This is a genomic window from uncultured Paraglaciecola sp., assembly GCF_963977085.1.
In the GTDB taxonomy this organism is placed as follows: domain Bacteria; phylum Pseudomonadota; class Gammaproteobacteria; order Enterobacterales; family Alteromonadaceae; genus Paraglaciecola.
Genome location: NZ_CAXBNC010000015.1, coordinates 1 through 115,343, shown reverse-complemented (window position 1 = coordinate 115,343; position 115,343 = coordinate 1). Strand labels below are relative to the sequence as shown.

Here is a 115,343-nt window from a genome sequence, read left to right as displayed (position 1 = left end):
AGCCACTCTAAATACATAGCTTTAGGACTGTTCTCTAAGACTAAACCTGCGGAGACACTGGCAAAAAAAACAAAGAGCACAATTAAAACTTGCTCAACTACAATAAGCACTTCGACATTCATCATCAGTAACAAACCAATGAGCACGATCAACAAATATTGCAATAGACTGTAGAGTTTATTAGATAACGACAGCTGAATATCGAATTTTTTAAACTGACTCAGGTCAACCCTACTGAGAGGATAATTTTGCTCAACATCAGCAGGTCGCCATCCAGTACGTTTAAACCAAATAAGAAGTTTGTCCTGCCAACGTTTTGTATGCCAACAGTCTTTAAATAATTGGCTGTATACATGCACGTTAGCCCATAGTGGATTCCAACTTTTTAAGGCCTTGCGAATACCATAAATGGGCTTGTCTTCGTCTAACTCCTCTTGGAATGAACCAAATAGGCGATCCCAAAGGATAAACACGCCACCATAGTTACGATCAATATAGATTTGATTTTGCGCGTGATGCACTCTATGGTTTGAAGGAGTAACAAATACCCACTCATACCAACCTAACTTGGGAATGTGCCGAGTATGCACCCAAAACTGGTAGATAAGATTTAAGGAGCCCACCGCAATTAATACTTTGGGTTCAAAACCCAATAACGCCATAGGTAAGTAAAAAATCCAACTGAAAAAGCTACTACTACTTTGCCGCAATGCTGTCGTTAAATTATATTCTTCACTTGAATGATGCACCACGTGAGCCGCCCACAAAATATTCATTTCGTGTCCCAGACGATGATTCCAGTAATAGAAAAAATCATACAACAAAAACGCACTCAGCCACATCCACCAAGTCGATGGCAGCTGAAACAAAGCCAACTGCTCATGGGCTAACACGTAAATAGTTAAAGGAAGTAACAACTTAATAATGCCAGTCATTCTGCTTAACACACCCGCAGTTAAACTATTAATACTGTCGTTAACACGGTAGTAATCTGTGCCTTTCACTTTTTCTAACAATAATTCGATTAAAATCAGCAGGAAAAAAAACGGCACCGCATATAAAATAATATTCAAATGGCTTCCACATGTCTTAAAATAAACGAGTGACCCATTCAGTCTAATTGTCTATTTGTGGTCAGTCCAGTTATGAATACAATTACATTTTTTTATAATGTTCACGTATCATTTAGGTAGATATTTGAGTAGGCTGAAGTGACTCTGTAAATAAAGGCATTTAGTTAATAGGAAAATCATGAACGAAGAATCGAAAAAATCGTTAGTTCCGCATTTCACTATAGGTGCAATTGTTTTAGCTATAATTTTGGCCGTGGTGCTTTGGCCCAGCGAACCAGAGCCTGAGCCTGTTGTTGTAGCGCCTGTCTCCCCAGTGATTGACCCCATAATTGAACCTGTTATCGAAGAGCAACCTGCTGAAGTTATTCCCGAACCAGTAGAGGAAACACTTGAACCTGAAATCATCCCAGAGCCTGAACCATTAGATATTAGCGATGGCACCGTAAAGACCAAATTATTGACCTTATCTGACTATGATGCATTTGCGCGTTTATTGATTGATGATGCACTACTAGAACGCTTTGTTATCATGACCAACACCTTAGCTGATGAAGGCATAGCGGCTAACAACAGGGTTTTAGTTAAGCCAGAGAAACCATTTCGCACCTATAGGCAAGCCGATAAAGAATGGATTGACCCTGCAAGTTTCAAACGTTATGCCCCTTACGTAGAAGTGTTTGAGTCTCTCGAGACAACGTCGTTATTGCAGTTGTATCAAGAATACAAACCGGCCATAGAAAAAATATTTTCTGAAATTGCCAGCCCATCCGACAATTTTGAAGAGAAGTTGAAAGAGGCAATAGATGTATTGTTAGATACCCCAGAAGTACCTTTTCCAGTCGAAGTGTACACAGACAGTGTAATGTACAAATTTAAGGATAGTCAGCTAGAGTCGTTAACCGCTCCTCAAAAACAATTGTTGCGTACTGGGCCAGAAAACATGCGCCGTATTAAAGCTAAATTACGTGAGATTAAAGAAACGCTTTAAATGACAACCTTCGATTTAGGTGCATTTCAACAACAAATCAGCTCACAAAATGCGGCGTTGCCGCCTATTGATAAATGGAGCCCTGACTTTTGTGGTGACATTGATATACAAATAAAACATGATGGTACATGGTTTTACATGGGTACGCCCATTGGCCGCAAACCCTTAGTGAAACTGTTTGCCAGTGTTTTAAAACGTGAAGATGATAGTTACTTTTTAGTTACTCCCGTAGAAAAGGTAGGTATTAAAGTCGAAGACGTCCCTTTTATCATTACTCAATGGCAAAAAGAAGACGGTAAGTTAGCACTAACAACCAATACAGATGATGTATTAATTGTCAGTTCAGACAATCCAATACAATTATTTGCAGACAAAAAAACCGCTGTATATCTACCTTATGCGTTAGTGCGTAGAAATCTATGGGCTCGCCTCCACCAGAATGTATTTTACCAACTAGCTGAAATGGGAGTAGAAAAAGAGTTAGAGGGCAAGCAACATTTAACGCTTAACAGTGGTGACTATTGCTTTAGCCTAGGAGAGTTATAACTCTTGCCTTTAAATTCTACCCCCCTTAATAATAAGTACCTTCAGGACAGCTATAAATAGCCACGGTGGTAATCAAATTGACAGATTGAGGCAGTATAGTTGTGAGGCTAGATGGCTTGATTTACACACATCAGTAAGTTGTTTATTGAATTTGAAACAAATGTATTATTGCAACGGTCTGGTATTGCGTTGCAATAACATAACTAAAAATGGAGGAACATCAGTGAAGAAACTTCTACCCATACTACTACTTACGATAAGCGCTAATGTAATGGCGGCGGATAACTTTGACGCTACTGCTGAAAAAATCAAATCAGCATTAAAAGCTGAAATCAGAACCCAAGCTGAAACCGACCGTGACAGAAACCGAAAACCTCTGCAAACTCTAGAATTTTTTGGCTTACGGGATGATATGAAAATTCTCGAACTCATTCCCGGTGGTGGTTGGTACACTAAAATTTTGGCGCCAGTTGTGAGCGAAAAAGGCCAGTATTATGCGGCAATCGGAACCGGTCGTATCAGTGATTTAATAAAAGAACCAGGGTTTGAAAAGATCAAAATTATTGGTGAAAATGTCAATATTAATCGTAAAAATGGCGAAAATTTTGTACCTTTTGAAGTAAATGGTTTGGATATGGTACTGACTTTTCGAAATTACCATAACTTTAAAGAGGAAGGCCGTCGTAATATGAACAAGTTGGCCTTTGAAGCGCTCAAACCAGGTGGAGTTTATGCAGTAGTAGACCATACCGCACGCCATATGGAAGAACCAAACTCAGCGAATCGCCGCCGTGTTGATCCGGTTTTGGCAATCAAAGAAATTCAAGAAGCAGGCTTTGAGTTTGTTGATTATTCCGATATCCATTACCGCGCAGACGATGAGTTACGTTACGAAGTAGGCGTTAAATCTGTCACAGGCAATACAGACCGCTGGACTATTAAGTTTCGTAAACCCAATTAAAACTAATCAAAATAAAAAAGGTCGCTATATTAGCGGCCTTTTTTGATCAGATAACGATAGGGTGAGGTGACGCTTTGAGAATCCAGCAATTCATGCTCCATAAAGCGACAAAAGCTGGGGATATCTCGAGTAGTAGAGTGGTCGTCGGCTATCACTGTGACAGTTTCACCGACTTGCATTTCGCGAATTTTTAAGCGCACCATCATTACCGGCTCTGGGCAGCGCAATCCAATCGCATCCAATTGATAATTAGCTGACTCAAATGGGCAAGGCAGACTCACTCTAGATCCCGTAGTCCAAACGATATTGTTTGATATTAGCTAAATGCTCAGCCATATCGGCTTTGTCACTCAAGTAATCCACCAAATCGGCCAAACTAACGATAGACACCACTTCGGTATCAAAGTCACGCTCAACTTCTTGAATAGCCGACAATTCACCTTGGCCTTTTTCCTGCCTATCAAGGGCAATCAAAACACCAGCAAGTTGAGCATTATTGGCAGCAATCAATTGCATTGATTCACGAATAGCCGTTCCAGCGGTAATGACGTCATCCACCAGCATGATTTTACCTTTTAAGGGACTACCAACAAGATTGCCCCCTTCACCATGGGTTTTCGCTTCTTTGCGGTTAAAACAATATGGCTTATCTACATTATGTTTGTCAGCTAAGGCGACAGCCGTGGTTGTTGCTATAGGGATCCCTTTGTAAGCGGGTCCAAACAACACATCGTAATCAATACCGGATGCTTGCAAAGTTTGCGCATAAAACTGGCCAAGCTTGGCTAAGTCACCACCAGTATTAAATAACCCTGCATTAAAAAAGTAGGGACTCACTCGACCAGACTTAAGCGTAAACTGTCCAAATTTTAAAACATTACGAGCGAGTGCAAATTCAATAAAATTGCGCTGATAATCTTGCATTATATGGTCCTAATTCAAAGCCAATTTTTGCTCATCAAATAATTCACGAATACCATTTTTGGCCAGTTCCAACATTTCATTTAGCTCTTCTAAATCAAAGGGTTCGCCTTCTGCAGTGCCTTGTACTTCGATGAATTTGCCAGTGTCGGTCATGACAACGTTCATGTCAGTTTCAGCATCCGAATCTTCAAGGTATTCCAAGTCAGCAATCGCTACCCCTTTGTAAACTCCTACAGACAAAGCAGCAATCATGTGTTTGATTGGATTCGCTTTTAAAATACCTTTAGCGCGCATCCAAGTTAACGCGTCTGCGAGTGCTACGCAGGCCCCTGTAATAGAAGCGGTACGTGTACCACCATCAGCTTGAATAACATCACAATCAACAACAATGGTATTTTCACCCAATAATTTTAGATCTACTGCGGCGCGCAATGAACGTGCGATTAAACGCTGAATTTCTAAAGTACGCCCACCTTGTTTACCACGCGCGGCTTCGCGATCTGAACGAGTATGTGTAGCTCTTGGCAACATACTATATTCTGCGGTTACCCAACCTTTACCTTGGCCTTTCATAAAACGTGGCACACCTTCGGTCACTGAGGCATTACACAATACCTTAGTGTTGCCAAACTCAATCAGCACTGAGCCTTCTGCATGGCAGGTAAAATTGCGAGTAATAGTAACGGGGCGAATTTGACTGGCGGTTCTTCCACTTGGACGCATGTTGCTCTCCTAAATAATAGTGCGCGGAATTATAAAGACTTCCAAGTAAATTTTCTTGCGTTTTAAGCCTTTCTAAAACAATTAATCACTTTACACACTCGCCCCAAGTCACAACAGGGGTATAATACCCAGAACTAAGACCTAGGAAGAATTCAATGATTTACAGTATGACAGCTTTTGCCCGCCGTGAACTTAAAGCCAATTGGGGCACAGCCGTGTGGGAAATGCGTTCCGTTAACCAACGATTTCTAGAAACCTATTTCCGTCTTCCCGAACAATTTAAAAGTATGGAACCTGTGTTGCGGGAACGTTTTCGTAAACAGTTACAACGTGGCAAAGTTGAATGTTCATTACGTTTTGTCGCTAACGATGCTGCGGTAGGTAAACTCAACCTAAACGAAGATCTTGCTAAACAAGTTATGCACGCTGCAGATTGGGTGCAATCACACGGCCAATCTGCCGGTGTAAACCCCTTAGATGTATTACGCTGGCCTGGGGTTATTTCAGCCGAAGAAGCTGACATGGATGGCATTCAAGCCGATGTACTGGCTGAATTTGACCTAACCCTCAAAGATTTTATCGCAGCCCGAGCCACAGAAGGCAGCAACCTCAAGGTCATGATTGAACAACGTTTAGACGGCATTAACCTTGAAGTTGAGAAAGTCACAGCTCACATGCCAGACGTAATCAAATGGCAACGAGAAAAAATCCAAACTCGCTTCGAAGAAGCCAAAATTGATTTAGACCCAACCCGGGTTGAACAAGAAATGGTGATGCTGGCACAAAAAGTCGACGTAGCCGAAGAACTAGACCGCTTATTATCCCACATTGGCGAAACCCGAAAAATCCTCAAAAAGGGCGGCGCAGTTGGCCGCAGACTCGATTTTATGATGCAAGAGTTTAACCGCGAATCGAATACCTTAGGATCTAAATCTATCAACACCGATATCACCCAATCAGCTGTAGAGCTTAAAGTGTTAATTGAGCAAATGCGTGAGCAAATTGCGAATATTGAGTAGTTAAAATATAACTAATTGAGAATAGTAATACCTTGGCCTAAATAAAATCGGGTACTAATTCACAATTAGCACCCGATAGAGTTAAACAATAGCTGATAGTAAATTTTCAGCTTCAGTCATGCTAGTTAGTTTTACTTTGATAGCGGCTTTATCCCTTTCTAAGCCTTTTGAGGGATAGGTGTTACTGTGGCGACCTTTTCCTTCTGGATATTGTACAACAGTAAAATTATTACACTTATTCAAATACTGTGCTGGCAGCCAAATACTTGCATGAGATCCAGTATCTCTAGTTTCATAGTTTGTTTCGACTACTACATCATTATTTGAATTCAGTGCCCATGCACTAACCTTTTTTACAGCGCGAACCGGGTGACCTAACTTTTCAATCAACTTCTTTTCAATTTGACGATTTAACATGAGTATTTCCTTTTATTTTAACTATTAAAAAAATATTGCGGTCTTTCCCGCCGTCGACCACTCGCCTAGTGAAATCCTGTTTGACCAAAGCCCCTATTCGCTGTGGCCAAACACTTCAAACACACTTGTAGAACCCCACTTACAGAGGGCGAGACCAAGTTAGGTATGGCTGCGGGTGTTATTTATCCCACCGCCCGCTGGGGATTGACTAATATTTGTAGCTTCAGTTAGTGCACTGCTGTCATTGATTCAAGTGGCACACCTTCTTTGTATAACTCTCGAAAGGTTTGCCAGGTTTTCAAAAACGTGTCTGATTGGTGACTTACACTGACTTCTAATAACTTGTTGAGTACAACTTTGATAATCACATCAGCCATAGAGTTGAAAATTTCATCTCCACTTATAAGATTGAACGTGATTTTTAATCCAAGCGTATCAACCGAATGTATGTCTATTCCAAATTCATCGATGACCAACAATCTATAACGACCTGGAATTTCATCAGCAATTAATTTTGCACTTATCATGGTTTTCTCTATTTGTTTGGTGCATTAGCTTTACTTGATGGAATAAGTTTAGCGATCCATTTCTGGCAAACATAATAAAAGTGTATATTGTTAATAGCCTTTATTTACATAGCAAAAAATCATGTTACAACTACATAAAATCCACGAAAGTAGGAGTTTTGAAAAATTACTGAATCAAATAAAATCTAAGACAGTATTTTTAGATGAGTCGTACGTTGCTTCCTCTAATGCAAGGAAAGAAACCCAAGTTATTTGGAAGGATAAGAATAATATTGTTGATTCACTGTATGGGAAGGGTGCTTATCAACTTTTATTAGAAACAAGAAGAACAGAAAGACGCCGTATTAAACTTGAACATGGGAATAAGTTTGGATTAGTAAACCAAATCGAGGAACGATGCTTACATGAGGATTTATCGAAGATCCGAAAAATGAACTACGAAGTCAAATTATTTCAAAACATTTTTAAGTTTGTTCATCCACTCAGCCCCAAACTAATCATAGGCTTTCAGCCTAGAATTACTCGTCATTTGAATGAGCTGTACTCATACAAACAGACTTTAAGTAAAAATAGCCCTAAATATTTTCGGTCTCCAATTATGCAAATAATTGATGGAGAATTATCACCTTATTGCGCCGGTAATAAAATTGAACAGCATAGTTTGGGAATAGTCTTAAAGCCATATTTTACAAGAACCATATTACAGCCTAGCGATATAGTTGAAGAACTGATGAGTCAAAAATCAAAATATCTAACATCATTAGAAATTGCCAGAAATGCAAAGCAGTATAGCCGCTGTAAAGCTATCGATTCTAAATTAAAAGAGGTTGTGCAATTTCATTATTTGATTGAAAGCATAGGTAAAAAGTTTAGATTAATTGGCAAAAAGCTAAAGGGTGTAAAAACACAACTTAAAATCAATGGCCGTTTGACAGATTGGCCTGATTGTTTAGTAACTAATATTTCAAATAGGTATCGTCAGTTCACAGTTGTAAGCAACTTTGAAGTTAACAATACGTCATCTAAAGATATACCTGCAATTGCTTTAGGAAGGTTGCATATCTTCACAGAAAATCTTACTGACACTATTGCTCTTCGTGAGTATCTCTCTGCCCATCAATATAATAAATTTAGGCCGTTCAGTTTATTCAAAAAAAAGTTAGATTCAAACTATCCTTTGCATAATTCAATTTGGTGGCCTTAAATTTAGCTGACGACTTGATTGAGTTACAGTTTCAAAATAATAATATCTAATAAACATGCCCCCATAAACTAACAACCGATAAGCCTTTGACTTAATCCAATTAATTTGACTAATTGTCCCATCTATAGCACCTTACTAATCTCGTGAATTTTTGTACTCTTTGTTGAAAATTCTAAGGATTATAAACGGACGTTGTATGCCTTCATTTGTCAGTAACTTTGAGTTTCTTAAACACCATGATGAATTGTTATTCCGTTTAGCTGAAACTGCTGAACGTTGTTACGCCTCAGACCCAAATACTTCTTTAATCAAGATGCGACAGTTAGGCGAAGCGTTAGCGCAAAATATTGCTGCCCGTGTCGGTGTCGATTATGGCAAATCAGTTAAACAAATCGATTTATTGAACGATCTAGAATACACCCTCAAACTTGCTGAAAACGTTAAAGATGCTTTTCATACCATTCGTAAATTGGGCAATATTGCCAATCATGAATACATTTCATCTTCTCATCGCGACGCCTTAAAGTGTATGCAAGTGGGCTGCGCGTTAAGTAGTTGGTACCACGTTACCTTTGGCGGCGATAAAGCCAAGGGGTTTAAGTTTAAGGCCTTTGTTAAGCCTGTTGACCCTTCTGCTTATGTTCGCGAGCTTGAAGAAAAGTTAGACACCTTAAAAATTGAATCTCAACGTTCTTCAGACCGTTTACTTGTGGTTGAGAAGTTAAACAAGGTAACAGAAGAAAAAGCCAATGCTGAAAAACTCCGAGCAGATAGCATGGCTGAAGAAAAAGCCATTTGGGAGTCGCTAGCCCAAGAGCAAGAGAACACAATTGGCAAATTAAGCCAGCAGGCTGTAGAGGCCAATACACAATACATAAGTGATTTTGCTCAACTAGAAAAAGACAAACAAACCGCCATTATCCAGCAAGTTGAACAGTCAAACTTTCTGCTTGACGAAGAATCAACACGTATCTTAATTGATCAACAGCTTAATGAAGCAGGCTGGCAAGCTGATACTACTAATCTTCGTTATTCAAAAGGCACTAAACCAGAGCTCAACAAAAATAAGGCCATTGCCGAATGGCCAACCGAATCTGGCCCTGCCGACTACGTGTTGTTCTTGGGGCTAACGCCTGTTGCTACAGTTGAAGCCAAGCGAAGCAGTAAAAATGTTTACTCGGCAATTGACCAAGCAAAACGTTATGCAAATGGCTTAACTGGCAATAGTGATTTTGAGATGGAAGAGTCGTGGGGCGAATTTAAAGTGCCCCTTACCTTTGCCACTAATGGCCGAGCCTATTTAAAACAACTCGAACAAGAAAGCGGCATTTGGTTTTTAGATGTGCGTGATAACAGCAATCGCCGCAAGGCATTAAAAGGCTGGTATTCGCCAACTGAAATTAAAAAGTATTTAAAACAAACACCACAAGAGGCAGATCAAAAACTTGATGAAATGGACTTTGGCTACGATTTAAAGTTACGGGATTATCAAATTGATGCTATTAAGGCAATTGAGCAAACCATTAAAAAGGGCGAATCTAGAGCCTTGGTGGCCATGGCTACCGGTACAGGTAAAACCAAAACCTGTATTGCATTAGTTTATCGTTTACTAAAATCAGAACGTTTCAGGCGTATTCTCTTTTTAGTTGACCGCTCTGCACTCGGTATACAAGCCAGCGACGATTTTTCCGAAGTACGTATGGAAAACTTACAAACTTTTGCTGATACCTTTGAAGTCATGGGTATGCAGTTAAATAAACCCGTAGGCAAAACACCAGAAGACGAAACCAAAGTACATGTAGCAACAGTGCAGGGCCTAGTGAAACGCATTCTTTACCCTAACGACAACGATAATAAACCGGGTGTGGGCCAGTACGACTGCATAGTCGTAGATGAGTGCCACCGTGGCTACTTGCTTGATAGAGAGCTTAGCGATACCGAAATAGAATTTCGTGATCAAAAAGATTACCAATCAAAATACCGTGCAGTTATCGAATACTTCGACGCCTTTAAAATTGGCTTAACGGCCACGCCAGCATTACACACAGTGGATATTTTTGGTGAGCCTGTGTACAGCTATAGTTATACCGATGCCGTTATCGACGGCTATTTAACCGATCATTTACCGCCTATTCGCATTCATACCAAATTAGCTGAACAAGGTATTCATTACGACGTTAATGAAGAGGTTAAAGTTTATGATTTAAAAAATAACAACATTGAAATATTTAATACACCCGACGAGTTAGACTTTGATGTATCTCAGTTTAACCGTAAGGTTATCTCGCCTAGTTTCACCACCGAAGTCACCAAGTGGCTGATTGAAAGTGATGCCATAGACCCTTATTCACCGGCTAAAACCTTAATATTTTGTGTCACTGACAAACATGCCGACCAAGTAGTCGAAGCCCTTAAAGAAGCATGCGAAAACTACCATGGTGAAATTGACGACGACGCCATTCAAAAAATCACCGGCGCAAGTGACAAACCCTTAGACAAAATTAAACGCTACAAAAATGACCGCCTACCCAATATCGCCGTCACCGTTGATTTACTCACTACCGGTATAGACGTGCCAGCTATTTGTAATTTAGTGTTTTTGCGGCGGGTCAATAGCCGTATTTTGTTTGAACAGATGTTAGGCCGTGCAACAAGGCGTTGTGATGAAATAAGCAAAGAAACCTTTCGTATTTATGACGCGGTGGATATTTATAAACAACTCGAACAAGTCAACGGTATGAAGCCCGTTGTGACTAACGTTGATATAACTTTTACCAAGCTAGAACAAGAGTTAGCCCATTCGTCATCAGAAGATTTACAGCAGTTGGCTAAAAACCAATTTTTAGCAAAACTACAAAGTAAAAAGCGCCATTTAACCGATCTACAAGCAAGCAACTTTGAACGTATTGTGGGTAAACCACCGCAAGAATTCGCTCAAGAATTAAAAGCCATGAAACTAGAAGAGGTGGCAGAGTGGTTTGTTAGTCATCCTGGTTTGGGTGAATTACTTGATATGAAAGTAACTGGCGGTGGTGCAGGCACAAAACCTATTGTGATATCAGGCCACGAAGATGAAATAACCGACATAACCCATGGCTATGGTGACGGGCAAAAACCAGACGATTATCTCAAAGCCTTTAAAGACTTTGTCAACGCTAACAGTAATCGCTTGGTTGCCATTCAAACTGTGATCCAACGGCCATGGGAATTAACCCGCCAAAGCCTAAAAGAATTAGCCTTTGAGTTAGAAAAAAATAAATTCAGAGAGCAAGACCTACGCACAGCTTGGCAAGAAGTTAAAAACGAAGAAATAGCCGCACGCATTATTGGCTTTATTCGCCAAGCAGCCATTGGCGAGGCACTCATTCCCTTCGAAACCAGAGTAGACAATGCCCTTGATAAAATACTCGCTAGCCAAAACTGGAAAACACCACAAAAACAATGGTTACAAGCCATCGCTAAACAAATGAAGGCCACCACAATAGTGGACGAAACTGCACTTGATAGCGGCATATTTAAACAACAACTGGGCGGCATTAAACGAGCCAATAAACTGTTTGAACAACCTATCACGCAAATTTTGGCAGATTTTAATCAAGGCTTATGGGCAAGTTAATGGCTTACATACACACATAAATCAAATAAGTGTGCATGTCATTGCTATATGCACAAGAAAACAAGAAAATGTGTGCATATAAACTAAAGCGCACAATCTAAAACTTATAACCACGAGCTAGTCGAAAATTTGGTTATTCACCCTTTTATTAAGGTCGAACTTATTACCACAATAGTCAATTGTACGACCTACTATCTAATTAAAAATAGAGAACACACATGAGCACCCAAGACCTAGTCGCTAAACTCTGGAACCTATGTAACTTATTACGAGATGACGGCGTGACTTATCACGAATACATTAACGAGCTCACCTACCTTATTTTCTTAAAAATGGTGCAAGAAACCGATACCGAAACCGACGGCCAATCGGGTGAAGTACGTATTCCTGAGGGCTACCGCTGGAAAGACTTAGAAAACTACGATGCCGCATCACGCTTAGAAGAATACAAAAAATTACTGATTCACTTAGGCTCCCACGGCTCACAAATCACCAAAGCGATTTACGCCAACGCCAGTACCGTTATTCGTAAACCCGCCACCTTAAGTAAGTTAGTGACTGAAGTAGATAAACTAGACTGGTACAGCGCTAAGGCCGAAGGCTTAGGCGACATGTACGAAGGGCTGTTAGAAATAAACGCCAGCGAGAAAAAGTCTGGGGCAGGCCAATACTTTACCCCACGTACATTAATCAACGTCATGGTTGAGTTAATGAACCCAACATTAGACGACGTAATAGTTGACCCAACTGCGGGTACAGGTGGCTTTTTAATCAGTGCTCACCATCATATAAAACAAAACAACGACATCATGTCGTTAAACGAAAAGGCCTACGACAAATACCAGCACGGTACCTTTTTTGGTATGGAGCTAGTACCCGATACACGCCGCCTAGCCATGATGAACCTAATGCTGCACGACATAGCAGTAGATGATGAAAACGCCGGCATTTTATTTGGCGATACCTTGTCAAACGAAGGTAAAGCCTTACCACAAGCTACCTTAATATTGGCTAACCCGCCCTTTGGTACAAAAATGGGCGGTGGTATTCCCACCCGCGACGATCTAGTGCATTACACCAGTAATAAACAACTGGCCTTTTTACACCTGATGTACCATAAAATGCTAAAACCCGGTGGCCGTGCCGCCGTAGTATTGCCCGACAACGTATTATTTGAAAGTGGCATAGGTAAAACCATTCGTAACGACTTAATGGAAAAATGTAACTTACACACAATTTTACGTTTACCTACCGGCATTTTTTACGCTGCGGGCGTTAAAACCAACGTACTGTTTTTCTCAAAACCAACGGATGTCAAACATGACAAAGCACAAACTAAAAACGTGTGGGTGTACGATTTACGCTCAAACATGCCCATGTTTGGTAAACGCACGGTATTGGGGCATGACCATTTCAAAGAATTCTTCGACGCTGTGGGTAACGATTTATCTACAGTAGATGAAAATGCACGCAAAAAATTTATATCCACCCACAATAACGGAAGTGAAATAGGCAATGTCGATACCTGTAGACTGCGTTGTTTCACACGAGAAGAAATCGCCAATAAAGACGATTCACTTGATTTAGCTTGGATCCGCGACGACAAAACTGACGATGCCAGTACTTTGCCTGAACCAGATGTATTGATAAACGAAGCTATAGAAGAAATGGCTGGCGCTATGTTAGAGCTAAGATCCATATTGGTAGAGCTAGGCGCGGCAGAAGAAACCGATGAGGTGACTCTGTGAGTGAGTTGCCTAAAGGGTGGGTTAAAACAAAAATTGGCGATGTAACTACTGTAGTAGCAGGTGGAACGCCAAAAGCTGGCGATAAATCCAATTTTGCTGAGCCAGGAAAAGGAATTGCTTGGTTGACGCCAGCAGATTTAAGTAAATATGGTAAGAAATCAATTTCTCATGGTTCTAGAGATTTAAGTCCACAAGGGCTCAAATCTAGCTCGGCTAAATTAATGCCGAAAGGGACTATTTTATTTAGCAGCAGGGCACCTATTGGTTATACCGTAATTGCGGAAAATGAAATTGCGACTAACCAAGGGTTCAAAAATTTCGTTTTACCTAAGGGGCTGAATTCTTCTTATACGTACTATTATCTAAAAAGCATTAAACACATAGCTGAAAGTATGGGTACTGGCACAACTTTCAAAGAGTTATCTGGAGCTGTAGCGAAAACGCTGCCATTTGTTTTAGCACCTAAAAACGAACAAATCCGTATCGCCGATAAACTCGATTCAATGTTAGCGAAAGTAGATGCCGCCCAAGCACGCCTTGACAAAATCCCCAACATACTAAAACGCTTCCGCCAATCCGTCCTCGCCGCAGCGACTTCTGGTGAGTTGACCAAAGAATGGCGTATTTCTAACTCTCAATCGGCTTATGATTTTGAACTGTTACGTCAGAATATCTATGATAATTGGCTTGAAGCAAGGCATGCTGAATTTAAACGAAAAGGAAAAACACCCAAGAGCACTACTTGGCTAAAAAAGTTTCCAGAACCTAACTTTGTAGATTCTATGATACCTACTTGGATTTCATTATCTTTAGAGAATATTGCTGAGGTTGTTGATCCTAATCCTTCTCACAGAATGCCAAGCTATGTTGTTGAAGGTAAAGCATTTATTTCAAGTGAAAATATAATAAATATTAATAAATTGAATTTTAGTAAAGGAAAAAAAGTAACTGCTGAAGAAGTAGAAAAGCAGAAAACACGTTATGAGATAGTTGAAGGAACGTTTGCTTTTACCAGAATTGGGACAATTGGAAAATCAGTTTTATTACCAAAGCCCCATGATTATGGAATAAGCCATGCTATGGCAGTTGTTAATCCATATAAATTAATTATGGACAGCGCTTTTCTAATATTAACAATGAATTGTGAAACAATTCTAAAGCAGGCTAGTCATGGCGTTCAAAGCGTTGGAGTTCCAGATTTGGGCATTGGTAAAATGAAAAATTTTACGGTACCTCTCCCCCCATTAATGGAGCAACAAGAAATTGTCCGTCGAGTTGAATCTTTATTCACCATGGCTGATACCGTTGAAAAGCAATACAAAGATGCCAAAGCCAGAACTAACCGCTTAACCCAATCCATTTTAGCCAAAGCCTTCCGCGGTGAGCTTGTACCACAAGACTCAAATGATGAGCCTGCAAGTGAGTTATTGGCCGGAATAAAAGCTAATTTGGACAATGTGGCAGCAAAGTCCAAGGTAAAAAGAAAGACAAAAAGCAGCATAATTTAAGGAGTAGAATTAATGAAGGATATATTAACTAACTGGGCGAAAGACAATCAACTAAAAATGACTAGCCCTGTGATTGGTGCCTTTATCAGCGCTTGGATCTTATTTAATTGGGATAGATTCCTATTGCTTTTTTGGGGGGAAGGAGAACTACCTATACGCCTAAAGCAGTTCCAAGACACCACTAATATTTCTGATTATCAGTTTTGGCTTTGGCCATTGTTGGTGGCACTGATATATGTTTTCGGATTACCGTATCTAAATATTTTAACGCAAAAAACTAAAAGACATGCAGAGTTACTGCGTCATAATGAAGTGGTTGATACAGATATCACCAAAGAAATAAAATTAGCTAAACTCAATGAAGAAAAATATAAGTCAAATCCTAATAATGATTACCTTGGCCAGAAAATTAAATATGAGTTAGAACAAAAAGAAGCTGAGGCAAAGAAAGCCGAAGCTGAAGTCGAGAAAAAACAATCTGAGGCTGAAATTTTAGCTGCAGAAGCCAAAGAAGCAGCATCCCGCGCAGAGCAAGAAAGCTCTAAAGAAAAGACTGCTAAATTAGAGTTAGAAAAACAGCAGCGTTCCGCTGAGAAAGAAAAGCATTCCCATGAATTGACAAAATCCCGTCATATAAATGAACTGGCTACCTTACGCTTTCCAACAGCTTACCAATATATTTATAGGCTATCTGAAGATCTTGCAGAACTGGGCTATATCCTCAAGCTTGACACTTTAGCAAACGTAATAGCAATAACCTTTGGTTATTCCAACGCTGAAAAACTCATTACAGACAACAACTTCACTCAAGCAACTTTGTCTGATTTGTCATTTGTTGTATATGACTCTTCAGATTTTATAAATCAGTTAGAAAGTATTTTAGATAAAGATGGTTCAGAAGTAATTGATGAAAGTGAATTGTTTGATTTCGTAATTCAAGTATTTGAAACAATAGATCACTGCAAGCTAATTCCTAGTGATTCATTGAAAGAAGAAGCCGTTAGCTACATTGAAGAAAATGGTTTTGAGATTTTGGAATTAGATCAAGTGAATAGCGAAATGGCAGCGACAAATGCTATTTTTGATGAAATTAATGAGTTTGTAGTTAATGATATGAATTTTGATGCCAAAAACAATACATGTTCTGTCAATATGTCAGGTTCCGTTTCAGGTACTAACCAAGAAGATAAAATGTTTAGTGGGGATACAATTGATGTCCAATTTACACTTTCGTATAAGCCACTAATTGGCGCAAATGGTTTTGGTTCACCTGAATATATTGAAGTAAGAGCTGAAGCCGCTCATCCGGATGATCACAGCTATCGTTAAGATTGATATCTGTTAGTGCGTTTGTGAAGTTATCTCAAGGGATTTATTGAAATATGGATTTCATTAAAATAGTTGCTGTTATTTGTACCTGCATTGGGACATCAATTGCTGTCTATCGTTTCTTTAGGAAAGCCCCATCAGAAAAAGAAGCTAAACAAGCTGAAGATATACCCGAAACTATCGCCACTCGTTTAGTCGCTTTATTTGAATCCCACGGTGTTCACCGCAATCAAATCCCTGAATTTTTTGGCCATGGCTTAGATATAGCTACATGCGGGTCAGATGAAAAACTATTAGACAAAATCACCCCCGAAATAATCAATGATGCTGTTGTATTGTTTGGTGTAAAAAAAGACTGGTTAGAAGGAAGCTCGAAAGAGATTTATGACATACCAGACTTTTATAAACACCCAGAAGAGTTTGAACAATATTTAGTCGAATTGTTAAAAAACACACCAAAAGATAAGTTATTTGCCTATGCATTAACATCAAACAAAAACTTAATGAGAAATGATGACGACTCTATATTTGTTATCGCCGAATGCATTGGTGAACTAAACCAACGAAAAATTTATAAATATCACTTACTAGGTCGGTGGGGGATTCACTACTGGAAGGCTAGGGCCTATTTTGCTGCTTGTTGTTCATTATTTTATAAACATGGTTTATTGGTCGCAGGTAAGACTGTCGACTACAAGTGGATACTAGATATGTGTTCGGGTGAAAAGTTACTTAGTTATGATTTTTCTGAACAATATGGCGGAATAAGCCTACCTGCCGTTAAGACATGGATAGTCTCTGACTTTGTAGAAATACCAGAAAAATATCTAGAAGGCATGGATACCGAACGAGGGGCCGCCATTCCTTTTGCTCTGTGTAAATGGTTAGACTTAAATGAAAAAGGCTATATGCGCTGCACTTCTGGTCATGAAGATTTCCATGCTGATGTTGTAGATTTTTTTAGGAAAAAGATAAACCTTATAAAGGATGTAAATTAGTAATGGAAATTTCAAATTCAGACCAACAGTTAATCGATTTAAAACCAACCTCACATAGAAAAATCATAGAACTTGTTGAAGAAGCAGGTATTGATGTTAGTGACTGGGCGAACTTTAAAGGCGGCGCTGAAAAGGCCTCGATGAATCCCAAGTACTGTTATGAATGGTTCTTTGAAGATAAACCAGAAAATATTACTGTGTTAAATCTTTGGTTTGATAATTGCGAAGTGTTAGATGGAGTAGTGGTTCAGAAATTAAACATGCGCCAAGCGGCTGAAGAGTTAAAAGGAATAAAAAAACGTCGAGCTTATAATATGGATTTCTCATTGCAGAATGCCGCTCGATTAAAAACCGCAGTTCGGGTGATTATCTGTGACGAGAATCCTAAACTTAAGAAAGAAGGTGAAAAATCGACCGCTGATAGACGGCATTTAGACCCGATAAACTGGTTTATAAAGGAATACGACGGAGATGGTAATTGCATTTTACAACGAGGCGAAATAGCTGCTCCATATATTGACCAGTTTACATTACGTGAACTTGAAATTATTCAACCTGAAAAGATTGAGTCAACTTCATTCGTATATCCAAGAAGTAAAGCAGTTAGAGACCAAGTTCTGTTCCGCGCTAAAGGGAGTTGTGAACACTGTGGCGAAAAAGGATTTAGAACCAATTCAGGCGCCTTGTACCTTGAAAGTCATCATATTATTCCTTTGTCTGAAGAAGGAATTGACCATATTAGTAACGTCATAGCACTTTGCCCAAACCATCATAGAGAAGCTCACTTCAGCGAAAACGCTAGCGCACTCAGAACGGCTTTTTTGAGTAAAGTAAGTAGTTAAAAATAGTGGAAACATTACTAACTAAATCTAATTTATTAATAAACGAAATTAGCCCTATTCTTGCTGTTGGCCCAAATCAAAATGACAAACGTTGGTCTGGAAGTTGGGTAATGTGTGATGTGGCTTTAGAACACGCTCATTCGCTACAAAGCTTAATGGAAATCGGTAATTTCACTTCTGCATTCTCTATGTTAAGGCTTCAATTTGATGCGTTAACCCGTTCGGTTTGGCTACTGTGGGCCGCTACTGACAGCAAAGTTGAACGGATCATGCAAGACCTGACAAATGATACGACTAATGCCGATAATGGCTTACCGTCGCATGCAGAGATGATGAAGCAAATAGAAAAAAACGCACCTGCAGAAGCAACACGTTTGCTGAAAGAGTTTAGGGAAGTGACATGGAAAGCATCTAGCTCATTTGTGCACGGTGGCATTCATGCAATGAAGCGCCATCGTGAGGGGTATCCTGTTGTCTTAGTTAAACAAATTGTTATCAGCTCTAATGGTTTGGTTATGGTAACCGCTGTTCATTTAGCTACGTTGACTGGCAATGAACATGTTAATAAAGATATTGTGCGAATAAGAGATTTATATAGAGATATCTTACCGAAACTGAATTTATAGAAATGATCCGTTCGTTTAATTTAAATGGTGAGAGAAATTTCATTTCATATTCTAAGAGGTTAAAAAGCGAAAAACCCCAATGCAACTCACTGAGGCTATAACGCCGACCGGGCATACTTCCAATCCACTTGCCCATAGTGTGTTAATAATCTCGAGATTTGTAAATATATTTAGCTAACTTCTTATGAAACCGCACAGTGTTTATTTTTTAGAGAATAGAATAACATCGACAAAAAAAACCATTGGGTTTATACTTTTTAAATTAATGAATATTTTATAAACCTTGTGGGAGGGGTATTATGTTTGCCGAACGTTTAAATCGAGCACGAAAAGCGGCTGGTCTTTCTATGAGTACCCTTGCAAAAGAGGTAGGTGTTTCAGCAAATGCGATTAAAAAATATGAACATGGCGAGAATATGCCTTCTTCAGGAAAATTGTATAAATTATCTAAGGCACTTGGCGTACGTTCTGAATATTTTTTTCGCCCCACTAAGGTTGAGCTGTCTGGAGTAGAATATCGAAAGCGTGCAAGTACACCTAAAAAAACCTTAGATCGCATCAGTGCAGATGTACATGATCAGGCTGAACAATGGGCTGAATTATTAGAGCTTTACCCTGATTCGGTGCGACCTGTACCTAAATTTTCCCTACCAGCAAATCTCCCCGATAAAGTAGAGACACTAGACGCAATAGAAGATATTGCCGACCAAATGCGCACAGAATGGAAATTAGGCTTTAATCCTATCCACGATATGATTGATACACTTGAATCTAAAGGCATTATGGTTATTTGTACACCAGTAGAAGTTAACAATAAATTTGATGGTTTAGCTGGCAATATAGACGATACACCTGTGATTGTTGTGTCTACTCATCAGCCCGGCGATCGACAACGTTTTACTCTAGCTCACGAATTGGGTCATTTAGTTTTACATGGGCGTTTGTCTAATGATTTAGAAGAAGAAAAAGCTTGTAACCATTTTGCAGGTGCCTTTCTCATTCCTCAACGTGCAATGATAAATCATCTTGGTACTAAGCGTCGGGCCATAGAGCGTCGGGAGCTTTACATGCTCAAGCATGAATTTGGCTTAAGTATGATGGGAATTCTAGTTCGAGCAGGACAATTAGGCATCATTTCTCAATCGCTACAGAAAAGCTACTACATTGAATTTAATAAGTTGCGTTGGCGAACTGAAGAGCCAGGTGACCCGTACCCGAATGAACTAACTTTTCTGTATAAACAACTGGTATATCGTGCCCTTGGTGAAAACTATATCGGTGAGTCTAAAGCTGCAGAATTGTTAAAAATGTCATTAACTCGCTTTCATAAAGAACGCAAGTTAGGAGCTGTGAATGCAAGTTCTCATTAGTGATGCCAATATCTTAATAGATATAGAAGAAGGCGAACTACTTGAGGAAATGTTTAAGTTACCCTATATATTTTCAATCCCTGACATTCTATTTTACGAAGAAATGGAGGAGGAGCACGAGCATTTAATTGGACTAGGTTTGAGGTTGGATGAACTCAGTGGCCAAACTCTCAAGTATGGCATAGACCTCACACAACAATACAAAAAACCTAGTAGAAATGATTGTTTTGCTCTCGCTTTAGCTAAACAAGAAAAATGCCCACTACTAACAGGAGACAGAGATCTTCGCATCGCAGCAGAAAACGAGGCGGTAGTAGTGGTGGGCACTATATGGCTAATAACACAACTAGTTCAACATGAATTGATCACAGCAGAGTTAGCAAGAATTGCCTACGACAAAATGAAAGATGCTGGTAGGAGATTACCTTGGGACAAAGCCGAATTAAAACTTCGTGAATTAAATAGAATTTAGAAGGTGACAGATTTGGTGACAGTAACTCATAATAATCAGCAAAACACTAAATAAATATATGATACTTAACACAATTTAAATCATACACAACAAACAGATCGCGAATATTGAATAAAATAAGTCATTAAATAACTAACAACAAGTTATGTGAGTTCAATAAGATAGTGAAAATAAACTGTCAGATTTTTTTACAATCTCAGTGTTAGTAAAAATACTAAATCGTCTATCTTATTGAATTATATTGTTAAAATTTTGTTGGCTCAGTTTTTGATTATAATTTAAAGTATAGAAATTAAGATGTGTTATATAAATTTCTTATGTATACCCATAAATTATAGTTCACCTTTAACTGGTTAAGATGTACAGATGTCTTGTTTAACTCGAAAATTGCAGCAAAAATTAACGCGATACGTGCAAAAAAATACTTCTCGCTTTTCTTCTAATGATCCAGAGTGTATTCGTGAAGAATTAGTCAACAAAGGGGTATGCCCCTCTGATGTCACGACTGATCAGCTTAAGATCATATTAAATGAAGTGAAGAATAATTGAATTGATTGCAGAGCTTTAGAAATTGTCGCGCTAAACCACAATTGATTCGCTAAAATATTTGTTGAAATCGAGCTTGAAGTCGCTTGCGATGACTGCATCAACAATCTTTACACCATTGCTGGTTGTCGCTAAATTTAACTCTTTTGGCTCTAAATAATGGTTGCCTCGTATTGAATAAAATACTTTCACTACGGGTTTGGTGCCGTGTACTGGATGTTGCTTAAGTACCATAGCGATTTTTTCGTTGTTGAGTTTAACCAAACTACCAACGGGGAAAATTCCGATACATTGCACAAATTGTTTTACTAAGCCTTGATCGTATTTTTCTGGTGCATCATGTACCAAAATTTGTAACGCTTTTTTAGATGACATGCCGACCTTATAACAGCGATCTGCTGTTATCGCATCATAGGTGTCTACTATGGCAATCATACGCCCAAATTGGGTAATTTCATCACCCCGCAAACCATCAGGATACCCATAACCATCTAGCCTTTCATGGTGCTGGCCAATTGTTTCAACTATTGATTCGGGGATCCCCATTTCAATCAGTACTTTAGTACCGTAATACACGTGGTCCTTCATAATAGTCATTTCTTGATCATTCAAACGCCCAGGCTTATGTAATATTTCGTCAGGTATTTTAATTTTACCAATATCGTGTAAAAACCCCGATAGGGCTAATTCTTGCACTTGCTCTTCCGCTAAACCAACGTGGGAACCAAAGTTGGCGAGCAAAATAGCCACGTTTAATGAATGTTCTAATAAATAAGTGTCTTTCTCGCGAATTTTTGTCATGCACATCAGGGCATTTGGATTGCGGTCAATAGAGGAGACAAGATTGTTGGTAAAGGCTTCTGGTATGGCAATGTCGATAGGTAAATTTTTACCTATACTTTCTAACATTGTCTTTTGTATTTGTTTACCTTTCTTATGAAGTTTAGTTGCGACTTCAAGTTCTTCTTCAAAGGAGATTTCAACTGGAACTTCAGGCACTTCAGCAGGTAATTCAGGCTCAACAACTTTAGGCTTTAGTTGTTTACTCATATCCACAACCACAGACAAAATCCCTTTCTTTTTGAGCTGCTTTATTGCGTCTGTTGAATTCACCCTTCCACGACTGGTGATCTTAAACGTGCCTTGTTGTTTTGCTATAGAGTCAACGAACATCCCTTCTTCAAGATCGTCTATATCAAAAGTTTTTAGCACAGTTAATATCTCATGTAATTAAAGTTAAAATATAGTGAATAAAATATCTGATTTACCCGTTGAGAGCAAGATTAACGATCATGTGAATTGTGCTAAAACTCTAATTTCCATAGCATTTCTTCCAAATTTGGCTGCCATTGAAATAGTTTCAGTTTGACACGATTATTAAAAACAGCGACATCTTCTTGTTGTAATAAACCAGTTTGTAGTTGTGATTGCTCAGAACCTTTGGGAAATGCAATTTGCCCGTTAGCACGCAACACTCTATACCAAGGCACCTCTAAATTTTTTGGCACGTAACCTAAAGACTTACCGACTAACCTAGCTCGCCCAGGTAACCCGGCTAAATCAGCAATTTGTCCATAACTTGCCACTTTACCTATAGGAATAAGCTGCACAGTTCGCCAAATTTTAGCGTAGTGAGGATGCCCAGACATTACTACCATTCAACTTGTTACAACAAAAGGATATTGTATTTGGAGCAATTCTAAATCATACAATTTGCCTTGTTTGTTCACATTGCGATAAAGCGCTAAGTCACTTGGTGAGGTATATCCAGCAAGTTGTTCAATATCATTAAGTCTTGCCCCTAAACTCGCTAAGTAAGTCAAATAAGTATGTCGCAATACTTTGAGAGACAATTGCTCAGGAAAAGTCACTTGAGCGTCATGGCCAATATTCACCAAAAGCTGGGTTAAGTCTTCTAAACTTTTAATATTCGTCCAAATTGTTTGCTCATCTGTTAGGTGCTTGCAAAGTGCTTGTAGCGCTTCAGCCAGTTCTTTTTGAATGCTAATAGCACGGGAGAACTGATTATCTATTTGTAACATCTCATAGTTTTGGCTGAAATTAGCCTTCTCTAAAAGCAATACTTCATCAAGATTGACTCCGCTTAAAATCAGGCCTACCAAAGCTTTACCTTGGTTATTAGCAACAGAATAAAGTAACTGACATTCATCTATGCTTAATAAACGTAACACTTCAGGAGCAGCTGCAGGCAAGCCAACAGGCGGTGCTGTTAAACGAGGGTCGGGAGCGGCAATCTGCCCTTGTTTCTCATACCCTAAATTTGCGTAATCAGTGGCGCCAGCCTGCCCAGGGATCACCACAAAATGACTAGAGGTACTTGGGGCTTTTTGCTTGAAAATAAAACTAAACAGCAATAATGCTAATATGGCTACAATTGCAGCGACAACTAAACTTACCAGACTATTAAATGAGTAGTTTGGCCCAATAGCATAATCAGGATAAAACGCAGACTCTAGCAATGTAACCTTAGCATCAAAGGGTTTTGACACTTCTTGGGCTACTTGTTGATTTTTTAGCTTTTGAGCTTGAGTTTGCAGTGCCTTTAATTCATCGTCTAGTCTTTTATATTGCTCGAGATTTTGACTAAACTCTTGAGCTATTTTATTTTGCTCAACAAGCTGGGCACTCATCTGCTGCACTTTGCCTTTAGCGGCGCTTAAATCGCGTTTTACATCCTGTAAATAATCCACTTTGCTAGTTTTGATTTGCTCATCCAACAAGATCTGCAATTTCTGTAGTTTTTTCTGCTTAGCTACAATAGCCGGATCACGCTCTAAATAGGCCTGGGTATACTTTTCAGATAATTCAGACAAGTGAATATTGATCTCTCGAATACTATTCTTTGTTGCATCTATTTTCGCTTTGTCTGCTGGTTTAATAATAGTTTGTCCGTCATTAGTGGCTTCAAGCAAACTATTGAGCAACGCTTGCGCTTGTGACTCATCAGCTAAGGCTTTATCGAGATTAGCACCTAAGTTTTTAGTCTGACTTAAGGCTCTATTTTCATCTCTTTCTAGGGACGTAATATTATTTTCATTGGCAAAAATTTGTAGCCGTTGTTGTTGTTCGGCTATTTTTACTTCCAATAATTGTAAGCGTTCATCTGCAACCTGTAAGTCCTCAAAGTTGTTCGCTTGGGTTTCAGTCTCAACTAATTTCAGATACACGTTTACCCAAGCATCTAACATAGGTTTAAGAATTTCTGGCTCGGTGCCCGTAGCTTTTAGTGTAATAATACGCCCAGTTAAACTCGCTTCTGCTGTCAGCGCATCAAAAAGTGTTTGTTGATTAATGCTTAACATCTGACTCTTTTCAAGCTCGTCAGTAACTAAGCTCAAGACACTGTTACTCTTTAATCTTTGCTGATGCAGGGTAATTTGCCTTTCGGCTAGCTCAGAAAGTGAATTTTCTGTTTGTGATGTATAGGAAAAATGCAAGATAGCTTGGCTTTGGAAGATGGACGATTGACTCCAAATCACTGCATTGGCAATAATCAAAATCAATAAAAATGTTCCAATCAATACCTGCCACTTGCGCTTTTGAAAGCTTTTATGTTGGGTATCTGATGGATCTAAACCTTGATTAGAAAACGGTTGATTTGGCATGTAATCAACTTTGTTGTTAAATGGCATGGGAAAACCTTAAGGTAGATAAACAGCGTGCTAATTTAGTCAAACTAATTTCCCATGAGCATATAATTTTTGTTAAAGAGTGTCGAAAATAACCACATACGACTTTGTTCAGTAAATTTAACAAGCCAACTCACAAACACCAAGCATAAGTTTCAGTCGGGGAAAAATTTTCAAGAAAATGACAAGTTTAAAATCTTCCAAAAGACAGGTTTGTACAAACTGTAGCTATCCCCAAAGCACCTGTTTATGTGCTTGGGTACATCCCATAGATGTGCCACTTAACATCATTATTTTGCAGCACCCTAAAGAAGCAAAACATGCAAAAAATACTGTTAAGTTGCTAGCTTTAGGCGTCGCAAATATTACCGTTTTGCAAGGTGAAACCCCTGAAGACTGGGAAGAATTTGTTAAAGACGTCATTCGGCAACCGCAAGATTACAGTGTATTTTACCCTCATCCACACAGCACTTCGCTTGAATCTGTTTGCTCCCAAGTTCAAAAAGCCGAAAATTTCCCCGTCAATCATAATGTAATCTTTATTGATGCGTCGTGGCGAAAGGCCTTGAAAATTTGGCACCTCAACCCCTGGTTACAATTATGCAGCAGTTGGCACTTTGCTAATCCACCCAAAAACCAATATCACATACGACATACAACTCAGCAAAGCAGCCTTTCAACACTGGAGTCTGTGGCTTATGTACTCGAATTTACTCACAGCATAGATTGTTCATCCTTACATACTCTGTTCTTAAAAATGCAAACTCAATGTTTTCTACAAAATAAATAAGTTTATGTAATGGAGCAGGGTGAATAATCTCAAGTGTCGGCAATTCGGTAGTTATGAGTAAAAGAAGCACAGCCTAGTGCAATTATTTTATAAATTCTCAAATGAAAAGTGTCACAAAATAAAATAATCACCATCTAAAGTTTGACTTAATTAATCTATATGGCATGTTTCCATACCACATTAATTAACTAAGACAGACTAGATGTATTTTGTTGTTTCAAATTATAATCAGCGGCTTGCTTCATATTTGGTATTTTTTTGAAACCGTTTAAGTTTTTTATTTTTTTTGTATCCTTGTGTTTTTATGTGACGGCACATGGGAGCTTAACGTCACATAACAATATTGTTAGTTTTGATTTGAGTCATATTAACAATCAAAATATCAGTGAAGATATTCACTATTTTTCACTTAAAGATAAAACAATCACACTTCCCACTCGATTAGACCAACTCGACTCATGGTTAAACACCTTAACTGAACACACCACCACGGGAACATCGGGAGACAAGTATCTCGCAGTGTTTGAAATTTTCAACGATACCCAACAAAGTGAATGGTTTGTGTATCCCTATGGCTCAGTAGTGCAAAGTATCGAAATTATTGGGTTAAGCGACGCTCACAGCGAAAGATCGGTTAAAACAGGTCACGGATTTAATAATCAACAGGACTTTCACTACGGTAGCAAAATCGAAATATTACCAGGTCAACGTAAAACCTTGCTGATGTTATTTGAAAGTGATTATTTTTTTGCGCCTATTAAAATTTTGATTAAACCTTATGGGCAAGCAGAGCAATTGTTTCAATTAGAGAACGTTATATTACTTTTAAGCTTAGGGATTTGTTTAGCTCTGGGTATATATAACCTCTTCATATTTTTTAGTACTCGCGATATCCAGTATTTAACTTATGCATTAGCGACCCTTGTCTATGGCTCAGGGTGGGCAGCGGTATTTGGTGTACCTGAATATGTTGGGCTAGGTAGCTCAGCACATTGGTTAATGCCAGCCTTCATAATAGGCGCTGTTTTTTCTAGTTTATTTACTCTACAGTTTTTACGTTTGGACGAATCTACTCCCAAAATAGCCAAAATATTTAAAATGACTGCCTTGTTTGCTGCTATTTCATTGCCCTTTGCTTTTTATGACCAAGGAATAGGTTTATATCTGGCTTCATTTTTTACCTCGGTAGTGTGCATATTGGGTATGTACTCTGGTATACAACGTTGGACCAGTGGTTATTCACCGGCTAAATATTTCGTATTTGCGCTGTTGTCAGTCATCCTTCCTAACATGGTAGGCAATTTGATGAACTTTGGGGTGTTACCCGGGTTAAACGTTAATATCTATTTGTTAGGACTTATTGGTAATTCTGCAGATAGTTTGTTGTTAGCTTTTGCCTTGGCCGCTCAGGTAAGACTGTTAACAGTCAAAAACAAGCAACTAACGGCAACCTTAGAAAATACCGTACAAGAACGCACAGTGAAACTCAGAGAAGCCAATTATCAGTTAGAACAAACCAATAGCGATTTAGTCGATGCAAGTAACGCAAAAGGGCGTTTTTTAGCAACAATGAGTCATGAAATTCGCACCCCTTTAACGTCTATAATTGGTTATGCCGACGGCATTTTATTGGGTGATATAGATAAAGCTGAACAAGAGCGTGTGATAAAAATTATTGCAGAAAATGGCAACCATTTATTAAGCGTTATTAATGACATATTGGATATCAGTAAAATAGAAGCCAACAAACTCGACTTCGAATCCATACCAACACCTTTGTTTTCAGTATTGGCGCAAATCGAGTCGGTAGTAGGTAAGCGAGCCAGAGATAAAGGCTTGGCATTTCATTTGGAATACAAGTATCCACTTCCTTCTCAAATTAATACCGACCCAACACGTTTAAAGCAAATTTTATTTAACCTAACCAATAATGCAATTAAGTTTACAGAGCAAGGTTACGTCGGTTTATCGGTCAGTCTGCTCGATAATCGTTTACAAATACAAGTGAAAGATTCTGGAGAGGGCATTTCAGTCCAGCAGCAGGAAAAACTATTTCAACCCTTTATTCAAGCAGACTGTTCTATCAATAGACGTTTGGGTGGAACGGGTTTAGGGCTGAGTATTTCACGGCGCTTAGCTAATGGCTTAGGTGGCGATATTTATGTAGAAAGTGCACCAAGAAAAGGGTCAACCTTCACCTTAATTATTGATCTAGATGTAGTGCAAGACTCACCTTGGATAAATAATGTGGAAGACATATGGCAATCAACACCCACTAAGTCAGTTCTGCCGACCGCTTTGCCCAATTTTGTTGGCAATAAAGTGTTACTCGCAGACGATCATCCTAATAATCGTGAACTGATTGCTATATTGTTAAAACGCATGAATATTACAGTGACTGAAGTTGAAAATGGTAAACAAGCGTTAGAGACAATTTTCTACCAAAAATTCGACTTAATTTTGCTTGATATTCATATGCCACAAATGGATGGTACCGAAGCACTAAAACAAATTAGAGCAGCTGGAAATTACACCCCAGTCATTGCACTAACCGCCAATAATATGAAGCATGAAATCGAGCATTATATACGTCTGGGATTTTCTGATCATTTAGCTAAGCCTATTGCTCGTCATTCCTTTATTAGTAAATTATCCCTTTACCTTAATAAACAAGGTGAAATTGATGGTCCACTTCAGCAAGGTGATATGCTGAAGCTAATAAAAGACTATCAGCTAGATTTACGAGACCAGATAGTGAGTTTACAAAAAGCCTTAGAACAAGGTGACTTGACCATTATCAGCGAAATAGCCCATAGAATAAGAGGCTCTGCTGGCTCCTTCGGCTTTGATATTATCGGCCAAAAATTTGCTGATATTGAACATTGTGCCCTGCAAGATGACGAAATAGCGGTGACCTACGAATTACCTAAGGTCATAGCGTTAACACAACACTGTATTGATTTGCCTGGTGTAGATATCGCACAAGGCATAATTAAACATCATAATAGTGTTGAACAGTTATTAAGAGCAATTTTTGATCTAATTGAACATTCTCAGCAAACACTTAAGGATTTAACCTCTGCCCTTGATAACAATGAAATTAACAGCGCCCTTGTGCATTTGTATAAGTTTTTTCCCGGTTGTTATAGATGTGCAATGGTGCAGTCAGAAATGGCATTTAAAACCTTAGAAAATATTATCAAACAAGGAAATGTAGAGTCCCAGCAATATTCACCCCAGCTAGATATCATTGCTGCACATATAACAGAACTAAAGGCGACTATACAACCCAATTTAATCAATGAACTCTAGTTAAAAGACCAATCAAAATAATATCTTAGGCGATATAGATAAAAGCTCAGCTAACTGTCAGTCACAATTTGTGGACTAGTGTTTATCACTTATTAGTAATCCAATATAAGCATCTAAACAAACTAGTAAATTTGAATAAAACATCTTACTGTAACCACTAAGTCTATTTTAATTTAAGAATCTAAGTATGTTTTATGAGGTTTTAAAAAGAAGTTTATTGTTGGTCATAATTAGTAGTGTCAGCACAACCTGTTTCTCAGAAAACCGAATCGATACACAGCGCCCTGACGCACCTGACTTAGCCGCTTATGGACAATATGCTATAGGTGTAAGAACCTTAAAAGTTGTTCATTCTCAGCAGATTGACATCGCAAAGTTCGATGCTTCGAAACCAAATAACCTCCCTAGATATGATCGTCCTTTAACTCTGGAAATTTGGTATCCAGCTGCCGCAAATAGTAAGGGGAACACTACTTTAGATGTTTACTTAAGAGATGGTAAAACCAAAGTGGCAATAAAAGGTAAAGCGGTTCGAGATGCCAATCCTATTCAAACATCCCAACAGTTTCCCCTTGTTATAATTTCACATGGTTATCCAGGCAATCGCTTTTTACTGTCACATTTAGCTGAAAATATTGCTTCAAAAGGTTATGTAGTTGTTTCAATCGACCACACAGATTCAACCTATCGCACTAAAGCTGCATTTGGTTCTACTTTAGTCAATCGACCTCTGGATCAACTATTTACCCTTGATCAAATACAACTAAAGTCAAAAGATAAGTCGTCATTTTTATTTGAATTAGTTAACCCCCAAAACACTGCTTTAATTGGTTATTCTATGGGAGGCTATGGTGCTGTTATCTCGGCTGGTGGAGGGGTCACTCAACAAGCAGTCGATTACCCATGGGGTCTACCAAATAAGGCATTAGCCATACACCAAAACCCAGAGCAAACACCCAAATATCCTGATCCACGACTCAAAACTGTCATCGCTTTTGCACCTTGGGGAATGAATTATGGTGTTTGGGATCAAACCACATTAAAAGGGGTTAAAATCCCCATGTTCTTTGTCGCGGGTTCGGTTGATGATATATCAGGCTACGAAAAAGGTATTCGCAGCATCTGGCAAGCCACCACTAAGGTCGATAGGGCATTATTGACCTTTGATAATGCTAATCATAGCGCAGGAGCACCTATGCCAGCGCCAGAGGAATCTTTTGTCTATGATGAGGAACTGGGATTCGCCATTAGCGATCACTACACAGATGCAGTTTGGGACACTGTACGCATGAATAATATATCCCAACACTTTGTTACTGCATGGTTAGAAAAGTATTTAAAAGACAATACCCATATGGATCCTTACTTCAACCTAGTAACCCATTCAAATGATGGGGTATGGAGTATGGATAAGGCAGGCCAACCTAAAGCAGATCACAGTCACTGGAAAGGCTTTAATAAAGGAACTGCTAAAGGTTTAAGATTTGAAAAATTGGGCCAAGGTGAATAACTAAAGGCCCATTTCGATACAACTAAAATCAGTGGCTGACTTTGTTTCCCCAAATTTCTTTTAGCCGCTGATCACGACCGCAATTCCAACGATAGAGTTTGTATCTAACAGGATTATTTTTGTAGTAGTCCTGGTGATAACTTTCATCACCTCTAATAGGATAAAAAGTAGTGAAGGGTAAAATAGGTGTCACGACTTTTTGTTTTGGAAATTGAGCTATTACTTTTTGCTTAGATGCTTTAGCCAGTGTTCTTTGGGTATCATTTTCAACAAATATGGCGCTTAGATAACTCAATCCTTTATCACAAAATTGGCCACGATCATCAAATGGGTCGATGTTCACCCAATAGTGATCAAGTAAGCCCTGATAAGTGACTTTTGTTGGATCGTAAGTTATTTCAACGGCTTCATAATGACCGCTATGGTTTCCGTTGTAAGTGGGATTTTTTAAGTCACCGCCAGTAAACCCAGAAATAACATCCGTTACCCCTTCAAGTTTTTCAAAGTCCGATTCCATACACCAAAAACATCCTCCTGCGAATATAGCTTTATCGGCGATTGCCTGGGATGCATGTAAAGCGAGTAGGGCCAGTAAAGGTAGCAATAATTTAATTTTCACTAGGAAGTCCTCTATTATTCATTAACTTTTCAATACACTGATACTAAGAAATAAGACCAAAATTGCCGAACAAACTTTCAATTTTACTGATGATTGAAACAAAAAACCCAGCACTTAGGCTGGGTTTTAAAATTGTTTCACATGAAACAGTTACTGAAGTTTCAATTACTTACGCAGTTTTTGGATTAACCTTAACTGGGCAATTGCTTCAGCTAGCTCAATTGCTGCTTCAGCATATTCAAAATCAGCTGTTGGATTAGCGATATGCTCTTCAGCGCGTTTTTTCGCGTCAAGTGCTGCTTGTTCGTCTAAGTCTTCTGCACGAATAGCGGTATCGGCCAAAACAGTCACTGTACCAGGTTGTATTTCTAGCACACCACCGTTGATGTAAATATTTTCTTCATCACCGAATTGCTTAACTAGACGTACCATACCAGGTAACAGAGTAGTTAATAAAGGTGCATGTCCAGGATGGATCCCTAGCTCACCTTCACTACCTGTAATCTGAATAGCTTCGACTAACCCAGAAAAAATACTGGTTTCAGCGCTTACTACGTCTAGATGTACGGTCATTGCCATAAAAACCTCCTAAATAGGATCCTTAAAACATGTTTTTCGAGTCCATTTAGTTTGGAGTCTAGAGAGGAAGTGCACAATGTATATGTATACTTGAGCACTTCCGACAACGAGTCCGGACTAAATGGGCCGAGAATTACATATTTTTAGCTTTTTCGCTTGCTTCTTCGATAGAACCAACCATGTAGAAAGCTTGCTCTGGAAGGTGATCAAACTCACCATTCAAGATACCGCTAAATCCACTGATAGTGTCTTTCAAAGAAACGTACTTACCAGGTGAACCAGTAAATACTTCTGCTACGAAGAAAGGTTGTGACAAGAAACGCTGAATTTTACGAGCTCGTGATACAGAAAGCTTATCTTCTTCAGAGAGTTCATCCATACCTAAGATAGCGATGATATCTTTTAATTCTTTATAACGTTGCAATACAGATTGCACACCACGAGCAGTATCGTAGTGTTCTTGACCAATAACTAATGGGTCAAGTTGACGTGAAGTAGAATCAAGTGGGTCAACCGCAGGGTAAATACCCAAAGACGCGATATCACGTGACAATACAACAGTTGCATCTAAGTGAGCAAAGGTGGTTGCAGGTGAGGGATCGGTCAAATCATCCGCAGGTACGTATACCGCTTGGATAGATGTGATAGAACCAGTCTTAGTTGAAGCGATACGTTCTTGAAGTACACCCATTTCTTCAGCTAGGGTAGGCTGATAACCTACTGCTGACGGCATACGACCTAGTAGTGCAGATACTTCTGTACCAGCTAGGGTATAACGGTAGATGTTATCTACGAAGAACAATACGTCACGACCTTCATCACGGAATTTTTCAGCCATAGTCAAACCAGTCAAGGCAACACGTAAACGGTTTCCTGGAGGCTCATTCATTTGGCCGTAAACTAGCGATACTTTGTCTAGTACGTTTGATTCGTTCATTTCGTGATAGAAATCATTACCTTCACGAGTACGCTCACCTACACCAGCAAATACTGAGTAGCCGCTGTGCTCGATAGCGATGTTACGAATGAGTTCCATCATATTAACGGTTTTACCTACACCGGCACCACCGAACAATCCAACTTTACCACCTTTAGCGAACGGACAAACCAAGTCGATAACTTTGATGCCTGTTTCTAGTAGTTCAACTGAACTTGATTGTTCTTCATAAGTAGGCGCTTCACGGTGAATAGACATACGCTCTTCTTCACCAATAGGACCTGCTTCGTCAATTGGGTTACCCAATACATCCATGATACGGCCTAATGTGGCTGTACCAACTGGGACTTGAATGGCTGCACCACTGTTTTCAACCGCTAGGCCACGACGTAAACCGTCAGTGGAACCCATTGCAATGGTACGTACAACGCCACCACCTAATTGCTGTTGTACTTCCAGGGTCAAACCTTGCAAATCACCTTCGGTAACTCGCAATGCGTCATATATTTTTGGAACCGAATCTTGTGGATATTCGATATCCACTACGGCGCCAATTATTTGGACGACCTTACCATGACTCATGTTAATTCCTCTTAAATTCTAAAACCATTGCCTAGACCGCTGCAGCGCCGCTTACAATCTCACTGATTTCTTGTGTGATTGCTGCTTGGCGTGCTTTGTTATATATCAATTGCAAGTCATCTATGATGTCACCTGCGTTATCGGTAGCTGCTTTCATAGCGACCATACGAGCTGCTTGCTCAGAGGCACCATTTTCAACTACACCTTGATATACTTGAGACTCAATAAAACGAACCAACAACATATCTAGGATAGGTTTTGGATCTGGTTCGTATATGTAGTCCCAACGGTGTTGTAATTCTTTTTCGTCAGATTTAGGCAAAGGCAACAATTGATCGATCTGCGGCTCTTGCGCCATGGTATTTACAAACTTATTAAATACCAAATATAAACGGTCTATTTTGCCGTCGTTAAATGCATCCAACATAATGCGCACCAAACCAATGATTTCATTGACGGTTGGCGCATCACCTAAACCTGACTCAGCGGCTAAAACACTGCCACCAAAACGGTTAAAGAATGCAACAGACTTAGCACCTAGTGCAGCAAAATCGACTTGAACATCTTGTTCTTGCCATTTTTTCGCATCTTTCACAACCAGTTTGAATTCGTTGGAGTTTAAGCCCCCACATAATCCACGGTCAGTAGAAATCACGATATAACCAACGCGTTTTACTTCGCGGTCTTCCAAATAAGGATGGCGATATTCAAGGTTAGCGTTTGCTAGGTGACCGATTACGCTGCGAATATTCTCAGCATATGGACGGCTTGAAGCCATACGATCTTGCGCCTTTTTCATTTTAGACGCTGCAACCATTTCCATAGCGCTGGTAATCTTCTGCGTATTTTTAATACTGCCGATCTTACCTTTTATCTCTTTACCGCTAGCCATAAACTCTATCTCCGATTATTCAACATAGTGACCACTACAAAGGTAGTGGTCTAATTGATTACCACGTTTGTGTTGCTTTAAATTTATCTAAAGCTTCATTGAGGGTGGCTTCAATCTCTTTGTCGAAATTACCTGTAGCGTTGATAGTGTTCATCAGCTCGCTATATTCACTGTTCATAAAAGAGTGTAAAGAGGCTTCAAAATCTAGAATTTTATCTAGTTCAACACCTTTTAAGTGACCTTTCTCAACAGCAAACAATGAAACACCCATATCCGCAACCGAAAGTGGTGCGTATTGGTTTTGCTTCATTAATTCCATTACACGCTCACCATGCTCTAGTTGAGCACGTGTGGCGTCATCAAGGTCAGAAGCAAACTGCGAAAACGCCGCCAATTCACGATACTGAGCTAGGGCTAGACGGATACCGCCACCTAACTTCTTGATGATTTTAGTTTGCGCTGCACCACCAACACGAGAAACCGAAATACCGGCGTTAACCGCAGGACGGATACCAGCGTTGAACAAATCAGTCTCAAGGAAGATTTGACCATCGGTAATTGAAATTACGTTAGTAGGTACAAAAGCTGATACGTCACCTGCTTGGGTTTCAATAATAGGTAAGGCAGTCAATGAACCTGTTTTACCTGTTACTTCACCTTTAGTGTAACGCTCAACATATTTATCATTTACACGTGCAGCACGTTCTAGAAGACGCGAGTGAAGATAGAAAACATCTCCAGGATACGCTTCACGACCTGGCGGACGACGTAACAATAGTGAAATTTGACGATACGCAACGGCTTGCTTAGACAAGTCATCATATACGATCAACGCATCTTCACCGCGGTCACGGAAGTACTCACCCATGGTACAACCAGAGTAAGGTGCCAAGTATTGTAATGCTGCTGATTCAGATGCAGAAGCAGCTACTACTATGGTGTGACCCATAGCGCCGTGCTCTTCTAATTTACGTACAACGTTTGCGATAGTTGAGGCTTTTTGGCCAATCGCTACATATACACATTTAACACCAGAATCTTTTTGATTGATGATGGCATCAATGGCTAAAGCAGTTTTACCGGTTTGACGGTCACCGATAACCAATTCACGTTGTCCACGACCTACTGGGATCATGGCATCAACTGATTTATAACCAGTTTGAATAGGTTGGTCGACCGATTGACGTTCGATAACGCCCGGTGCAATTTTTTCTATAGGTTCAAAACCATCAGCATCAATAGCGCCTTTGCCATCGATAGGAGCACCTAGTGTGTTAACAACACGACCAAGTAGGCTACGACCTACTGGTACTTCTAAGATACGTCCAGAAGATTTTACTTTTACGCCTTCTTGTAAGTCAGCGTAAGGACCCATAACTACCGCACCTACAGAGTCACGCTCTAAGTTCAATGCGATAGCGTAACGACTACCTGGAAGCTCAATCATTTCACCTTGCATTACGTCCGCAAGGCCATGGATACGGATAATACCGTCGGTTACACCAACAATAGTTCCTTCATTTCGAGCTTCACTTACTACTTCGAACTTCTCAATACGTTGTTTGATTAGTTCTGCAATTTCAGTGGAATTCAGTTGCATGCTCTTTTCCCCGTTATGCTTGTAACGCGTCTGATAGACGGTTTAATTTACTTCGAAGTGAACCATCAATTACTGTGTCGCCGGCTTTAATAAGCACACCAGCAACCAGTTCAGGATCCACGCTACAATTTAGCTTAACTTTTCGTGCCAGACGTTTTTCAAGAGACTTACTGAGGTCCGTTTGTTGCTTTTTATTAAGTTTGACTGCTGAAGTAATATCAACATCAATCTCTTTTTCAAAATCAGCTTTAAGCTGATTAAACAATACAGAAATTTCAGAAAACGCTTGTAGACGTCTATTTTCAGCCAAAACCTTTACAAGATTTTGACCCTGTTGGTCGAGTTGTTCGCCACACACGCCATTAAAAATATCGGCGAGTTTTTCTGCTGCTACTGAACCAGTTAATAAAGATTTAACTGTTTCATTTTTAGATACTTCAGCAGCAAACAGCAGCATTTCTTGCCACTGTGTAACGATCTTGTTCTCGACCGCGTAATCGAACGCAGCTTGGGCGTAAGGGCGAGCGATAGTAGTCCATTCAGACATAGCTCATACTCCCTTATAGTTCAGCGACAAGTTTTGCAACTATGTCACTTTGTGCCGCAGCATCAATTTCACGTTCAAGGATCTTTTCAGCACCGGCAATAGCTAAAACTGCGACTTGTTGGCGCAACTCTTCTTTTGTACGGTTTCGTTCTGCTTCGACCTCTGAGTATCCCTGAGCGATAATTTTTTCACGCTCGGAATGGCCACGTTGCGTTTCTTCGTCAACAATTGCTGACCCACGCTTTTTGGCTTGCTCGATGATATCTGCTGCTTGAGCTTTCGCTTCTTTAAGCTGATCAGTGGCTTTAGCTTGTGCTAGTTCAAGGTCTTTCTCACCTCGTTCAGACGCAGCTAAACCATCAGCAATTTTTTGTTGGCGTTCTTCAATAGCGCCGATAATAGGCGGCCATACATACTTCATGCAAAACCACACAAAGAATATAAATGCTATTAATTCACCAAATAGAGTGGCATTGATGTTCAAGACCGATACTCCTCTTTAATAGTTCGTTGAAAGGAATAGTAAACTACTATTGAGCACCAAGTACGAACAACATATAAAGAGCGATCGCAACACCGATCATCGCGATAGCATCAATAAGACCCGCTACGATAAACATTTTGACTTGAAGAGTAGCTGCAAGCTCAGGTTGGCGTGCTGCCGACTCAAGAAATTTACCACCTAAAAGACCGAAACCAATCGCTGGTCCCAATGCACATAGACCAATCAAAATACCAACTGCGATATATAGATTACCTAAGATTTCCATAGATTTTCACCTTTGTGTTTAAGTTAAAATTAAAAAAATAAAAAATAGTAAAATTGTATTTAAGGCTTCCTGCCTACCCATAATGGGACAGCTAACTGCTGTGTAATTCTTTCCAGAATAGTTAGTATTCCGTGCTTCCTGCCCTTCACCCTGCGGGCCGGCTAAAGCCGTTCTAAATTTTTCCAGAAAATTTAGTGTTCTTCACTCGCCAAGCTCAGATACACGATAGTTAACATCATGAATATGAAAGCCTGCAATGGAATAATCAACAAGTGGAATGCGGCCCAAATGAAATGTATAGGTAACTGCCATAATCCCATGGTGCCTGCAATCAAAATAAAGATAAGTTCACCAGCATATAAGTTACCAAACAAACGTAACGACAATGACAACGGCTTAGCCAACAACGCCACAACTTCAAGAAGAAAGTTGAACCAGTATAACCAAGGGGTGTTAAACGGATGAGCATATAACTCTTTTAAAAATCCGCCTACGCCTTTTATCTTAATAGAATAGAAAATCATCAGCACAAATACGCCGATAGATAACGCAAAAGTCATATTCACATCAGTAGTAGGTACGACTTTCATATAAACGTCGTGAGGATCTACACCAAAGCCGTAATAGCCAATTTGACCAGCAAACCAAGGTAAGAAATCGACAGGAATTAAATCCATCAAGTTCATCAACAAAACCCATACAAAGATAGTCAGTGCTAATGGTGCGATTAACGCACTTTTACCATGGTAGGTGCTCTTAACAGTATCGTTAACAAAGTCGACTATAATTTCGACGCAAGCCTGCCACTTTCCAGGTACACCCGTAGTTGCCTTTTTAGCAACTGCACGAAAACTCAAAATAAACACAAACCCCAACACAATCGACCAAGCCAATGTATCAATATGGAAAGTCCAAAAACCTTCACCTACTGTTGCATTAGTTAAGTGGTGCTGAATGTAACTGCTAATGGTTTGTTCGCCACCAGTATCTGCCATTTTATCATCCACAATTTTAAAGTTAAAAATCTGTATTCGGTCTCGTTAACCTATATCAACGATTAACGCGACTGACTAAAATTATTATTGGCCATTGAGCCATTAAGGTTACGACATAGCTGACTAACAGCGGTAAGGGTTGTAAGTTTGACCATTTATAAACCAGTACAAACAACACTATCGTAAAAATAAATTTAAGTTTGCTTCCTTTGTTAAAACTCCGCACTACTAACTTATTTTGGTTAGCACCGGCATATCTAAACGCTAAGAAGGCAAATATCATCCCAGGTAATACACATATCAAACCACCATAAAGCGCTGATATACCTGAATTTTTTCCATAATAAAAAGTAAAAATAAAGGCTAACACAACGGCAATCAGGCTTTGATAAAAAAGCACTTTTTTAGCTAACTGACGACCTTCTTGGGCCAAGCTTGTTGCCAATTGAACCCTCGATATATTTAAACCCTAACAAAAAGCGCCAAAAGTATACTTTAATGGCGCTGATTTACAATACTAAAGTCTAGTTTGGTGCACAAAAGCACTAATATGGACATTCCCATAAACCCTTTATTTTTATAGGGATAATGGATTCTAGGTATTTTAAATAGTGAGCTATTGCACCTAAGTTCAACATAGATTGTAAAGATCACAAAATAGGGAGTCATTATACTTAACATTTTGTATCTTTATTAAAACTATTTAATATGTCCTAGGATCCCATCGAGCTGGTCAAGACTGGAAAAGTTTATGACTAATTTGCCTTTTCCTTTGGCATTGTGAGCAATGCTCACTGGTGCACCAAGGTTTTCAGATAATTCAGTTTGTAAACGTTGCACGTCAGGATCTTCTTTAACCACTGCTTTTTCTTTAGCAGGCTCTAATAATCGGCGTACTAAGTTTTCAGTGTCACGTACTGTTAAACCCTTACCTGAAACAGTTTGCGCTGCTTCGTTTTGGGCATCGCCTTCTAGTGCTAATAAAGCTCTAGCGTGCCCCATTTCAATATCACCATGTTCTAGCAATAATTTTACATCATCATTTAGGTTGTTTAAACGCAGTAAATTAGTCACTGTAGTTCTGGATTTGCCGACTGCGGTAGCCACTTCTTGATGAGTAAGCTCAAATTCAACCATTAGGCGATCAAGGGCTTGTGCTTCTTCCATCGCATTCAGATCTTCACGTTGAATATTTTCAATTAAAGCAATAGCGACAGCTGATTCATCAGGTACATCTTTTATTAAGCATGGAATAACATCCAATTGGGCTATTTGGGAAGCGCGCCAACGTCTTTCACCAGCGATTATTTCATATTTATCTTCAGATAATCGACGTACTACTATGGGTTGAATAATGCCTTGTGAACGAATTGATGAGGCTAAATCTTCGAGGGCTTCTGAGGACATATCATTTCGAGGTTGATATTTACCTGGTTGTAAAAATTCAACAGGGAGTTTTTGTAACTCACTTTCTTGTTCAGGTATCTCTGAATCAGAACTTTTTCCTGTTTGGCTAGTTGCCAATAACGCGTCTAGTCCTCTACCTAAACCTCTTTTTTTAGCCGACATGTTGTCCTCAGTTTTCTCTTTCAATTTTATTATTTACAGTAATTTTATTTAGGTAATTGATTTGCTTTACTGCGTCTTAGTATTTCACCCGCTAAAGCTAAATAGGCTTTGGCACCTGTAGATGATTTATCATAATACATGGCGGGTGTTCCAAAACTAGGCGCCTCAGCTAATCGTACATTTCTGGGAATGACAGTTCTGTATACTTGATCACCAAAATGTCGCTTAAGTTGCTCTGAGACATCATTAGCAAGTCTATTTCTGGGATCGTACATAGTACGCAATACACCTTCAATTTTTAATTGTGGATTAACCACAGATGCGAGCTTCTTAATAGTATCCATCAAAGCTGTGAGTCCCTCGAGAGCATAATATTCACATTGCATAGGGACTAATACTGAATCAGCAGCGGCCATTGCATTGACTGTTAGTTGGTTTAACGAAGGTGGACAATCAATAAATATATAATCGTAATAATTTTTAACCGGCGCTAATGCATTGCGCAGTCTTACTTCACGCGCAAATACTTCCATTAATTTAATCTCGGCGGCAGTGATATCACTGTTGCCTGCGATAAGGTCATATTTGCCGGACGTTTCTTTGATCAATACTTGATCTATGGGTTTTTCTTCGATCAATAATTCATAACAGGTGTTGTCGACGTTGTACTTGTCAACGCCACTACCCATGGTTGCGTTACCCTGTGGGTCGAGATCAATTAATAATACTTTGCGTTTTGTGGCTGCCATTGATGCTGCTACATTAACAGCAGTTGTGGTTTTGCCCACTCCACCTTTTTGATTAGCAATTGCAATGATTTTGCCCAAAATAATCGTCCACTTAATTTATTTAGAAGACCAGTGTAGAAAAGACATTTATTTTTAAATGTCTGGGAAATAACTTCTAACCAACTGATTGTTTTTTAATTTTGACAATATGACGTTCACCTTCAAGACCAGGTACGTCTAACTTAATTGTTTCTTGTAAAGTAAATCCTAAAGGTAACTCCTGTAATTCTTCTGTTGGAAGTTGTCCCTTCAATGCAAGAAAAACACCGTGAGAATCTACCAGATGTTGGCACCAGTGCAACATATCTTTTAACGAAGCAAAAGCTCTGCTCAATACTCCATCAATTTCTACGCTAGGAACAAAATCTTCAACTCTTGATTGCACAGGTTGAATATTGTCTATTTTTAATTCGTAGGCTACCTGCTTCATAAAACGTACCCGTTTTCCTAAACTGTCTAACAAAATAAAGTGTTTAGTAGGGCACATTATAGCCAGTGGAATACCCGGAAGTCCGGGGCCTGTACCTACATCAATATAATGAGTTTTATCCAAGAAAGGAGCAACCACTATAGAATCAACAATGTGCTTAAGCACCATTTGTTGTGGTGCTCGAACAGAGGTTAAATTATAGGTTTTATTCCATTTATGCATCATTAATACATATCGAATAAGTTGTTGTTGCTGTGGTTCAGTCACTGCAAGTTCACAATTTTTCAGACTACTTTTTAATATGTCTAATAACTCGTTTTCTAATAAAGTTTGTTCACTCATCATGCAGACACTTTATTTTGATCTGTACTGGACCCTACCAACAACCCATGTTTTTTTAAATAAACCAACAGCAAAGAGACAGCAGCAGGCGTGATGCCTGATATTCTTCCCGCTTTACCAATGGTTTCTGGACGAGTATCGGTTAACTTGGCAACCACTTCATTGCTGAGACCTGATATCTGACTAAAATCAAAATCCATTGGTATTAAAGTATTTTCATTCCGTAACGTTTTAGCAATTTCATCTTTTTGGCGTTCTATGTATCCAGCATATTTAATTTGGATCTCAACTTGTTCCGCAGCTTGTTTGTCCTGAATTTCAGGTCCAAAAGACTCGATCTGCATCAAAGTTTGATAAGTCATTTCTGGACGACGGATCAAATCTTCTAAAGTATTTTCTTTAGTGACTGGATTTTTCAATAAAAGATTTAAGGCTTTAGTTGATTCGTGACTTGGGTAAATCCAGGTTGATTTTAGCCTTTGTCTCTCCAATTCAATGGCTTCTAATTTTTGATTAAAAGCTTTCCATCTTGATTCATCAACTAACCCCATTTCATAACCTTTGGCAGTCAATCGAATATCTGCATTGTCTTCACGTAACAATAAACGATATTCAGCGCGGCTGGTAAACATACGATAGGGCTCTTTGGTGCCCATAGTGGCTAAATCGTCTATCAATACCCCCATGTAAGCTTCATCACGGCGTAATATAAATTCATCTTTTTGTTGCACCTGTAAGGCTGCATTTGCACCCGCTATTAAACCTTGAGCGCCCGCTTCTTCATAACCGGTTGTGCCGTTTATTTGTCCAGCAAAAAATAATCCATTGATAAATTTAGTTTCTAAGGTTTGTTTAAGATCCCGAGGATCGAAAAAATCATATTCGATCGCATAACCGGGACGCACAATATGTGCATTTTCAAAGCCTACTATGGAACGCACAAAGTTCATTTGAACGTCAAAGGGTAAACTGGTTGATATACCATTTGGGTACACTTCAATACTGTTTAATCCTTCTGGCTCTACAAAAATTTGATGGGAATTTTTATCGGCAAAACGATGAATTTTATCTTCAATTGAAGGGCAATATCTTGGTCCAATACCTTCGATAACCCCAGTATACATAGGCGATCTATCTAATCCACCACGAATAATTTCGTGAGTTTTTTCATTTGTGTGGGTCACGTAACAGGGGATCTGTTGCGGATGGTCACTGGCTTTTCCCATAAATGAAAATACTGGTACAGGTGTATCACCATGTTGTTTTTGCATTACATCGAAATTAAGAGTTCGGGCATCTAATCTGGCAGGTGTACCGGTTTTTAAGCGATCAACTCGAAAAGGCAAAGCACGTAAACGATCTGCCAGTGCGATCGAAGGAGGATCGCCAGCACGGCCTCCTTTATAGTTTTCCATGCCAATATGTATGGTGCCACCTAAAAACGTGCCTACGGTGATAACAACGCTCTTAGCATGGAATTTGAGACCCATTTGTGTCACCACACCAACAACGCGATCTTGTTCAACGATCAGATCATCGCAGGATTGTTGAAATAAGGTGAGGTTTTCTTGATTTTCGATAATTTTTCGAATTTCATTTCGGTACAAGGATCTGTCAGCTTGAGCGCGTGTGGCTCGAACGGCTGGTCCTTTACTCGAATTTAAGGTTCTAAATTGAATGCCTGCTTTGTCGATTGCCATCGCCATAGCACCACCTAAGGCATCTATTTCTTTAACCAGATGACCTTTACCAATACCACCAATAGCGGGATTACAGGACATTTGCCCTAGGGTTTCAATATTGTGTGTTAGCAAAAGAGTACTTGCGCCCATGCGTGCAGCGGCTAATGCGGCTTCTGTTCCTGCGTGGCCACCACCGACAACGATGACATCAAAATGTTGCTGATAAAACATGATTTTCCTCAAAAGCTAAATGATCAATACCCCAGTCTAAAATGGGGCGCACATTCTATCTGGAAATGAGCTTAAGTAAAATGCTTAAAAACTATTCAATAATTGTTTTTTGATCTCTTTAATCTTTATAGGATCTTCTAGATCTTTGTTTATTATTACTATTATTAAGCACGGTGTTTTCTGTTAGTAACTCACTATTTCCTATTTAGATCAATTATTTAGAGCCAAGGTAACTATGTGAATAAAGGTTGATCAAAGGGGTATAAGGTGGGTACAACCAGTGCTTTTATCCACAGGCGGTGTTTCTCGAAATTATATTAAGTGGATATAAAGTAGTTTTACATGAGTTATACATAAAACTGCCCACAAGGAAGCACATCTTTTGATCTAACTGTGTGTAACTTGTGATCAAAAATCAGTAAATTCACAGTTAGATCCTGATTTATAAAGGAAAGATCAAAAGAAACTATATTTCCTTGATCTTTATACTGCCGCCGCTGGTTTTTAAGGTCAATTTTGGACCTCCACCATTTATTGATCCTTTAACCGACCTTTTTTTTAGCTTGCCATCTATTTCAAAATCACTTTTCACTCGTCCTCCACTGGTAGATGCATATATATCTAGGTGAATATCAGATATGAGATGGGCGGTGATTGAGCCTCCCGATGTAGTCAGTTTGGCATTTTTTGTTAATTGCTTATCGATAGTCACATTGATGCTTCCACCTGATGTATGAGCATCAATATTACCGCTTATATTATCTGTAGTGATTGAACCGCCTGAAGTACGTAATTTAATATCGCCTACTATGTTTCCTACTTTAATAGAACCGCCAGAAGTGTTAGCACTGAGCTCACCAACTAAATCTTCGATAGCTAAAGAGCCACCCGAAGTATTTAATTTTACGTTGTAGTGTTTGGGGATCAGCAGATCAAATTCGACTTTAAGGTTTTTTACCCAGCCTTTTTTGTGCTCAATTTCACCAATAATGGTTAAGTTGCCATCAATTAATTCATGGCGGTATGCAAATTCATCGCCCTGCCTGTTTTCAATTTTAACGCGTAATTCTATGGTGGTTTCATCATGAGTGGCGACTCTTATAGAGCCAGTATCGGTTTGTACGTTTAATTGGCCACCCAAATTGACATTAAATGTGTCGCTAAAGGTTTTTGCAAAAAGAGATGTGGAGTAAAACAGAATAAAATAAAGGACTACTGCGCTTAGGTAGGTAGCCGGTTTGATAGTTATTTTCATTTTAAAATCCTTTGTGTTTAGAATCTGTTGAGTCTAATTCAGTTAACAAAGGATGAGACGCGTTTAATCAGTAAAAAGTTTAAACCCGATATTTTTGATAGGTGGTATTTATTTAACCTGGTTCGGACGATAACCAGATGTAGATTGAACCTGTTGTGGTTCAGGTTGAGTGGGAATTATTTCTTTACGTCTGCTTGGACCCGAGAACTTTACTTTGTAGGTATCGTATTCTTTGATTGATTCAAAACAATAGCGACCTAAAGCGTTTTCTAGCTCAGCAAGATTGTGATTAGTGATCATGATACAGTTTTTATTATTTGCTAGCCTTTGTCTTAAAACATTACCCAGCCAACTTTGGGCATTTTTCTTTAAAACACTCTCATTTACGCATACTTCATCAAGTATCAATAAATCTACATCCAGTAATTCTTGATTTATTTCACGGAATTTTTGGCCAACATTATCTTGGGCATTGTAATCATAAGAAAAGAAACGCATTTCTAGGATGGTAGATAATTGTCTGTATAAAACGGAGATTTCATATTGTTCAATGAGTTCATGAGCAATAGCACCGGCAGTATGGGATTTGCCACGGCCGTAGTCACCGTAAAAAATCATCATGTGTGCACCGCTTTTTCGCCAATTCATATCTTCATGAGCTGCGATAAAAGACTTGGCAATACTGACCGCTTCAATTACATCATGGCTGTCTTCAATTAAGTTGGCAAAGGTCCATTTTGGATTCAGTTCTGAGCGCCCCTGAATATCTTGGATACGTTGTTTTTTACCTTCTCGTTGTAGCTGTTTTACGTCACGATTGGCTAAAGCCTCATATTCAGATCTTAAGTCGGAATATTGGGTATATTTTTCAGGAACATATTGACGACCTAGTGCTTTACCTAGTCTTTGAATTTTATCTTTAATGCTGTCCACGAGTTATATTATTCCGATTGATAAATATGAAACTTACTTTGTGTCTTTTTACTATGTTTTAGTTTTACTATATTTGGCCACTAAATTTTTAGCATTGTCGTCAGCTAAAATACCTGCTTTAGTTTGCACGACTTGTTGACCCACTTTTTGTACATTTTTAAAACCATGAGCTAAGCGTATTTTCTTTAGGTTAAATACAAATTTTTGGGTCCATTGATACTCGCTAAATTGTGATTCCGGCCGACCCAACCAATAGGCAATAAAATCACCTAACTCACTACTATTATAATCATAATCGATAATGCCCAGTAGTTTTGCTAAATCACCCAACAATTTTTGATTAGGTAACCAATCAAGATGCATTTTATGCCAATTTAGGTGTAACTTTGAATATTCATCAACTTTCATGGTGGTCAATGGTAGTGCAAGCGTTTTACCGTTAAAACTATGATTCAGTTCGACTTCGCTTTGAAAATTGACTAAACCCACACTTAATAGCTCTTTAATTAAGCTATTGACCTGTCGCCCCAAAGTAAATTTTTCTTCTTTGGCATTTAAAAGGGATAACAATGATTTGTAGTTTAATGGTGTTGTTGTGCCAGTAGATTCGTTTACCGTGGGTTTTATACCGAGTATATACAATGTACGTGCGTCATTACTCAAAGCTTGCAGTAGGGCTGTTTGTTCTGCTTGGTTAAATTGCATACAGGTACTTTGAGAGATTATGCCGATTGTTCATGGGTATTTAGCCAACTTTGAAGCCATTCAACAGCTACATCCTCAGGTATAGGATGATTGAGTACGTCAATATGCAGGGCAGGGCATAGAAGTTTTGCGCCTGCATTTAGCAAAATATTTTCCATCTGAATGGAGCCGTAACAATAAGTGTCGTAACTGCTATCACCTAAACCAATAACTAAAAACGTCACTTTGGATAAATTTAAGGTTTTTAATTGTTCAGCAAAAGCTTGGATGTTGTCTGGTAAGTCACCGGCACCATGTGTAGACGTACAAATTAGCCAAGTAGCACTTTGATCTAAGTTATTTAACTCAGGGGTCAAATGTACAGCTACGCTATGTGTTTGGCTTAATAGGGTTTCTTGAAGTGCGTCTGCGACATATTCACTTGCACCAAGAACACTGCCAACTATAATTTCAAACTTAGCCATTAATTTACTATTTAGTTTCTGATGTTTTTAACATTGTACATTGTGGCTAATAGATCACCACGCCTAATTCGATATTTAAAGGCTACCTAATTTTACTATTTACCAATGCAAAAAGAAGAAAATATTTTGGTGAGTAAGTCGTCTGAGCTGAACTCACCAGTGATTTCATTTAGGTGTTGCTGAGTAATTCGTAATTCCTCGGCAAGTAATTCACCAGCAAGGTTATCTTCTAGTTGGTGTTTTCCTAAATATAAGTGTTCTGCAGCTCTGTCTATGGCATCTAAATGACGTCTACGCGCTATAAACTGACCTTCAGAGCTTGCATTAAAACCCATACAATCTTTTAGGTGTTCAGTTAATAAGTTGAGTCCAAGTTCATTGCTAGCGGATAGCGAAATAACGGGGTAATCGCCGCTATCATCAAAACCAATAGTTTCATTTGATAGGTCTATTTTATTGCGGATCACACTAAGACCAATATTTTGGGGAAGTTGATGATAAAACTCTGGCCAAATTTTTTCGGGGTGGGTTTCTGCAGACTCAGTACTGTCCAACATAAATAACACACGATCGGCTTGGCGAATTTCTTGCCAGGCGCGTTCTATACCTATTTTTTCGACTTTGTCTGGGCTATCCCTTAAGCCCGCTGTATCAATTATATGTAATGGCATACCATCAATATGGATATGTTCTTTGAGTACATCACGGGTAGTGCCAGCAATATCTGTGACTATAGCTGCATCTTTTCCTGCCAAGGCATTCAGTAAACTGGATTTACCGGCGTTAGGTTTTCCAGCAATAACGACTCGCATACCCTCTCTTAGTAGGGCACCTTGTTTGGTTTGTTGTCGCAAACTTTCAAAGGAGTGGATAATATTTTCTAAGTCTTTTTGAATTTTTCCATCACTTAAAAAATCGATTTCTTCATCGGGGAAATCGATAGCGGCTTCGACATACATACGCAAGTGAATCACTTGCTCAACTAATGAATGAATATGTTGCGAAAACGCGCCTTGTAATGATCGTAACGCCCCTTTTGCTGCCTGTTCAGAACTGGCATCAATGAGGTCAGCTATGGCTTCAGCTTGGGCCAAGTCTAGTTTGTCATTTAAGAAAGCCCGCTCACTAAATTCGCCGGGTCGAGCAATGCGTAACTCGGGTATTTTTAAAATAGCATTCAGCAACATGTCTAACACGACTTGCCCACCATGACCTTGTAGCTCAAGAACATCTTCACCGGTAAAGGAGTTTGGGGCTTTAAAAAATAGTGCTATTCCTTGGTCTATAAGGATATTGTTGTTATCAGAGAAAGGTAAATATTCCGCTTTTCGTACTTCCGGTAATTTACCTAATATTATTTGCGCAACAGTACTAGCTAGATTACCAGAAATTCGGATTATCCCGACACCACCTCGACCAGGGGCAGTAGCTTGAGCAACAATAGTATCTTGTTGAGATGATAATCCAGTAGCTGTCATATAATTAGTTAGTCTCTAAAGTTAGTAAATTGTAGTGGCTGTTCTAAATCAGCTTCTCTTGCCAATGCCATAACTTGTTGCAAATCGTCGCGTTTTTTACCTGTGACTCGTACTTGTTCTCCTTGAATTTGCGCTTGCACTTTTAGTTTTGCATCTTTGATTAGTTTAATCAGCTTTTTGGCTACGGGCTGTTCGATACCTTGTTTAAAGGCTATGGCTTGTTTGTAAATTTTACCTATGTGCTGTACGTCTTTTTCTTCAAAGGCCGCAGTGTCTACATTACGTTTTACACAGGTGCCTCTTAGAATATCGAGCATCTGTTTGAGTTGGAAATCATTGTCAGCGGTCATAGTGACTATTGTATCTTTTAACTCGAAACTTGCTTCGACGCCTCTAAAATCAAAACGGGTGCTTAATTCCCTATTGGCGTTGTCGACAGCATTAAGTAATTCGGGTAAATCAATTTCTGAAACTATATCTAATGATGGCATATGGATTCCTATACTTTCTAGAGGATGTCTATTTATTGTATTTACAAAAAAGCCCGTTTTATAGCTTAATTAAGCATAAAACGGGCTTTAAAATAAAGTGTTGAATTTACTTGGTCTTTAAGCCACGTTTTTCCATTGAAGCGTAGATTATTTTAGCTTGAATCAAAGTAATAATGTTACTTATCAACCAGTAAAGTACTAAACCTGCTGGGAATATAAAGAAGAACAAACTCATGGCTACCGGCATAAACTGCATGATTTTTTGCTGCATAGGGTCAGTCATGGTCATAGGTTGTAGTTTTTGTAATAGATACATACTGGCGCCGGTTAAGATAGGCAATACAAAGAAGGGGTCTTTGGCGCTTAAATCGGTGATCCAGAAGATAAAATCGGCGTGTCTTAATTCAACACTTTCTAATAGTACCCAATACAAAGCTAAGAAAATTGGCATTTGAAGCAGAAGAGGGAAACAGCCACCCATAGGGTTTACCTTATCCTTCTTATACATTTCCATCATGGCTTTTTGCATTTTTTGTTTGTCATCACCATAACGTTCTTTTAGTGCATCCATTTTAGGTTTTAATGCACGCATCTTTGCCATAGATTCATATTGTTTTTTGGTCAGGGGATACATTGCCCCTTTAACGACTATGGTAATAAGGATGATAGAAAATCCCCAGTTACCAACTAGACTCTGAATAAATTGCAGGAATGAGAAAAGTGGCTGAGATATCATGAATAAGAAGCCATAATCTACAGTTAAATCAAGACCTCTGGCGATACCCGCTAATGTGTCTTGGTCTTTTGGACCTAGGTATAAAATATTAGTGATATCTGCTGTTTCACCAGGTTGGATTACAACTGTTTCACCTGTAAAGCCAATTACTGCATTGGTATTTTGTTTGATTACACTGAATAACTTGTTGGTTTGGTCTTGTGGTGGCACCCATGCAGACACGAAGTAGTGTTCTATCATTGCTGCCCAACCGGCTTTGGTAGTTTCTCGAAGATTGTTATCAGTCATGTCATCAAAAGCAAATTTTTCGTATTTGTCTTCTTCAGTTGAATAGGCGCCACCGCGATAAACAGGCATAAACATACTGCCGCTTTCACCTAGCATGCTCTGTTTAAGTTGTCCGAATGGAATGACGCTTTTGGGATTGCTTGTGTTGTTTTTAACGTTATAAATTACATCTATTTTATGGCTACCTCGGGTAAACACGAAATTTTTAGTAACTTGTATACCTTGAGGTGTTATTAATTCTAGAGGGACGGTGAGTGTGTCGCCTTCAAGTGTATAGCTATCTTGCGTCGTGGTGTAAGTGGGACGACCTTTACTATCCGTGCCATCAGGACCAATTAAGCCACTTTGCGCTATATGTAATGCGTCTCCACTGGGTCTTAATATGCTATATGACTCTGTAGAGTTTTGTTCAACTGGAAATTTAGCGAGATTGGCTGCAACAACATCACCACCCTTCGTATCAATACTAAGAATAAGGGTGTCGGTAATGACTGATATGATTTTCCCACCTTGAGTGGATTTAGGGACTAAGGTTTGCCCATCAATCGAAACAACGGGTACATCTTCGGCACTAGGCATATCTAGTTCAGTATTACTTTGTTCAGAAGTTACTTCTGGGGCAACTGGCTTAGGACCGTAATCTAATTGCCATTGTTGCCATAATAAAAAGCCGACCATAGCGAGGCCAATCAATAAAAAACTGCGTTGGGATTCCATAAAATACTCTAATTAACTATTTATTATGTGTGTGACTTATTCATGTCAAAACATTAAACCACGGCGATGTTACTGTTTTACTTATGACCTGCTTATTTATGAGGGCATAATTATTAAAATCATTACTTATTTTTCTTTTTTTCTGGCACGGGATCATAACCACCATCATTGAGTGGATGGCATTTTAGTATGCGTTTGGTAGATAACCAACAACCTTTTATCAATCCGTGTTTAGTAATAGCGTCAATTGCGTAATATGAGCAACTAGGATGGAACCTACATGTAGGCCCTAACATCGGTGAAAGCACTATTTGATAGAGCTTTATTATACCGATTGGGATTTTTCGCAGCGCGACGCTAATTTTTTCCATAATTTACTCAGCAAAGAAAATAATTCCTGATTCGAAAGTTTATCTAATCCACTTTTACCTACTACCACTATATCAATATTTGGAAATGAATGACGTTGTAAACGAAAACTCTCGCGAATGACACGTTTAAGTCTATTTCTATCGTGTGCATGTTTAACTCTTTTTTTAGCTAAAGTGATGCCTAAACGAGGATTATTTACAGTGTTAACTCTGGCTAATAGGGTAATTTGAGGTGATACGGATGGAATTGCATTACTGAAGACATATTCAAAGTGGGTGGGAGTAAGTAGCCTTAGCTCCCGAGAAAAATGATTTTCACCCACCTTGGATAATTAAGCTGATAAACGCGCACGGCCTTTAGCACGACGATTGGCAATAACCTTGCGGCCATTTTTAGTCGCCATACGGGCACGAAAACCGTGTGAACGCTTACGCTTTAAGTTGCTTGGTTGAAAAGTTCTTTTCATGACCTAGTCCCGCTATACATAAGGTTTAAACAAAATGAGCATTTATATGATAACCATTTGGCGATAATCACCGTGCTCAAAAATGACGCTGAATAATAGAGATCACTTTGCATCTTGTCAATCAATAACTCTAAGTAATAAGCATTCTATATTTATAGAAGGCTAAGTTTAAATCTCTTATAAATATGATAACTATTAGAAATGTTCATTTTATCCACAGGCAGCCTAATTAATCAGTGATTTATTTATTTTAATTTGAATTTTTGGCATTAAATATGCGGGTTGAAATTTTCGGTGCATGCAATTTGTTGTTAATGCTATGTTTATAAAAAGTTCTATTAAAACAATAGGATATAATCTTTTTTAAGTTATTTTTAAATTAATTTAAAATGTAGGTTGCGTTAGCAAGGTGATTAGCGAGATAATTCACAGTCAGTTTTAAGTTTGGCTTTTAGCTGCTTAATATTACTACAACTATTACTTTTCGCTTTTGTTTTGTAATTCCTTTTTTACCTTATTTTGACCTTTGTTTATAAGGATGGAGTCGTTTTTTTTGATGTCTATATGGAATCAGTGTCTTGATAGGTTGCAACAGGATTTACCTATTCAACAGTTTAGTATGTGGATAAGACCTCTTCAGGCCGAGCATGCTGAGCCCTACTTAACGCTTTTTGCTCCTAATCGTTTTGTTTTGGATTGGGTGAGAGATAAATATTTTTCACAAATTAATAATTTATTAGCAGAGTTTTGTGGGGATAAAGTGCCCCAGTTGCGTTTCGAAGTAAAAGTAGCCAATATCGATGCCAGTATGAAGTTTAGCGCAAGTAGCGCTCCAATGGCGGTTGAACAAAGTGGGCAAATTAAAAATAATCCTTTCACTTCGCCGACTCCTTCAGCTGCAGGTTCAAATACAACAAGTAGTTTACCAATCGCGGCAACCCATAAAAGTAATATTAATTTAACTTATAAGTTTGATAATTTTGTTGAGGGTAAATCGAACCAACTGGCAAGAGCTGCCTCTCAACAAGTAGCTGATAACCCAGGTGGCGCTTATAATCCTTTATTTATTTATGGCGGTACGGGTTTAGGTAAAACCCATTTATTACATGCTGTTGGTAATGGCATTATGGACAAAAAGAAAAACGCTACTGTTGTTTATATGCATTCTGAGCGTTTTGTTCAAGACATGGTTAAAGCGCTACAAAACAATGCGATTGAAGAATTTAAGCGTTATTACCGTTCTGTTGACGCTTTGCTTATTGATGACATTCAATTTTTTGCTAATAAAGAGCGATCTCAAGAAGAGTTTTTTCATACTTTTAATGCTTTATTAGAAGGTAACCAGCAAATCATCTTGACTTCAGATCGTTATCCAAAAGAGATAGTCGGTGTCGAAGATCGCTTAAAATCACGATTTGGTTGGGGATTAACCATTGCCATTGAGCCTCCCGAATTAGAAACTCGAGTGGCCATTTTGATGCGCAAGGCGGTGGAGAATAAAATATTCTTGCCTGATGAAGTGGCGTTTTTTATTGCCAAACGATTGCGGTCAAATGTCCGAGAGCTTGAGGGCGCATTAAATCGAGTGATTGCCAATGCTAACTTTACGGGTCGTCCTATAACTATTGATTTTGTTAGAGAAGCACTTCGTGATCTTTTGGCGCTTCAAGAGAAGTTGGTCACGATCGATAACATTCAAAAAACCGTAGCAGAATATTATAAAATTAAAATGGCAGACATTTTGTCAAAACGACGCAGTCGTAGTGTTGCCAGACCTAGGCAAATGGCGATGGCTTTGTCTAAAGAACTAACTAACCATAGCTTGCCAGAGATTGGTGATGCGTTCGGTGGTCGCGATCATACTACTGTATTACACGCCTGCCGAAAAATAGTGCAGCTAAGGGAAGAAAGTCATGATATAAAAGAAGACTATCAGAACTTGATTCGCACATTATCTTCATAAAAATTCACGAGTAAAAAGATGAAATTTAGCATCAGTAGGGAAAACTTCTTACAGCCACTTCAGTTGGTTTCTGGCGCAGTCGAGCGCCGCCATACACTACCCATACTATCAAATGTATTGATTAAAGTTAGTGATAACTCACTGTGGTTAACTGGTACGGATTTAGAGGTTGAACTGATTTCTAATGTCACATTGAGTGGGGAATTCGTAGAAGGCGAAATTACTGTTCCTGCTAAGAAATTGCTAGATATATGTAGAGGGTTAAACGAAGGTAGTAGTATTGATTTTAGTGTGGAGGCCAATAAAGCTTTACTTAAATCAGGTCGCAGTAAATATAGCCTATCTACGTTGTCAGCAGATGATTATCCAAATCTTGAGGACTGGCAGGGTGAGTTGGAGTTTGAGATACCTCAATCCGATTTAAAACGGCTTATAGACAGTACACATTTTTGTATGGCTCAACAGGATGTGCGTTATTATCTTAATGGTATGTCACTTGAGACGGAAGATAATCTTATTCGCACTGTTGCAACTGATGGACATAGGTTGGCCTTGTGTCGACTAAACTATACTAGTGCCACATTGCCTAATCGCCAAGTTATTATCCCCCGTAAAGGTGTGTTAGAAATACTTCGTTTGATTGAAGATAATGATAAGTTGGTCAAAGTTCAGGTTGGTTCAAATCATATTAGGATTTTTTCAACTGATTTCATATTTACTAGTAAGTTGGTAGACGGGCGCTTCCCAGATTATAGGCGTGTATTGCCAAAAGATGGTGATAAGAAGATAGAGTCTAGTAAAGACGTATTGAAACATGCGTTTTCTAGAGCGTCTATTTTATCTAACGAAAAGTTTAGAGGCGTGCGTTTAAATCTCTCCAATAGCGAACTTAAAATTACCGCAAACAACCCAGAGCAAGAAGAAGCTGAAGAAATAGTAGATGTAGATTATCAGGGAGATAGTTTAGAGATAGGGTTTAATGTGGCTTATTTGATTGATGTTATGAACGGACTGAGCTGTGAAGATGTGCGAATTACATTAGCCGACTCAAATAGTAGTGCATTAATTGAGGATGCGAAGGATGATTCTGCTCTTTACGTTATAATGCCAATGAGATTGTAATTAGTTCTTATTCGAAGTTGCGTTATCTATGAAACTGGACAAGCTCCAGATCAAAAATTTTAGAAATATCGATGATTTGTCACTTATAGCCCATGGAAACTTAAACTTGTTTCTTGGGGAAAACGGCAGTGGTAAATCATCTATTTTAGAAGCCTTACATTATCTGGGATATGCTCGTTCCTTTCGAACCCATAAACACAAAAATGTGATTAGTCATGAAAAGGCGGGGTTTACTGTTTTTTGCTCAACTGTTGTTGAGAATGAAAAGCAGCAAAAGTTCGGTATAAGTAGACTAATGGATGATAGTTGTATCGTTAATATTAACGGCCAGAAATCTAAACGAGCCACTGATTTAGCCAGTCATTTGCCGATCCAGATATTTACACCCCAGAGTTCAGATTTGTTATTGGGCGCACCTAAGCTGCGAAGACGCTACTTAGATTGGGTGTTGTTTCACGTGGAACAATCTTTTAATTTAGACTTTCAGGTTTTTAACAAAAGCCTCAAGCATTTGAATTCGTTGTATAAAAAACATCAGCCAGACCAGAATTTAAGCTATTGGAATGATCTACTTTGTGAGAGAGGGGAAACAATTAGTGCAAATCGAGAATGTTTACTAAACGATCATCTAATGCAGCTAATTAATGCCAATTTAAAGGACTTTTTACCTGAGTTTTCCTTCGAAATTTCGTATTATAGGGGATGGGAAAAGGGCTCTACATTAGCAGAATCAGTTTTAAAAAATCGCCTACGTGATCAAAAATATGGTTTCCTAAGTGTTGGACCTCACAAAGCAGATTTAAGGATTAAAACTCAAGGGGCTAATGCCCATGAGATTTTGTCTAGAGGGCAGCTTAGAATGTTAGTGGCGGGTATGCAGCTTGCGCAGACACAATACCTACATCAACAAACTTCAAAGAGCTCAATATTTTTGTTGGACGACGTAGGAGCCGAATTAGATGAAGAGAAAAGAAAAGTGTTTATTTCAAGGTTAAACACTACAGATACCCAGTTGTTTGTGACCGCAATAGATATCAAACAACTAGATTTTTTAAAGAACTATAACGATAAAAAAGTGTTTCACGTGGAACATGGCCAGGTGAAAGAGGAGATTTAGTTAAATGTCAGAAGAAAATATTTATGATTCGTCGAGTATCAAGGTACTAAAAGGACTTGATGCTGTTAGGAAAAGACCCGGTATGTATATTGGTGACACAGACGATGGTACCGGATTACACCACATGGTTTTTGAAGTCGTAGATAACTCTATCGATGAAGCACTTGCAGGACATTGTTCAAGTATTAATGTGAAAATACATATTGATGGGTCTGTCTCAGTAAAAGATGATGGTCGTGGTATTCCTACAGAACTACACGAAGAAGAAGGTGTCTCCGCCGCCGAAGTTATCATGACCGTTTTACATGCGGGTGGTAAATTTGATGATAATTCGTATAAAGTGTCCGGTGGATTACATGGAGTAGGTGTATCTGTAGTAAATGCACTATCAAAAAAATTAATGCTACAAGTACGTCGCGGTGGCAAACTTTACGAACAAGAGTATCAACACGGTGAGCCACAACAACCTCTAGCTATTATTGGCGAATCAGAAGCGACGGGAACAAGCTTGCGTTTTTGGCCAAGTGAAGAGACATTTACAAATGTTGAGTTTCACTATGATATTTTAGCTAAGAAACTACGTGAGTTATCTTTCCTAAACTCTGGTGTGTGTATTATTCTTGAAGACGAACGTGATGGAAAAGCTGACCGTTTTGAATATGAGGGTGGGATAACTGCTTTTATTGAATATCTAAATCAAAATAAAACCCCAGTTCATCAGAAAATTTTCTATTTTGACTCGCATAGAGATGATGGAATTTCAGTTGAAGTAGCAATGCAATGGAATGACAGTTATCAAGAAAATGTATTTTGTTTTACAAATAATATTCCACAGAAAGATGGCGGAAGCCATTTAGCTGGTTTCAGAGGTGCTTTGACTCGTACCCTTAACAACTATATGGAAAAAGAAGGTCTTTCTAAAAAAGCAAAAACAACTACAAGCGGTGATGATGCCAGAGAAGGATTAACCGCAATTATTTCAGTAAAAGTACCGGACCCAAAATTCTCATCACAAACCAAAGATAAGTTAGTTTCTTCTGAAGTAAGGCCTGCGGTAGAAACCACTATGGGTGAAAGGCTTCATGAATTTTTAATGGAAAACCCCACTGAAAGTAAAATCATTGTTGGAAAAATTATAGATGCTGCAAGAGCCAGAGACGCAGCAAGAAAAGCACGTGAAATGACTCGAAGAAAAGGTGCGTTAGACTTAGCTGGATTGCCTGGCAAGCTAGCTGATTGCCAAGAGAAAGATCCAGCTTTATCTGAACTCTATATAGTGGAAGGAGACTCTGCTGGCGGATCTGCTAAGCAGGGGCGTAATCGTAAGAATCAAGCCATTTTACCACTTAAAGGGAAAATCCTAAACGTTGAAAAAGCGCGCTTTGACAAAATGCTTTCGTCTCAAGAGGTTGCCACTTTAATCACTGCGTTAGGTTGTGGAATAGGTCGTGACGAATATAATCCTGAAAAATTACGTTATCATCGCATAATTATCATGACAGATGCGGATGTAGATGGATCACATATTCGTACATTACTATTGACGTTTTTCTATCGTCAAATGCCAGAGATTATTGAACGAGGTTATATATATATTGCCCAACCGCCACTTTATAAAACTAAAAAGGGTAAACAAGAACAATATCTAAAAGATGATGATTCTTTAACTAAGTATTTGACATCCATTGCCTTAGATAATGCTTCATTACATGTTAACGAGAGCGCTCCTGCAATTTCTGGTGTGGCATTAGAAAGTCTTGTAAAGCAATACCAAGAAACAGTGGCCATGATTGCACGTATCAGTCGACTGATGCCTGCAGTGATACTCAACAAGTTAGTATACAGTCCAACTCTTGAACCTGAAGATGTAAATGACGAACAGAAACTCGTTAACTTCGCAGAAGAATTTACTAAGGGTTTGACCTTTGATGAAATAGACGGAGCAACTTATTCTTTTGAAATTCGTCACAACGCCGAAAGAAACAATTGGTTTGTGGTTATTATTATAAGATTACACGGTATAGATACCGAGTATCGCATTGACCATGAGTTTGTAAACTCTAATGAATACAAACGTCTTAAATCACTTAATCAGGCTATAAATGGCATGATTGAATCAGGTGGCTATGTACAGCGAAATGATAAAACTAAATCTGTTTCTAGTTTTGTGGATGCATTAGATTGGCTAATGGCCGAGTCTAAACGGGGTCAATATATTCAGCGTTATAAAGGGCTAGGGGAGATGAATCCAAGTCAGTTATGGGAAACTACAATGGACCCTAGTACTCGCAGAATGCTTCAAGTAACAATAGAGGACGCAGTGGGTGCCGATCAACTCTTCACAACCTTAATGGGTGACCACGTTGAGCCTAGAAGAGCATTTATTGAAGAGAATGCACTTAAAGTTGCAAACTTAGACGTATAGTTATTTAAAAGTAATAAAAAAGGCCGCTAGTATAGCGGCCTTTTTTCTATTAAAAAATCAATGACTTATATTTTCTATGGACACTTTAGGTGCACCAAATCCACTAAAATCTATAGTGAATTCGAACAAACCAGTTTCTGTAGGAGTAAACTGATAGTTTTCATCTGTAGTTTCACAATTAGAGGAGACAGACTCCCCAACCACAATCACTCTATCGGATTCATTGGCGTAGCCGCAATTCATCCCTGGCGTCCAATTCGAATCTGCGAATTTAAAATCATAAGGCTGACCATCAGCAATTAATTCAATTGAAGTTGAATATACCTGATCCGACACCTCTACTAATTTATACTTTTCATCGGCTTCCCACCAAGAAAAAACACCCCTAAGATAGAGTCCATCATAGTTTCGTTCTGTGCTAAAACTATCAATAACATTTGTTGCACAACCGCTAAATAAACTAGCTAGAATGGCCACAGATACAAAACCTATTTTCTTCATATTGGTTTAACGCCCTAAAATACAGATACTAAAATTAATTTAGTACTGATATATCTGCACAACATAAAAACAATCCTCTAAGCCTAGATAACAGCGTTAATCTATTTCGCTTAATTGATTCATCCTCTGCCATAACCATAACATTTTCGAAAAATGCATCAATGGGTTGTCTAAGTTCAGCTAAAACAACCAATGCACTAGTATAGTCTGAACTATCCAACATAGGTTGAATACGTGCTTCCACAGACTCTAAACTGTCCGCTAAGGCGATTTCAGCAGGTTCTAGCAATAAACCTTTGTTAAGAGACAATTCTTCCTTAAATATGTTCTTAGCTAATATATTTGCGACACGCTTATTCGCAGCGGCCAGTGCTTCAGCTGATTCTAAGGTGTTAAAGGACTTTACCGCTTCAACTCTTGCTGCAAAATCAGCTGGTCGAGTAGGGCGGTTAGCCGCCACAGCTTGAACAACTCCAGTAGCAATGCCTTGCTCCGCATACCAAGCTTTGAATCGCGCAAGAACAAAATCAACTACTTTGGCTTGCAGGCCGTCGGTCTTTATCTTATCGCCAAATGTACTGATAGATGCGTCTACTAGGTCAACTAAGTCCAAAGGCAAATTTTTCTCTACTATTATTCGCAATACGCCAATAGAAGCGCGACGTAAGGCAAAGGGATCCTTATCACCCTTAGGTGTTTGACCAATGCCAAAAATACCCACCAGCGTATCGATTTTATCTGCTAAGGCGACACATAGACTGACTTCAGAAGTAGGCAGGTTGTCACCTGCAAAGCGAGGCATATATTGTTCATTTAACGCTAATGCTACCGCTTCCGACTCCCCGTCTACTCTAGCGTAATGCATACCCATTACACCCTGAACGTCTGGGAACTCCATGACCATATTGGTCATCAAGTCGGTTTTACATAACAAACCCGCTCTATAGGCGTCTTGCTGATCTGCGCCTAACATTGTAGCGATATTTTTAGCAATAGCTGCGATACGTTCCGATTTTTCATAAACGGTGCCTAATTGCTTCTGAAACAATACGGTTTTTAAACTCTCTAGACGTGACCCTAAGGATTGTTTTTTGTCAGTGTTAAAGAAAAACTCTGCATCAGCCAACCTTGGGCGAATGACTTTTTCGTTACCACTTATGATAGTTTGAGGATCTTTACTTTCTATATTAGTGATAAAAATAAATCTAGATTTTAACTGACCATTTAGATCCAGTAAGGGAAAGTATTTTTGGTCATCTTTCATTGTGTAAATGAGGGCTTCTTTAGGTACCGCCAAAAATGACTCTTCGAAATTAGCGATTAACGCAACTGGCCATTCGACCAATGAAGTCACCTCTTCTAACAGGTCCTCATTGATGTCAGCCACAGCATTTTCCTGTTCCGCTAAGTTCTGAATTTGTTCGAGTATCATTGCTTTGCGATGACCATAGTCTGCAATAACATAATGCGATTTGAGTTGGCTTAAATAGTTGTCAGCGTTGTCCAGTTCAAATGGGGCGTTAGTATGGAATCTGTGGCCGTTTACCAAACGTGCTGAATCTACGTCTAATACTTTACCTGAGATTAGTTCGCTACCATACAACATAGTGATAGTGTGTATAGGGCGGATAAACTGTGTTGATTTTGTTCCCCAACGCATAGGCTTTGGAATAGGCAGTGCCTTTAAAGAATTCTCGACCATATCACTAAGGAGCTGACTAATAGGCAGTCCTTTGACTTGTGCTTGAAATAATAACCATTCACCTTTTTCCGTTATTAAACGTTCAGCTTGGCTTACTTCAATTCCATTAGATCGTGCCCATCCTTGAGCGGCTTTGGTGGGCTCGCCATCCTCTCCAAATGCTGCGGATACAGCAGGACCACGTTTTTCAACATGTTTGTCTGCTTGAAACTCAGATAAACCTTCCACTATGACTGCTAGGCGTCGTGGTGAAGCGTACCAATTAACCTGGTCGAACGTGAGGTCGTTGTCTGTAAATGCAGACTGTATATTATCCTTGAATGCTAGTGCCAACTTAGCCAATGACTTAGGTGGTAATTCTTCTGTGCCGATTTCAATTAAAAGATTATCAGTTCGCATGGCTACTTCTCCTTATTACACATTGGAAAGCCAAGTGCTTCTCGCGCTTCGTAATATACTTTTGCGCAGGCCTTAGAAAGAGTTCTTACCCTTAAAATATAACGTTGCCGCTCTGTTACTGAAATGGCATGCCTAGCGTCCAAAAGATTGAACGCGTGAGACGCTTTCATCACTTGTTCATATGCCGGTAGCGGCAAATTAGCTGCAATGAGTTTTTCACTGTCTTTTTCACACTGGTCAAATGTGGCAAATAAGGCATCCACATCAGCATGTTCAAAGTTATAAGCAGACTGTTCCACTTCGTTTTGATGGAATACATCCCCGTAAGTCACAGTGCCCATTGGCCCATTAGTCCAAACGAGGTCGTAAATACTGTCTACACCTTGAATATACATAGCCAACCGTTCTAGGCCATAAGTTATTTCACCGGTAACAGGTGAGCACTCAAGACCACCTACTTGTTGAAAATAGGTGAATTGTGTCACTTCCATGCCATTTAACCAGACTTCCCAACCAAGACCCCAGGCCCCTAATGTAGGTGATTCCCAGTTATCTTCAACAAATCGAATATCATGAACAAGTGGGTCAAAACCTAGCTCTTTCAATGAACCCAAATACAACTCTTGAATATTGTCCGGTGACGGTTTAAGCATGACCTGAAACTGATAATAGTGTTGCAGTCGATTAGGGTTTTCACCGTAGCGACCATCAGTAGGACGTCTACAAGGTTGCACATAGGCACTACTAATTGGCTCTGGGCCTATTGATCTTAGAAACGTCATCGGATGGAAAGTACCCGCACCTACTTCCATATCTAAGGGTTGGATTATCACGCAACCCTGGCGCGCCCAATAATCTTGAAGCGCTAAAATGAGTCCCTGAAATGTCTTACAATCAAACTTTTGCATATTCTCTAGCATTTCCTCTGCCACCTTAGGGCGTGTCGAATAATTAATTTTAAAAAAACGCCGGCAAGTATACCTTTTGTCGTGGACTCTATGTAGGCTTAAAGGCGATTAAAACAGCATTTAGATAGAGAAGTGGGCATCAAATGGAAAAAATACGCTGTAGTTGGGTAAGTGAAGATAAAACTTACCAAACATATCATGACCAAGTATGGGGGAGGGCTGTCACCGACAGCCAAGAGTTGTTTGCAAAACTGTGCCTTGATGGACAGCAAGCAGGACTTAGTTGGATCACCATATTAAAGAAACAAAGCAATTATGAAGCTGCCTTTTTCAATTTTGACCCACAGCTAATCTCAAGGCTTACAGATGAGGATGTTGAGCGCTTAATGCAAAATTCGGGAATAGTCCGAAACCGTTTAAAAATCCAATCCATTATAAAAAACGCTAAGGCTTATTTGTCAATTGAGGCGTCAGGTGTATCATTTAGTGACTATATCTGGCAGTTTGTAGAGGGTAAAACCATCATCAATACTTGGCCTACAAAAAATGTCGTTCCTACTTCAACGACACAATCAGATAAGATGGCAAAAGCCCTTAAGAAACAGGGCTTTTCTTTTGTTGGCACAACAATCTGTTACGCCTTTATGCAAGCAGTAGGTATGGTGAATGACCATACGACAGACTGTTTTTGTTATGAAGTTAGCTGCCAAGATGCAAAGCGCTAACTACCTATACTTTAGGTAGTTAGAATGAAGCGCTAAAAGTTTTCAACACTGCAACGTCTTTTAATACTTGCGATTCCAACTGGGCTTCCAGTTCTTCTCTTTGTAAGTCTTGTTGTTTAGTTTCTTTTTTGCTTTGTGTTTTTCTCGCTTCATGAGTAGGCAAGTCTTTAACCTGCTCGTAAAGTGAGTAAAGTCCAATAAACTTTTGTGAAAAATTCGGCTTATCCTTAACAGGTAAAGCCTCTAAAAGATGGAATAATCTGATACAACCTTCAGACAAATTACATTGCTGTTGTTCCATAGCTTTTGCAATAGTCTGAATACTTTGAGAAATGTTATCTATTCTTTGTTGTGTCTTTTGAATACGAACTTGCTGCTGTTTTTTAAGTTTAAATAGCAGCGAACCTGCATAAAAACCCAGACAAGCAATAATAACCAAGGCAACAAGCAAAACAACTACATTCATAATTACACACTACTAGTTAATCTTTAAAATCATTAATATCAATAGCTTCAAACTTTGAATAAAGATCGTTTAGTTCATCAGACGATTCTTTAGGCTCTTCTGCTTCGTCATTTAATCCGAGTAGGTCACATAGCACTTTATGCCTTGCCAACGTTTTATCAACAAATTGCTGGTCTTCTCTGCTAATTTTCTTACCTAAATCAATTTTATCCAATAGTGCAGCTAAACGTGTATCTTGTTCAATTGCAGCAAGTTCTTGAGTAGGAGAAAAATACTTAACTTTTTTAGGTTCTGATTTTTGAGTTTTTGATTCCACAATTAAACTAACTGGCTTTTTACTACCATGGCGAGGATCTTTATTGACCTTTTTAGGGCCTTGATTCTCAGTAATTGCTTCGTTGTTACGGCTGCCTGCGGGTTTACCTAAATGCTTTTTGACCCGTTTTTCATTAGGTTTACGCACGTTTGACGGCGTTTTAGATACGCCAATTTTACCAACTTTACGAGATTTTTTCTGCCTAGCCATAGATCACCTGTGTAGGGCTTTATAATGGCCGTGATTCTACCTTAGTAGCGGTGTTAAAACAGTGAATTTTTGACAGAAAAAAAGCGATAGTCAAACTATCGCTTTTTCGTAGATAAGAGTGTCAGCTGACACTTCTCCCAATGTTTGTTCATCCTAAACAACTTAGTATCCGTGCTACCTTCTCTTTTTATTTATTTTAACGAAGATATTTTATTGTTATAGATCTTCCTGACACTTTATATTTCGTCCCTGTTTTCCCGTAAGGCTTTAAAATGCAAAACAACTAGTGTTGCCTTGCTACTTCCTTGACAAGCAAAAGCTTGTAATTCCATTTTGTTTTTATTTGCACGAGAGAATACAGGATAAATAAAAATTTACAACTTATTTACAATTGATATACAAAAAAGTGAACTTTTTTCGAAATCTTGAAACGCGACTAATTACTAAAACAGACATTAGCCGCGAAAAGTTGTGATTAATGCAGCCCAGCTACATAGCTTGAAATTACCTCAATATCTTTATCGGTCATTCTTTTAGCAATATCTGCCATCATGCCATTGAGTGAATTAGCACGGTCACCAGAACGGAAGGCTTTAAGTTGAGCCGCGATATAATCTGAATGCTGGCCGCTTATGTCAGGGAATCCAGATAAGCTAGTACCATTTCCTTTTGGCCCATGACAAGCAATACATGCAGTAATTCCACGCTGTAAATCACCTCCAACATAGAGTTTATTACCTTGGATTACCGCGTCTTCTGAGGCTTCACCTTGTGTCGCTTCTTGGCTCGAAAAATAAGCCGAAAGGTCTAGTATGTCTTGTTCTGACAATGCTGCTGCCATGCCATTCATCACAGCATTATTTCTGCCTTCTTTACCACCAGTTTGACTGGCCAATTTGAATTCTTGCAGTTGCTTAACTAAATAATTGGCATGCTGACCAGCAATTTTAGGGTTAATAGCTATTACACTATTCCCGTCTGCTCCATGGCATGCGCCACAGGTAACAGATATCGCTTTACCGTTTTCAGCATCACCTTGTGCTACTGCACTCGCACTAAAACCTATAAACAAACAGACTAGCAGACCTATATTTTTCATCTTTATCTCATTAAGCATTTGATTAGCTGGCTATTATTAAAATAATAACTGGGTATTTTACACATTTACGCCGTCAGTAAAATGAATTCATTAGATAACTTGCGTTTTTATCTAATTTTAAAGAGCGCAGCGATTACCCTTTTCCCTGATATAATGACAAAAATTAGTATAATAACAATAGTTTTACAGAGTTTTCAGGAGAAGTTGTGAGTCATTATAGTCAAGCAAAATTTAGTATCAGTGCTCCTGATATTACACACTTAGGACCTGATGAGGGAATCGAAATTGCCTTTGCAGGTCGTTCAAATGCAGGGAAGTCTAGCGCGTTAAACAAATTAACTCGGCAAAAAGGTTTGGCTAGAACTAGCAAAACGCCAGGAAGGACACAATTAATCAATGTGTTTCAACTAGATGAAAATCGTAGATTAATCGACCTACCTGGTTATGGTTATGCAAAAGTGCCCATTGCGATAAAGAAAAAATGGCAGAAATCTTTGGGTGAATATTTACAAAAAAGGGAAAGTATAAAAGGGTTAGTCGTATTGATGGATATTCGTCATCCCTTTAAAGATTTAGATCAAGACTTAATACATTGGGCGGTTGCTGCAGATTTGCCTGTACTGGCGCTTCTAACCAAGGCTGACAAGTTAAAAGCAGGAAAGCGTAAAAATCAGTTGTTGATGGTCAGAGAAGCTGCCTTGGCTTTTTGTGGGGACGTAACAGTGGATGTGTTTTCGTCTCTTAATGGCATTGGATTAGAAAACTTAGAACAAAAATTGGATAGTTGGTATGGCTATGAAAGGAATGATCTCTAAAGGATAAAAAAAAGCCCTACACAAATTGGGTAGGGCCAAATAATGAGAACACACATAAAAACTATTAATACAGACCGTGTTAATTCGAAAAAGTTTCGACCTTTCGTAAATAAACTACATTTTGGGCAAAATATTGGGAATTTACGCATATTTATTTGTCGTTAATAAGATTAGAAGATTTTAGGCAAAAAAAAACCCCATTAAATAATGGGGTAAAACACATAGAGACACACATAAACTGTACGTAAGAGGGGAAATAAATCATAAAGTTCAAAATAACTAGAGGTTATTTTTAAATAAAAAAAACCTCGGCAAAAGCCGAGGTTCAAGCAAAGGTTAGAAATATCTGACCTCTGTACCCTACGGCCGGAAGTCTATTAAAAAACCTATCAATAAGCCAAGTTTGTTTTGTTATTAGACCATTTATCTAAATTATATAAGACCTTAATGCGCTTCGTCCCAGTTTTCTCCGACACCTGCAGCAACAATAAGTGGTACATCAAGCTGCACAGCTTGTTCCATTAATGAGATGATCTTATTTTGATATTCAGCTAAGTTTTGTTGTTTTATTTCAAAAATTAGTTCGTCATGTACCTGCATTATCATACGCACTTCGTCGAAAGGTAAGGTTTCAATCCATTGATCAACTACCAACATAGCTTTTTTGATGATGTCTGCTGCAGTACCTTGCATAGGTGCATTTATGGCTGCTCGTTCTGCTCCTTTTCTGCGCATGCCGTTACTGGCATGAATTTCAGGTAAATATAATCTCCTACCAAATACTGTTGAAACATACCCTTTTTCTTTGGCTATTTGTCGGGTGTCTTCCATATAGGTTAATACTAATGGGTAACGTTCAAAATATAGGTCCATATATTTTTGGGCATCGTGACGTGGGATATTTAGCTGCTTGGATAGACCAAATGCAGACATACCGTAGATTAGACCAAAGTTAATGGCTTTTGCATTTCTTCTTTGCTCAATACTGACGTCTTCAATTGGGGTATCAAATACTTCCGAAGCTGTAGCTGTGTGGATATCTTGACCTGTTGCAAAGGCATTTAACAATCCTTTATCACCTGACAAATGCGCCATAATTCGTAATTCAATTTGTGAATAGTCGGCAGCCACAATCTTATAGCCGGGTCTGGCAATAAATGCTTGCCTAACGCGGCGACCTTCTTCAGTTCTAATAGGGATATTCTGTAAATTAGGATCGGTAGAAGACAATCGGCCTGTCGCCGCAATGGCTTGATGATAGGAAGTGTGTACTCGGCCAGTACGTGCATTGATCATCTTAGGTAATTTATCTGTGTAAGTATTCTTTAACTTACTTAAACCGCGGTATTCCATCAACAATTTGGGTAAAGGGTAATTGATGGCTAATTCTTGAAGCACCTCTTCGGCTGTTGATGGCGCGCCCTTAGGAGTTTTCTTTAAAACGGGCAAATCCATCTTCTTATAGAGAATTTCTTGTAATTGTTTTGGTGAGCCTAAATTAAATTCTTCACCAGCAAGTTCATGTACTTCTTTTTCTAGCTCTAAAATTCGCACTGCCAAGTCTTGGCTTTGCTGGGCAAGTTTTTGGCTGTCGATAAGTACGCCGAATTGTTCCATTTTTGATAAAACCGGAGACAAGGGTAGTTCAATTTCTTTGAAGACATTGACTAGGTCAGTTTCTACACTTAGCTTTTGCCATAACACCTTATGTAATTGTAAGGTGATATCAGCATCTTCCGCTGCATAGGGCGCGGCTTTATCCAATGGAATTTGATTAAAGGTAATTTGTTTGGCGCCTTTACCTGCAATATCTTCAAAATGAATAGTGGTTTTACCTAGATAAGTTTCTGCCAAACTATCCATATCATGACGGGTGGCAACACTATTCAAAACGTAAGACTCAAGCATTGTATCGTAGGCTATGCCTTGCAAGTTGATATCGTAATTAGCGAGTACATTTTTATCATATTTAAGATGTTGCCCGACTTTTTGTATCTTAGGATTTTCTAATAAAGGTTTAAGTGAGGCTAATACTTGAGCGCGGTCAAGTTGTTCGGGGGCATCCAAATAATCATGGCCCACAGGTACATAGGCGGCTTCGCCAGTCGCCACTGAAAAAGATACACCTACTAATTCAGCGTCCATATAATTTAAACTCGTGGTTTCTGTATCGAAGGCAAATAAGTCCGCAGATTTAAGTTTGCTTAACCAAGAGTCAAACTCAGCTTGGGTTAAAATAGTATGATAATTATTAACCTCAGAGGAGTGCTCTTCCTGTTCACTTATTTGGAGATTTTCAGCACTAGAAGTCTGTGCAATTTTCTGTTGGGTTTCCGTAACTAAGCGTTTCAACTCAAATTGACTACTCAGAGCAAGTAATCTTTCTAAATCTGCCGAAGTAGGTTTGATGTCTTGTACGTTTTCGGGCAACTCTACGTCGACCTTAATGGTTGCTAATTCGTAGGATAAAGGCAGATGACCCAGCGCATTACGCAAATGTTCTCCTACTTTTCCTTTAACAGAGTCAGCATTAGCCATGACTGCTTCAAGTGTGCCATGTTCAGCTAACCACTTAGCTGCGGTTTTAGGGCCACATTTGTCGACGCCAGGAATATTGTCGACCTTGTCGCCCATTAAGGCTAAATAGTCGATAATTTGGTCTGGCCTTACTGCAAACTTTTCCACAACGCCTGCTTCGTCCATTTCGACATTGGTCATAGTATTGATTAATCGCACATGAGGTGTAACCAGCTGTGCCATATCTTTATCACCGGTTGATATGACTGTTTCTATTCCGAGCTTAGTCGCCTGATCGGCGAGAGTGCCAATTACATCATCAGCTTCAACGCCTTCAATAACTAATAGGGGGAGTCCCATTGCTTCAATGATTTCATGCAAGGGAGCAATTTGTGTTCTGAGATCATCTGGCATAGGAGGGCGATTGGCTTTGTACTCAGGATACATATCATTACGAAAGGTTTTCCCCTTAGCATCAAATACCACCACAATATTTCCGTTTGGATAGTCTTTTTGTAAGCTCTTTATCATGTTTAACACACCAGTAATTGCACCTGTGGGTTGCCCATAAGAGGTGGATAGCGCTTGCAAATAAGGTACATGGTACGCTCTAAATAAATAAGATGAACCATCCACTAATACGAGAGGGTTAGAGAGTGTTGCTGCTTCAGATGCCATAATTGGAGCCCATATATTTAATTTAGAAGTTGCGAAATTAAGAGAATGTCATAAGGAAAGAAATTTATCATTAATTCACTGGTGAATCTGTGGATAACTATGTAGATAATTGTATTAGACAATTACTTTGTTGGTGAATACATCTATTGCAAAAAAATAAAAATCTCTTAATAAACATATGTTTATAGAAGTAGTATTAACTCAACAAAGAAAAATTTTACGACGCTTGCTCTGTGGATAAGGTTTTGAACGTAGCTGACCTGCGTTCAAAATCAACGTAGAAGATACACCCATGTTGAGCACTAGAAAAGAACATTTTTAAATTATTTTAAGTTACTTTTAGGTTGGATTGTTAATGAAATGTTATAAGCCTTGATTGGCGCATTCTGCAGCCGTGTTGAATAATTCTAGAGGTCGTAAACTAACATTGATTTTGTTTGTAAGTACTTGCAAACGTTATTATTTATCTTTGGGTCAAGCAAGCAAAATTTGTTGCTGTGTTTTGTCGAAATATTTCCGACGAATAGGATCTTTCTGTTATCTTATTAATTGAAGTACGAGAACATAATTACATATGTTTCGTTTTTGAATTAGACTTCGGCGCCACGTATAGCTAATGTCTAACCAACAATAAATACAAGAAAAATAATAACACCAATGATTTACCCAAAACTAAACTACTTATTAATCAATTTGCCAGATGTGTTCCATGGCAGATTTATTTTGGGTCTAAGTTAAGTCATGCAATATCGTACTATTATTCGAATTTTGGGACTGTTAGTGGCTTTATTCAGCGTCACAATGATCCCCCCAGCAATTGTATCTGTCATATATGAAGATGGTAGTGGTCTGCCATTTTTATTGGCATTTGTCTTATGCTTAATTACCGGTTTAATCATTTGGTATCCCAATAGAAGTTTTAAGTATGATTTAAGGGCTAAAGAAGGGTTCTTAATTGTGGTGCTTTTTTGGACTGTTCTAGCAAGTTTTGCTGCATTACCATTTTTGTTATTAGAGCAGCCACACATGTCTACTACAGATGCGTTTTTTGAATCTTTTTCTGGCCTCACTACAACAGGCGCAACTGTTATTGAAGGCATAGATTATTTGCCAAAGGCGATTCAATACTATCGCCAACAACTTCAGTGGCTGGGGGGGATGGGGATCATCGTACTTGCCGTGGCTATCTTACCCATTCTAGGTGTGGGTGGCATGCAGCTGTATCGGGCAGAAACGCCAGGTCCAGTAAAAGACTCGAAGATGACTCCTAGAATTGCTGATACTGCCAAACACCTCTGGTATATCTATCTTTCTCTAACCACAGTTTGTGCACTCGCATTTTGGGTTGTGGGTATGAACTGGTTTGATGCAATTTGTCATGCATTTTCGACCATAGCGATCGGCGGATTCAGTAACTATGACGCCAGTATAGGTCACTTCAATAGTGTCGGCGTTAACATAGTCTGTGTCATATTTTTATGGATTGCAGCGTTGAATTTTGCACTCCATTACGCCGCAGCCAGTGGTCGCTCTTTGAAAGGTTACTTTTATGATCCTGAATTAAAAGCATTCTTTATCATTCAAATTAGTTTGGTATTGATTTGTTTTATCGTGTTAATTCAATTTAATTGGTTTGAGGATACAGGGATAGCGTTCGACCAAGCTTTGTTTCAATCGGTATCAATGAGTACAACGGCTGGGTTCACCACTACAGGCTTCTCAAGTTGGCCTGTATTTTTACCTATAATGTTGATTTTTTCGAGTTTCATTGGCGGCTGTGCAGGGTCAACAGGGGGAGGCTTAAAGGTTATTCGTGTCTTATTGTTATATTTACAAGGAAAACGAGAAGTAGATCGTTTAATTCATCCCAAAGCGGTTTATTCGGTAAAATTGGGTGATAGGGCGTTACCAGATCGAGTTGTTGAAGCGGTTTGGGGATTCTTTTCAGCCTATGCCATGATTTTTGTCATTATTATGGTTGGCCTCATCGCTACAGGTATGGACGATGTGACAGCCTTTAGCGCAACTGCTGCAACTCTGAATAATCTAGGCCCTGGTTTAGGCGATGTGGCTGCTACTTATGCGGAAGTGACTGATAGTGGCAAGTGGCTGTTAATCATTGCGATGCTGTTCGGTCGATTAGAAGTGTTTTCATTGTTAGTGTTATTTTCGCCAACGTTTTGGCGCAGTTAACATCGACCTCATTGTGTCATACCGTTCGTTGTTTTCTTGTTATTTAGGTGAGCAATAACATGCGTTAAAGCGTATGACTTAAAGTGCTTCATCGAGAAAAAGCACTTTAAATCAATACATTTATGTTTAAGGCAATTTAACGATATCAGCTTTGAGCGCCACGCCTGCCATTATATTTCCTGCTCCACATTCAAATTCAGTTTTGCTGGCAAAACTTTGATGTTTGTAGTTGGATGTAATGTTAACTACGGCATTCATACCGTCTCTTTGTGCTCGTTCTTGTAAAGCTTTTATAGCCGACAAAAAGGCCCACTCACATGCTTCTTGATCTGATTTAGCGAAGCCACTGGTTTTTTTGTTTGTTGTAATTCCAGACTGTTTGCTCAACGGCTTTGGGTGAGCCTGATCGGCAAAATATAAAGGTACATCATATAAAGCGGATTTTGCTTTATCTGTTTTCAGAAGGTCTGGAATAGAAAACTTAAGTCTATCATCCCTAGCTATGGCGGGTGATGCCAGAAATATGCAGCTTGTAACACAGGCTATTAATACTTTTTTCATTAATGATGCTCCGAATTTTAAATATTCTTATACCAAGACAAGTGTAAGCTTGTCAGTTATTTTCCCTATAAACCTAGGTGTTTCTATTCACCGTTTAATATAGTGATAGATAGCCTAACTGCGATCCAGAGGATGAATCTTATACTAAATTTAGTCAGTAAAAAATACCACCGCAGCGAGATAAGAATAGGCTAATAATCTTAGCGGCGGTTGATTGCATGTTGAGCTATGGTATCTAAAATTCGATGATATTTTGACTAATGGTTTCAATTTTTATTTGGTAGTGGTTTATATAATGAGTCATAAGATTGTGTTTAGCCTTATGTTCTACGCTAAAAACTAATTCATGACCGCGCCAAAAGTCTCGTGTCTGTTGGTCTTCAGGTGAAAGCTTAATAAGTAAATCTTGCAGCCCTAATCGAATAACCGCTATCGGCCAATTGGCGAGTTGGTAATATGCCAACATCACTTTTGCATCAATACCCTTTGCCATGATGTTCGTATTAGTTTGTATTCCTGCTTCTTGAGACCAGGTCAATTTAAACAAAACTAATCCAGCTGGGGATAAACCCACCATATTAATTTGATTGGGAAGCAGTTCTGTTTGAAGTAAAAGTTCATGATTGTCTTGTGGTGTGGTGATCAACAGTTTTTGTAAACTGCTATGACCCCAAAGTTCTTTAGGTACTGGTTGTAAATAAAATTGACTGTGTTGGTCAAGAAAAACTGGCTTGTTTTGTTTTTCCAAGGAAGAGCACGCATTGAGCAACACTATGCACATCAATATAAAAAATTTCACTGTTGTTTCTTACCTTGATGGAGCATAGCAGAGGGTAGCAAATTACATAACAACCAGCCTAAGGTTACTCCTAATAAAACTGTCAGGCCAAATTGCCAAATGGCGGGGGTTTGACTGAATACCATGATACCAAATGCCAAAGCCGATGTTGTTGCTGAAAGAAAAATGGACTTTAGAACGTAATCGACTCGCCCATGTTCTCGAAGAAAAAACACATAATCTACATTCAAGGCTAATATTAGAATGCAGCCTAATAAGTTAAATATCGTTACTGAGCCTGCAATAAGTTGTGTGATTGCAAGCGCACTAAATGCCACCAAAATTGGCAGGCTAGCGAGTTTTAAGCCTACTTTAATAGGGTAACGGATGATCATGATTAAAACTAAAGACACCACTGCCATGGCCAGAAAGTATAAAATATAATGTCTCAACTTAGTCAGTGCGGCGCTGTATTGTGCTGGCTGATCATAATAATTAATGGGAAAGTCTAAGCGCCCTTGAATTTGCGCCAATAACTCTTCATCTAAGGGACCCATATAGCTCAAAATTCCCACCAGCTGATTAGCTTGTTTAACGTTTGAAGGATACATTTGACGGATAAAATTAGGTAGTTTTTCTTCCGTTAGCCAAGAGTCCGGTTTGGTTAATATTTTTTCGATGCTAAGTGGGTCGAGCATATTAATGATGGGGGTTAATTGTTGTTGTGTTAACCCCGTCTTCAGCCAATGATCATTTAGTTTTTGTGTTGCGATAGAAGGTAACCATAAGTCTATCCCTTTGAGTTCATAGGCAGAAAAAGTTAACTCTTTAATGGCACTTCGAGTTCTCTCAAAACGTTCTAAAATTTGCTGCTGAGTTTTACCAGCAACGCTGATAAACCTAGGATACTGATGGTTACCCACCAGCTGACTTACCCTTATTTCATTATCAAGTAAATGTTGAGGGGTGCTATTAAACATATTGATATTGTCTTCAAATTGCCATTGAGAAACGGCTAAAACACTACTAAAAATTAACATGCCTAAAAGGAGTTTAAATCCCTTAGGTGGTGGTGCAGGAGTAGCTAGGTCTTCAGTTTCTGTTGTTTCTTTAATTGACCACCAAGTGATAACACTCAGGCCGGTGAAAACGGCGAAAAACAAACCTGCCCCAACAAAAACAGCTACTTGTTGTAACAGTAAAATAGGCAGTAACAGCAATAACAAATAACTAAGTAAGGTAGTGCCTGCGCCCATTAAAAGTGCTGGTGCGAGGTGTTTGATTAAAGAGATCCCTTTTAGGCCAGTATACTTAGCTGCAAACATTATGTGATACCCATAATCTACAGCTATTCCAATTAAACTGATGGCGAATACTAAAGACAGCAGATGTATTTGCTCGAATAGCAACACCAGAGCTGTCATACCGGCTAACATTGAAGCCGATATTAAAACCAAAATACATAATAATGGCCGTAAATTTCTGAAGCTCACTAGTGTTAGTAGCAGCACTCCAATCAGTGACAATGCGCTAAACAATTGCATTTCAAAACGAATGCGTTGAGTAACGGCGGCGCTATGAAAAGCCAATCCACTTTTAATGACAACGACAGGCTTAGAAAGATGGCTTTGGGTCAGGACTTGATCTAGTTGTTCAACTGTAGTGACAACTTGGTCAATTTGTATGGCCTGAGGCACAAATTCAATAAATAGTGGGTAATAACGCAGACCTTGTTCTTGAATAAATAAAAACTCGTCGTCCTGCTCCCAAAGGGGTTGATTGAGTCGATCTGAAAACCAATCAGCAACATTAAGTAAAGGTGCTTGGGCGACACTCAACGTCACTAAGGGGTTACTTGGCTGACTTAAAAGTTGCATGTAACGTTTAATGATAAACCCATAGTCATCATTATCTCTGGCTACTTGTGCAGCATCGCTCAGAAAAGCCAATGGATAATCACTGTAAGTTGAGATTAGCTGTTTAATCTCTAGATTATCACTAGGGTTAAAACTGACTGAATGAATACCTGCTTGTGCAGCTAACTTGGCGTTTAGCTCGCGAAGGTAAGTTTTACTTTGGGGGCTGGCATCAAGTTGAAGTAGTAATAGTGCTTTATTTTCAAAGGGTTCTCGAGCGGCTTTTGTGAGTAGGCCGCTGTTGTCGCCCACATCTAAGATATTGAGAATATTTGCATCAAATTTGATTGATTGATTAATGGAGCTATACAGCAATACTACACAGCAAGTCAGTGTGATAAATACCCAGCTATATAACAGACGTGATTGAGACATCTTCACAACTCTTTTAGTCCTGACCACTTGGGGATTTCAATTGATTTAAGAAAATATTGGTGTAGTTACCTTCAGGCTCGTATAAGACAATCTGTTGTATGCCATTGTCTTTTATTAACAAGGAAATTTTCAAAATAACGCCAGCTATTTGTGCAGACTTAGGGGTGAGTGTGAGCCTATTATCTTGCTGCTCAATGTAAAATTGTTGTTGCAAGCTTTGTTGTTCGCCGCTGAATAACGCAAGTAACAATTCACTAAATTGTGAGCTAGACGTGAGTGATTTGAAGTGTCCATCTGCTTGGCGTTCGCTAACGCCTTCGGTTGTGATTTTAATTTTACTTTCAACGGGTTGCTGGGTATGCCAGATTAACCCGATGTTTTTTTGGTAGTGATAATTGCCTTTTGTTACAAAGGGTTGAGTCAGAACAGTCAAGTGTTTTTCTTGAACAAATTGACCTTCTTGGTCAGAAGATGTGTGTAGAGAAAAAGCCGTTGCCTGAGCATTTGCGAAATGCACTGTTACTAGTAATACCAGTGGAATGAAATTGATGCTGCGCATTTTATGTGTGTTCCTTGGTATGGGCAATTAATTGGCGGGGAGTTTATATTTGTATTTCTTGCGAACTAGCCACTCAACTCCAGCCAAAATAGCCATGATACAGTAAGATATTAAGCCATTATAAAGTGTCCAAGTGGCAATATCGCTATATACGGCAGTGTAAAAAGCGATAGCTCCATTTATTAAAAAGAAAACGCACCAGCAGATTGTGACCTTACGGGTATAGGATATCGCACTTGTTGGTAAATCAGGCTCACGAATTCGAGCGATACGCTCAACTATGGATTGTTTAGACCACAAAGAAAGAGCAAAGATCCCTAAAAATAACATACTCATCACAACAGGATAAAAACGAATGCCGTGACTAGAATCGGTAATAAGAGAATACCCCAAGACTACAATTACCGTTGCTATAAAAAGCCTGATATAGCGTTTATCGAACACCAAAGAATGACCGAAGTTATATCGTAATAATAAAATTATAATTAAGCCTAACGCCACTAAACTCGGAGAACCGAATGATAAACCCACATAAGCGATAACGGGATACAAAATTGCCAAAATACCCACCAGCCATGACACGTTTTAAGCGCCTTGCATGTGTTGTAATTCATTTACCACATCGCCAACAGTACGTATTTTTTTAAAGGCTTCGGGTTCGATGTCTAAGTCAGTGAGTTCGCGCAATTTAACCAATAGATCAATAGCATCGATACTGTCTAGTTCAAGCTCTTCATACAAATCTGTTTCTTGGGTGATCATACTTTCTGGTAACTCAAAATAATTCACCAAGAGCTCTTTTAATTGTTGATAAAGTTGATTCTTCATATGTATTTTTCCAAAACAATATCTTAGCCCAGAACAAACCAGGCTAATTCTGGTCAGTCCAGTGGCACATCGACAAAGTTTAACATTTAATGTGCAGAATCAAAACGAGCTAAATCATTGGTGAATTCTTTTTGTATATCTCGGGTCAATTTACGCACCGATAAACTAATATTCTCTTGCAAGTAGGGACTGACATCGAATTCTTCTAATACGCTTAAATGCAAATGGATTTGTTTAGGCGGGATTCTATACCAAGGCCAACCTTTAGTTAAAGCGGGTGGTGATACTTGAATTAATACTCGCTGAAAATTAGCGCCGGTGCGCAACGCTAAATTAGCGGCGCCTCTTTGAAAAGATAATGGGCTGCCTGGCTTTGTACGCGTTCCTTCAGGAAAAATAATTAAATTGCTGCCCTGGCGTAATGAGTCACCGCAATCAGTAATTAAATCCTGAGGTTCGGCATTATTGAGGTAACCCGTGTTTCTCAGAATCCCCCGAGTAAATATATTTTTCCAGAGAGATTGTTTCACCACACAATTGGCATTAGGGATCAACGAAATTAATACCACTACATCAATTAGGGAAGGGTGATTTGCAATGACTATTTTTCCCTTAAGTTTGCTAAGTTCTTCTATGTTATTAGTGGTAACTTTGGTTACGCCGACACAATACATGAGCCAGATAAAATATTTGAAGGTTAGGTGAACGGCATAACGGCAAGCCTTTTTGCGGGTTTCATCGTCTCGATATTTAATGCGATACAAAGGTAACCAAAGTAGGGCCATTAAAATGCCACATATGCCAAAAACGGCAAAACAAAATGCGGTGGCAAAAAAACGCCATACTTTACTTATTTGCGCCATTGCCAGCACTCCATTACTTGTGTTGTAAATCCCAATAAAAGCTTGGTCAAAAATATATAGGTATCTGCCATAAGGAATTATATCTTTGCCGCCAACCAAGCGGACGATTCAATTGCTGATTTTGCATCTAGACCCACTACATTATTGGCGCCACCAATGACGTGCACGGGTTGTGAAAAATTTGACAAATCATAGTCTTGAAGGCTTTGTTGACCGGCACACACTATTATTGAATCTGCCTCAAGAATACTGTGTTCTCCACGAATATTCAGTTCTAATCCTTGCTCAGAAATGCCAACGTATTTCACCAGTGACAATGTTTTAACGCCACGATTTTTGAATTCTTTTCTATGAATCCACACAGTGGTTTTTCCGAGTCCAGCACCGGGTTTGCGGACTTTACGTTGCAGCATAGTGATTTGTTTTGAATTTTTTGATTCGTTTACTGGTGCAACCAAACCACCATTAACGTGGTTGCTATAGTCAATGCCCCAATGTGCCGCAAAATCTTGTTGTTGTTCCACCAATGACCAACTTTTAGTCTTGTTGCTGGTGAGTTTGGCTACAAGATCAAATGCAATGCCACCCGTTCCAATTACCGCTACTTTGTCACCCACTTCGACATTTTCTTCAATGACATCTTGGTAACTCATTACCTTGTTATGGTTTATTCCGGGGATATCCAAATTGCGAGCTTTGGTGCCAGTGGCAATGATGACCTCATCAAATTCACTTAATTGAAGATAGCTAGGTGAGTGTCCTAATTGTATAGCAACTGTCGATTGGTCTAAGGTCTGCTTTATGTAGCGTAAAAACTCTTTAAACTCTTCCTTCCCCGGCACTTTTGCAGCGAGATTTAGTTGCCCTCCAATAGTGTTGCTTTGTTCAAATAACGTCACCTTATGGCCTCGTTGTGCGGCGTATATGGCAAACATTGCCCCAGCAGGCCCGGACCCCACAACCGCCAGTGTTTTTGCTTTAACCACGGGGTCAAAGTTAAGCAAAGTTTCATAGCCAGCTCTTGGATTGACCAGACAACTGGCCACCTTATTGACGAAAATATGATCTAAGCACGCTTGATTGCAGGCGATACAGGTATTGATCGTTTCGGCTTGATCTGCACTGGCTTTATTTACAAATTGACTATCTGCTAAAAACGGGCGGGCCATGGATACCATATCGGCCATATTATTTTTTAAGATATCCTCAGCGACTTCAGGAGTATTGATTCGGTTACAAGCCACTATTGGTATGTTGATTTGACTTTTCACTTTGGCAGTAATAATACTGAATGACGCTCTGGGTACAACACTGGCAATAGTAGGGACCCGTGTTTCATGCCACCCAATGCCACTATTAATTATATTAACCCCCACTTTTTCTAAAGCTAAAGCAAGTTCAATGACGTCCTGTAAATCACTTCCATTTTCTACCAAATCCAGAATGGAGAGGCGAAAAATCACTATGAAATTGTCGCCGAAGCGTTGCCTAATTCGACGCACTATTTCTAAAGGAAAACGTGTTCTATTACTAAAGCTTCCACCCCATTTATCATCACGTTTATTGCTGTGACGACAAATAAACTGATTAATTAAATATCCCTCAGAGCCCATAATTTCAATGCCATCGTATCCTGCTTCTAGCGCTAAGCCGGCACAATTGACGAAATCTTCTATTTGTTGCTCTATTTCATCGTGGCTCAGAGCATGAGGAATAAAAGGCACTATAGGTGCTTGAATAGCGCTTGGGGCGACGATTTGGCTGTGATAACCATAGCGACCAGCATGGAGTATTTGCATACATATTTTAGTGGAATATTGATGAACTGCTTGAGTAATTAATTGATGATCTGCCACATGTTGCTGACGGCTGAGGATCACGCGCTTGGGGGCTAAAATACCTGATTCATTGGGGGACACGCCACCCGTTATTATCATGCCTACTCCGCCAGCTGCTCTTTCTGCATAAAAAGCCGCTAGGCGCATAAAACCATCGATTTGTTCTTCGAGATTGGTATGCATGGAGCCCATAATGACCCGATTGTTCAATGTAGTGAAACCCAAATTTAGTGGGGCCAGTAAATGGGGGTATGGCATAAAACTTCAAGATAACGGAGAATCAAACAAGTTTAACATGATTTTGACAAATGGTAAGCCAGCCTCAGCTCCAAAGGTATGCCAGAACAATCGAGGATAGTGAGTTTGGCTATTGATAATATTTATGTGTATTACTGCGATATGCGGCAGTTTAATGTTGGCCAGGACGAGTTGCATAGGGTTTTGAATCAAACGGACCTAAGGCGTTATAGAGGTTTTAAAAATACCTCGAGGCAAAACCAATTTGTTATGTCTAGATGGCTAATGAAGCAGTGTCTCAAGCAATTGTTTGCTCAGGCCACATCAGATGACTACCAACTTAGTGACTATTCTCGTTGGAATATTCTCGATCAAAGTAACAGTTACTCCGTATCAATAAGTCATAGTGGTCATTTTATCGCGGTTGCCATCGCCGCATTTCCTTGTTCTATCGGACTGGATATCGAGCAGCATAAATCCAGAAACTTTACTGAATTAGTGAAAATTTTCGGCACTCCAAGTGAACAAAACCTAGTGAATAATCACCCCGAACAACAATTGTCATTTTATCGACTATGGACCGCAAAAGAAGCCTTTTTAAAAGTCACGCAAAGCAGTATTGACCACGTATTCCAAGAGAATTTAGGAAAATGTTTGCATCATAAGGTCGGGCAAGTCGCGGGTTATCATTATCTCACAGGGGAATTGGGTGAAGGGAAATATAGTTATGCAGTCATGACTGATTCTGCAGCGAAGATACAGGTCCAAGAATTTCAACTGCACCACTAATAAAGCGCAACAGTGACAAGGTCAACTCTATGTTGAACCCTATGACTGGCTTTAGTAGACTGCGCTTTTTAAATAGGGAAGGTCAATGTCCTTGAGATTCAATATTAGCAAATGTGTTGCATGGGCTCCGGGACTTGAGTCTGAGCAGGATTGGCAATTGTGGCAACAGGGGGATAAACCATTAAGTGATGAGTTAACTTTACCTCAGTTAACAGCCATTCCGGCTATGCAAAGACGGCGTTTAAGTCCATTTGCAAAGATCGCTTTGCATTGTGCTTTAGAGGCAAGTGGCGAATATCAGTCGAATATTCCCTGTGTTTTTTCTTCCCGTCATGGTGACTTGCATCGCACTACTAACTTAATTGAAAATATTGCACTCAAAAAAGATTTGTCACCTACCCAATTTGGCTTGTCAGTACACAATGCCGCAGCCGGATTATTCAGCATCTTTACCGGAAATCGAGCGCCTTTATCTGCCATATCAGGCGGGCAGAGCAGTTTTATGCAAGGTTTATTGGACGCTGTGGCAAAACTGCAGGTGAATAATTTATCAAGAATTTTATACGTGTATTGTGACCTCAATGTACCTGAGTGTTACCGACCTTATGTGGTTGATGACACCTCTTTAGCTATTGGGTTACTGATTGAAGCCTCAGAAGATGATACAAATACCTATAGTTTTTCCTATAGTGCTTTGGAAAATAAAGTCGAAAGTGACTGCCAAGGGCTAGATTTTATGGGGTTTATATTAAGTAATAAAAGTCAGTTGTTGGCAAAAATTCATCAGCAAACTTGGCTGCTGCAACGGGGTAATTAACATTGTGACTCACCCTATTATTTATTTCTATGGCATCAATGGCTAGATGTTGCGTATAAACGACAGAATGATATTATTGTTAAATAAAAGAGTCAGCAGCACTCGGTTACTACTGAATCGTCCCGCATGCCTTTCATTCCACACTGTTTTGAATTCCTGGTTAATCATTGCAAAGGATTGAAGCCAGCGATTGTCGAGTATAACAACGATGCAATGCTCCCAAAATAATATTAAAAAAGGAATATAGATGAGCGATCTGAATCATGAAATTAAGCTGTTAATTATTGAAGCCTTAGATTTGGAAGACATTACTGCAGATGACATTGACGATGATGCCCCTTTGTTTGTAGATGGATTAGGCCTTGATTCTATTGATGCTTTAGAATTGGGCGTGGCAATTAAAAATGCTTATAATATTAAGATTGATGGTAATACCGAAGACAGTAAAAAGTATTTTTATTCAGTTAAAACCTTGAGTGATTATATTCAAATTAGTAAGTAAAGAAGGTTTCTAAAAAGATGAATAAAGAACAAATTTTATCAATGGTGACGACTATTTTGGTCAATGAATTTGAAATTGACGAAGCCCAAATCACACCAGCAACTAACATCTATGAAGAACTTGATATTGATAGTATTGATGTGGTTGATCTCGTTGTTCGCCTAAGAGCCGAAACGGGGCGTTCGATTGAACCTGATAATTTTAAACAAGTGAGAACCATTGAAGATCTGTTAGTTGTGTTAGATAAGGTTATAAACAATTAATCCCCGCAACCTGCACAATGATTCAAGTACATCAGTATTTAAATTCTGTGCGAAGTGATTAAAGTCACATTACAAGCCTAAAGACAGTAAATGCAAATGGACTTAAAAAGCTATTCTATTGATCCCAATACCATTCAATTTGTCGATCCAGAACAGGATTGTGAACAATGGTTCAACATTGTAGCGGGTTACCGAAACCTATTAATAAAATCATCGTCTGAAACTTGGTTATTGTTTGAGTCTGACAGCTTCATGTTTTCCGCCATGTTTTATGCATTATTGTCTGCTGGAAAATCAATCGTTTTACCTCAAAATGCGCAGCCAGAACACATTCGAGAAATAAAAAAGCGTGTGCAGGCAAGCATAGGATCTGCCGTAATTGACCCTGATATTGTCACCACAAATATTTGGCCAAAACTGCCCATGGCTCTTCTGCATATCAATAGTGATGTAAATGTGACTTTTTTTACTTCAGGCTCAACTGGGCAAGCCAAAGTTGTTGAGAAACAATTTTGGCAGTTGCAAACAGAAATCTGTTGCCTCGAAACAAATTTCGGTGCGACTGTTAAAGACAGTGTTTTGTTGTCGACTGTTTCTCACCAACATATTTATGGTTTGTTGTTTAAGATCCTCTGGCCAATTTCCGAGGGCCACGCGTTTGTATGCCAAGCATTTGAATACCCTGAACATATTGCCAATAAAATAACGGCTGGTCATTTAGACTCAGTCACTTTAATCGCCAGCCCTGCTCACCTGCATCGACTATGTTTGGACAACCCATTACTACCTCTTAAGCAGCACGTTCGTTGTATTTTTTCTTCAGGGGGGCCACTAGATGCAGATAAAAATATTAGTTTACAACAACAATTGGAATGCGATTTATTTGAAGTATACGGTAGCACCGAAACGGGAGGCATTGGCTGGCGTCATCGTGACTCTATTCGCGATGAAGTTTGGCAAACTTTTGCTGGAGTAAGTGTTGCTCAGCAACCCAATACTGAACTGCTGTTGTTGTCATCGCCTTATCTTAAACAGAATCCATTCTACGGAGATGACAGAATAGAGTTAATTAACGGGCAGCAGTTTCGGTTGTTGGGGCGGGCCGATGATATAGTCAAAATTGAAGAGAAACGTATTTCGCTGCGTGAGGTGCAATTACGCTGTAAACAACATGAGTATGTACAAGATGTTGGTGTGATAGTCATTGGCACCCAGCGCAAACAATTGGCAGCTGTGATTGAGCTAAATGATCTGGGGAAAGAAGCCAAAGACACTATGCCTTTATATTTGTTTAATCGTTTATTCAGGGCGTATTTAGCCCAGTGGTTTGAAGCGGTGACATTGCCAAAAAAGTTTAGATATCCTTTGCAAATCCCTTATAATGCCCAAGGGAAGTTAAACCGACAGGCCATGGAGTCCTATTTTGAGTGATTATGTACATCATGGCGAGTTGTTGTCAGTTGTAAAAGAAGGTAATTCAGTTTTTTTAGAACTGAAAATTCCCACCAATTTATATTATTTTCAAGGCCATTTTCCCAGTGCGCCTGTGTTACCTGGTGTGGTATTGACTCATTGGGTAGTAGAATATGCGAGCCAATATTTTGATGCGGATCCCAATAATTTTCAGTCATTTAGTGGACTTAAATTTCAAATTATTGTTGGCCCTGAACAAATCATCAAGCTTCAGTTGAGTCAAATTAATGCTAATAAATATACCTTTAGCTATCACTCAGATCATGGCAAACATGCTTCAGGTAAGGTGATGTTTGTGTGAGTCAGCATTATTGTTTTGTTATTCCCAATTACAACCACACTCAGGCGGTAGCTGCTACTGTCGAAGCATTGCAAAAATATGCTGTTCCTATTGTTTTAGTCGATGATGGCAGTGACTATGAAACCCAAACCCTGCTTGAACAACTTGCGGCACAATATAAAAATTTGACGCTATTTAGGCGTCCGGTTAATGGCGGTAAAGGTGCTGCAGTAAAAACCGGGTTGAGTTTAGCTTATGATATGGGCATGAGCCATGCAGTGCAGATTGATGCCGATGGTCAGCATGATTTGGCTGATATTGATATTCTAATGAATGAATCAAAGTCCCACCCCGATGCCATGATAAGTGGCCAGCCTGTTTATGATGAGAGTATTTCTAAAGGGCGATATTACGGCCGCTTTATCACGCATTTTTGGGTGTATATCGAAACCTTGTCCTTTTCAATTAAAGATTCAATGTGTGGTTTTCGAGTGTACCCGCTAGCAGACTGCATGAAACTCATGGGTAATCAGTCATTGGGAAATAGAATGGATTTTGATATTGAAATCATGGTGCGTTTGTATTGGCAAAAAGTCCCGATTCGCTTTATCTCTACTAAGGTTCTCTATCCCCCTGATGGCGTGTCACATTTTAATGTTTGCAAAGATAATTGGCTTATTTCAAAAATGCATACTAGGTTGTTCTTCGGCATGTTAGTGCGTCTTCCTGATTTGCTTAACGCAAAACTCAGGAGTTCTAAGTGAGCCAACAAGCACATTGGTCAAGCATTAAAGAACGTGGCAGTTTGTTAGGAATACGTTTTCTTGTCGCTATCTATAAGGTATTTGGAAAAGGCTTTTTCCGCGTCTGCTTTTTTCCTGTGATGTTGTATTTCTATCTGACGGGAGGGCAAGCCCGTCAAGGCGTACTTAAATATTGGCGAAATATTGAAAAAGCCCGTCAAGAGCCACCTTCTAATAGCCTAAAATTACAGTATCAGGGGTTTAAGGTCTTTTTGACTTTTGGTTGGGCAATTGTCGATAAATTCGACGCTTGGTTGGGTAAAATTCATTTGGCAGATCTCGATATAGTTAATCCACAGAGCTACGCCAAGCTTACCGAGGGCGGTGGTTGTGTCATTCTCAGTACTCACCTTGGTAATATGGAAATATGCCGAGCTATTTTTGGGGCGGGCGAAAATAAGAAAAAACTCAATGTTATTACCTATAACGAACATGCCCCGTCTTTTAATAATTTCTTAAAGCGCATCAATCCTGAAGCCGCCATTAACTTCATACATATCGACAATTTTGGTCCAGACGATACAATCAAGCTTAAGCAAAAAATAGAAGACGGTGAAGCGGTAGTTATTTTTGCTGATCGCACTTCGGTCACCAATCCCAATAGTGTCCATTTTGTTCCCTTCTTAACAGAGCCAGCGCCAATTGCGATTGGCCCCTTTGCCTTAGCTACTATTATGGACTGTCCGGTATACTTTATGACTTGTCTGAAAAATTCAGACTCAAATCGATACCAAGTACATATTGAAGATTTTGCGGAACCAGTGAAAGTAAGACGTAAAGAGAGACAAGCGTATTTTCAGCAATTAATGCGTAAATACGCAGATAGGTTGAGTTATTACTGTCTACTAGCGCCACATCAGTGGGGCAACTTTTTTGACTTTTGGCGAGGCAATGAAACGTTGCAAGACAATAGCTCGGCAAAAGATAACAATCAGTAAAGGTTAATCGAACTTAAAATTTGAGTCGATTTTAGCGTTAATGTAAAAATAAGTGGGATAAAGCGTCCCCTAAAACTAGAGAGAAATTGGAGTAAGCTAGATGGGTTCAGGGTGGAATAAGGTGAGCTTTGGAGCTCAAAGAATAAGCATTGAAGATATAGTTCGCATTGCCCATCAAGGTACTCCAGTGGAGTTATCTAATGACACCTTGTTTACGAAAAAAGTCGATGAAGGGGTTCGTTTTCTTGACCAATTGCTCAAAGAAGAAGGGCATATTTACGGTGTTACTACAGGTTATGGCGACTCATGTACAGTTGAAGTACCGCTTTCCCTAGTTGATGAGTTACCCATGCATTTGACCCGTTTTCATGGTTGTGGTTTAGGTGATTATTTCACTATGGAAAAAGGGCGTGCCATTTTGGCGGTGCGTTTAGTGTCATTGTCACAGGGGTATTCTGGAGTGAGTTGGGATTTATTAAACTTACTAGTGGATATGCTGAATAATCAAATAATCCCAGTCATACCCGAAGAAGGATCAGTGGGAGCAAGTGGTGATTTAACCCCATTGTCATATGTTGCGGGTGCATTAATCGGTGAACGAGATGTGTATTACAACGACACTATTATGCCAAGTGCTGAGGCGTTTAAACTCGCGAGTTTGAAGCCAATTAAATTACGCCCTAAAGAAGGCCTAGCGATAATGAATGGCACGGCTGTTATGACGGCTCTTGCTTGCTTGGCTTTTGAACGTGCAGAATATTTAAGCAAGCTAATGGCCAGAATAACCGCATTGTCTAGCCTGGCTTTAAAGGGCAACAGTAACCACTTCGATGACATTCTGTTTAGTGTGAAACCTCATCCAGGGCAAAATCAAATTGCTGCTTGGATCCAAAATGACCTAAATCATCATTCTCATCCGCGTAATTCTCAACGATTGCAAGACCGTTATTCGATACGCTGTGCCCCGCATATTATCGGTGTGCTACAAGATAGTTTGCCTTGGTTTAGGACCTTTATTGAAAACGAATTAAACAGTGCTAATGATAATCCTATCGTAGATGGCATAGGTGAGCACGTGTTACACGGCGGACATTTTTACGGTGGGCATATCGCTATGGCAATGGACTCAATGAAAAATTGTGTGGCCAATTTGGCGGATTTGGCGGACCGCCAGATAGCCACTATGGTGGACGTGAAAATGAATCATGGATTACCCTCTAATCTGTCTGGGGCAAAGGGTGAACGTCGCTATATCAATCATGGTTTTAAGGCCATTCAAATTGGTTGTTCAGCATGGACAGCAGAGGCATTAAAATTGACTATGCCTGCCAGTGTTTTTTCCCGCTCAACTGAATGCCACAATCAAGATAAAGTGAGCATGGGTACCATAGCCGCTAGAGATTGTTTAAGGGTTTTACAACTGACTGAGCAGGTCGTAGCGGCTACCTTATTAGCCTCAGTACAAGGCATATGGTTGCGAATTGAAATGGGTGAATTAGATAAAGATTCCCTAACGAAAGATGTCAGCATGATGTTGGACGATATTAGCAGTTTCTTTACCTTGATCGATGAAGATAGGCCAACAGACAAATTGTTGCGAGAAACTATAGGTTTTATCCAACAAAAGAGATGGAATTTATATGAAAACTAAAGCCTTGCTCAGTGCGACCACAGAGTTAGAAGTGCAGTTTTTTGATGTGGATTCTATGCGTGTTGTATGGCACGGTAATTATGTCAAATATCTTGAAGTTGCCCGTTGCGAATTGCTTAAACTATTTGATTACAATTATTTGCAAATGGAAGCCTCTGGATACATGTGGCCCATCGTTGATATGCGCATTAAATATGTTGCGTCAGCTAGGTTGAGTGAGTGGATTACAATTGAAGCCCGTTTAGTTGAATATCAAACACGCATAAAAATAGAATACATAGTGCGCGACAAAGCGTCTCAAAAAGTATTGACCAAAGCCCATACAATACAAGTGGCAGTGGAAATGAGTACAGGGGAGATGTCCTTTAACACTCCCCAATGTTTGCTTGAAAAATTGGCCCCGTTTCTAGAAAAGGAATAAATATGAGCAAGTGTGAAGTGTGTGATGTTGTCATCATTGGTGCAGGTCCTGCTGGCGCAATAGCGGCTTCAATGCTGGTTCAAGACGGTTGGAATACTGTGGTGGTGGAACGGGAAAGTTTTCCACGATTTTCTATCGGTGAAAGTTTACTGCCTCACTGCATGGAATTTGTAAAACAAGCGGGCATGCTAGATGCACTTAATGCTAACGCCGACAAATTAGAGTTTCAATTTAAGAATGGTGCTGCCTTTTATCGTAAAGGAGAGCGTTCTGAATTCGATTTTGAGAACAAATTTTCTGACGGCCCTGGCACAACTTTTCAAGTTAAGCGCGCTGCATTTGATAAGTTATTAGCCGATGAAGCCAGTAAGTTCGGCGCTGATATTCGCTATCAGCAAAGCGTCGAAGAAGTGATTACCCATGAAGGGGGCGCAACGTTAAAAATATCGGCAGCTGGCGATAGCTATCATTTAAAAACCCGCTTTGTACTTGATGCTAGCGGATTTGGGCGGGTGTTACCCCGTTTGTTAGACCTAAATGAGCCTAGCGACTTACCGCCACGTAAAGCTGTATTTACCCATTTCAAAGACAATATTAAAGCTGATGCGAATTTTGATAGAAATAAAATATTGATTACGGTGCATCCAGAAATTGAAGATGTATGGTATTGGTTGATCCCCTTTTCAGATGGTACCTCGAGTCTAGGAGTGGTTGCTCGTCCTGAGTTGTTTAACGATGAAGAAACACTGGAAAAGCAATTATGGGCCTTTATTCATCAAGATGACAATTTGACGGAATTGTTTGAACACGCTGAAATAACGCAACCAGCAAGAATGATTGGCGGTTATTCTTCCAATGTTAAATCCTTATATGGCCCTAACTTTGCCTTACTCGGCAATGCAGGTGAATTTCTCGATCCGGTGTTTTCTTCTGGGGTGACAATTGCGATGCGCTCAGCCGTTAGTGCGGCGCAATTAGTGTCACGTGAACTGAATGGAGAACAAGTGGATTGGCAAAGTGAATATGCCGATAGCCTTAAAAAAGGTATTGATGTATTTAAGACTTTTGTCACTTCTTGGTATGACACTAGCTTCCAAAATGTGGTTTTTTTCCAATCGCAAGATACAGAAATCAAACCCATGATCACTTCTATACTGGCAGGTTATGCATGGGATGAAAGTAATCCTTTTGTAAAAAGCTCTCGTCGCGGCATGCGTATGTTATCTAAATTGTGTGAAGCGGATTAACTCATGAGTGGGCACCGCAATGGTCAGTTGCATAATATTTATATTAATGACTTTGGTTTAATTAATGCTTTAGGGGATAACCTAGAGCAAATCAGTCAGAATTTGTTTGCTGGTTCACAACAGGGTTTTGTGGAGCGTGCAGACATTTTGCTAGACGCAACAGTGTTTGTGGCTGAAGTAGCCAGTGAATTACCAGCAGTAGATACTTATCCTAAACATTTCCGCAGCCGCAATAATCAATTGGCATTGCAGGCTTATCAACAAATAGCGGAGACAGTAGAGTCACTTAAAGAGAAATATTCAGAGCAAAGACTCGGGGTGATTTTGGGGACTAGCACCTCAGGTATCGCTCAGGGTGAATCGGCCATGGCCGTCAAGCAAGAGTCAGGACAATTTCCAGTAGACTATGACTATCGAGTTCAAGAAATGTCTAACGTGGCTGAGTTTATCAGTCTAGTTGCGGGCTTGTCGGGTGTGTGTATGACCATTTCTACAGCATGTTCTTCCAGTGCTAAAACCTTTATTACAGCCACCGAGTTAATCAGAGCTGGCGTCATTGATGCCGCCATAGTGGGAGGTGTTGATTCACTATGTGCCATGACAGTGAATGGTTTTAGTGCTTTGGAGTCTACTTCATCGGGCATTTGTAAACCTTCAAGTGTCAATCGAGATGGCATTAATATTGGAGAAGGTGCCGCATTAGCCGTTATCAGTGGTGATAAATCCGACTTACGCCTATTCGCCGGCGGCGAGTCAAGTGATGCCCATCATATGTCAGCTCCTCATCCAGAAGGCCGAGGGGCGATAGATGCTATGCAACAGGCTCTTGAAAAGGCGCAATTGTCGAGCCAACAAATCGACTATATTAATCTGCATGGTACCGCCACCCCTAAAAATGACTCTATGGAAGCAATAGCTGTAGCAGGGCTTTTTTCTCATCAACCCTTTGTGAGTTCCAGTAAAGGCAGTATTGGGCATACTTTAGGTGCGGCGGGCGCTACAGAGCTTGGTTTTTGTTGTTTGGTTTTGAGGCAACAAAAATTAGCTCCCCATGTGTGGGATAATGAGGTTGATCCAGAGTTACCCTCGCTTAATTGGGTTAAAAGTAGCGCCGATAACAAGAGTGAAATTCGTTACTGCTTAAGTAACTCCTTTGCTTTTGGTGGTAATAATGTGAGCTTAATTGTAGGACGTGAATATGAATGATTATCCCATAGAGCAGATTTTGCCTCACGCCCATCCTATGATTTTAGTGGATAAGTTAGTGAATTACACCGACATGTCTTCGGCTTGTAGTGTGACAATTACTGAGCAAAGTAATTTTTATAATCCTGAACGTAAAAGTGTGCCTTCCTATGTCGGGATTGAATATATGGCGCAAACAATAGCGGCTTACGCTAATGTGTTAAAATTAGATAATGGCGGTAAAGTCAGCTTAGGTTTTTTAGTGAGTGCTCGTAATTATATGACCCAAGTTCGGGAGTTCACCTTAGGCACTGAGTTACTGATTCAGGTGGAATTGTTATTTAAAGAAGCCAATGGCTTAAGTGTATTTGATTGCCGAATTAAACAAGGTGAGCAATTAGTGGTTGAAGCGAAAATCAACGTTTTTGAGCCAGAAGAACCAGAGCTGTATTTGCAGGAGCAAGCACAAAAATGAATAGAAGAGTATTAGTCACGGGTTCCAGTAAAGGAATAGGTAAAGCCATTGCGCTGCGATTAGCACGGGATGGCTTTGACATTACTGTACATTGTCGAAATGATGCTGCAGGCGCTGAAGATACAGTAGCAGCGATTAAAGAGTTGGGTGTGGATGCTTATTTCCTACAATGTGATGTCGCTAATCGCTCCCAATGCAAAGAAATTTTTGATGCAGATATTGCTCAATATGGATCGTATTACGGCATTGTGTGTAATGCCGGAGTGACACGTGATACTGCGTTTCCTGCCATGACAGGGGATGAGTGGGACAGTGTTATCCACACTAATTTAGACGGTATCTATAATGTGTTACACCCTTTGGTTATGCCTATGGTCAGTAAACGCAAGGGGGGGCGAATTGTGACTATGGCTTCAGTATCTGGCGTCATAGGAAATCGTGGTCAGGTGAATTACAGTGCCTCTAAAGGTGGCGTTATTGCTGCTACTAAGGCGTTATCTTTAGAACTAGCCAAACGTAAAATTACAGTAAACTGTGTAGCGCCTGGCTTAATTGATACAGGAATGACAGATGAGCTTCCTATGGATGAAATCATTAAAATGATCCCCCTTAAACGAGTAGGCCAAGTGGATGAAGTGGCAGCAACTGTGGCTTTTTTAATGTCTGATGACGCTTCGTATATTACCAGGCAAGTCATTTCAGTGAATGGTGGAATGGCCTAATGAAACGCGTGGTAGTGACAGGTATGGGAGTGGTTTCAGCCTTTGGTGACAATTGGACTGATTTTGAATCACACCTACGTAGCAATAAAAATGCGGTTAAATATATGCCCCAGTGGGAGGGTGTCAAAGGACTACATTGTAAACTTGCCGCACCTGTCACTGATTTTGTTAAACCCAGCCATTATACTCGTAAAATGACTCGTTCTATGGGGCGCGTATCAGTGATGGCTACCAGAGCCACAGAGTTCGCTTTAGAACAAAGCCAATTGCTCAATTGTGACGCTTTAACCAATGGTGATACGGGTATTTCCTATGGTTCTTCTATCGGCTCTACGCCACCCATAGTGGCCTTTGGTGACTTATTAAAAAACCACGATATGTCAGGCATCACTGCAACCAGTTATATTCAGATGATGAATCATACTACCGCAGTGAATTTGGGGGTGTTTTTTGGCGTAAAGGGCCGTATTCATACAACTAGTTCTGCATGTACTTCTAGTTCGCAAGGTATTGGGTATGCGTATGAGGCGATTAAGTATGGTAAACAAAAAGTGATGATTGCTGGTGGCGGTGAAGAGTTATGTCTTTCTGCCGTGGCTGTGTTTGACACTTTGTTTGCTACCAGTACTAGAAATAATGAACCCCATTTGACGCCCCGTCCATTTGATGTTGATCGTGATGGCTTAGTGATAGGCGAGGGGGCTGCAACCCTAATATTAGAAGAATATGAACATGCAGTGGCCAGAGGCGCACCAATACTTGCGGAAATCGTTGGTTTTGCCACTAACTCAGATGGTGTACATGTGACGCAACCAGAATCTGAAACTATGGCGACTGCAATGAAGCTGGCCCTAGAAGATGCTGAGCTTCCCGCTACTGAGATTGGTTATGTCAGCGCCCACGGCACAGCAACAGATAAAGGAGATGTAGCAGAAACATCGGCTACTGAGTTAGTGCTAGGAAAAAACAAACCTATCAGTTCACTGAAGAGTTATCTCGGTCATACTTTAGGCGCCTGTGGCGCACTAGAAGCCTGGGCTAGCATTGAAATGATGGATCGCCAATGGTTTGCACCGACGCTACAGTTGAACAATATTGATCCTCGATGCGGTGAGTTGGACTACATCACTGGGCAAGGTATGAAGATTGATACTGAGTACGTGATGTCGAATAACTTTGCATTTGGTGGTATTAATACGTCATTAATTTTTAAGCGATGGGGCTAGCTTAAGAGGGGGATTGTGTCTCAGCAAATAAATGAACAGACACTACTTCATGTAGTGTCTGCTGGACAATATTAGCGAATTTGTGTGACTACACCTTTATCATCAAAATCGATGGCTTTTCGAACCCATTTGTTCGACCAGTACATCCAAGTGTTAGTCTCTAATGTGGGGGTCGCATGGATAGGCGGTCTACCCATAGTAAAAAGAATGCCCTCTTTAGTCATACCTACTTGTGGCTGTCCTGATTTAATACCATCTTGGTCTGCCTGACTTAAATTTGCTACTTTTGCATCTTCACAGCTAGTTCCAAAATATTGTTTGAAATTTTCTTCTAAGGATTGCCCTGCTTTTTTGGTATGTTTATCCCACAAATAGCGATAAGTGATACCCTGGTAAACAAACTCAATTTCCTTTTTACCAATATCTTCAATTTTTACCTTGGCACACATAGGTAATATACTCGGTAACTGATAATTGAGTGCATAAAGCACTTTTCGTTTTTGGTCAGGATGTAAATTAACCTTGGCAACCATAGTTGCACCTTCTTTGAATCCACTTTTTTCTTCGGCGCTGACGACTAAAGCATTGCTCATAGCTACAGTGCCAATAACTAAGATAATAGTCCGTATCGATATTGCATTAATGGGTAACTTCATTATTTAATCCTTTTAAAGTTAGATGAGAGATGAGAATTGTAATGACATTATTTAAATGCACTCAATGATAATAATCTACTCTGGAGTTGTTTTTCCATTTCCGCACATTTAATTAAAACGTCACTGATATCTTGCAACGAAATTGATTTTCTATCTTTACAAAACAGTACTGCTTGAACCGCAAATGTACGCCATTGATCGCCGATTTCAGTAGTAAATTGTGATAATTCAAATAACTCAGCGTCACCCGTTAGTTTAGAGGATTCATCTAAAAAGCTCGCAAAAATAAACCTAAACCCCGCACCACCTGTACCAATTTCTTCCTGCATTCGTACTATATGCCCTAAATATAAACGGGCATATTTACTCGGTTTTTTTTCTAGCTCAGTTATCTTTTTTGCTAAATAATGAATGCCTTTCACTCCGAAGAAAGGTATCCCGGGTAGAGGAATGCCGTTCATCATCTTGGCGGTTTTTTTGATGCTTTTATAAATTTGAGGTGCTAAATCGATATTCTCGGGAACCTCGCCAAGAATATACATCAGTCCTTTAGGGGCTAATGCCCCTTTTGCAAATCGAGCTCGCTCAAGGCTCTCGGGAGAACAGGTGACTACTTCTTCAAACACAGGATCACTAATAAGATAATCCCCTTGTTCATTTTTGCCATAAACAGTGAGGTTGTGGGCGTTAAAATGAAAACGCATATCTTCGGGGAAATAAGGTAACCAATATACCGAGGTTTGCAGACCAACAATATGCCCCTCTGCCAGGGCTTGATCTAAGGCTTGCATACCTTTTTTGGGGCTCGAAAATTTGCGACTGATAAGTTCAATGTTAAGCTTTTTGGCCACAGATTTGATGATGGTTTTAGGTGGCATACGATAAGCAATGAGAGGAAGGCCGCCTATTTTTACGAAAGGTAAATACGCGAACGTTAAAGCCGATGCTAGTCCAAAAGCCATAGGTTCACTCATGGCAAAACCTTTACTACTCAACATATTGGCAACCACACCAGTTTCACAATGTGAGGATTGCTGGTGGAGCAGGTGATTCACTATTTCGCTCATGGTTGTTCTGGGACTCTGGTTAGTTGTGCAGTTGTGATAGAAAATATGTCAGCATAAATGTTGAGTTTCCTTTCACTTAAACGGTTGAATATTTGTGGTAACAGATGGCGACGTATTTGCCACTGGAAAAAACCAGTAGACTGCGCTAACGCACTGATATCAAAGCGATGTTTACACATATGGTAGGCTAATGCTGAGGCTTTTCCGGAATGATAGTCATCAATAGCCCTTAAGGTTTGTTGCTTGAGTTCATCCACGGCCATCTGAGTGGCAAAGTTCTCTATCTCCCAGCCGCTGGATTGAATACCAGTATAGTGACCACTGTCATTGACGGCATAGAGTAGTTTTTTATGGCCACTATAACTGGGGCTATTATCTTGAGGAACCTGTTTGGCTTTCATTTTTTACACTACTGTCAGTTGCATAAATGCACTGGAAAATCTTCCACTTTCAGGTATGTAACATAATATGCGTTGCCCAGCTTGTAGTTGCTGCGATTTAAACAATTCTTCAAGCATAATAAATATTGAGGCAGAACCAGTATTGCCTTTTTCACTTAAGTTGGTAAACCACTTTTCATAGGGTAATTCAAAGTCAATGTTGACGAGTGACTGGTAGACTTTTTCACGAAAATACGCCGACGAATAATGAGGAAGAAAATAATCGTAGTCAGTAGGTTTTAACTGACGTTTAGCAACAATACGTTTAAGGGTTTCTTCGACCGTAATGCGTACCACATTGTCGTTTAACAATCGAACATCTTGTTTAACTGAAAATATGGCCTGTTGTGCTCTTTCTTCACTGTCGTACGCAGTCCAGCTTTTAAGCTTACCCTCAACTTTTTCGGCACCCGCATACATGCAAGCTTCTAATTCATTGGCAAAAGAAAAACTATCGATCCAATCTAAACGTAAAGAAAGCCCACTAGAATTTGGTTTATCAGTCAGTAGAGCTGCTCCTGCTCCGTCAGACAACATCCACCTTAAAAAGTCTTTTTCAAAAGCCATTTCTGGGTGCTCGGCCAACGAATCTATTTTATGCTGGCGCTCTGCTTCAAAATTGCGAGCATGCATCACAGCAGACGCTAACTCACTGGCTACCACTACACTTTTATTACTTTCACCGGCTTTGATATTTAGATAGGCATATTTAAGTGCCGTCACCCCACATAAACAGACCCCAGAAGTTGAAACAATCTCACAAGGTGGATTATTCAGTTCACCGTGCACCATGGATGCATGATTAGGCATAAGTTGGTCAGGAATAGAAGAAGACGCCACTAAAGTATCAATATTGTGCAGTTCACTGTCTTTATTGAACAACGCACGTACTGCTTCGGCTGCTAATGCCGCATTGGTGTAATTGTGCTCGCCCGTTGCAGGGTCGATTGCATAGTAGCGTTGTTTGATGCCATTACTTCTCAAGATTACGGCTCGGGCGCGAGATTTTACACCTCCAACCTTACCCAATATATCTTCCATTTCATTATTGTTGACTACAGCATTGGGCAGAGCAACAGACAAATTGTTGATGTAAACGTGTTTTGTCATTGATTAATTATTCTCCTGAGGGCTCTGCATAATACTTTTTTTGTTCCACTATTTTATTTCTGGTTAATGGTGAGATAAGTTTTTTAATGAGCGCGCTGATGGGCACAACTGTCAGTATTAAGGTTAATAAAAATATCACATAAATGACTAAGCCAAACCCTCTACGTGTACTTTGTTGAGGACCAATTTTACGTAAAATCTTTGACCAGATACCAAAGCTATGATTAGCCATTCTTTCGCTAGCGATTAATTTCTCATTGATGGTGACCGCTGACAGTCCTTTTAACATGCTGTGATTTAATGGCGTAGGATCATTTTCAAGTCGATTTTTAATCGCTAATCCAAAACGTTCGGCTGCAATAATATCTTCATCTGCTATACCAGCTGCTGGCACCCAAGAAAGAGGCTTTTTTTTGCCCGTTAACATCCACAGTGGTGTTGCTAAGAAACTAAAAAAGGCCCCGCAATCATCACTTAACACTACATTGTCGAGCAACTTTGCTTGTAAATGTAGTAACTGAGCTTTGACTTTTTCCTGTGCCATTAGCCACATGCCTCTACAGCCTATTACAGTGACAACTGGGGTGTTAGCAAACAGCGATTTAGCTTGTGCACTTTGTAAAAATGATGCGATTGGCAAGGAAGGCGACAAAAACCAAACCTGATAGGGCAAAATGATCAGGTCATATTGCTCATGTTTGGGAGTGACAGGCTTTAAGTCCACAGGTTGCATAGCAACGGTTTCCGGAAAAATCCTAAAAAATTGTAGGAATGGCCAAGGAAAGGGAAATGGTCTGGTCGGCTCAATATTAATCACTTCGAACTCTATTTTTTCACTTTGGCTAATTGGTTGACTGATAGATTGTAATATTCGGGAGAGTTGACCAGTTTGAGAGTAGTTAATTGCAAGCACTTTACGCATAAATAGATGGCCAGTTTGTCCTTCAACAAGTTAGCCGTTAGTATACCTATTAACGGTTATTTGTGAACCCTGAGACAAAGTGTGTAGATGAATAAATTGTATAAAGTACATTTTCTGGTTGGTTTTTTATACGCACTTTTCATAGCGCCTTGTGCCATTTCAGCCTCATTGACTTTAGAGATCCAAGGTCATGAAAATAATCAAGGGCAACTCCACATTGCCATTTCTCAAGTCAAAGGATCGTTGCATGATGGAACACTGTGGGATGACTTAGAGTCAGTGCGTAAAATAATAGAAAATATCGATACAGAGCAGGCCCTACAGCCAAACATTCATCTGATAATTGAGGGTTTACCTATTGGTTTTACCTGTATACGTTTGTATTTGGATTTAAATAATAATCAATTACTGGAACGTTCTTCTATGGGGTTTCCGTTGGAGCCAGTAGGATTTAGCAATAATCCCTCTTTGTTTAACGGAGAGCCTACACCCTTGGAAAGCTGCTTTTTATTGCAAGAAAACGCCAACCTTCAAAAGATAGAGCTTAAGCGCCATAAAAAGCGAAAACGTAAATCAAAGCTAGGTGTAGTTATAAACTAACCTCAAGTACTGCAGGTAAATCCATAGTAGCTAGGACATTTAGATGACTTAAATTTTGATGTTGGGGATAGCTGTTATGTTGTTCTTTAGTATCACCTAGCAATAAAGCATGGCAAACACGTTCAAGTTCGGTTTCTTGCCAAATAAGTAATATAACTGCAGCCTCTTTGTCTGACTGAGCCTCAAGGGCACTGAGCAATAAACTTTTCTTTAACGCATCTACATCAGCCCCGATGAATAAATTGCTGCCAGAGATAGAAAATTCTTTTGCAATATAAAAATTAGCGGCGTTGCCTACAGTGGCTACAAAGTCCAATGGACGAATGGCGCGATTTTGTTTCAAATCCAATAACATTTGTTGAATAAGTTCGATAGAAAAATACTGGGCGCAACTTATCAATGAGAGTTTTTTATAAGCCGCCTTCGAGGTACCAAGCTCTGCTACTGCTGCTAACGCACACAAGGTGAAATTATCTAGACGTCTAACGCCAACAGCATATTTCTGTTTGATTTGCTGACGTAAACTTCTATTGTCGATATCGCGACTATGACTAAAACATGCATAGTTAAATAAGGTGATTTGCATGATTAAACTGTCTCCAGTACAAGTGCCGCATTGTTACCACCAAATCCACAGTGGTTAACTAAAACATGCTCAAAGCTCTTCATGGCACAATCGGCAGCTGCAAAAGGTAACATGATATTTTGGGGTTGCTCAGCGACATAATGAGCAACGGGAAGGGTTGGTTGACTCAGTAAATAATCCAATAAGGCCAATTCTATTACGCCACATGCCCCTAAGGTATGCCCTATAAAAGGCTTTAGGGCCAAAATAGGGGGCGGAGTGCCAAAATAGCTGTTGAGCGCATTGTATTCAGCAATGTCATTGTTGTAGGTGGCGGTACCATGTACTTTGATCAAGTCAATGTTACTGGCGTTTAATCCAGACTTAGTAATGGCGCGGCTCATTACAGTGTTTATATGGCTGCCGTCTTCGGCTGTCATAGTAAGGCTTGATGTGTCACAAGCTGAATCACCTTCCATTAATCGATAACAAGCTTTTTGAGGTTGGGTTTGGGAAAGCAATAATGCCCCTATGCCTTCACCCAATATTAGACCTTGGCGTTTTTCGTGGAAGGCCAATAACTGTTCTGAACTGAGTAAATCTAAAGAATTAAAACCTGCTGTGGTGAGCTGATTATAAAACTCACAACCTATCACAATGACCCTTTTTATGGCGGTCTGTTCAAGGAGCTTTTTTCCGTATGCCACAGCATTGATACTGGCCGTACAGGCGGTATTGATCACCAAGTGAAAAGGGTGCAAACCAAAATGTTGCTGTAAATATTGACTAAGGCGGTCAATCTTGGGTAATCCTAAGGCTTTATCCTCAGAAGGACTCAATGTTCCGATGTCTAAAGAAGTTGACCCCAATAACAAGGCGGTTTGGGAAAGGTCATCTAGTGTTAATTCACTGATTTCAATTAACTGCTGCACAACTGTTGTCAAACTATGAAATAGCCTAGATTCACTGCAATCGAGTGGCACCTGATCCATAGCAAAAAAATGTATGCTGTGTTGGTCATTCTCGATATTTGTGGCGATTTCTAGATTAGCATTGGGCTCAGTACTAAAGCTAAGTGGTTGATTTAAAAAACTGTTGCCGCAGGCGCTATGGCTTACACTGGAATGTATATATACAGCCATGTTATTTAGTGGGCTCTACCGATTGAATATAGTCGACTATGCTATTGATAGACTGTAAATGTTTACGAGACTCTTTAGAGCCTTCTACTTTTATCCCAAAATGTTCTTTCAATACTAAGGCAAGTTGTAAAGCGTCGAGGGAATCTAGGCCTACTTTAGACTTATTACCAAATAGCGGCTCATCATCCTCAATCTCTTGCCAAGTCATATCATCTTCTTTGTCACATTCGACTATTATTAATTGTTTTAATTGTGTTTTTAATTCTTCTAATTCCATGAAAGCTCCCTTAATCGGCGACTAAATAGTAACGCCGAAATTGTAAGTGATATTGTCGCAAATACTGCTAGATAGATAATACTCATCCAATGTTCATGATTGAATTGGCCATACATAGTGCCTTTTACTAATTGTGCCGACCAATACATAGGTGAGAATTGGGCAATTTGTTGTAGGGCTGTAGGCATGATATCAAGTGGTACCATAAAACCACTCAATGCCGCCATGATAATATTCACCCCACCTCCGAGTACAATAGCTTGCTCAAAACTACGCACTAAAGTAGCAATAATAGAAGCAAAACTTACAGCGGCTAAACTCACAACTAAGGCAGTACATAGCAGTTCCCATATATGCTTGTAAGGCACTGGAGGGAGGTCAATCAGTAGTGGAATGAGGCGCCAACCAATGACACTTAATAGTAAAAATTGCCCAATACTAAATAAATAAAACGCCAATAATTTCACTAAAAAATAATGTTGAAGGTTAAGTGGGAAGGTTTTTAATCTAATCAAAGTGCCATTTTGTACTTCATTTAATAGGGTGACAGAGATGGGCAACACAATAAAATACACCCCAAATATTAACCAAGAAGGTACGCTATAAGTCACAACAGGTAGTGTTGAGTTGTCGTCGGCAACATGAATATACTCAGTGGTATCGGTTTGTTGATTAATTTGTGCCATTTGTTTTTGGAGGGGTAAATCCTCTTCCATTTCTCCAGTATCAAGCATATATAAGTGTAGTTTTAAACGGGCAAACGCCAATTGTACATGCTGATTAATCAAGGCTTGAATTGCCGGGGAGGTAGAAGAAGCAAATTTGATTTGAATTAATGGGGTCTGTTGATTAGAAAATAGTTGTTGTTTTAGGTTTGACTCAAGAAGCAAGCTGGCACTGGCTTTAGGCATGTCTGGACTTAATTGATAGCCAAAATTGCCAAGGTATTGGGCAAACAAGCTCTGTTCGAATTCATTGTTTGTTTTAAACTCAAGCTGAAGATTTTGGATCATATCATCTTGCCGCTCACTCATGGCAAAGGTCATAATCAGCATAAAAATAACAGGCATTAGTAATAAAACTGCAACACTATGCAGATCACTAAACACCAATATAAACTCCTTTTTAATGCTCTGAAGTATCATTATTTTCCATATGATTTAAGTAATATTGGGTCAATGAGGTTTGATCATAATGCATGTTGAGAATTTCTAGTTGACTGCCGCTAAGCAATGCCAGCATTGTCAGCAATTCTTCAGGTGAACTTATATTGGCTGTCACTCTGTTGTCTTCACATTCGATTTTTAAGGGCAAAGACGATAACTGTTTAAGCCAAGCAAGGGAAAGTGCTTGGGCAAATTCTATGGTTAGACATTTTTGCGCTGTGTTTAAACTCAAATAGCCGGCTTTTCCCTGGTTTAACATGACAATTTGGTCACATATATCTTGCACTTCCGTCAATAAATGGGAGGTGTAAACAATGGTTTTTCCTTGGTTTTTTAGGGTGCTAAGCAATGCTAAGATAGTGCCTCTAGAAATGGGATCTACCCCTACAGTGGGTTCGTCTAAATAGAGAATTTGCGGATCTTTTAACAAGGCAATGGCTAAGTTTAATCTTCGCTTGTATCCCCCTGAAAGAAATTTGGCTTTTTGACTACTGACTTGTTGTAATTGGCATTGGCGTAAAACAATTTCTACCCGTGTTTGGCTTTCATTGGAACTAAAACCACATAGACTGACAAAATACTGTAAATTTTGAGCAACGCTTAATTTTGGATAAAATGCATATTCTTGGGGCACTAAGGCTACGTTTTTTTGTACAAACTTAGCCAGCGTTAAATTGTCGTTATGGCCAAACTGAACGGTTCCCGAAGTAGGAGTTAATAAACCCGACAATATTGATAAAAGAGTTGATTTACCTGAGCCATTTGGACCTATCAATCCTAGGCATTGCCCAGTGTCTAGATTAATATTAATTCCCTGAAGTGCAGGAACTGAAGATTTTGCATAACGATATTCGAGATCCGTTATTATAAATGCTGACATCATCTCTCAGTAGGCTATTTAATTTCAGGCTTTGTTATCGAGCTTGAATGACTCATTTCACATTGTGGCATACGGATTTCATCTACAACTTAAGACAGTTATTAATCAAAGTTATATTACGTTAAATTTTACGGCACTGTAAGTGTTTAAAATTTTTGTACTAAACCAATTTGGTAGTGTTGTGGCATGAATAACAATCTGATTTAAAACGCTCATATTCATCGGGCTGACTAGGGACATAAATGCATAGAGTGCGGCAGTTTTATCAAAAGTATTGGATTGTACCTTGGTTGTGGTGGCTAGGGGTCATCCTACCAGGAGTGTTTTTTATACTGGTTTCACTTGGCTTTTTGCTGACTATGCATTGGCCAAAAGATTACCAAAATGTTGTTAACCTAAGTCTAGATCCTAACGTTGAATATTTAACCTTATCGGCACATGGTGTTAAAGATACTCCTGCTAGTTGGAGTGATGAATTACAGCGAACCTATTCGCAGATTCAACATATGCCATTTAGTGATCTGCATAAACAACATATCAGTTTTGGTTGGCAGCCTTATTCGGATAACGTTCTTAATTGTTCTGTGGATGGTAAAAAGATTGGTTTATTTTTAGGTGAGCAACTATCGCGATTACCTAAGTTAAAGGGGGTTCATTTGTTAGGGCACAGTTGTGGCTCTTTTGTTATTTTAGGTATTTGTGAGGCAATAAAAGAACAAAAAGCATCATTGAGTGTGCAAACGACTTACTTAGATCCTGTATCGGTTTATTCGGGAATTTTTTGGGACTACGGACTTGAATATTTTGGTAGCTGTGGGGATTTTAGTGATGCCTATATTGATACCCAAGACACGGTACCGGGCAGCAACCAAGCCCTTAAGAACGCTTACACCTTTGATGTAACTGAAACACGAGTGAAGAACAATTTAGACTACGCACCACACGCTTGGCCTCCATTATTTTATATTCATGCTTTAGAAAAAAAACAGGTACCCATTTACTTTAAATCATCAAATAAACTAAGCCCTGAAATTCACAAAAATACACTGCTAACCTGGCCATTTACATACAAATAAAATCGCGCTTCTTTGATTGTGAGTTTTCAGTTACAGAGCCATAGCTTGATCATTGTGATGACTTATATAACACCGCGTTTATTAGGGTTTCTTCTCTTGTTTGTGGATCTTCAACTTTACCTGTGAGTGTTTCCCAAAGACCTAAATCTTCCCGAGACCACCACAAAAAAGGACGAGATAATTGCTTTTCTACAACATCAAATCCAGTCTGTTCTAGAAGCTGCAAATATTCCATATCAGTTTTTTGTACATGCATGGGATGGCGAAATAACACGCGAATTACCATTGAATGTATATAACGGCGACATGACTCAGCAAACAGCAGACAACCGTCAGGTTTGAGTACTCGATAAAATTCTTTAATAGCAGAGTCTTGATCTACAATGTGATGAAAAGTTTGATGACAAAAAATCATATCTACAGAATTGTCAGGTAACGCAATTTCTGCTGCATTGTTAATTAAAAACTCAATATTTGCCTGACACTTTTTGCTATTACTGTCGGCTTTATTAACAACATCAGAGTCGACATCCAAGGCGATAATAGTATTGGGAGAAAAACGTTTATCAAGCTCAATAAGAGAATGGCCAAATCCGGAGCCAATATCTAAAACGGTGTGAAATTTTTGCGGTTTACCCTCTGGAATGAGTGTTTCTAGATCGTTCAACGCCCTTCTTAATACGTGTATTAGCCATGTATCAGTATTTAGAAACCAATCACCGAATTTGCTCTCTCTTACCCAGGCTTTTTTTATGTCTACTTTACTCAATTGGTCCCTCACTTTACTTACTTTGCAGCCTATAATTAATGTCGATCACATTGAAAAACTTAAGTCTACCCTTTGAAAAGGGCAGTGTACTGCATCGAAATAAAGAGTCTAATCCAAAAAATGTAACAAATCATAGAAAAAACAACCAGTTGCTTAGACAAACTACTAACCAAAAAAGAACGCGCTTGGCTGAAACAATTTTTCTACGTGGCTGATAAACTTTTTATCAACTAAGAAAAGAATGACGTGATCATTGGCTTCAATTTTTGTATCGCCGTGGGCGATGATCACTTCGTCACTACGGACTATTGCACCTATAGTGGTACCTGGGGGAAGTTTAATTTCACGGATTTCACGGCCCACTACTTTAGATGTATTTTGGTCTCCATGAGCAATAGCTTCAATAGCTTCTGCTGCCCCCCGTCTTAGTGAGTAAACATTTACTATGTCTCCACGCCTTATATGAGTGAGAAGGGCCGAGATGGTGGCTTGTTGTGGTGAAAATGCAATATCAATTTCTCCCCCTTGTACTAAATCCACATAGGCACCGCGTTGAATGAGTACCATGGCTTTTGCTGCACCAAGTCGTTTGGCCAACATGGCGGACATAATATTCGCTTCGTCATCGTTAGTCACTGCGATAAAAGCGTCCACTTGTTCGACATTTTCTTCAGTTAATAATTCATGATCCGAAGCGTCACCTGCAAAGACAATTGTTTTGTCTAAATGGGCTGACAGGTATTTAGCTCGTTCTGGACTAAATTCGATTAATTTTACATTGTGATTGTGCTCAAGCATTTTAGCTAAGCCGGCCCCAATTAATCCTCCTCCAGCAATCATAATCCGCTTATAGCTAGACTCTAATTTTTGCAGCTCACTCATAACCGCACGAATGTGTTTAGTTGCCGCAATAAAAAACACTTCGTCATCGGCTTCGATGATAGTGGTACCTAAAGGGCGAATAGGCTTACCACGTCGGTAAATAGCGGCCACACGTGTTTCAACGTTAGGGATATGTTCTTTGAGGGTAGAAAGGGCATGACCCACCAATAATCCACCGTAATAGGCTTTAACTGCCACTAGACTGGCTTTGCCATCTGCAAATTCAACTACCTGTAATGCTCCTGGATAATCGATCAAGCGTTTTATGGCTTTGGTCACTAACTGCTCTGGAGCAATAAGATGATCGACAGGTACGTCTTGATGCTTAAATAATTGCTCTTGGTAAATGATATACTGTTCGGAACGAACCCGAGCAATTTTTGTCGGTGTTTTGAAAAGACTATAAGCAACCTGACAGGCCATCATATTGCTTTCATCGCTGTTGGTCACTGCGATTAGCATGTCGGCATCTTCTGCCCCTGCTTTTTTAAGCACATCTGGATGGGAGCCCATACCAGCTACGACTTGTAAATCTAGTCTGTCTTGCAGGTGCCTAAGCGTATTGGGATCTGAATCAATGACGGTGATTTCATTTTTTTCACCGACTAAGTTTTCAGCCAGAGTCGCGCCAACTTGACCTGCACCAAGGATAATTATCTTCATTTTTGGTCTTTAAACCTTATTATTATTAAGACTTTAGCAGTCTGGCATAATAGAAACCATCCATTTGTTGATCTCCTGGCAAAATCTGTTTACCTGGTTTATCCACTGAATCGTTGTAGAACCTATTATCTAACGATGCGTTAGGTGTACGTGATAAAAAATCACTTATTTGTAAATGGTTTTCTTCCGGCAAAATAGAACAAGTCGCATAAAGCAGCGTGCCACCCGGTTTAATCAGTGCCCATATGGCATCCAATATTTGTTTTTGAAGGTTCACTAGAACATCAATGTCCTTGGCTTTACGTAACCACTTAATATCTGGATGTCGACGGATAATCCCAGTGGCAGAGCAAGGCGCATCAAGCAATACCCGATCGAATAACTGCCCATCCCACCATTTCTCTGGCGTACTGGCATCACCTATCACTATTTCGGCGTTATGCCCCAGCCTGAGCAAATTTTCTTCTATTCTAAACGCGCGTTTTTCGTTTATTTCTAAAGCGACAATTTTTGCGATGCCGGGCTGGGATTCAATAATGTGACAAGTTTTACCACCTGGCGCAGCGCAGCAATCTAAAATAGACTCACCTTGTGCTGGCTCTAGGTAAAAAGCGGCAAGTTGCGCCGCTCCATCCTGCACAGCAAACCACCCTTTATCAAAGCCTGGTAGGCTTGTTACATCATAACCCTTTGATAATATTATGGCGTCAGGATGTTCAGTTGTCAGCGTAAATTCGATGCTGGCATTTCCTAAGGCTTCTACAAAATGTGTATGAGAAATTTTTCCCGTATTTACTCTTAGCCAAATTGGCGCTTTAAGCTGCATATTGGTAATTAAATCTGTAAAGCCATCTGGATATTCGGCTTGCAGTTTTTTGTATAACCATTTTGGCAATCCTGATGCAATTTGTTTATTTGGTGCTTCTTGTAATGACATTTCTTCTCTAATAAATGTACGCAAGATGGCATTGACTAAACCTTTCATGGCTTGGGTGTTAAGAGGTTGGCAAGCTGCCACTGTTTCCGACACTGCAGCATGTTGACTGACTCGGCTAAAAGACAGTTGGTAAAACCCCAACATAATTAATTGCTCTACAATTTTGTAGCGATTTTTTAATGGTTTATCGAGTAATTGCCTCAGCCAAAACTGCAAAATAGGTAAATTACGCAAAACGCCGTAGACCATCTCTTGTAGCCAAGCTTTATCTTGTTCTTTGTGAGGTAATTGGGCTAGGGGAAGGCACTCTCTTGCAGATTGACCTTCCTCTAATATTTGATGGAGTACCTTAGCGGCATCTGCACGTAAATTTAAATACTTAGCCTTCATGAAGAATAGTTCATAGTAGCGAGTTACCTATAACAAACCAATCAGCTCTGCCGTTTAATACATCAGCGGCTAACATTGGCTTCTTGCCAGGAAGTTGTAGTTTAGTTATCAGTAAACTGTCGTTTCCAGTCGCTACTAAAATGCCATGCTTATCTGATTTAACAATCTCTCCCGAGGGGATATCAGAATTGTCATTTTTAACCACTTCAGATGAGTACACTTTTATATTGGAACCGTTAAGGGTGAAGAAAGCGACAGGCCACGGATTAAAAGCGCGGATGTTTCTTTCTAGTTGTTCTGCTGATAAATTCCAATCAATTTTGGCTTCTTCTTTGGAGAGTTTTTTTGCGTAACTGGCAAGTGCATCATCTTGAATTTGAGGCTGCAAATCAGCTAGAGTTGCCAAGGTTTCCAATAATGCTTTAGGACCCATATCAGCAAGCTTTTGATATAAGGTGGCGCTGGTGTCTTCTTTAGATATGTCGAGTGAATGTTTTAATAACATCGCACCTGTATCTAAACCTTCGTCCATTTGCATAACAGTGACACCTGTCTCACTGTCTCCAGCCCATAAAGATCTTTGGATAGGCGCTGCACCTCGCCATTTAGGCAACAAAGAACCATGCACATTAAGGCAGCCTAATTTAGGCGCCTTTAATATGGCGCTAGGTAGAATCAAACCATAAGCTACTACCACCATGATATCAGCGTCTAATTGAGTTAAGGTTTGTTGTGACTCTACTGTTTTTAACGATTCAGGTTGAAAGACTGGTATCTCATGCTCAACTGCCAGTTGTTTTACGGCACTGGCTTGCAATTTTTTACCTCTACCAGCTGGGCGGTCTGGCTGACTGTAAACAGCAATGATTTCATGTTTTGAGTCAATTAGCGCTTGTAAGTGCAAGGCTGCAAACTCAGGCGTTCCAGCAAATATTATTTTTAAGGGTTTATTCAATTGTATCTTAGTCCCTTGCCGCTAGTCGGGCTTCTTTTTCTAACTTGGTTTTTATTCTCTGACGTTTTAGAGGGGATAAATAATCGACAAATAATTTGCCTTTTAAATGATCTAACTCATGTTGAATACAGATCGCCAATAAACCCTCTGCTTCTAAAGTAAAAGGTTCGCCGGTTTTATCAAGTGCAGAAACCGTAATTTTTTCAGCTCTTTCGACTTGAGCATAATTATTAGGCACTGATAAACAACCTTCTTCACTAATGGTTTTCCCTTCTCTGTGGGTGATCTCGGGATTGATGAAAACCATAGGGTCGTCTTGATTTTCAGACACATCCATGACTACCAATCGCTTATGAACGTTGACCTGTGTTGCTGCTAAACCAATACCGTTTTCATCACGCATGGTCTCGAACATATCGCTGATCAAAGCGGATATGGATTTATCAACATTTTCAATTGTTTTTGCTACTGTGCGCAATCTCTCATCGGGAAAGCGCAATACATCTAATATTGCCATTGTATTATTCAACTATAATGAGTCTCTGACTCAGGAACTAATGTAACCAATAGTAACTTTACGTTACAGTGACAGAGTTAGTATTGGTGTGTGTATTATTTACTATACGATCAAATAGAATTGACTATTTAATACGTTTCTAGCTGCGCTATTCTAGCGTAAATCGATCCAAAACATAATAGTCACTGCATCAAGGTGTATATAAGAATGACGAGCAATAAATTAATTAGGTCGCTGTTACTATTGGTGCTCTTGCCGATCTATAGTTTCGCAGAGAGTATTTTGGTGAAAGATACCGCTCCTGAAGTATATATAGTAGAAAAAGGCGATACTTTGTGGGGAATTTCCAATATGTATTTGGACAAACCTTGGCAATGGCCGGAACTTTGGCGCACTAATACATATATTACTAATCCCCATCTTATATATCCTGGTGACGAATTACGTTTAGTGAAGAATGAAAAAGGTGAAACTGTTCTTGAGGTGACAAGAGAATCAGCAAAACCTGAAATAAGACTTTCTCCTGAGGGCACTAAATCCCTTAAAGAACCCAATGCTATACCTGCATTGCCATGGTCGGTAATCAAACCTTATGTAGAAAACGAGATGATTATGTCGCAACAGGTTTATGACCGTTATCCTTATATTCTAGGTGATCAAGAAGGGGCTGTGCGTTATGCCACAGATAACCTAGTGCTTGGAAAGGCTGCTCGCCGAAGCAAAGAAAACTTAAGTATTGTCAGAAAACAAAATGAGTTATTCGATATGGACGGCAACTTTATTGGTTTACAGGTGCGTTATTTGGCCAAAGCTAAACTAGTGGATACCGACTTAGATGATCAAGCATTAATCAAAATATTGGAAGCCAAGCTTGAGGTTAAACGTGGTGATAAAATCATTCCGGTAACGACAAATGAACCAGATGACGTTGTCATTGTGGCTGCCGAAGAGCAACTTGGTTACATTATTGATGACTTAGAACAACATAACTTGTTGGGTAAGTATAACGTGGTGGTGTTGGATCTCGGCTCAGACCAAGTTTCTGCTGGCACGATAATGGGCATATATAGTCAGGGGCCTAGAATAGTTGATGGAAAACAACCTAAGTATGAAGGTGAGTCTGACATGATCCGTAGTGCCTTTAATAAGGGAGATGAAATTAGTCAACCAGCGTTAAAAGTTGGTGAGGTGCTTGTATTTAAAACTTTTGATACAGCAAGTTATGCACTTATTACTGAATCAGCTAAAGTCATTAAAAGAGGGATGATAGTCGCTAAACCCTAACTAGCTAGGTTGGGGAGAGCCTAGGGAGCAAAAATGCAACAGGACGTTGAGGGTGGCGACAGTGGTAGTCGCGAGCTAGAAGACTGGTTAAAGTTGACTCAGATCCCTAACTTTTCTGTCGCTAGGTTACTAAAGTTTAAGAAAAAGTATGATATTCAGTTATCTGAAATATTTGTTGCATCAACAGCTACACTGCAAGAAATGGGTTTTAGGCAACAGCAAATTGAAGCCATTCAGCATCCAGATGAAAGTGCCATCAACACAAGTTTAAAGTGGCGTTATGCTGAGAATAACCGTTTTTTAATTCACTTCGAACATCCTAATTATCCATTTTTACTGAGGCAGATAGCTAGTTCACCTCCACTTTTATATGGTTATGGCGATCCTAAATGTTTAAATAATTATCAACTTGCCATGGTGGGAAGCCGTGTTCCAAGTCCCCAAGGAAAAGAAAATGCAAAAACTTTTGCTCGCCGTTTAAGTGAGTGTGGTTGGACAATTACCAGTGGCTTAGCGCTCGGTATCGATGGCTTGTCCCATCAGGGGGCGGTATCAGGAGGGTTTACTACTATAGCTGTTTTGGGAACTGCTATTGATAAAATGTATCCTCGCCGTCATATCAAGTTAGGAGAGCAAATTTTAGAAAACAATGGGGTAATTATTTCTGAATTTGCGCCTAATACAGTAGGACGACCAGAGTACTTTCCGAGACGTAATCGAATTATTAGTGGTTTGTCTCAAGGTACGCTTATTGTTGAAGCTGCAATAAAGAGTGGTTCATTAATTACTGCAAGATATGCGTTGGAGCAAAATAGAGAAGTATTTGCGCTACCAGGAAATATACACAACCCTATGGCGGCAGGTTGTCATCATTTGATACAACAAGGTGCAAAGCTAGTGACATGTATCGAAGATATTAATGAGGAGTTTCAACATCTCATTTTGCCAACTTCGAGTGAAAAAGTGCATAAATCGGAAAAAAACATGACACAAAGCTTGGCTTCAGACAAATTGTTAGATAGTGTAGATTTTGAAGTCACCCCACTAGATATAGTGGCTCAGCGCAGCGGCATAGAAGTAGCAGAAGTAATGTCACAATTATTAGAATATGAATTGCGTGGTTTAGTGATTGCTGTTTCTGGCGGTTACATTAAATTGGGGGAAAAATAACATGTTCGATATCCTCATGTATTTATTTGAAAACTTTATTCACAGCGAAACTGAAATACGCGTTGATCAAGACGAGCTAACAGATGAGTTAATTAGAGCTGGTTTTCATCACGACGAAATTTATAAAGCGCTATCCTGGTTAGAAAAACTTGCAGCACTGCAAGAAACCGATATCAAACCTTATTTGGCCAAAGGGCCTAATTCTTTTGTAACTCGTGTGTATACACAAGATGAAGAAATGCGTTTGGATGTGGAGTGCCGCGGTTTTTTAATGTTCCTCGAGCAAATTAATGTTCTGGATTCCTTTACTCGAGAAATGGTAATCGACCGAGTGATGGAGATTGACTCTAAAGAGTTTTGTTTAGAGGATCTTAAATGGGTAGTGTTGATGGTGCTATTTAATGTACCAGGGAAAGAAAATGCTTATGCTCAGATGGAAGATTTGTTGTTTGAAGAGCCAGAAGGGCCGCTACACTGATTGTTTGTTAATTATGAATAATAAGAGTGGTCAGTTACATGTCTAAGATTGATCACTCTTTGTTTTCAGCCAGTGGGACTGAGCAAGCATTTGGACCTTGTCCACAATGTAATGCCAAATTAAACATTAGGCGGGGAAAGTCTGGTGCGTTTATTGGTTGTAGTCGTTATCCTAAATGCGACTTTTCAAAACCTCTACACGAATATGAAAACGCCGAGATTAAAGTTATAGAGGGGTCTTCGTGCCCCAAGTGCCAATCTCAGTTAGTCATTAAAAAGGGCCGATTTGGTTTATTTATTGGCTGCGGTGATTTTCCTGATTGTGATTATATTGAATCAAACTCCAACAGCGAAGATACAAAGTTAATCTGCCCCGCATGCAAAAAAGGGCACATTACTAAGCGAGCAAATAAGTTTGGCAAGTCATTTTATGCATGTGATAATTACCCTAAATGTAAATACTTATTGAATTTTCCTCCTGTTGATTATCCTTGTCCAGAATGCCATTGGCCGATTATGCAAGAGAAGAAAGGAAGCACTGCAGTTGAATTGTTATGCCCGCAGAAGCAATGCCAATGTAAAATTCCAAAACCTGAATAATTCAACACTCTTCTTCCTTTATGTAGGCAGACTTTGTAATCACCTTTATTAGATATTAACCATGACCTCCAATAACCAGAAAACTAAACCCAACCCGTTTATCCGTGCCCTAAAGTATTTATTGATCTTGCTAGTGGCTTTGTATTTATTGATTTGGATCTTATCGCCTTTTGTAGTGCGCCATTTTGCCCAGACTCCTTTACAAGAAATGGGGGTGTCTCTGGGAGAAGATAGCACTATTAGATATAACCCTTTTACCAGCACCTTAAGCATTAGTGATTTGCAATTGTTCGATCGCAACAAAAGCAAAGTATTATCTGTTAAAAACGCTGAAGTCAGTGTGCATCTGCACCGCCTGTTGTTCAAACAATTGTATGTTTCTGCGTTTTTGATAGAAGGTACTGAAGTTGAAATAGTGAAAGAGCAACAAAGGATAGTTGTTGCCGGTATTGATTTGTCAGCTAGTTCTGAAACCGAGCCGACTGTTGCGGCTGATGCGCCGCAGAACGATGCAGCTCCTTTGGATTTTACTTTGGTTATCCCTGAATTAACCTTAAAACGGCTGTTATTCAATTCGAACATAGATGGCAACCCACAAAAATTATTGTTAAATGAGTTGCAGATAGTTAACACCTCACTGAGTCAATTAGAGCAACAACTCTCGCTGTCTATTCAGGGGCTTGTTAATGATGCACCATTGATGTTCAGCTCAGATGTGGCTTTACAGTCTGGGGTAGGCATTATTGATAGTTCATTTTCGTTAGAACAATTAGACCTGCAAACCTTAAGCCCAATGTTGATTGATTCAGGTATTGGTGTCTCTGGTGCGTTTTCCGTAAAAGGCAACCCGAAAGTCACACTGGCGAACGAAAACATCGAAGTAAACAGTGAACAAATTGTAGTGTCTATAACAGAGCTTGATCTTAACTACGCTCCTTGGATTATTGAAGGTGCCAGTGATGTCGTCACTATCAATAACTTAAATATTACTGCGTTACCCGATGGTGTTATTCAGCACCTTGCTGCTACAGTCGCAACACAATTAAGCCAAGGTAATCTAGGATTACAGACCAGCGACAACAGTGTGGTGAATTGGGGGCAGATTAATTTAACCACTGAACTGCAGCTGATAGATATGCAACCCAATATCGTTATTGAGCAAATAGATATTAGCTCTCTTAACTTGTCTGAAGATCGATCATTAACTGAACTAGCGCCGATCCTTAGCATAGGTCAATTATCTGTTATTGACCTGCAGTTTAGTGATAATCACTTGAATGTAGATACCGTTTCTATTGGAGGATTAAAAACAGACATTAATGTTAATCCTGATAAAAGCATTGTGAGTATGGTGGATTCCTCAGCATTAACATCTGAGGCTGAAGATAATACTGTCGCAACTGAAAGTGTTCAGGAGCCATCTCCTTCCGTCCCTGTTGAACAAGCCGAACCTATATCAGAAGAATCACCGGCTTTAACTTTGGCCTTAGGAAAATTTTTACTGGCAGATGCAGCTCATATACACATTAAAGATCAAAGTGTATCCCCAGTATTCGAGCAAAACATTACCATTGAAACACTACAAGCTGGGCCTTTTGATAGTAGAGATAGCACCATTGAAAGTCCGTTTGAATTGCTCGCAAAAGATGATAACTACCTCAAAATTGTCGCTAAAGGGCACGCAAGACCATTTGCCGAAAAACTTAACGCCTTGTTCACGGCGAATATTAGCGAGTTAGATTTACCGTCTGTGTCTCCATACGTGAAAGATGGCTTGGGCTTTGAGATGAAGACGGGGCAGCTTGACGTGGGTGTCGACGTCGCTATTGAAGACGGTGAAATTGACGGAGAAACAAAGTTGTTTTTGCGTGGAGTTGATATGTCCAGCGCTGATGAAGTTGAACAGGGTACCATTAAAGAAGGTAAGGCTATGCCATTGAATTATGCTTTAGGGTTATTGAAAGATGATCAAGGCAATATTGATTTGGGTGTGCCGTTACGAGGCAATGTGGCGGAACCTTCTTTTGGGGTTGAAAGTTTTTTAGCTTTAGTATTGAAGAAAGCGGCAATGTCTCAAGCTAAAAGTTACTTGATGACCACTTTTGTGCCTTATGCCTCAGTGGTATCCGTGGCTATTTCTGGTGCTGAATATCTACTTAAAGTGAAATTTGAGCCACTTGTATTTCAAAAAGGAGTGGTGGAGCTGACTGAAGAGAATCAGCAATATTTAGCTGAACTAGTGCTATTGATGCAAGATAAACCGGAGTTGCAGCTAAAGACTTGTGCAATCGGCACTTACGCTGACTTGGCATTACCTGCTGCAACTACTTTAAATGCTGAGCAAAAAGCCTCACTTAAAGCCATGGGGACAGAGCGCCAAAATACTTTAAAACGTTTTTTGATTGAGCAAGACATTGCCTCTTCTCGTATTTTATATTGTGCACCCGAGTTAGATACTGCTGAAGATGCACAAGCTAGAATTGAATTGAAAACGGACTAGTTATGAAACCGCTATCAATCACTCAGGATGCGGAGTTAATTGTGCAAACCTTGCAACAAGGGGAGTTGCTTGCCTACCCAACTGAAGCTGTGTTTGGACTAGGTTGTGATCCGGACAATGAAGACGCTGTACTTAAATTATTGGCATTAAAAAAACGCCCCTTGGATAAAGGCTTGATACTCGTTGCTAAAACCTACTCACAGTTATTACCCTATGTTGATGACGCTAAAATCCCCATGTATATGCGCACTGAAATATTTTCTAGTTGGCCAGGCCCAGTGACATGGTTATTGCCCGCATCCAAACAATGCCCTAAGTGGGTGACAGGTAATAGCGATCTAGTTGCTGTGCGAGTAAGCCAACATCTTGTTGTAAGTCAATTATGCGAGTTGTTTGGCAAGCCTTTGATATCCACCAGTGCTAATGTATCAGGGGTAGAACCTGCCATAAATACTGCACAATTATATCTACAATTTGATAAGTCCCTGTTGCTAGTTGACGGAGCATTAGGCGGGGCAAATAAACCTAGCCAAATCCGTAACGGAATTTCTGGGCAAACCATAAGAGACAATTAGTTAGATGACAGCCGATTTAGTACCAGATATAGAAAAAGTAAAAGAATACCTACTTAAGCTACAAGATAATATTTGCCAAACCTTAGAGTTGGTTGATGGCAAGGGTAGTTTTGTCGAAGACAATTGGCAAAGAGAGCTTGGTGGGGGCGGCCGTACCCGAGTGTTAACAGGTGGTAATGTAATAGAACAAGGCGGAGTTAATTTTTCTCATGTCTACGGCGGGGAATTACCCGCTTCTGCCACAGCGGCTCGGCCCGAATTAGCAGGCAGGAGTTTTCAAGCTGTGGGTGTGTCTTTAGTGATTCACCCCAATAATCCTTTTGTACCTACTACTCATGCAAACGTACGCTTTTTTATAGCCGAAAAACCAGGCGCAGAAGCAGTTTGGTGGTTTGGTGGTGGGTTTGACCTTACTCCCTTTTACCCTTTCCACGAAGATGTGGTGCATTGGCACAGCGTAGCCAATAAGCTTTGTGAACCTTTTGGTGACGACGTCTATCCAGAATATAAAAAATGGTGTGATGAGTATTTTTATTTAAAACACCGCAATGAAACGCGAGGTGTCGGCGGACTATTTTTTGACGACCTCAATAAACAGGGGTTTGAAAAGAGCTTCAAGTTTATGCAGGCAGTGGGGAATGGATTTTTAGATGCTTATGTACCTATTGTAGAAAAGCGTAAAGACATGAGTTTTGGTGAAAGAGAACGCGACTTTCAACTCTACAGGCGAGGTCGCTATGTAGAATTTAACTTGGTTTATGACAGAGGTACTTTATTTGGACTACAAACAGGTGGCCGAACTGAATCAATATTGATGTCTATGCCACCATTAGTTCGCTGGGAATATTGTTTCGAACCAGAGCCTGAAAGTAAAGAAGCCGACTTATATGCTAATTATCTACAACCAAGGGAATGGTTGTCGTGAATAAATATACTGTATTCGGTAATCCAATTGCACAGAGTAAGTCACCTTCTATTCATCAAATGTTCGCAGAACAGGCCGGACTTACAATTGAATATGATCGTACTTTGGCAACTAAGGAAAATTTTATTGCTTCTTTAACGCACTTTTTCCTTGCTGGGGATGCAAAAGGTTGCAACGTGACTTCTCCGTTTAAAGAACAAGTAGCAAAGTGGGTCGATGATTTATCTGCTGCTGCTAAGATTGCTGGTTCAGTTAATACAGTTATTAAAAAAGAAGACGGTACATTTTTAGGTGACACTACTGATGGTCCTGGCTTAGTACAAGATCTAGGACGTTTAGGTGTGCAAATTAAAAATGCTCGAATTTTATTGTTAGGTGCTGGTGGTGCAGCTAGGGGAGTATTGCAATCCATCTTGGCTTTAGAGCCCGAGTTTTTGATGATAGCCAACAGGACAGAAGAAAAAGCTCAGCAGTTAGCTTCATTGCTACCTAGTGAAAATTTTATAGGAATTGGTTTTAAGCAGTTAGATGAGGTTAAGCCAGCTTTCGATCTAATCATTAATTCTACTTCTGCCAGTTTAACCGGCGAGTTACCAGCCATCCCTGATTCAATAATGAGTAGCAGTGCTTGTGTATACGATATGAGTTATGGCGATAAACCAACGGTTTTTCTACAACATGCCAAAACGCTAGGTGTAGTAGATACCTTTGATGGATTAGGTATGTTAGTGGGGCAGGCGGCAGAAAGTTTCTATTTGTGGACAGGGTATCGGCCCAATGTTGTCCCTGTAATAGATTCATTAAGAAGTAGTCTATGAATCAGGCCATCCAAGTCTTAGATGGTTGCACCTATATCAAATCTAAAAGCGCAATTAAAATGGATGTCATGTTCTCCGGGCAAATATTTGCTTGTTATATCAGTGGTTCAGATAAAGAAAACTTAGATAACCTTTACAAAATCAAACAGTTTGAGATAGAAGAAATAATTCAACGAGAACTTGAACAAGATAAATTGAATTCAGACGGTGAGTTATGGCTCACCGCCACTGAGGTAAATGCATACTGAGATTATTTAGTTTCAGCTATGTATTCATCTTTAAGTTTGACGTAGTTTAAAGCCGACTGTTTCAAAAACGCTACCTCACTTTCCTTTAAAGGTCTCGCTTGTTGTACAGGATTACCTTTATATAAATATCCACTTTTGAGGGTTTTATTGGGTGGCACTAGTGTTCCAGCCCCAATTAAAACATCATCCTCCACTATTGCCCCATCCATAATAATAGCGCCCATACCCACAAGTATCCGATTTCCCAGTATACATCCGTGCAACATACACTTATGACCAACAGTGACATCTGCGCCTATAACAAGTGGAAAACCCTGTGGATTAGCTTCACTAATTCGGCTGACATGTAATACTGTCCCATCTTGTATATTGGTACGAGCACCTATTTGTATAGAGTTTACGTCACCTCTGGCAGCAACAAGTGGCCAAATACTGACATGCTCAGCACATTTAACGTCCCCAACTAACACCGATGAAGCATCAATATAACAATGCTCTGCTAAGTCAGGGAACTTATCTTTATAGCTTCGAATCGCCATGGTAGTTCCTGTATTAAGGTAAGGAGATACATCATATCAAAATAAATCACCCCTTTATCCCCTGAAATTGCCACATTAATAAACATATTGAAGGCTTTTTAAGCAAACAAACATTTATTTGAA

Annotated in this window: 115 protein-coding genes (1 of these 115 running past the window's edge); 51 read left to right on the top strand and 64 right to left on the bottom strand. The window is 39.5% G+C overall.

Annotated features, from left to right (window positions below):
• Positions 1-1,073, bottom strand: partial view of a sterol desaturase family protein gene (locus AAC000_RS16510; protein WP_339724153.1) — the 5' portion only. The gene continues 160 nt to the left of window position 1, outside the view; only the first 1,073 of its 1,233 coding nucleotides appear in the window; the start codon lies at positions 1,071-1,073; the stop codon falls past the left edge of the window.
• 178 nt (positions 1,074-1,251) lie between these two features.
• Here AAC000_RS16510 and AAC000_RS16505 point away from each other — a divergent pair, with 178 nt between their 5' ends.
• The 3 genes from AAC000_RS16505 (at position 1,252) to AAC000_RS16495 (ending at position 3,568) form a co-directional block, all read left to right on the top strand.
• Positions 1,252-2,061 carry a DUF3014 domain-containing protein gene (locus tag AAC000_RS16505; RefSeq protein WP_339724151.1) on the top strand — a complete coding sequence of 270 codons (810 nt, stop codon included), beginning with the start codon at positions 1,252-1,254 and terminating at the stop codon, positions 2,059-2,061.
• Complete coding sequence (locus AAC000_RS16500; RefSeq protein ID WP_339724149.1) at positions 2,062-2,607, top strand: DUF1285 domain-containing protein; 546 nt, start codon at positions 2,062-2,064, stop codon at positions 2,605-2,607. It begins immediately after the preceding gene.
• Positions 2,608-2,878: 271 nt separating this feature from the next.
• Positions 2,879-3,568: a methyltransferase gene (locus AAC000_RS16495; protein ID WP_339724195.1), complete on the top strand. Its 690-nt coding sequence runs from the start codon at positions 2,879-2,881 to the stop codon at positions 3,566-3,568.
• Between the two features lie 29 nt (positions 3,569-3,597).
• Here the strand turns inward: AAC000_RS16495 and tusA are convergent, their stop codons facing one another.
• From tusA to rph, 3 genes are read right to left on the bottom strand one after another with little or no spacing between them, the layout of a single operon-like run.
• A complete protein-coding gene (tusA, locus tag AAC000_RS16490; RefSeq protein WP_339724147.1) occupies positions 3,598-3,849 on the bottom strand; it encodes a sulfurtransferase TusA in 252 nt (83 codons plus the stop codon).
• 1 nt (position 3,850) lies between these two features.
• Positions 3,851-4,492 carry an orotate phosphoribosyltransferase gene (gene pyrE / locus AAC000_RS16485; protein ID WP_339724145.1) on the bottom strand — a complete coding sequence of 214 codons (642 nt, stop codon included), beginning with the start codon at positions 4,490-4,492 and terminating at the stop codon, positions 3,851-3,853.
• Positions 4,493-4,501: 9 nt separating this feature from the next.
• Positions 4,502-5,215: a ribonuclease PH gene (gene rph, locus AAC000_RS16480; protein WP_339724143.1), complete on the bottom strand. Its 714-nt coding sequence runs from the start codon at positions 5,213-5,215 to the stop codon at positions 4,502-4,504.
• A gap of 155 nt (positions 5,216-5,370) precedes the next feature.
• Here rph and AAC000_RS16475 point away from each other — a divergent pair, with 155 nt between their 5' ends.
• Positions 5,371-6,234, top strand: a complete 864-nt coding sequence (locus AAC000_RS16475; protein WP_339724141.1) for a YicC/YloC family endoribonuclease — start codon at positions 5,371-5,373, stop codon at positions 6,232-6,234.
• An 81-nt stretch (positions 6,235-6,315) separates the two neighbouring features.
• On the opposite strand, the gene AAC000_RS16470 is transcribed toward AAC000_RS16475, so the two are convergent.
• Together AAC000_RS16470 and AAC000_RS16465 are read right to left on the bottom strand one after the other, a co-directional pair.
• On the bottom strand, positions 6,316-6,651 hold the full coding sequence (locus tag AAC000_RS16470) for a hypothetical protein (RefSeq protein WP_339724139.1): 336 nt from the start codon (positions 6,649-6,651) through the stop codon (positions 6,316-6,318).
• 227 nt (positions 6,652-6,878) lie between these two features.
• Positions 6,879-7,178 carry a hypothetical protein gene (locus tag AAC000_RS16465; RefSeq protein WP_339724138.1) on the bottom strand — a complete coding sequence of 100 codons (300 nt, stop codon included), beginning with the start codon at positions 7,176-7,178 and terminating at the stop codon, positions 6,879-6,881.
• A 121-nt stretch (positions 7,179-7,299) separates the two neighbouring features.
• Here AAC000_RS16465 and AAC000_RS16460 point away from each other — a divergent pair, with 121 nt between their 5' ends.
• The 11 genes from AAC000_RS16460 to AAC000_RS16410 all read left to right on the top strand — a co-directional run bounded on the left by AAC000_RS16460 (position 7,300) and on the right by AAC000_RS16410 (position 21,440).
• Entirely contained in the window at positions 7,300-8,382 is a 1,083-nt protein-coding gene (locus AAC000_RS16460; protein WP_339724136.1) for a hypothetical protein, read from the top strand.
• Between the two features lie 196 nt (positions 8,383-8,578).
• The gene (gene hsdR / locus AAC000_RS16455; protein WP_339724134.1) at positions 8,579-11,998 is read left to right on the top strand and encodes a type I restriction-modification system endonuclease; all 3,420 of its coding nucleotides are present in this window, start codon (positions 8,579-8,581) and stop codon (positions 11,996-11,998) included.
• A gap of 218 nt (positions 11,999-12,216) precedes the next feature.
• A complete protein-coding gene (locus AAC000_RS16450; RefSeq protein ID WP_339724133.1) occupies positions 12,217-13,746 on the top strand; it encodes an N-6 DNA methylase in 1,530 nt (509 codons plus the stop codon).
• On the top strand, positions 13,743-15,254 hold the full coding sequence (locus tag AAC000_RS16445) for a restriction endonuclease subunit S (RefSeq protein WP_339724132.1): 1,512 nt from the start codon (positions 13,743-13,745) through the stop codon (positions 15,252-15,254). The genes AAC000_RS16450 and AAC000_RS16445 overlap by 4 nt, the downstream gene beginning before the upstream one ends.
• A gap of 12 nt (positions 15,255-15,266) precedes the next feature.
• A complete protein-coding gene (locus tag AAC000_RS16440; protein WP_339724131.1) occupies positions 15,267-16,583 on the top strand; it encodes a hypothetical protein in 1,317 nt (438 codons plus the stop codon).
• A 53-nt stretch (positions 16,584-16,636) separates the two neighbouring features.
• Complete coding sequence (locus AAC000_RS16435) at positions 16,637-17,581, top strand: hypothetical protein (RefSeq protein ID WP_339724129.1); 945 nt, start codon at positions 16,637-16,639, stop codon at positions 17,579-17,581.
• 2 nt (positions 17,582-17,583) lie between these two features.
• Positions 17,584-18,423: an HNH endonuclease gene (locus AAC000_RS16430; protein WP_339724127.1), complete on the top strand. Its 840-nt coding sequence runs from the start codon at positions 17,584-17,586 to the stop codon at positions 18,421-18,423.
• A gap of 5 nt (positions 18,424-18,428) precedes the next feature.
• A complete protein-coding gene (locus tag AAC000_RS16425) occupies positions 18,429-19,049 on the top strand; it encodes a hypothetical protein (protein ID WP_339724126.1) in 621 nt (206 codons plus the stop codon).
• Positions 19,050-19,348: 299 nt separating this feature from the next.
• The gene (locus AAC000_RS16420; protein ID WP_339724124.1) at positions 19,349-20,419 is read left to right on the top strand and encodes an XRE family transcriptional regulator; all 1,071 of its coding nucleotides are present in this window, start codon (positions 19,349-19,351) and stop codon (positions 20,417-20,419) included.
• On the top strand, positions 20,403-20,891 hold the full coding sequence (locus AAC000_RS16415; protein WP_339724123.1) for a PIN domain-containing protein: 489 nt from the start codon (positions 20,403-20,405) through the stop codon (positions 20,889-20,891). The genes AAC000_RS16420 and AAC000_RS16415 overlap by 17 nt, the downstream gene beginning before the upstream one ends.
• A 366-nt stretch (positions 20,892-21,257) precedes the next feature.
• Positions 21,258-21,440, top strand: a complete 183-nt coding sequence (locus tag AAC000_RS16410; RefSeq protein WP_339724122.1) for a hypothetical protein — start codon at positions 21,258-21,260, stop codon at positions 21,438-21,440.
• A gap of 30 nt (positions 21,441-21,470) precedes the next feature.
• On the opposite strand, the gene AAC000_RS16405 is transcribed toward AAC000_RS16410, so the two are convergent.
• The 3 genes from AAC000_RS16405 to AAC000_RS16395 form a co-directional block, all read right to left on the bottom strand.
• Positions 21,471-22,649 (bottom strand): HD-GYP domain-containing protein, encoded by a 1,179-nt coding sequence (locus AAC000_RS16405; RefSeq protein WP_339724120.1) that lies wholly within the window; start codon positions 22,647-22,649, stop codon positions 21,471-21,473.
• Positions 22,650-22,741: 92 nt separating this feature from the next.
• The gene (locus AAC000_RS16400; RefSeq protein ID WP_339724119.1) at positions 22,742-23,086 is read right to left on the bottom strand and encodes an MGMT family protein; all 345 of its coding nucleotides are present in this window, start codon (positions 23,084-23,086) and stop codon (positions 22,742-22,744) included.
• A 9-nt stretch (positions 23,087-23,095) separates the two neighbouring features.
• Entirely contained in the window at positions 23,096-25,090 is a 1,995-nt protein-coding gene (locus tag AAC000_RS16395) for a hypothetical protein (protein WP_339724118.1), read from the bottom strand.
• 178 nt (positions 25,091-25,268) lie between these two features.
• Between AAC000_RS16395 and AAC000_RS16390 the strand changes: the two genes are divergently transcribed.
• From AAC000_RS16390 to AAC000_RS16380, 3 genes are all read left to right on the top strand, one after another.
• Entirely contained in the window at positions 25,269-25,877 is a 609-nt protein-coding gene (locus AAC000_RS16390) for a tRNA-uridine aminocarboxypropyltransferase (RefSeq protein ID WP_339724117.1), read from the top strand.
• A gap of 357 nt (positions 25,878-26,234) precedes the next feature.
• Positions 26,235-29,189 carry a response regulator gene (locus AAC000_RS16385; protein WP_339724116.1) on the top strand — a complete coding sequence of 985 codons (2,955 nt, stop codon included), beginning with the start codon at positions 26,235-26,237 and terminating at the stop codon, positions 29,187-29,189.
• A gap of 187 nt (positions 29,190-29,376) precedes the next feature.
• Entirely contained in the window at positions 29,377-30,699 is a 1,323-nt protein-coding gene (locus tag AAC000_RS16380) for a dienelactone hydrolase (RefSeq protein WP_339724114.1), read from the top strand.
• 28 nt (positions 30,700-30,727) lie between these two features.
• On the opposite strand, the gene msrA is transcribed toward AAC000_RS16380, so the two are convergent.
• From msrA to rpmH, 24 genes are all read right to left on the bottom strand, one after another.
• Positions 30,728-31,312: a peptide-methionine (S)-S-oxide reductase MsrA gene (msrA, locus tag AAC000_RS16375; protein ID WP_339724193.1), complete on the bottom strand. Its 585-nt coding sequence runs from the start codon at positions 31,310-31,312 to the stop codon at positions 30,728-30,730.
• Positions 31,313-31,483: 171 nt separating this feature from the next.
• Positions 31,484-31,897, bottom strand: coding sequence for a F0F1 ATP synthase subunit epsilon (locus tag AAC000_RS16370; RefSeq protein ID WP_339724112.1), 414 nt, complete (start codon positions 31,895-31,897; stop codon positions 31,484-31,486).
• Between the two features lie 133 nt (positions 31,898-32,030).
• Positions 32,031-33,416, bottom strand: a complete 1,386-nt coding sequence (gene atpD, locus AAC000_RS16365; RefSeq protein WP_339724111.1) for a F0F1 ATP synthase subunit beta — start codon at positions 33,414-33,416, stop codon at positions 32,031-32,033.
• A 31-nt stretch (positions 33,417-33,447) separates the two neighbouring features.
• Entirely contained in the window at positions 33,448-34,308 is an 861-nt protein-coding gene (gene atpG / locus AAC000_RS16360; protein WP_339724109.1) for a F0F1 ATP synthase subunit gamma, read from the bottom strand.
• Between the two features lie 58 nt (positions 34,309-34,366).
• Positions 34,367-35,908 (bottom strand): F0F1 ATP synthase subunit alpha, encoded by a 1,542-nt coding sequence (gene atpA / locus AAC000_RS16355; protein WP_339724107.1) that lies wholly within the window; start codon positions 35,906-35,908, stop codon positions 34,367-34,369.
• Positions 35,909-35,921: 13 nt separating this feature from the next.
• Positions 35,922-36,455 carry a F0F1 ATP synthase subunit delta gene (atpH, locus tag AAC000_RS16350; protein WP_339724105.1) on the bottom strand — a complete coding sequence of 178 codons (534 nt, stop codon included), beginning with the start codon at positions 36,453-36,455 and terminating at the stop codon, positions 35,922-35,924.
• 13 nt (positions 36,456-36,468) lie between these two features.
• Positions 36,469-36,939: a F0F1 ATP synthase subunit B gene (gene atpF / locus AAC000_RS16345; protein WP_339724103.1), complete on the bottom strand. Its 471-nt coding sequence runs from the start codon at positions 36,937-36,939 to the stop codon at positions 36,469-36,471.
• 46 nt (positions 36,940-36,985) lie between these two features.
• Positions 36,986-37,225: a F0F1 ATP synthase subunit C gene (gene atpE, locus AAC000_RS16340; RefSeq protein ID WP_293751471.1), complete on the bottom strand. Its 240-nt coding sequence runs from the start codon at positions 37,223-37,225 to the stop codon at positions 36,986-36,988.
• 191 nt (positions 37,226-37,416) lie between these two features.
• Positions 37,417-38,220 (bottom strand): F0F1 ATP synthase subunit A, encoded by an 804-nt coding sequence (gene atpB, locus AAC000_RS16335; protein WP_339724099.1) that lies wholly within the window; start codon positions 38,218-38,220, stop codon positions 37,417-37,419.
• A 55-nt stretch (positions 38,221-38,275) separates the two neighbouring features.
• A complete protein-coding gene (locus AAC000_RS16330) occupies positions 38,276-38,665 on the bottom strand; it encodes an ATP synthase subunit I (protein ID WP_339724098.1) in 390 nt (129 codons plus the stop codon).
• 254 nt (positions 38,666-38,919) lie between these two features.
• Positions 38,920-39,789 (bottom strand): ParB/RepB/Spo0J family partition protein, encoded by an 870-nt coding sequence (locus tag AAC000_RS16325; RefSeq protein WP_339724096.1) that lies wholly within the window; start codon positions 39,787-39,789, stop codon positions 38,920-38,922.
• Positions 39,790-39,833: 44 nt separating this feature from the next.
• Complete coding sequence (locus tag AAC000_RS16320) at positions 39,834-40,616, bottom strand: ParA family protein (protein WP_339724094.1); 783 nt, start codon at positions 40,614-40,616, stop codon at positions 39,834-39,836.
• Positions 40,617-40,692: 76 nt separating this feature from the next.
• Positions 40,693-41,349: a 16S rRNA (guanine(527)-N(7))-methyltransferase RsmG gene (gene rsmG, locus AAC000_RS16315; RefSeq protein WP_339724191.1), complete on the bottom strand. Its 657-nt coding sequence runs from the start codon at positions 41,347-41,349 to the stop codon at positions 40,693-40,695.
• Positions 41,349-43,262 (bottom strand): tRNA uridine-5-carboxymethylaminomethyl(34) synthesis enzyme MnmG, encoded by a 1,914-nt coding sequence (gene mnmG / locus AAC000_RS16310; RefSeq protein ID WP_339724093.1) that lies wholly within the window; start codon positions 43,260-43,262, stop codon positions 41,349-41,351. The genes rsmG and mnmG overlap by 1 nt, the downstream gene beginning before the upstream one ends.
• Positions 43,263-43,728: 466 nt before the next feature.
• Positions 43,729-44,517 carry a DUF4097 family beta strand repeat-containing protein gene (locus AAC000_RS16305; protein WP_339724092.1) on the bottom strand — a complete coding sequence of 263 codons (789 nt, stop codon included), beginning with the start codon at positions 44,515-44,517 and terminating at the stop codon, positions 43,729-43,731.
• A gap of 108 nt (positions 44,518-44,625) precedes the next feature.
• Positions 44,626-45,450: an ATP-binding protein gene (locus AAC000_RS16300; protein ID WP_339724091.1), complete on the bottom strand. Its 825-nt coding sequence runs from the start codon at positions 45,448-45,450 to the stop codon at positions 44,626-44,628.
• Between the two features lie 51 nt (positions 45,451-45,501).
• Complete coding sequence (locus AAC000_RS16295; protein ID WP_339724089.1) at positions 45,502-46,155, bottom strand: DnaT-like ssDNA-binding domain-containing protein; 654 nt, start codon at positions 46,153-46,155, stop codon at positions 45,502-45,504.
• A gap of 17 nt (positions 46,156-46,172) precedes the next feature.
• Positions 46,173-46,619, bottom strand: coding sequence for an FMN-binding protein MioC (gene mioC, locus AAC000_RS16290; RefSeq protein ID WP_339724087.1), 447 nt, complete (start codon positions 46,617-46,619; stop codon positions 46,173-46,175).
• Between the two features lie 95 nt (positions 46,620-46,714).
• Complete coding sequence (mnmE, locus tag AAC000_RS16285) at positions 46,715-48,097, bottom strand: tRNA uridine-5-carboxymethylaminomethyl(34) synthesis GTPase MnmE (RefSeq protein WP_339724085.1); 1,383 nt, start codon at positions 48,095-48,097, stop codon at positions 46,715-46,717.
• Positions 48,098-48,105: 8 nt separating this feature from the next.
• Entirely contained in the window at positions 48,106-48,588 is a 483-nt protein-coding gene (locus AAC000_RS16280; RefSeq protein ID WP_339724083.1) for a YajQ family cyclic di-GMP-binding protein, read from the bottom strand.
• 106 nt (positions 48,589-48,694) lie between these two features.
• Complete coding sequence (yidC, locus tag AAC000_RS16275) at positions 48,695-50,329, bottom strand: membrane protein insertase YidC (RefSeq protein ID WP_339724081.1); 1,635 nt, start codon at positions 50,327-50,329, stop codon at positions 48,695-48,697.
• A gap of 122 nt (positions 50,330-50,451) precedes the next feature.
• Positions 50,452-50,700 (bottom strand): membrane protein insertion efficiency factor YidD, encoded by a 249-nt coding sequence (gene yidD / locus AAC000_RS16270; protein WP_339724080.1) that lies wholly within the window; start codon positions 50,698-50,700, stop codon positions 50,452-50,454.
• The gene (gene rnpA / locus AAC000_RS16265; protein ID WP_339724078.1) at positions 50,655-51,023 is read right to left on the bottom strand and encodes a ribonuclease P protein component; all 369 of its coding nucleotides are present in this window, start codon (positions 51,021-51,023) and stop codon (positions 50,655-50,657) included. The genes yidD and rnpA overlap by 46 nt, the downstream gene beginning before the upstream one ends.
• 9 nt (positions 51,024-51,032) lie before the next feature.
• Positions 51,033-51,167 carry a 50S ribosomal protein L34 gene (rpmH, locus tag AAC000_RS16260; protein WP_007615483.1) on the bottom strand — a complete coding sequence of 45 codons (135 nt, stop codon included), beginning with the start codon at positions 51,165-51,167 and terminating at the stop codon, positions 51,033-51,035.
• 556 nt (positions 51,168-51,723) lie between these two features.
• Here rpmH and dnaA point away from each other — a divergent pair.
• Genes dnaA through gyrB form a run of 4 tightly spaced genes read left to right on the top strand, consistent with a single transcriptional unit; the run spans position 51,724 to position 57,794 of the window.
• Complete coding sequence (gene dnaA / locus AAC000_RS16255) at positions 51,724-53,130, top strand: chromosomal replication initiator protein DnaA (RefSeq protein ID WP_339724073.1); 1,407 nt, start codon at positions 51,724-51,726, stop codon at positions 53,128-53,130.
• Between the two features lie 18 nt (positions 53,131-53,148).
• On the top strand, positions 53,149-54,252 hold the full coding sequence (gene dnaN / locus AAC000_RS16250; protein WP_339724071.1) for a DNA polymerase III subunit beta: 1,104 nt from the start codon (positions 53,149-53,151) through the stop codon (positions 54,250-54,252).
• Positions 54,253-54,280: 28 nt separating this feature from the next.
• Entirely contained in the window at positions 54,281-55,369 is a 1,089-nt protein-coding gene (gene recF / locus AAC000_RS16245; RefSeq protein WP_339724069.1) for a DNA replication/repair protein RecF, read from the top strand.
• A gap of 4 nt (positions 55,370-55,373) precedes the next feature.
• The gene (gene gyrB, locus AAC000_RS16240) at positions 55,374-57,794 is read left to right on the top strand and encodes a DNA topoisomerase (ATP-hydrolyzing) subunit B (protein WP_339724068.1); all 2,421 of its coding nucleotides are present in this window, start codon (positions 55,374-55,376) and stop codon (positions 57,792-57,794) included.
• A gap of 57 nt (positions 57,795-57,851) precedes the next feature.
• On the opposite strand, the gene AAC000_RS16235 is transcribed toward gyrB, so the two are convergent.
• The 3 genes from AAC000_RS16235 to glyQ are packed head-to-tail and all read right to left on the bottom strand — an operon-like array spanning position 57,852 to position 61,304.
• A complete protein-coding gene (locus tag AAC000_RS16235) occupies positions 57,852-58,295 on the bottom strand; it encodes a hypothetical protein (protein ID WP_339724067.1) in 444 nt (147 codons plus the stop codon).
• 34 nt (positions 58,296-58,329) lie between these two features.
• On the bottom strand, positions 58,330-60,396 hold the full coding sequence (gene glyS, locus AAC000_RS16230; RefSeq protein ID WP_339724065.1) for a glycine--tRNA ligase subunit beta: 2,067 nt from the start codon (positions 60,394-60,396) through the stop codon (positions 58,330-58,332).
• A 2-nt stretch (positions 60,397-60,398) separates the two neighbouring features.
• A complete protein-coding gene (gene glyQ / locus AAC000_RS16225) occupies positions 60,399-61,304 on the bottom strand; it encodes a glycine--tRNA ligase subunit alpha (RefSeq protein ID WP_339724064.1) in 906 nt (301 codons plus the stop codon).
• Between the two features lie 143 nt (positions 61,305-61,447).
• Between glyQ and AAC000_RS16220 the strand changes: the two genes are divergently transcribed.
• Complete coding sequence (locus AAC000_RS16220; RefSeq protein WP_339724063.1) at positions 61,448-62,029, top strand: DNA-3-methyladenine glycosylase I; 582 nt, start codon at positions 61,448-61,450, stop codon at positions 62,027-62,029.
• A gap of 19 nt (positions 62,030-62,048) precedes the next feature.
• Here the strand turns inward: AAC000_RS16220 and AAC000_RS16215 are convergent, their stop codons facing one another.
• From AAC000_RS16215 to AAC000_RS16205, 3 genes are all read right to left on the bottom strand, one after another.
• Positions 62,049-62,495: a DUF2489 domain-containing protein gene (locus tag AAC000_RS16215; RefSeq protein WP_339724062.1), complete on the bottom strand. Its 447-nt coding sequence runs from the start codon at positions 62,493-62,495 to the stop codon at positions 62,049-62,051.
• 16 nt (positions 62,496-62,511) lie between these two features.
• The gene (yihI, locus tag AAC000_RS16210) at positions 62,512-63,021 is read right to left on the bottom strand and encodes a Der GTPase-activating protein YihI (protein WP_339724061.1); all 510 of its coding nucleotides are present in this window, start codon (positions 63,019-63,021) and stop codon (positions 62,512-62,514) included.
• Positions 63,022-63,496: 475 nt separating this feature from the next.
• Positions 63,497-64,120, bottom strand: coding sequence for a c-type cytochrome (locus AAC000_RS16205; protein ID WP_339724060.1), 624 nt, complete (start codon positions 64,118-64,120; stop codon positions 63,497-63,499).
• Positions 64,121-64,326: 206 nt separating this feature from the next.
• Between AAC000_RS16205 and yihA the strand changes: the two genes are divergently transcribed.
• Entirely contained in the window at positions 64,327-64,935 is a 609-nt protein-coding gene (gene yihA / locus AAC000_RS16200; protein ID WP_339724059.1) for a ribosome biogenesis GTP-binding protein YihA/YsxC, read from the top strand.
• A gap of 444 nt (positions 64,936-65,379) precedes the next feature.
• On the opposite strand, the gene polA is transcribed toward yihA, so the two are convergent.
• Positions 65,380-68,130, bottom strand: coding sequence for a DNA polymerase I (gene polA, locus AAC000_RS16195; RefSeq protein ID WP_339724058.1), 2,751 nt, complete (start codon positions 68,128-68,130; stop codon positions 65,380-65,382).
• A gap of 741 nt (positions 68,131-68,871) precedes the next feature.
• On the opposite strand from polA, the gene AAC000_RS16190 reads away from it, so the two are divergent.
• The gene (locus AAC000_RS16190) at positions 68,872-70,323 is read left to right on the top strand and encodes a TrkH family potassium uptake protein (protein WP_339724056.1); all 1,452 of its coding nucleotides are present in this window, start codon (positions 68,872-68,874) and stop codon (positions 70,321-70,323) included.
• Between the two features lie 126 nt (positions 70,324-70,449).
• Here the strand turns inward: AAC000_RS16190 and AAC000_RS16185 are convergent, their stop codons facing one another.
• The 8 genes from AAC000_RS16185 to AAC000_RS16150 form a co-directional block, all read right to left on the bottom strand.
• Positions 70,450-70,884 carry an excinuclease ABC subunit A gene (locus AAC000_RS16185; protein ID WP_339724054.1) on the bottom strand — a complete coding sequence of 145 codons (435 nt, stop codon included), beginning with the start codon at positions 70,882-70,884 and terminating at the stop codon, positions 70,450-70,452.
• A 235-nt stretch (positions 70,885-71,119) separates the two neighbouring features.
• On the bottom strand, positions 71,120-71,683 hold the full coding sequence (locus tag AAC000_RS16180; RefSeq protein WP_339724053.1) for a DUF3261 domain-containing protein: 564 nt from the start codon (positions 71,681-71,683) through the stop codon (positions 71,120-71,122).
• On the bottom strand, positions 71,680-73,953 hold the full coding sequence (locus AAC000_RS16175) for a hypothetical protein (protein ID WP_339724051.1): 2,274 nt from the start codon (positions 73,951-73,953) through the stop codon (positions 71,680-71,682). Before AAC000_RS16175 ends, AAC000_RS16180 begins: the two co-directional genes overlap by 4 nt.
• Before the next feature lie 13 nt (positions 73,954-73,966).
• A complete protein-coding gene (locus AAC000_RS16170; RefSeq protein ID WP_339724050.1) occupies positions 73,967-74,512 on the bottom strand; it encodes an outer membrane lipoprotein carrier protein LolA in 546 nt (181 codons plus the stop codon).
• 27 nt (positions 74,513-74,539) lie between these two features.
• Positions 74,540-75,094, bottom strand: coding sequence for a hypothetical protein (locus AAC000_RS16165; protein WP_339724049.1), 555 nt, complete (start codon positions 75,092-75,094; stop codon positions 74,540-74,542).
• Positions 75,095-75,097: 3 nt separating this feature from the next.
• Positions 75,098-75,340: an acyl carrier protein gene (locus tag AAC000_RS16160; protein WP_339724047.1), complete on the bottom strand. Its 243-nt coding sequence runs from the start codon at positions 75,338-75,340 to the stop codon at positions 75,098-75,100.
• Positions 75,341-75,426: 86 nt separating this feature from the next.
• Complete coding sequence (locus tag AAC000_RS16155) at positions 75,427-76,203, bottom strand: lysophospholipid acyltransferase family protein (RefSeq protein ID WP_339724045.1); 777 nt, start codon at positions 76,201-76,203, stop codon at positions 75,427-75,429.
• Positions 76,204-76,280: 77 nt separating this feature from the next.
• Entirely contained in the window at positions 76,281-78,299 is a 2,019-nt protein-coding gene (locus tag AAC000_RS16150; protein WP_339724044.1) for an NADPH-dependent 2,4-dienoyl-CoA reductase, read from the bottom strand.
• A gap of 105 nt (positions 78,300-78,404) precedes the next feature.
• Here AAC000_RS16150 and AAC000_RS16145 point away from each other — a divergent pair, with 105 nt between their 5' ends.
• From AAC000_RS16145 to AAC000_RS16075, 15 genes are all read left to right on the top strand, one after another.
• On the top strand, positions 78,405-79,067 hold the full coding sequence (locus AAC000_RS16145; protein ID WP_339724043.1) for a 4'-phosphopantetheinyl transferase superfamily protein: 663 nt from the start codon (positions 78,405-78,407) through the stop codon (positions 79,065-79,067).
• Positions 79,068-79,152: 85 nt separating this feature from the next.
• Complete coding sequence (locus AAC000_RS16140) at positions 79,153-79,884, top strand: beta-ketoacyl synthase chain length factor (protein ID WP_339724042.1); 732 nt, start codon at positions 79,153-79,155, stop codon at positions 79,882-79,884.
• A gap of 247 nt (positions 79,885-80,131) precedes the next feature.
• Positions 80,132-80,386 (top strand): phosphopantetheine-binding protein, encoded by a 255-nt coding sequence (locus AAC000_RS16135; protein WP_339724041.1) that lies wholly within the window; start codon positions 80,132-80,134, stop codon positions 80,384-80,386.
• Between the two features lie 17 nt (positions 80,387-80,403).
• The gene (locus AAC000_RS16130; protein ID WP_339724039.1) at positions 80,404-80,649 is read left to right on the top strand and encodes an acyl carrier protein; all 246 of its coding nucleotides are present in this window, start codon (positions 80,404-80,406) and stop codon (positions 80,647-80,649) included.
• Positions 80,650-80,739: 90 nt separating this feature from the next.
• Positions 80,740-82,080, top strand: coding sequence for an AMP-binding protein (locus AAC000_RS16125; RefSeq protein ID WP_339724037.1), 1,341 nt, complete (start codon positions 80,740-80,742; stop codon positions 82,078-82,080).
• Positions 82,073-82,423, top strand: coding sequence for an acyl-CoA synthetase (locus AAC000_RS16120; protein ID WP_339724036.1), 351 nt, complete (start codon positions 82,073-82,075; stop codon positions 82,421-82,423). The genes AAC000_RS16125 and AAC000_RS16120 overlap by 8 nt, the downstream gene beginning before the upstream one ends.
• Positions 82,420-83,166, top strand: a complete 747-nt coding sequence (locus AAC000_RS16115) for a glycosyltransferase family 2 protein (protein WP_339724035.1) — start codon at positions 82,420-82,422, stop codon at positions 83,164-83,166. The genes AAC000_RS16120 and AAC000_RS16115 overlap by 4 nt, the downstream gene beginning before the upstream one ends.
• Complete coding sequence (locus AAC000_RS16110) at positions 83,163-84,143, top strand: family 2 glycosyl transferase (RefSeq protein WP_339724033.1); 981 nt, start codon at positions 83,163-83,165, stop codon at positions 84,141-84,143. The genes AAC000_RS16115 and AAC000_RS16110 overlap by 4 nt, the downstream gene beginning before the upstream one ends.
• Before the next feature lie 100 nt (positions 84,144-84,243).
• A complete protein-coding gene (locus AAC000_RS16105) occupies positions 84,244-85,794 on the top strand; it encodes an aromatic amino acid ammonia-lyase (protein ID WP_339724031.1) in 1,551 nt (516 codons plus the stop codon).
• Positions 85,784-86,215, top strand: coding sequence for an acyl-CoA thioesterase (locus AAC000_RS16100; protein ID WP_339724030.1), 432 nt, complete (start codon positions 85,784-85,786; stop codon positions 86,213-86,215). Before AAC000_RS16105 ends, AAC000_RS16100 begins: the two co-directional genes overlap by 11 nt.
• Before the next feature lie 2 nt (positions 86,216-86,217).
• The gene (locus tag AAC000_RS16095; protein ID WP_339724029.1) at positions 86,218-87,462 is read left to right on the top strand and encodes an NAD(P)/FAD-dependent oxidoreductase; all 1,245 of its coding nucleotides are present in this window, start codon (positions 86,218-86,220) and stop codon (positions 87,460-87,462) included.
• A gap of 3 nt (positions 87,463-87,465) precedes the next feature.
• A complete protein-coding gene (locus tag AAC000_RS16090) occupies positions 87,466-88,668 on the top strand; it encodes a beta-ketoacyl-[acyl-carrier-protein] synthase family protein (RefSeq protein WP_339724028.1) in 1,203 nt (400 codons plus the stop codon).
• Positions 88,661-89,122, top strand: coding sequence for a 3-hydroxylacyl-ACP dehydratase (locus AAC000_RS16085; RefSeq protein ID WP_339724026.1), 462 nt, complete (start codon positions 88,661-88,663; stop codon positions 89,120-89,122). The genes AAC000_RS16090 and AAC000_RS16085 overlap by 8 nt, the downstream gene beginning before the upstream one ends.
• A complete protein-coding gene (locus AAC000_RS16080) occupies positions 89,119-89,844 on the top strand; it encodes a 3-ketoacyl-ACP reductase FabG2 (RefSeq protein ID WP_339724024.1) in 726 nt (241 codons plus the stop codon). The genes AAC000_RS16085 and AAC000_RS16080 overlap by 4 nt, the downstream gene beginning before the upstream one ends.
• On the top strand, positions 89,844-91,070 hold the full coding sequence (locus AAC000_RS16075) for a beta-ketoacyl-ACP synthase (protein WP_339724022.1): 1,227 nt from the start codon (positions 89,844-89,846) through the stop codon (positions 91,068-91,070). Before AAC000_RS16080 ends, AAC000_RS16075 begins: the two co-directional genes overlap by 1 nt.
• Before the next feature lie 71 nt (positions 91,071-91,141).
• Here the strand turns inward: AAC000_RS16075 and bamE are convergent, their stop codons facing one another.
• Genes bamE through AAC000_RS16050 form a run of 5 tightly spaced genes read right to left on the bottom strand, consistent with a single transcriptional unit; the run spans position 91,142 to position 95,265 of the window.
• Positions 91,142-91,726 carry an outer membrane protein assembly factor BamE gene (gene bamE, locus AAC000_RS16070; protein WP_339724020.1) on the bottom strand — a complete coding sequence of 195 codons (585 nt, stop codon included), beginning with the start codon at positions 91,724-91,726 and terminating at the stop codon, positions 91,142-91,144.
• 47 nt (positions 91,727-91,773) lie between these two features.
• On the bottom strand, positions 91,774-92,793 hold the full coding sequence (locus tag AAC000_RS16065; protein ID WP_339724019.1) for a BtrH N-terminal domain-containing protein: 1,020 nt from the start codon (positions 92,791-92,793) through the stop codon (positions 91,774-91,776).
• Positions 92,790-93,194, bottom strand: a complete 405-nt coding sequence (locus AAC000_RS16060; protein ID WP_339724017.1) for a hypothetical protein — start codon at positions 93,192-93,194, stop codon at positions 92,790-92,792. The genes AAC000_RS16065 and AAC000_RS16060 overlap by 4 nt, the downstream gene beginning before the upstream one ends.
• Positions 93,195-93,197: 3 nt before the next feature.
• Positions 93,198-94,343, bottom strand: a complete 1,146-nt coding sequence (locus tag AAC000_RS16055) for a beta-ketoacyl-ACP synthase III (protein WP_339724015.1) — start codon at positions 94,341-94,343, stop codon at positions 93,198-93,200.
• Positions 94,344-94,350: 7 nt separating this feature from the next.
• Positions 94,351-95,265 (bottom strand): dialkylrecorsinol condensing enzyme, encoded by a 915-nt coding sequence (locus AAC000_RS16050; RefSeq protein ID WP_339724014.1) that lies wholly within the window; start codon positions 95,263-95,265, stop codon positions 94,351-94,353.
• 87 nt (positions 95,266-95,352) lie between these two features.
• Here AAC000_RS16050 and AAC000_RS16045 point away from each other — a divergent pair, with 87 nt between their 5' ends.
• On the top strand, positions 95,353-95,865 hold the full coding sequence (locus tag AAC000_RS16045; protein WP_339724013.1) for a DUF2141 domain-containing protein: 513 nt from the start codon (positions 95,353-95,355) through the stop codon (positions 95,863-95,865).
• On the opposite strand, the gene AAC000_RS16040 is transcribed toward AAC000_RS16045, so the two are convergent.
• Genes AAC000_RS16040 through AAC000_RS16020 form a run of 5 tightly spaced genes read right to left on the bottom strand, consistent with a single transcriptional unit; the run spans position 95,855 to position 99,895 of the window.
• On the bottom strand, positions 95,855-96,451 hold the full coding sequence (locus tag AAC000_RS16040) for a hypothetical protein (protein ID WP_339724011.1): 597 nt from the start codon (positions 96,449-96,451) through the stop codon (positions 95,855-95,857). The two genes, AAC000_RS16045 and AAC000_RS16040, sit on opposite strands and share 11 nt — an antisense overlap.
• Positions 96,452-96,453: 2 nt before the next feature.
• Positions 96,454-97,572 (bottom strand): beta-ketoacyl synthase N-terminal-like domain-containing protein, encoded by a 1,119-nt coding sequence (locus AAC000_RS16035; protein ID WP_339724010.1) that lies wholly within the window; start codon positions 97,570-97,572, stop codon positions 96,454-96,456.
• A gap of 1 nt (position 97,573) precedes the next feature.
• Positions 97,574-97,849 carry a phosphopantetheine-binding protein gene (locus tag AAC000_RS16030; RefSeq protein ID WP_339724009.1) on the bottom strand — a complete coding sequence of 92 codons (276 nt, stop codon included), beginning with the start codon at positions 97,847-97,849 and terminating at the stop codon, positions 97,574-97,576.
• Complete coding sequence (locus AAC000_RS16025; RefSeq protein WP_339724007.1) at positions 97,840-98,994, bottom strand: ABC transporter permease; 1,155 nt, start codon at positions 98,992-98,994, stop codon at positions 97,840-97,842. The genes AAC000_RS16030 and AAC000_RS16025 overlap by 10 nt, the downstream gene beginning before the upstream one ends.
• Positions 98,975-99,895 (bottom strand): ABC transporter ATP-binding protein, encoded by a 921-nt coding sequence (locus AAC000_RS16020; protein ID WP_339724005.1) that lies wholly within the window; start codon positions 99,893-99,895, stop codon positions 98,975-98,977. Before AAC000_RS16020 ends, AAC000_RS16025 begins: the two co-directional genes overlap by 20 nt.
• A gap of 242 nt (positions 99,896-100,137) precedes the next feature.
• Between AAC000_RS16020 and AAC000_RS16015 the strand changes: the two genes are divergently transcribed.
• Complete coding sequence (locus AAC000_RS16015) at positions 100,138-100,971, top strand: hypothetical protein (RefSeq protein WP_339724003.1); 834 nt, start codon at positions 100,138-100,140, stop codon at positions 100,969-100,971.
• Between the two features lie 49 nt (positions 100,972-101,020).
• On the opposite strand, the gene AAC000_RS16010 is transcribed toward AAC000_RS16015, so the two are convergent.
• The 5 genes from AAC000_RS16010 to def form a co-directional block, all read right to left on the bottom strand.
• Positions 101,021-101,740 carry a class I SAM-dependent methyltransferase gene (locus AAC000_RS16010; protein ID WP_339724001.1) on the bottom strand — a complete coding sequence of 240 codons (720 nt, stop codon included), beginning with the start codon at positions 101,738-101,740 and terminating at the stop codon, positions 101,021-101,023.
• 165 nt (positions 101,741-101,905) lie between these two features.
• On the bottom strand, positions 101,906-103,285 hold the full coding sequence (trkA, locus tag AAC000_RS16005) for a Trk system potassium transporter TrkA (protein ID WP_339723999.1): 1,380 nt from the start codon (positions 103,283-103,285) through the stop codon (positions 101,906-101,908).
• A gap of 25 nt (positions 103,286-103,310) precedes the next feature.
• Positions 103,311-104,612, bottom strand: coding sequence for a 16S rRNA (cytosine(967)-C(5))-methyltransferase RsmB (gene rsmB / locus AAC000_RS16000; RefSeq protein WP_339723997.1), 1,302 nt, complete (start codon positions 104,610-104,612; stop codon positions 103,311-103,313).
• Between the two features lie 10 nt (positions 104,613-104,622).
• Positions 104,623-105,567 carry a methionyl-tRNA formyltransferase gene (fmt, locus tag AAC000_RS15995; protein WP_339723995.1) on the bottom strand — a complete coding sequence of 315 codons (945 nt, stop codon included), beginning with the start codon at positions 105,565-105,567 and terminating at the stop codon, positions 104,623-104,625.
• A 7-nt stretch (positions 105,568-105,574) separates the two neighbouring features.
• Positions 105,575-106,084: a peptide deformylase gene (gene def, locus AAC000_RS15990; protein WP_339724189.1), complete on the bottom strand. Its 510-nt coding sequence runs from the start codon at positions 106,082-106,084 to the stop codon at positions 105,575-105,577.
• A 207-nt stretch (positions 106,085-106,291) separates the two neighbouring features.
• On the opposite strand from def, the gene AAC000_RS15985 reads away from it, so the two are divergent.
• The 9 genes from AAC000_RS15985 (at position 106,292) to AAC000_RS15945 (ending at position 114,681) form a co-directional block, all read left to right on the top strand.
• Positions 106,292-107,368 carry a LysM domain-containing protein gene (locus tag AAC000_RS15985; RefSeq protein WP_339723993.1) on the top strand — a complete coding sequence of 359 codons (1,077 nt, stop codon included), beginning with the start codon at positions 106,292-106,294 and terminating at the stop codon, positions 107,366-107,368.
• Between the two features lie 33 nt (positions 107,369-107,401).
• Positions 107,402-108,538 (top strand): DNA-processing protein DprA, encoded by a 1,137-nt coding sequence (gene dprA / locus AAC000_RS15980; RefSeq protein ID WP_339723992.1) that lies wholly within the window; start codon positions 107,402-107,404, stop codon positions 108,536-108,538.
• Between the two features lies 1 nt (position 108,539).
• Positions 108,540-109,016, top strand: a complete 477-nt coding sequence (locus tag AAC000_RS15975) for a DUF494 family protein (RefSeq protein ID WP_339723990.1) — start codon at positions 108,540-108,542, stop codon at positions 109,014-109,016.
• Between the two features lie 38 nt (positions 109,017-109,054).
• Complete coding sequence (locus tag AAC000_RS15970; RefSeq protein WP_339723989.1) at positions 109,055-109,615, top strand: topoisomerase DNA-binding C4 zinc finger domain-containing protein; 561 nt, start codon at positions 109,055-109,057, stop codon at positions 109,613-109,615.
• A 61-nt stretch (positions 109,616-109,676) separates the two neighbouring features.
• Positions 109,677-112,115 (top strand): DUF748 domain-containing protein, encoded by a 2,439-nt coding sequence (locus tag AAC000_RS15965; protein ID WP_339723987.1) that lies wholly within the window; start codon positions 109,677-109,679, stop codon positions 112,113-112,115.
• A 2-nt stretch (positions 112,116-112,117) separates the two neighbouring features.
• Positions 112,118-112,690, top strand: coding sequence for a Sua5/YciO/YrdC/YwlC family protein (locus tag AAC000_RS15960; RefSeq protein ID WP_339723985.1), 573 nt, complete (start codon positions 112,118-112,120; stop codon positions 112,688-112,690).
• 4 nt (positions 112,691-112,694) lie between these two features.
• Positions 112,695-113,615, top strand: a complete 921-nt coding sequence (hemF, locus tag AAC000_RS15955; protein ID WP_339723984.1) for an oxygen-dependent coproporphyrinogen oxidase — start codon at positions 112,695-112,697, stop codon at positions 113,613-113,615.
• Complete coding sequence (aroE, locus tag AAC000_RS15950) at positions 113,612-114,433, top strand: shikimate dehydrogenase (protein WP_339723982.1); 822 nt, start codon at positions 113,612-113,614, stop codon at positions 114,431-114,433. The genes hemF and aroE overlap by 4 nt, the downstream gene beginning before the upstream one ends.
• Positions 114,430-114,681 (top strand): hypothetical protein, encoded by a 252-nt coding sequence (locus AAC000_RS15945; protein WP_339723980.1) that lies wholly within the window; start codon positions 114,430-114,432, stop codon positions 114,679-114,681. Before aroE ends, AAC000_RS15945 begins: the two co-directional genes overlap by 4 nt.
• 2 nt (positions 114,682-114,683) lie before the next feature.
• Here AAC000_RS15945 and AAC000_RS15940 read toward each other — a convergent pair whose 3' ends face one another.
• Positions 114,684-115,220, bottom strand: coding sequence for a gamma carbonic anhydrase family protein (locus AAC000_RS15940; RefSeq protein ID WP_339723978.1), 537 nt, complete (start codon positions 115,218-115,220; stop codon positions 114,684-114,686).
• Positions 115,221-115,343: the final 123 nt, after the last annotated feature.

Excerpts from the sequence above, each read along its gene's own strand:
- AAC000_RS16505 (WP_339724151.1), top strand. The coding sequence starts at position 1,252 with ATGAACGAAGAATCGAAAAAATCGTTAGTTCCGCATTTCACTATAGGT.
- AAC000_RS16500 (WP_339724149.1), top strand. The coding sequence starts at position 2,062 with ATGACAACCTTCGATTTAGGTGCATTTCAACAACAAATCAGCTCACAA.
- AAC000_RS16495 (WP_339724195.1), top strand. The coding sequence starts at position 2,879 with ATGGCGGCGGATAACTTTGACGCTACTGCTGAAAAAATCAAATCAGCA.
- pyrE (WP_339724145.1), bottom strand. The coding sequence starts at position 4,492 with ATGCAAGATTATCAGCGCAATTTTATTGAATTTGCACTCGCTCGTAAT.
- rph (WP_339724143.1), bottom strand. The coding sequence starts at position 5,215 with ATGCGTCCAAGTGGAAGAACCGCCAGTCAAATTCGCCCCGTTACTATT.
- AAC000_RS16475 (WP_339724141.1), top strand. The coding sequence starts at position 5,371 with ATGATTTACAGTATGACAGCTTTTGCCCGCCGTGAACTTAAAGCCAAT.
- AAC000_RS16470 (WP_339724139.1), bottom strand. The coding sequence starts at position 6,651 with ATGTTAAATCGTCAAATTGAAAAGAAGTTGATTGAAAAGTTAGGTCAC.
- AAC000_RS16465 (WP_339724138.1), bottom strand. The coding sequence starts at position 7,178 with ATGATAAGTGCAAAATTAATTGCTGATGAAATTCCAGGTCGTTATAGA.
- AAC000_RS16460 (WP_339724136.1), top strand. The coding sequence starts at position 7,300 with ATGTTACAACTACATAAAATCCACGAAAGTAGGAGTTTTGAAAAATTA.
- hsdR (WP_339724134.1), top strand. The coding sequence starts at position 8,579 with ATGCCTTCATTTGTCAGTAACTTTGAGTTTCTTAAACACCATGATGAA.
- AAC000_RS16450 (WP_339724133.1), top strand. The coding sequence starts at position 12,217 with ATGAGCACCCAAGACCTAGTCGCTAAACTCTGGAACCTATGTAACTTA.
- AAC000_RS16440 (WP_339724131.1), top strand. The coding sequence starts at position 15,267 with ATGAAGGATATATTAACTAACTGGGCGAAAGACAATCAACTAAAAATG.
- AAC000_RS16435 (WP_339724129.1), top strand. The coding sequence starts at position 16,637 with ATGGATTTCATTAAAATAGTTGCTGTTATTTGTACCTGCATTGGGACA.
- AAC000_RS16430 (WP_339724127.1), top strand. The coding sequence starts at position 17,584 with ATGGAAATTTCAAATTCAGACCAACAGTTAATCGATTTAAAACCAACC.
- AAC000_RS16420 (WP_339724124.1), top strand. The coding sequence starts at position 19,349 with ATGTTTGCCGAACGTTTAAATCGAGCACGAAAAGCGGCTGGTCTTTCT.
- AAC000_RS16415 (WP_339724123.1), top strand. The coding sequence starts at position 20,403 with ATGCAAGTTCTCATTAGTGATGCCAATATCTTAATAGATATAGAAGAA.
- AAC000_RS16410 (WP_339724122.1), top strand. The coding sequence starts at position 21,258 with ATGTCTTGTTTAACTCGAAAATTGCAGCAAAAATTAACGCGATACGTG.
- AAC000_RS16400 (WP_339724119.1), bottom strand. The coding sequence starts at position 23,086 with ATGTCTGGGCATCCTCACTACGCTAAAATTTGGCGAACTGTGCAGCTT.
- AAC000_RS16395 (WP_339724118.1), bottom strand. The coding sequence starts at position 25,090 with ATGCCATTTAACAACAAAGTTGATTACATGCCAAATCAACCGTTTTCT.
- AAC000_RS16390 (WP_339724117.1), top strand. The coding sequence starts at position 25,269 with ATGACAAGTTTAAAATCTTCCAAAAGACAGGTTTGTACAAACTGTAGC.
- AAC000_RS16380 (WP_339724114.1), top strand. The coding sequence starts at position 29,377 with ATGTTTTATGAGGTTTTAAAAAGAAGTTTATTGTTGGTCATAATTAGT.
- AAC000_RS16370 (WP_339724112.1), bottom strand. The coding sequence starts at position 31,897 with ATGGCAATGACCGTACATCTAGACGTAGTAAGCGCTGAAACCAGTATT.
- atpD (WP_339724111.1), bottom strand. The coding sequence starts at position 33,416 with ATGAGTCATGGTAAGGTCGTCCAAATAATTGGCGCCGTAGTGGATATC.
- atpG (WP_339724109.1), bottom strand. The coding sequence starts at position 34,308 with ATGGCTAGCGGTAAAGAGATAAAAGGTAAGATCGGCAGTATTAAAAAT.
- atpA (WP_339724107.1), bottom strand. The coding sequence starts at position 35,908 with ATGCAACTGAATTCCACTGAAATTGCAGAACTAATCAAACAACGTATT.
- atpH (WP_339724105.1), bottom strand. The coding sequence starts at position 36,455 with ATGTCTGAATGGACTACTATCGCTCGCCCTTACGCCCAAGCTGCGTTC.
- atpE (WP_293751471.1), bottom strand. The coding sequence starts at position 37,225 with ATGGAAATCTTAGGTAATCTATATATCGCAGTTGGTATTTTGATTGGT.
- atpB (WP_339724099.1), bottom strand. The coding sequence starts at position 38,220 with ATGGCAGATACTGGTGGCGAACAAACCATTAGCAGTTACATTCAGCAC.
- AAC000_RS16325 (WP_339724096.1), bottom strand. The coding sequence starts at position 39,789 with ATGTCGGCTAAAAAAAGAGGTTTAGGTAGAGGACTAGACGCGTTATTG.
- rsmG (WP_339724191.1), bottom strand. The coding sequence starts at position 41,349 with ATGAGTGAACAAACTTTATTAGAAAACGAGTTATTAGACATATTAAAA.
- mnmG (WP_339724093.1), bottom strand. The coding sequence starts at position 43,262 with ATGTTTTATCAGCAACATTTTGATGTCATCGTTGTCGGTGGTGGCCAC.
- AAC000_RS16305 (WP_339724092.1), bottom strand. The coding sequence starts at position 44,517 with ATGAAAATAACTATCAAACCGGCTACCTACCTAAGCGCAGTAGTCCTT.
- AAC000_RS16295 (WP_339724089.1), bottom strand. The coding sequence starts at position 46,155 with ATGCAATTTAACCAAGCAGAACAAACAGCCCTACTGCAAGCTTTGAGT.
- mioC (WP_339724087.1), bottom strand. The coding sequence starts at position 46,619 with ATGGCTAAGTTTGAAATTATAGTTGGCAGTGTTCTTGGTGCAAGTGAA.
- mnmE (WP_339724085.1), bottom strand. The coding sequence starts at position 48,097 with ATGACAGCTACTGGATTATCATCTCAACAAGATACTATTGTTGCTCAA.
- AAC000_RS16280 (WP_339724083.1), bottom strand. The coding sequence starts at position 48,588 with ATGCCATCATTAGATATAGTTTCAGAAATTGATTTACCCGAATTACTT.
- yidC (WP_339724081.1), bottom strand. The coding sequence starts at position 50,329 with ATGGAATCCCAACGCAGTTTTTTATTGATTGGCCTCGCTATGGTCGGC.
- yidD (WP_339724080.1), bottom strand. The coding sequence starts at position 50,700 with ATGGAAAAAATTAGCGTCGCGCTGCGAAAAATCCCAATCGGTATAATA.
- rpmH (WP_007615483.1), bottom strand. The coding sequence starts at position 51,167 with ATGAAAAGAACTTTTCAACCAAGCAACTTAAAGCGTAAGCGTTCACAC.
- dnaA (WP_339724073.1), top strand. The coding sequence starts at position 51,724 with ATGTCTATATGGAATCAGTGTCTTGATAGGTTGCAACAGGATTTACCT.
- dnaN (WP_339724071.1), top strand. The coding sequence starts at position 53,149 with ATGAAATTTAGCATCAGTAGGGAAAACTTCTTACAGCCACTTCAGTTG.
- recF (WP_339724069.1), top strand. The coding sequence starts at position 54,281 with ATGAAACTGGACAAGCTCCAGATCAAAAATTTTAGAAATATCGATGAT.
- gyrB (WP_339724068.1), top strand. The coding sequence starts at position 55,374 with ATGTCAGAAGAAAATATTTATGATTCGTCGAGTATCAAGGTACTAAAA.
- AAC000_RS16235 (WP_339724067.1), bottom strand. The coding sequence starts at position 58,295 with ATGAAGAAAATAGGTTTTGTATCTGTGGCCATTCTAGCTAGTTTATTT.
- glyS (WP_339724065.1), bottom strand. The coding sequence starts at position 60,396 with ATGCGAACTGATAATCTTTTAATTGAAATCGGCACAGAAGAATTACCA.
- glyQ (WP_339724064.1), bottom strand. The coding sequence starts at position 61,304 with ATGCAAAAGTTTGATTGTAAGACATTTCAGGGACTCATTTTAGCGCTT.
- AAC000_RS16220 (WP_339724063.1), top strand. The coding sequence starts at position 61,448 with ATGGAAAAAATACGCTGTAGTTGGGTAAGTGAAGATAAAACTTACCAA.
- AAC000_RS16215 (WP_339724062.1), bottom strand. The coding sequence starts at position 62,495 with ATGAATGTAGTTGTTTTGCTTGTTGCCTTGGTTATTATTGCTTGTCTG.
- yihI (WP_339724061.1), bottom strand. The coding sequence starts at position 63,021 with ATGGCTAGGCAGAAAAAATCTCGTAAAGTTGGTAAAATTGGCGTATCT.
- AAC000_RS16205 (WP_339724060.1), bottom strand. The coding sequence starts at position 64,120 with ATGAAAAATATAGGTCTGCTAGTCTGTTTGTTTATAGGTTTTAGTGCG.
- polA (WP_339724058.1), bottom strand. The coding sequence starts at position 68,130 with ATGGCATCTGAAGCAGCAACACTCTCTAACCCTCTCGTATTAGTGGAT.
- AAC000_RS16190 (WP_339724056.1), top strand. The coding sequence starts at position 68,872 with ATGCAATATCGTACTATTATTCGAATTTTGGGACTGTTAGTGGCTTTA.
- AAC000_RS16185 (WP_339724054.1), bottom strand. The coding sequence starts at position 70,884 with ATGAAAAAAGTATTAATAGCCTGTGTTACAAGCTGCATATTTCTGGCA.
- AAC000_RS16175 (WP_339724051.1), bottom strand. The coding sequence starts at position 73,953 with ATGTCTCAATCACGTCTGTTATATAGCTGGGTATTTATCACACTGACT.
- AAC000_RS16170 (WP_339724050.1), bottom strand. The coding sequence starts at position 74,512 with ATGCGCAGCATCAATTTCATTCCACTGGTATTACTAGTAACAGTGCAT.
- AAC000_RS16160 (WP_339724047.1), bottom strand. The coding sequence starts at position 75,340 with ATGAAGAATCAACTTTATCAACAATTAAAAGAGCTCTTGGTGAATTAT.
- AAC000_RS16155 (WP_339724045.1), bottom strand. The coding sequence starts at position 76,203 with ATGGCGCAAATAAGTAAAGTATGGCGTTTTTTTGCCACCGCATTTTGT.
- AAC000_RS16150 (WP_339724044.1), bottom strand. The coding sequence starts at position 78,299 with ATGCCATACCCCCATTTACTGGCCCCACTAAATTTGGGTTTCACTACA.
- AAC000_RS16140 (WP_339724042.1), top strand. The coding sequence starts at position 79,153 with ATGTCCTTGAGATTCAATATTAGCAAATGTGTTGCATGGGCTCCGGGA.
- AAC000_RS16135 (WP_339724041.1), top strand. The coding sequence starts at position 80,132 with ATGAGCGATCTGAATCATGAAATTAAGCTGTTAATTATTGAAGCCTTA.
- AAC000_RS16130 (WP_339724039.1), top strand. The coding sequence starts at position 80,404 with ATGAATAAAGAACAAATTTTATCAATGGTGACGACTATTTTGGTCAAT.
- AAC000_RS16125 (WP_339724037.1), top strand. The coding sequence starts at position 80,740 with ATGCAAATGGACTTAAAAAGCTATTCTATTGATCCCAATACCATTCAA.
- AAC000_RS16105 (WP_339724031.1), top strand. The coding sequence starts at position 84,244 with ATGGGTTCAGGGTGGAATAAGGTGAGCTTTGGAGCTCAAAGAATAAGC.
- AAC000_RS16100 (WP_339724030.1), top strand. The coding sequence starts at position 85,784 with ATGAAAACTAAAGCCTTGCTCAGTGCGACCACAGAGTTAGAAGTGCAG.
- AAC000_RS16095 (WP_339724029.1), top strand. The coding sequence starts at position 86,218 with ATGAGCAAGTGTGAAGTGTGTGATGTTGTCATCATTGGTGCAGGTCCT.
- AAC000_RS16090 (WP_339724028.1), top strand. The coding sequence starts at position 87,466 with ATGAGTGGGCACCGCAATGGTCAGTTGCATAATATTTATATTAATGAC.
- AAC000_RS16085 (WP_339724026.1), top strand. The coding sequence starts at position 88,661 with ATGAATGATTATCCCATAGAGCAGATTTTGCCTCACGCCCATCCTATG.
- AAC000_RS16080 (WP_339724024.1), top strand. The coding sequence starts at position 89,119 with ATGAATAGAAGAGTATTAGTCACGGGTTCCAGTAAAGGAATAGGTAAA.
- AAC000_RS16075 (WP_339724022.1), top strand. The coding sequence starts at position 89,844 with ATGAAACGCGTGGTAGTGACAGGTATGGGAGTGGTTTCAGCCTTTGGT.
- bamE (WP_339724020.1), bottom strand. The coding sequence starts at position 91,726 with ATGAAGTTACCCATTAATGCAATATCGATACGGACTATTATCTTAGTT.
- AAC000_RS16065 (WP_339724019.1), bottom strand. The coding sequence starts at position 92,793 with ATGAGCGAAATAGTGAATCACCTGCTCCACCAGCAATCCTCACATTGT.
- AAC000_RS16060 (WP_339724017.1), bottom strand. The coding sequence starts at position 93,194 with ATGAAAGCCAAACAGGTTCCTCAAGATAATAGCCCCAGTTATAGTGGC.
- AAC000_RS16055 (WP_339724015.1), bottom strand. The coding sequence starts at position 94,343 with ATGACAAAACACGTTTACATCAACAATTTGTCTGTTGCTCTGCCCAAT.
- AAC000_RS16050 (WP_339724014.1), bottom strand. The coding sequence starts at position 95,265 with ATGCGTAAAGTGCTTGCAATTAACTACTCTCAAACTGGTCAACTCTCC.
- AAC000_RS16045 (WP_339724013.1), top strand. The coding sequence starts at position 95,353 with ATGAATAAATTGTATAAAGTACATTTTCTGGTTGGTTTTTTATACGCA.
- AAC000_RS16040 (WP_339724011.1), bottom strand. The coding sequence starts at position 96,451 with ATGCAAATCACCTTATTTAACTATGCATGTTTTAGTCATAGTCGCGAT.
- AAC000_RS16035 (WP_339724010.1), bottom strand. The coding sequence starts at position 97,572 with ATGGCTGTATATATACATTCCAGTGTAAGCCATAGCGCCTGCGGCAAC.
- AAC000_RS16030 (WP_339724009.1), bottom strand. The coding sequence starts at position 97,849 with ATGGAATTAGAAGAATTAAAAACACAATTAAAACAATTAATAATAGTC.
- AAC000_RS16025 (WP_339724007.1), bottom strand. The coding sequence starts at position 98,994 with ATGATACTTCAGAGCATTAAAAAGGAGTTTATATTGGTGTTTAGTGAT.
- AAC000_RS16020 (WP_339724005.1), bottom strand. The coding sequence starts at position 99,895 with ATGTCAGCATTTATAATAACGGATCTCGAATATCGTTATGCAAAATCT.
- AAC000_RS16015 (WP_339724003.1), top strand. The coding sequence starts at position 100,138 with ATGCATAGAGTGCGGCAGTTTTATCAAAAGTATTGGATTGTACCTTGG.
- trkA (WP_339723999.1), bottom strand. The coding sequence starts at position 103,285 with ATGAAGATAATTATCCTTGGTGCAGGTCAAGTTGGCGCGACTCTGGCT.
- rsmB (WP_339723997.1), bottom strand. The coding sequence starts at position 104,612 with ATGAAGGCTAAGTATTTAAATTTACGTGCAGATGCCGCTAAGGTACTC.
- def (WP_339724189.1), bottom strand. The coding sequence starts at position 106,084 with ATGGCAATATTAGATGTATTGCGCTTTCCCGATGAGAGATTGCGCACA.
- AAC000_RS15985 (WP_339723993.1), top strand. The coding sequence starts at position 106,292 with ATGACGAGCAATAAATTAATTAGGTCGCTGTTACTATTGGTGCTCTTG.
- dprA (WP_339723992.1), top strand. The coding sequence starts at position 107,402 with ATGCAACAGGACGTTGAGGGTGGCGACAGTGGTAGTCGCGAGCTAGAA.
- AAC000_RS15975 (WP_339723990.1), top strand. The coding sequence starts at position 108,540 with ATGTTCGATATCCTCATGTATTTATTTGAAAACTTTATTCACAGCGAA.
- AAC000_RS15970 (WP_339723989.1), top strand. The coding sequence starts at position 109,055 with ATGTCTAAGATTGATCACTCTTTGTTTTCAGCCAGTGGGACTGAGCAA.
- AAC000_RS15965 (WP_339723987.1), top strand. The coding sequence starts at position 109,677 with ATGACCTCCAATAACCAGAAAACTAAACCCAACCCGTTTATCCGTGCC.
- AAC000_RS15960 (WP_339723985.1), top strand. The coding sequence starts at position 112,118 with ATGAAACCGCTATCAATCACTCAGGATGCGGAGTTAATTGTGCAAACC.
- hemF (WP_339723984.1), top strand. The coding sequence starts at position 112,695 with ATGACAGCCGATTTAGTACCAGATATAGAAAAAGTAAAAGAATACCTA.
- AAC000_RS15945 (WP_339723980.1), top strand. The coding sequence starts at position 114,430 with ATGAATCAGGCCATCCAAGTCTTAGATGGTTGCACCTATATCAAATCT.
- AAC000_RS15940 (WP_339723978.1), bottom strand. The coding sequence starts at position 115,220 with ATGGCGATTCGAAGCTATAAAGATAAGTTCCCTGACTTAGCAGAGCAT.